This is a genomic window from Tropicimonas isoalkanivorans, assembly GCF_900112335.1.
Lineage (GTDB): Bacteria > Pseudomonadota > Alphaproteobacteria > Rhodobacterales > Rhodobacteraceae > Tropicimonas > Tropicimonas isoalkanivorans.
In genome coordinates, this window is record NZ_FOLG01000002.1 from 52,815 (window position 1) to 160,800 (window position 107,986).

Below are 107,986 nucleotides of genomic sequence, written 5' to 3' on the forward strand. Positions count from 1 at the left end.
TGAAGAACGCCTGGGCGATCCGTCGCCAGCCCTTGCGGGAGGTGAGCTTGTTCCGAAACGAGCCCTTCATCCCGTGGTCCATGTCCATTCCCTCGCTTTTCTGGGCCTTCTCGCCGTGCTCCTTCGCCTCATCGACGAGGCCCGAGGGAAACCAGAGCGCGGTCAGGATGTAGGCGTAGACGATCATCAAGATGCCGAGAAGGAAGTTCGCGAGGGTGAACTTCCAGCCGAGCAGCACCCAGAGGACGATGCCGAGCTCGATCACCAGATTGGTCGATGCGATCAGGAACGCCATCGAGTTCATCGGATGCGCGCCCTTGACCAGGACCGAGCGCGATGCCGCGAGCGCAGCGAACGAACAGGACGAAGAGATGAAGCCGAAAAATCCGCCGATGCCAGCCTCTTTTGGCCCGCGTTCACCGAGGATCCTGGCCATCTGTTCGCGAGTGACGAGGACCTGGATGCCGGCCGAGATGATGTAGCCGAAGATCAGCGCCCAAAGCGCTTTCCACAACATCCCGGCGCCAGTGGTGAAGGCTTCTACTATCTGATCCACGGCGCGCCGCCTCTATTGCTCATCTATACCTGTCCGGTTAACCCGGAGGGGAACCGCTCCGTTCCTCTGCGGGCCGCAAGGTTCAGAGCATCGAGCCGATGTCCGATGCGCCCGTGGGATATGCGAACATCGTCGATCTCAGCTGCTCGGCCGTCAGCCCATGGCGAATGGCGAGCGCAAAGATGTTGATGACTTCGTCGGCGTGCGGCCCTACCAGGTGTGCGCCCAGAATGCGATCGGTCTCCTCGTCCACCAGAACCTTGAAGCCGTAGACCTTCTCAGCCGCCTGGCGCGCGGTGAACCACCCCTCCGCTCGCTCGCTTTTTACGCGGAAGTTCAAGCCCTTCTCCCGGGCGTCCGCCTCGGTGAGACCGACGGCGGCGATCGGAGGGACCGTAAATGCGACGCTGGGAACCCCCGTGTAGTCGGGCTCGTGCTTGTTGCCCTCGAGCAGATTGGCGGCCACCACCTTCGCGTCGTGGCTCGAGACCGGCGTCAGCGGCGGCCCCATCTGGGCAGCATCGCCGGCGGCGTAGACCGCCGGATTGGATACGCTCTGCAGGTGCTCGTTCAGGACCAGCCGGCCATCCTTGTGCCTCACGCCGCCGGCGTCGAGATCGAGACCGTCGAGAGCCGGCTTGCGCCCGGCCGCATGAACGACGAGATCGGCGTCCACGGTCATCTCGCCATCCGGCCCCTTCGCTGCGACCCGGTAGCCCTCTCCGGCTCCTTCGACCGACGTCACCTCCGCCTCAGTGCGAATGTCGATCCCCACCTCGCCGAACTTGTCCATCAGCCAGCCGACAAGGTCGGGGTCGAAATGCTTCAACATCCGCTCGCCATGCTGAAGGATCGTGACTTTGGCGCCGGCGCGAGCCGCGATGTGAGAGAACTCCGCCGCGATGTAGCCCCCGCCGACGAGCACGATGTTCTTCGGCAGGCTCTCAAGATCGAGGAACGCCTCGTTGTCGATGAGATGCTCCTCGCCCGGGATGCCAAGCGGCACCGGCTCCGCGCCCGCCGCGATCAGGATGTGGTCGGCTTCAACCGCTTCTCCCTCGATGTTCAGCGTGTTCGGCCCTGTGAACCGGGCGCGGCCATGGAAGGTGTCTATGCCTTTCTCTGCGAAAGTGTTCCGGCGCTTTTCGGGCACTGGATCAGTGAAGCCGCGCTTGAAGTCGAGGAGTCCGCGCCACTCCAGATGCGTATCGCCTTCGACCCCGCGCCCACTCATGCGCCAGGCGTGATCCGCCGCTTCGGCGCCGCCGACCATCATCTTCTTTGGGTCGCAGCCCCTGAGAGCACAGGTCCCGCCGAATGGTCGAAAGTCGATAACCGCGACGCTCCAGCCTGCCGCGCGCACCCGCATCCCAGCCACCATGGCCGCCGTACCCGTCCCGACCACCACCAATTGATACTGCTTCGCCATTCGAGTTCCTTCTTCGTACTACCATTTCGGTCCAGGCATCCGGGACGGACCTCATCCCGCGCAGCAGGACAACTTGGCCACGTCCTGCCCGAAACTCTGCGCGGCCAGCTTCAGCCCCTCAACGTTGGTGAGATAGGGAAAGATCGTCTCCCCAAGGGCCTGCGTCGTCACCCCGAACTTCAACGCCATGGCCAACGTCTGGATACTGTCGGCCCCCTCGGGCGCAAGAATCTGGCCTCCGAGCAGCCGATCGCTCCTGGCGTCGGCCACGAGCTTGATCAGCCCGCGCGTATCTCTGGCCGCCAGTGCCCTCGGCACCTGATCGAGCGGCACGATCGAGGTCTTGACCTCGTGCCCCGCCGCGCGCGCTTCCGCCTCGGTCAGGCCAACGCCCGCGACTTGCGGATCGGTGAACACGACCCAGGGCATGGCCCCGTTGTCGTAGACCAGGCTGTCGCCGTTCAGTGCGTTCTTCGCAGCAAGCTTCGCGCCGCAGGCCGCCATGTAAACGAACTGGTCGCGCCCGGTGACGTCGCCCGCGGCGTAAACGCCGGGCCGGGTGGTCCGCAAGCGGTTGTCGACGATGATCGCGCCGCGCCGGTCGAGTTCGACGCCGGCGTCAGTCAGGTTCAGTCCTTCTGTATTGGGATGCCGGCCGGTCGTCGCCAGAACGCGGGCGGCGGTCAGTGTCTCTTCCCCGCCTTCCGAGAGCACGGTGAGCACGACCCCTTCTTCGCGGCGCGCGATGCGGCGGTAGAAGACTCCGGTCCGAACCGTGACGCCCTCATCGCGGAGATAGCGGGTCAGCGCCTCCGTAACCTCGGGCTCGGCTTCGGGCAGCAGTCGCGACCGCGTGACGAGCGTCACCGCCGTTCTCATGCGCGCAAACATCTGCGCGAGCTCGCAGCCGATGTAACCGCCGCCGATGACGAGGAGCGAGGCAGGCCGCTCGGTCAGCTCCAGCGCCGTCGTGCTGGTCAGGACCGGCACGTCCCCGATGCCGGCGATGTCCGGCATGGCCGGCGATGCGCCGGTGGCGATGATGGTTTTTCCGGCGCGGAGCGGCGCGCCACTGACAAGGAGAGCATCGCCGTCGAAGCGCGCCCGGCCTTCGATGTAGTCCACCCCTTCGTAGTCCGGCAGCAGGTCCGCGTACTTCTTCTGCCGCAACGTCGCGACGAGATCGTCCTTCGCTGCGATGAGCGACGGCCAGTCGGTCACGCGAGCTTCGCCGGCGAGCCCCGGAAACCGCGTAGCAGCGCTGGCGCCGTGCAGCGCTTCCGCCGCGCGGATCATTGTCTTGGACGGCACGCAGCCGACATTCACGCAGGTGCCGCCGATCGTTCCGTGGCCGATGAGGGCGACGCGCGCACCGAGATCCGCGGCGGTGATGGCGGCCGAGAACCCGGCCGAGCCGGCACCGACCACAGCGATATCGTAGGGGGAATTGCGCAATTCTGAGCAGCAGGCGTCCATGTCAGCTTCTTTCGTCCAATGGCATGTTCAGGTGCGGCACTTCGCTGCAGCGCAGAACGCCGCGTCAGGGTGTCGCCGAGCCTAAGGAAATCTCGGTTTCCTTATTCGGGCATCCCAGCCGCCGGGGTGGCGGGATAGCCCGCATTCATCGAGGCCGCGGCGATCGCCTCGGGGTCCGTCAGGGCGGGGTCGAAGACCACGGTGGCGGACTTGGTCTCGAAATCGACCTCGGCCGATCGCACGCCTTCGACGCCTTCCATCGCCAAGCGGACGGTGATCGGGCAGCTGGCGCAGGTCATGTTCTCGACCGAGAACGTCGCCGTCCGGAGGGCGGCCTCCGTGGCAGGCGCCTGCGCGAACGCAGGGGTGGTTGCGCTCATCACGAAGGGGCCGAGACCGAGCATCAGAGCGGCAGCAGCGTTTGTCAGGCGAACGTGCATTAAACGGTTCCTTCCAGGGGTTCAGTAGAGGAGAGGCGCCCACCAGTTGAGCGTGAGCGAGGCGATCACGAGCACGGTGGCGGACCAGAGGGCGATCTTGACGACGATGGCCGACTGCGGCCGGGAACAAGAGGATCCGGGGTCGCAGACCGTGTGCGGGCGGAAGTAGATCTGCAGGAATCCCAGCCCGATGAACACGAGCGCGATGGTTGCGAAGATCGGCTTGTACGGCGTCAAGGCGGTCAGGTTGCCGATCCAGGCCCCGGAGACGCCGAGCGACAGCAGCACCAGCGGGCCGAGGCAACAGATCGAGGACAGAACCGCGCCGCCGAGACCACCTGCGGCCAGCCAGCTCCTTTTCTGGTCGGACGGGTCGGCCGCGCCCTCCCTGACGGGCGCTGCTTCGGTTTGCGTGCTCATCCTTGTTCTCCCTCGATTTCGAGTCGTAGGATGCGTAAGGTCTGTAGCAACTACAGGCTCAAGAGGGTTTTTGGCGATGACTGATCACGTATCCGGGAGCGGGTTGCTGCGCGCGGAGCTGGCGCGGCGGACCGGCTGCAACCTCGAGACCATTCGCTACTATGAGAAGATCGGCATGATGCCTGACCCGCCGCGCACGCCGGCGGGGTACCGCGTCTACGACCCGGATCATATCTTGCGGCTGAGGTTCATCCTGCGTGCCAGAGAGCTTGGCTTCTCGATCGAGGAGATTCGCGGGCTTCTCGACCTCGTCGACGGCGGCGACCAGACCTGTGTGGAGGTCAAGGAACGCACCGAACGCCACCTCGCGGACGTACGTGCAAAGATCGCAGACCTCAGGCGGATCGAGAAGGCGCTGTCGGCGACGGCGGCACGGTGCTCGGGCGAGGCAGTCCCCGAGTGCGCCGTGCTCGAGACGCTCGAAGGCCCATAAGGTGCGGCGCTGGGACCTGCCGCATCGGCCTCAGCGACCCGCGGCGTTACACGCCCGCGCCTGTAGTCGGCGGCATCTCGGCGACAGCCGAACCCTGCGGGAACATCGCGAGCTTGTCGGCCGCTCCGGCCTGCTGGAGCTGCAGGAATAGTTGATTGCGCAACTACTCCTGTTTGGCGAGGGTGTTCCTCGCTGCTTCGGCCGGGGCCCGCGCGAGTGCTACTCGGCTCCGGACCAGCACCCACAGGCGGCCGAGAGCCGTTAGATCGAGCGCTGGTTGACGCGCTTCGACAGCTGCTCGGCGCTTTCCACCCGCTCGGAGTAGCGATCGGTCAGGTAGGCCGAGCGGTCGCGCGTGAGATGGGTGAACTTTACGAGTTCTTCCATCACGTCGACGATGCGGTTGTAGTAGGGTGAAGAGCGCATCCGGCCGGCATCGTCGAACTCGCCCCACGCCTTCGCCACCGAGGACTGGTTCGGGATCGTCACCATGCGCATCCAGCGGCCGAGGATGCGCATCTGGTTGACCGCGTTGAAGCTCTGCGAGCCGCCCGACACCTGCATGACCGCGAGCGTCTTGCCCTGCGTCGGCCGCACCCCTCCGAGCGACAGCGGCAGCCAGTCGATCTGCGCCTTCATGACGCCGGTCATCGCGCCATGGCGCTCGGGCGAGCACCAGACCATGCCCTCCGACCAGGTCGCGAGCTCGCGCAACTCCTTGACCTTCGGGTGGTCGGGACCTTCCGCGTCCGGCAGCGGCAGGCCGGACGGGTTGAAGGTGCGGGTCTCGGCGCCGAACCAGCGGAGGAGGCGCGCCGCCTCCTCCGAAGCGAAGCGCGAATAGGAGCGCGTCCGGAGCGATCCATAGAGCATCAGGATGCGCGGCGGATGCGTGGGCGCGTTTGGCCCGGCGAGCGCAGCTACGTCGATCGGCCTGAGCGACGCGGGGTCGATGTTCGGCAGGTCTTCGATCGGGACAGGATGGTCAGCCATGCCGGGCGCCTCCGGCATCCGCGGGAAAATGATGCCGCGTCCGGTTGGCGAAGGCGACCAGCGACAGCATCACCGGAACCTCGACAAGAACGCCAACGACCGTGGCGAGCGCGGCTCCGGATTGCAGTCCGAAGAGGCTGATCGCGACGGCGACCGCGAGCTCGAAGAAGTTCGACGTGCCGATCAGCGCGCAGGGCGCCGCAACGTTGAAGGGCACGCGCCAAGCCCAGGCGGCGGCATAGGCGAGCGCGAAAATGCCGTAGGACTGGATGAGGAGCGGAGCGGCGATCAGCGCGATCAGCAGCGGCTGCTCCAGGATGATCTGTCCCTGGAAGCCGAAGAGCAGCACGACCGTCGCCAGAAGGCCGATCACCGAAAAGGGTTTCACCGCCGCCGTGAAGCGCGCGACCGCCGCCTCGGCATCCGTCCCCCGACGATCCCGCGCGAGCCACTGGCGCGTGGCGGCGCCGGCTGCGAACGGAATGAGGATGTAGAGCCCGACCGACAGGATCAGCGTCTCCCACGGCACCGCGATATCGGTGACGCCGAGCAGCAGCGCCACGAGGGGCGCGAAGGCGAAGATCATGATGACGTCGTTCACCGAGACCTGCACCAGCGTGTAGGTCGCATCGCCGCGCGTCAGCTGCGACCAGACGAACACCATCGCCGTGCAGGGCGCGGCGCCGAGCAGGATCAAACCGGCGATATATTGCTGCGCATCGGCCGGTGCGATCAGGTCCGCGAACAGGACCTCGAAGAACAGGACGGCGAGGCCGGCCATGGTGAAGGGCTTGATCAGCCAGTTCACCACGACCGTCAGCACCAGACCCTTCGGTCGGTCGCCGATATGGCTGAGGCTCGCGAAATCGACCGCCACCATCATCGGATAGACCATCGCCCAGATCAGGACGGCGACGACAAGATTGACCGACGCGATCTCCAGCCCCGCGAGTGTCTCGAACAGGCCCGGTAGCGTATTGCCGAGCAGCAGCCCGGCGCCGATGCAGAGCGCCACCCAGACCGACAACCACTTCTCGAATAAGCCGATACCGGCGGGCGGCGCTGCGATTGCCTCGGCCGTGGGCGCGTAGGTGTCGTCGCTCATCGGGCGGCGCTCTCGTCCACGCGGCGCCCGTCGGCGTCCACCACGAGATCGCCGTCCTCCTTGCGGAATTCGCCCTGCTGCGGATTGGGCAGGATGTCGAGCACGACCTCGGACGGACGGCAGAGCCGGGTTCCGAGCGGCGTCTCGACGATGGGCCGGTTGATGAGGATCGGATGCGCCAGCATCAGGTCGATCAGCTCGTCGTCGGAGAACTTCGGGTCGTCGAGCCCGAGCTCATCATAGGGCGTGCCTTTCCGGCGCAGGAGGTCGCGCACCGAAATTCCCATAGCGGCGATCAGCGCCACGAGCCGCTCGCGGCTGGGCGGCGTCTTCAGGTATTCAATAACCTCCGGCTCCTCGCCGGAATTGCGGATCAGCGCCAGCACGTTGCGCGACGTGCCGCAGTTCGGGTTGTGATAGATCGTGGGGGTCATGCGGTCTCTTTCCGTGCGGCGGCGGTCGGGGGAGCGATCCCGCATGCTGCCGGGTCGCCGGCGCAGCAATTGCGGGTCAGGTAGTCGATCAGGCCTGTCATGGTGGAGAAGCTGGCCGAGTAGATGAGCGAGCGGCTCTCGCGCCGGACCGTCACCAGCCCGGCATGCTTCAGCTCCTTGAGGTGGAACGAGAGCGTGGCTGAAGGGAGATCCAGCGCCTCGCCGATCCGGCCCACTGCGCGCCCTTCCGGGCCGGCCTCCACCAGAAGACGGAAAATGTCGAGACGCGTCTCCTGAGAGAGCGCGGCCAGCGCGGCCAAGGTGTCCTGTTTATCCATATCTCCATGATAATGGAGATGTAAGGAATGATCAATCTCCGGAGTACGGCAGCTCAGTTCGATCTTCAATGGCCCTGCACGCCCGTGCCTGCTCGCGCAGTACGACATAGTCGCTCATCATCTCCGCCAGCACCGAGCGTTCCGGCAGCAGCAAGACCTCGTCGGCCGCACGCGACTGGAGATCGCGACTGTATTCCACGACCGGCGGACATGCAGAGATGCCGCCAGGTTCAGAACCGACCGTCGCGCAGCCGCTCAGCAAGCTCGTCGCGATCGCGAGGGCGGCGAGCTGCCGCTTCCAGCATCTGGCGTTGGACATCATTGGCCTTCTCCGTGGTCTCAAGACGTTCGGCGAGGCGTCCCGCTCGCTCACCGGACCGCCGAAACGAAAGCAGGAACAGGAGCACGGCGAGGACGCTGGCGGCGTAGCGCAGCGTCGCCCGCATCCACGGGCCGGCCGCGATCCCGGTGATACGCGCGGCGATCACCGCCGCCCCCGCTTCCAGTCGTCCAGACGCGCGTAGATCGTGACAGCGATCCCGCCGAGCGCCACTGCGATGAACACCCAGCGGAGCGTATCGAGATACGGGACCAGCGGCAGGACGGCGCTTTGCGTCTCTGCCAGCACCTGCTGGGCCACCTCCACCCCGGCCGCGCCGAGCGTCGCGACACCCGCCGCACCGCCGCCCTTCATGGTGCGGCTGTCGGCCAGCACTTCCCGCGAAGGCGGCGCTTCCTTGACGAACGGCACCGCACGCGGCGGGAACCGCTCGCCCCACTGCCGCGCCGGCCCCAAATCGACATGCATGAAGCCCGAGCGCGGATAGAAGCCGAAGCCGAGGAACCCGACCTCCCGCGCCGCCACCTCGAAGGCCACCGGGTCGTGGTTCGTCATGGCGATGTCGAAGGCGGCGCCGTCGAGGTGCTTGGATCGGGTCGCGCCGCCGACCGCGCGGTTGTGCTCGGGACTGCGATAGGCGGAACGGACGATCAGCGGCTTGCCGAGGCGGTTGCGCAGCGCCTGCAGCTTGTCGAGCGCCGGCTCGTTGACAAGGAGCTTGCCGGTCCCGCGGCAGGCGATCTCGGCCGGGCTGAAGTTGGGCCAGCTCCAGATACGGTCGGGCACATCTCGCCAGTGGCGGTAGAAAGTCGTCGTCATGGGGATCCTCCGGAATCGAAAAACCCGCCTCGAAGGGCGGGTGCGGTCGGTCGAACGGGCGGATGGCGCAGGGTCTACGGGCTGCCGCCGAAGATACGGAGCTTGATGGCGATGCCGGCGAGCAGCGCCAGCATCACGCCTGTGGTGATCATTCGCACGGTGGTCTGCACCGCAGTGCGGCGCACGAGCCGGATGCATTCGACGAGCGAGCGCAGGTCGCGGATGTCCAGCGCCGCCTCCTTGCCCTCGAGTCCGACGTCGGAGAGCGCGCGCTTTGCCCCTTCCTCGGCCGCGCGGGCGAGGATCGTCTCGAACTCCGACTCCGGGACCCGCACGAAGCCCTGATCGTTTCGGCGTACCGTCATGGCGTCCTCCTCGTCAGCCGATCTTGCAGCCCCAGAAGGACGTGTGATCGGCGGCGAAGTAGCCGTCCGCGACCCGGAAATACCCCTGCAGCTCGACGGTATCGCCGGCCGTCAGCGGCACCATGGTCTGCAGCCAGATGGCGGTGGCGAGCGAGACGTGGGTCGCGGAGATTTCGCCGAGGGAGCCACGGATTTCGGTGGTGCCGTTCAGGACAAGCCGTCCGCGCATGCGGGCCGTGGCGCTGGCGTTGATCTTGTAGAGCAGCGTCGCGCCGAAGAGGTAGGTGCCGTCGACCGGCGCCACGAAGTGGTTGTTCGCGGCGTCGAACGCGCCCTGGTCGTTGTAGTCGGTGTTGTTCAGGCCGATCTTCGTCCAGGTCCCGATACCGACATAGTTGTCGTAGTTCGTGTACGCCTTGAAGCGCGGCAGCCGGGGCTGATCGACGATGCCGGTGGTGTTGTCGACGCTGAGCCCGTCGAAGAAGGTGCTGCCGTCGGCCGAGACCGCGAGGCGGAACCTGTCCGAGCCGAACAGCCCGACCAGCGCCTTCGTCACGAAGCCGGTCTGCAGGGTCAGGCCGAGGTCATCGCCTGCCGCCTCCTTGTTCATGGTGTAGAAGAGATCGCCGGTGCCGCCCTCAGCCACGGTCTTCGCCGTCCAGAGCGCGGCGTTGAGCTTGGCCGCGAACGGATTGGCGGCATTGGCGGTAGTGCCGATACCAAACAGCGCCATGTTCTGCAGCGCCGCGGGCGTGGTGCCGACCCAGCCTGCGCCGTCGTAGACCAGCAGCAGCCCCTCGTCCTCGACCCATGCCCGCCAGCCCGTGCGCGGCGGCAGGCGTAGCCAGGCGCCATCGGTCCAGAGCGCAACGTTCAGATCCCAGCCCGCCCAGTCGCCCGTCGCGCCCGAGCCGACGATGTATCGGTCGCCATCGGCAGGAGAACCGGGCGGCGCTGTCAGATCGCGGTCGAGCACGGAAAGCTGGACGAGCCCGTCGAGGATCCGCAGCGCCTCGTTGTGGGTGACATGCTTCTGGGCCTGCGCCGCCAGGATGTAGGGCAGCAGGAGATGGGTCGTGGCGTCGGACATGGGATGGCCTTCAGAGCATCAGCGTGACGGTCTTGGGCGCGCCCCGCCCGACGAGGGCGGAGAGCTGGAAGATGCGGACGTCGAGCGTGTCGCCCGGTCCGAGCGGCGTGCCCCAGTCTTCGGTCTGCTGGGCGGCGGTGTAGACCGAGCGGGTCATGGTCGCAGACAGCACCCGCCTCACCGCGGCGCCGTCGAGGATCTCGACCTCGTAGGCTTCCAGTTCCTCGGCCAGCGGCACCTCAAGCCCGCCCCAGCTGTCCGCCGCGAGCGCGCGCGACCGCCGTGCCCAGCGGATTGTCAGGTCGCCGGGCGTGCGCGGCTTGCGCCACGGCTGCTCCACATGGGCCACGGAGAACGGACGCAGTCCGATGCCCTCGGGCGCGAAGGCCTGCGCGACGTAAGTCTCGTCGCTGACCGGGCGGCTCGCGGGGCCGATGCGCCAGTTCCACGGGATGCCGAGATCGGCCTCAGCGATCGACAGCGATGCGAGCGACGCGTCCAGCACCACGACCCGCGCCCCCGCCGGCGCGGGGTTGCCCATCGCACCCTCGGTGCCGCGCTGACCGCGCAGGAGCCGGGTCAGGAGATACCGGCCGGGCGCCAGCAGCTCGGCCGCGCCCGCCTGGACGATCTCCCAGACGCCGGGCGCGCTCTCGATCGCCAGCGCGTTGGCGCCGCCGAACAGGGTCAGGTCCGTGACGCTTTCCAGCGTGCCGGTCAGCAGATCAACCACCAGCGAGTTGCCGAGGTCGAAGCGCGAGGTGGGGCCAGGATAGAGGTCCGACACCATCGCCCCGATCCGGGCGCGGCCGCCGAAGCTGGTGAGCAGTTCGAAGCCGTCGGTCGACGGACTGCGGAACACCGCGATCTCGCCCGGCCAGGGAACGGCGTGCGCGGCGACCAGTGGCCGGTGTGCGGGCTGGTCCTCGGTGAGCTGCGGCAGGTCCATCAGCACCGCGTCCGGCGCGCCGAAGACGACGGCGCGCGTCAATGACGCCGCGCGGGGATCGCCGGGCGGCAGGTCGTAGGTCGCCCGGTCGTGGCGGACCGCCTCGATCCCGCGCGCCTCGGCGTCGGCGATGGAGACGAGCCGCAGATCGACCAGCCGCCCGTCATGCGCGAGCTGGATCGCGTCGGCCGGATCGAGCGCGAGGCGCGACGGCGGAAGACGGAACGCCGCCGTCTCCCGGCCCACCCAAGCCTCCATCAGCGCGCGACGGCAGCGGCGCTCGGCCTCCTCGGGCGGCACCGCCATCGGGAAGGACTCGGAGGCGATGCGCGTGGTGTCCACGGTGATGCGCCGCGCCTCGACGAGGGCTGCGTCGTAGTCCTCGTCGGCGCGGGCGACCTGCCACTTCAGCGCCTGCGGCAGTTCGGTTTCCTGGCCGCGCGTCAGTTCAAGCACGTCGCCTTCGCGGGTGGCGACCAGATCGTCGGGCGCGAGGATGGCGACAGACGCCCGGCCGCGCATCACGAAGCGGATCACCCCCTCGGTTTCCACCGCGTCGAAGCCGAAGTGGCGCGACAGCGTGGTGATCGAGGCGCGCGGGCTTTCCAGCGCCGTGATGGCGTAGCCCTCCACTGCGCCCCAAAGCCCGGTGACGTCGATCCGGGACTCGACCAGCCCCGCACGCAGGCAGAGGTGCCGGACGAGTGCGGCCAGCGACACCGCGCCGAGCCGCCCGGTCAGCCAGTGCCCGAGCCGCCAGTTCGCGCCGTCGGTCCAGACGTCGGTCAGCGCGGGAAAGAACGGATAGGGTCGCGCGTCCCAGGTCCAGGCGGCGCATTCCGGCACATGCACCATCCGGCCGCCGTAGACCGATGAAACCGGGTTGTTCGCGGCGTCACCCCACCAGAGATACGTCGCCTCGAGATAGGCCCGCTGGATCGCGTCGTCCCGCCAGCCCCGCGAGAAATGCGGCGTGAAGCTCTCGGACGATTTCGGGTCGAAGAAGACGTTGGGCTGGTTGGTGCCCCGGTCGATGGCCGGACAGCCGAGCTCGGTGAACCAGATCGGCTTCGACTGCGGCGCCCATGCGGTCGGTGTCCCGCTCTCCACCCCGCCCGGGCGGTCGTAATGCGCGTTCGACCACCAGGCGCGCAGATCCTTGTAGCGGAACACCCACGGCTTGGCCGCCGCGCCATCGGTGATCGGAGTCCGGTCTTGCGCGCTTCGGTCGGAGGCACTGGCGTAGAACCAGTCGAAGCCTTCGCCGCCCGCGATGTTCGCCTGCAGGTAAGCCCGGTCGTAGATCGCGGGCCAGCCCTCGGCCGCGTCGAGATGCTCGAACCCGTCGCGCCAGTCCGAGAGCGGCATGTAGTTGTCGATCCCGACGAAATCGATCTCCGGATCGGCCCAGAGCGGATCTAGGTGGAAGAACACATCGCCGCTGCCGTCGCCCGGTTGGTGCCCGAAATACTCCGACCAGTCCGCCGCGTATCCGATCCTGGTGCCGGACCCGAGGATCGAACGCACATCGGCAAGCAGGTCCCGATAGGCCTGCACAGCCGGGTAGGTGCTGGCGCCCGAGCGGATGGTCGTCAGCCCCGGCATCTCGGTGCCGATCAGGAAGGCGTCGACCCCACCCGCCGCCGCGCAGAGATGGGCGTAGTGCAGCACCATGCGCCGCAGGCCCCAGTCGCCGGGCGTGCCGGTCCAGCTGACGCTCTCGCCCGCCACGCTGAAGTTGGCGGGCGTGGCCGCGCCGAACAGCGCCGCGACCTGGCTTGCGGCCGTGGCGGTCTTGTCCACGGTTCCGGCGAAACCTGCCGCCGGAGAACAGGTGATCCGCCCCCGCCACGGGAACGCGGGCTGCCCCGTCCCGGCTGCGTTGTCTGAATACGGGTTCGGCAGCGTGTTGCCGGGCGGCACGTCCATCAGGGTGAACGGATAGAAGGTCACGCGTAGCCCGCGCGCCTGCATCTCCTGGATCGCCTGCACCACGGCGAAGTCGGACGGCGTGCCGCCATAGACGGGCCGATCCTGATCGTCGCGGCTGACGAGGAAGGCATTAGCGCGGCTGACGCCATTCACCGACCATGTGGCGGGCGTGGTCGACTTGGCCGTCACCTCGACGCCCGGCCGCACCTCGCAGGAACCTGCGCGCAGATCGTCGCCGAACCACGCCACGACGAGGCTGACACTCTCGACCGCAGGCGCCATCGCCTGCAGCCGGTCCAGCGCCTCCACCATGTCGGTGGAGTCGGCGAGCGCGTTCAGGTTCTCGGGCACCGTCGCGCCGCCATCGGTCTTGCGGATCGCCTGCGTCGCGTAGGTGAACTCGCCCGAGGCCGGGATCATGGTGACGGCGCGGGTCAGCCCCTCGGCGGTGTCGGGATCGGCCAGTGGCCGGAACACCTCGAAGGAGAGCTGCGGCAGGCGGTTACCATAGGTGGAAAGCGCCAGTTCCTCGAAGACCACATAGGCGGTGCCGCGATAGGCGGTCGTGCTGGCAGCCCCCATCTTCGCCGCGATGAACGGATCGGCGGACTGCGCCTCGTCGCCCGGATACCAGCGCCAGGTGACGCCGGAGAGGTCCATGGGCTTGCCGTCGGCCCAAATGCGGCCGATGCCGGTGATCGGGCCCTCGCAGAGCGCCACGGCGAACGAGGCATAGTAGAGATACTCGGTCGTCTTGACCTTTCCTCCGCCGCCGCCCTTGCCGCCGCCCTGCGTGGTGGTCTTGGTCTCCTCACGAAAATCCGTCGCCCAGATGATGTTGCCGCCCATGCGCATGCGCCCATAGAGCCGCGGGATGACCGCCCCTTCGGTGGCCGAGGTGATGCGCAGCGTGTCGAGACGTGCACCCTCGATGCGCTGCGTCGGCGCCAGCGACGAGATGATCCAGCTGTCCACGACCGAGCCGATGGTGGAGCCGATGAAGCCGCCTATGGTGGCGGCGCTCACGCCGAGGATCGCGCCGCCAATCGAACCGCCAATGGCGGCGCCGGCCGCGCCGAGAACGAGGGTGGCCATGTCGAGGTCTCAGCGTTGCGGGAACAGGAAAGCGAAGGCGATGCGCCGCCGCCAGCTTTGGGTGAGCGGTTCCTCGATCACGCCGAGCCGCTCGTAGGCGTGGAGGAAGCTGTCAGGGCCGGTCAGGATCCCGACATGCTTGGCGATGGCGCGGGGCTTCATGCGGAAGAGGACCAGCGCGCCGGGACCGGCTGCCGCCGGTTCCACTTCGATCATCATCCGCCGCGCGCCTTCGGCCAGAACCTCGCGCGGGCCGGTTTCGCCCCAGTCCCGGCTGTAGGGCGGGATCGGGAACGGCTCGGGGCCGACGACCTCGCGCCACACGCCCCGGGCCAGCCCGAGGCAGTCGCAGCCGACGCCGCGAAGGCTCGCCTGGTCGTGATACGGCGTGCCGAGCCAGGACCGCGCGACGGCGATGACGCGCGTGGGATTGGCGTTCACAGCACGGACCCCTCGTGGCCGCCGTCCTTCGTGGCGTAGCGCAGCACGGCGTCCTGGCCGGGGATATGCGGGAAGCCGCGGAAGTTGAGGGTATTCGCGAACTTCGCGCCGCAGGTCTCCATCCGCTTGTCGCAGCCCGCGCGGATGGTGAAGGCGTCGCCCTCGGCGATCGCACGCACCGGCGCTTCGAGCAGGGTCAGCACAGCGATGCCGTCCGTCACGTCATGGTCCAGCACCTCAGTGCGCCGCCCCGCGTTTGCGCCGCTCGTCCACTCCAGTGTGCCGAAGGTGAACCAGCCGGAAACGAACCCGCCGAGCCCCGAGGCGGTGAACGCCCGGTCCCGCAGGAGATCGATCACAGCGCCTGTGCCCTTGACGGCCGGGTCCTCCAGATCGACGCCGCAGCGCCCATCGCCGAGCGCCGCGTCGCAGGCCGCCTGGAAGGTCCGCCCGACCGTCTGGCCCAGCACATGGGCGAGCGAGCGGACCTCCGCGACGAAAGCCAGCCGGCCGCGCCGGATCTGGCCGATGGCACCGCGTCGCATGAGGACGCGATGGCCGGTGTCGGACCAGTTCACCCGCCAGACCTCGACCTCGGCGTTGTCCCAGCGGCCATCCATGATGTCGGTCTCGATGATGCGGTCGGAGGTCAGCACGCCCTCGGCGTCCTGCGCATCGACCGAGAGGTCCGAGCCGGAGCGGACCTCGGACGCCGTGAGCCCGCTCTCGGGCTCGAAGTTCGTCCCGTCGAAGCTGAGCGTCCGGTCGTGGTCGGTAAAGCCGAAGGTCACGCCGTCGGCGCGCGCGATCCGCCAGCACCAGGCGAGCGTCGTCGTGCCGGCGTCGAGATGGGCCTGCAGGGCGGGAGTGAGGGTCTTCATCGGCGGAGTTCCAGAAGCGGGATTGAGGTGATCGAGCCGAGCCGCTCGAGGTCGAGCGTCACGTCGAGCGCATCGGTGTCGAAACGAACGGGCACGTCGAACTCGAAGCCCGCGGTGATCGCAACGCCGGAACCCGGCGCGGCGCTGAAGGTGACGACGCCGGTGGCGGTGTCGACCGACCACCCGGAGGACTGCTCGACGCCCGACAGCGCGATGCGCACGCTGCCCGCAACCGGCTTGGCGATGGCGCGCGTCCAGGATTGCGCGCCCGAGGCGTAGCGCTTGACCAGCTGGAAGGCGATCGTCGTGCCGTCGCCGGTGCCGATTGATTGATCGGTTGGCCCCGGTATCTGCGACGGCAGGCAGGACTTGTGGTCGCCCCAATCCTTGAACCGGAAGCCGTAGAGCCGCCCGTTGCGCGCCTCGAAGAAGGCGACCACTGCCGCCAGATTGTCGGCGCGGCGGATGCCGTAGGCGACGTCGTAGCGGCGGCGCGAGTTGGCCCAGCTGGCGTTGCGCTCCTCGTCTCCCGAGGCGAGCTCGACGATCTGTGTGCGCCTTTCGGGGCCGCCGCGCGCGCCCCGGCTGATGTTGTCGGGAAACCGGACCTCTTGAAACGTCATCACATGCCCCTCCGCCCCAGCGACACCGCACGGGCGATGTCCGCCGCGACCTGCGTGCGGGACTGCCGGAAGCTCTCGGCGTCGCGGGCCATGATGGTGACGTTGACCCCGCCGCCCGCGCCGTAGCTCTGTGCCTCGCGGCGCGACAGCACCCGCTCGCCGCGCTGCAGGATTGCGGGCACCTCGTCGTGACGAAGCCCGGGCATGCCGCCACCATGCATCCGGGGCGCGGCAGCGAAGGCCATGGCCGGGACCATCCGCGAGGGTCCGGCGGATCCGACCATCCCGCCCGCATGCAGGACGTTGGCGAAGATGCCGCCAGCACCGGAGAACACGCCGGAGAGCGCGTTGGCGATCGGCCCAAGGATGAAACGTCGCGCCGCCAGCTGGGCGAGATCGGCCAGCAGCGAGGTGACCAGGTCGCGGAAGTTCAGCTTGCCGGTCTTCACGAACTGGCCCACGGCGTTCTCCGCCGACTGGAAGGCGCCGACGAGGCTCTGGCCTATGTCGCCGCCAATGTCGCGGGCCTTGCTGGCGTAGTCGGACAGCGCCGCCGTGACCGCCTGCCAGCCGGTGACGGCGGCCTCGGTTGCGGGCCCCGCCGCATCAGCGGCAGCCCCGGCCGCCGCGCCTGCATCTGTTGCAGCGCGCCCGGCATCGCCGAGCGCCGTCTCCAGCCGCTCGGCCGCTGCGGTGGCCTCGGTCAACGCATCGGCACTCGCCTCGTCGGTGCCGCGCACCGCGTCGCGCAGAGCCTGCCAGCTTTCGAGCGGCGCACGAGCCCCTTCGGCCAGATCGCGTGCGGCTCCGCGATAGAGGTTCGCGGACTCGAGCGCGCGGTTCGCCGCGTCGGTCAGGCCCAGATCGGGCGCGGTGAGCGGGTTGTCCTCGAAGGCCCGGTCGAACGCCGCCTGCGCCGCCGTCGTGGCGGCGCTGGCCGCGCCCTCGAAGCGGTTCTCGATCTCGCCGAGGTCGAGGTCGGGCACCAGCGAGATGCGGCGCTCCGACCCGAGCGCTTCCAGCCCCTGGTTGATGCCGCCGATGAATCCGTTGATGCGCGAGACGACGCCGTTCAGCATCGCCTCGACGCCGTCGACCAAGCTGTTCGCCGCCTGGAACGCCAGATCGCCGATGGCCGCGGGCAGCAGGCCCCAGATCGCCTTGATCGCCTCATAGGCGCCCTCGAAGGTGTTCGCGGCGGTGTTGCCGAAGCCCACGACGCTCTCGATGGCGCTCTGCATGCCCGACGCCGCATCGGCCTTCAGGTCGAAGAACATCGCTGTGGCGGCGGCACCCGCCGCTGCGGCGCCCATCCTGATGCGTTCCCAGACCTCGACCGCGAGGTCCTTCAGGAGCGACATCGCCTCGCCGAACCCACCCGCACCGGAGACGAGCCGGGTGAACTGGTAGACGAGTTCGCCCGCGCCGACGATGAGCGCCCCGATGCCGGTGCGGATCAGCGCACCTCGCAGGACGACGAGCGCCGTGGCAAGGCCACGGACCGAAAGGGCAGCAGCGGCCATGCCAGCCACCCAACGTCCCGTAAGCAACGCCGCGAAGGTGGCGGCATAGGTGGTCAGGCGGCCGATGTTGTCGAAGAGACCGCGGATCGCGATGCCGAGCGGCCCGGTGCGGCTGGCGACTGCCGCCATGGCATTCGCGACCGCTTCCAGCGCCGGAGCCGCTGCGACCGCCAGCTGGTTCGACAGCCCGCGCCAGATGAGGCCGAGCCTTGAGATTGCATCGTTCGTCCGCTCGATCTGATCGGCGTCCTGCTCCGAGACGACCACTCCGAAGGCAAGGACGTCCTCGGTCGCCTGGCGCAGCGTCGCGGTGTCGATCCGCGACATGGCGATGGAGCCTTCCTCGCCGAAGAGCTGGCCCGCAACGGCGGCACGTTCGGCGGCGGGCACGAAGCTCTCGATCGCCGCGTTGATCGCCCCGACCCGCTGGTCCAGCGGCAGGGCGATAAGCTCGCTGGCCGATAGTCCCAGCCGGTCCAGCGCGTCGGCGGCAGGACCGGTCCCGGCGGCCGCCTGGCTGAGACGACGCGTCAGATCCTTGGTGGCCTGCTCGATGCCGGACATCGACACGCCCGCCAGTTCGCCCGCACGCTCGAGCGTTTGGATCGAGGCGACGGTGGTGCCGAGCGACTGCGCCAGCTTGGCCTGCGCATCGACAGTCTGCAGACCGGACCGGATCATCGCCACGCCTGCGGCGGCAGCGGCTGCCACGGCGGCGGCGGCAGCGACGCGCACCCGCCGCGAGAAGGCCGCGAGCCGGGCGTTGGCCGCTTCCATCTCCCGGCTCAGCCGCCCGAAGCCGCGCGACCCGGCTTCACCCACGCCTTCCAGCTCGGCGCGCACCTGTCGCCCGCCCACGGCCGCGAGGCGGACGGACACTCGCTTTTCAGCCATCAGGTCGTTCCATCTGTTCGTTAAGCTTGGCGACCATCACCGCTTCGATGACGGGCAGCAGTTCGGCCATGGCGAGCGGCGGCACGCCGAGCGCATCACCGAGCGCCAGCGCTGCCGACATGTCCCATCCGATCACCGCGCCCGGCAGCACGCGAAGCTGACCACCGAGACGGCCGACCAGGTCCCAGACCTGCCAGCCCTCCGGCGTTTCCGGACGGTTCAGCCGCGCCGGGCAGTCCGGGCAGGCTTGCTCGCGGCCCTCGTAGGGTGCGCAGGCCTGGCAGTATCGCTCGCCCCCGCCGAAGGACCATTCGGCGAGAGCGCAGAGGCGTTTTTTTCCTGTTCCAGCAGCAGGCCCTTCGAGACGTAGGTGAGCTGGAAGGCCTCGAAGATCGGCCAGACATCGAGCAGCGCGTCGATGGCCTCGGGGCTCGGGTCGATGGGATTGCCGTCGGCGTCGCCGATGCCGTCCCAGGCGAGCACCGCCCGCCGCGCGAGAGCCTTGGCGAAGGCGACCGCGCGCTCCTCGTCGGAAGCCTCCTCCGGAACGGCCTCGACGGCCGGATCGCTGCGGGTCGCCACCATCAGCGCCGTGGTGAGCGTGCGGAGTTGCACCCGAACCCCGGGCGCCAGGTCGTGCCAGTGCGGGGCGTTGGTCAGGTCGAGCGTGAGCATCAGTACACCTCTATGTCGTTGATCAGGGTTGCGGTGCACATCCGGCCGATGACGCCGTCGCGCGCGGCCTGCCAGTCGAAGGTCGCCTGCACGCCCTGCGGCCCGGAGATCTCGATCCGTGGGCGCGGCAGGTAGACGGCGTGCACGGTGAAGGTGAAGCTTTCGCCCGAGGGCAGAACGTAGGCGAACTCCATCTCGCAGGCTTCGCCGTTGATGGCCTGCGTCACCAGCGTCTGGTCAGCAAAGCGCACCTCGATCCGGCCGGTCAGTGCGGCGATGGAGGGGTCCGCCCCGTCGATGCGGCCGTCGTTCCGGATGGTCTCGATCCGGTCGAGATTGTTGGCATAGGTGATCTCGGCCGAGACCACGTTGCCGAGCGCCGTCCCGTTCCGGGTGATCGCTCCGTTGAAATGCCCGAAGCGCTTCAGCTCCAGCGCGGCGGGCGTTCCGGCGCTCGTGGTCGTGCCCACCGTCTCGCCCTGCGCCACCAGCCGCGCGGTTGCCGTCAGCAGGCCCGAGCGCTGCATCTGCCAGGTGATCTGGTCGAGGACGCAGCCGGAATACATCGCATAGCGCGGCACCTCCGGCATGCCGGTCTCGATCGACATCGAGGGCAGCGTCCAGGACCCCGACTGGAACTCGTGGCTGTACGGCGCCTCCGCGCCGGTGGTCGTGGGCGCGCCGAAGGCGGCCTTCAGCCAAAATCCGAAAGCCTCGGCGTCGAGCGGCACGACGATATCGCCGTCGGCCGTCACCGCGTCCTTGATCGGCGCCAGCGGATCGCGGCCGTATCCCAGCAGCTCGGAGTTCAAGAGCGGCTGCTCCGCGCCAAGCGAGGAGCTGGCGAAGGGCATACGTCTGAAGCCGCTCGCGGGCGGCGTTCCATAGGTCGTTTCGAACGCAAGCGCCATCAGCGCCCGCGCCCCCTGGGCTCGTGCCATGGTGTTCTCCTCGGGTTGTCGGGGTCAGGCCAGTTGGTCGGCCGTGGAATAATGCAGCACGACGAGGATCACGGCCGCCTTCAGGCTGGCCGCGCCCTCAACCGGCAGATCGACCGGGCGCGGGGCTTCCGCCTCCACCCAGTCGCAGAGCCCGCCCAGCGTGCGGTCGGCGGCGAGCGCCGCGCCGATGCTGGCGGTCAATGTGTCGAAGGCGGCGTCACGGTCGGCACCCTGAACGACGGCCTCGATCTCGGCCCGGTGCTGGTAGTGATAGCGCAATGGCGACAGCGTGACCTCAGGCTCGCCCGGCTCGCCGTCGCGCAGGATCAGTAACCCTTCGGCAGGAACGCGCTCGGGCAACACCTCGCCGCGCAGTGCGGTGGCGGGCAGCGCCAAGAGCCGCGCGTGCAGCGCGGCGAGGATGGTTTCGCGTGGGGTGGGCATATCTGTCACGCGACTCCGCGCTTGACGTTTGTTTCGAGGGTGTTTGGATTAATGAAGGCCGCGCGGAACCAAGCGGTGGGAGGAAAGATGCTGCTTGATCCGCATAGACTCGAAGAACAGCTACGAGCGACAACAGCCATCGATGCTGCCGTCCGCGACGCCTATTTGACCTTTGCCCATGCTCATTTTCGTGGCGGGACCACGGTGCGCCCGGCCGGACATGGTTACATAGAACGAGAACTTCGTTTCGAAGCCAAGGGCGACTGGCTGTATTCAGCGGTCCTGAATCAGAAGTGGGTCCTGTGGTACTTTCGGAAGCCTGCCTTGAATGCAGGGCTTATTGATCCGGGCAAGACCAAAGAGCGCTTTCCCGCTTCGGAAGAAACGTCACGCGGGGAAATCAAGCTTCGCGTTCGTAGTTCGCCAGAGGCACTTGCTGTGTTGAAATGGGTGGGCGCTGAATAATGCGCTCCGTCGAGCGTCCAGCGGTTTCTTCCAATGGTTGCGCACTCATCCAAGCCGCCCCTCAACCCAATTCGCCACGATCAGACCCGGCACGCTGTCCAGCGCCCGCTCGGCATCCCGGTCTAGGTTGAGCCGCTTCAGCAGCTTGACCTGCGGCACCAGCAGGAAGATCGGCACCGTCGTGCGCCCGCGGCCAGTCTTCGAGCGTGACGCGACACCGAGCCCACGACTGTTCAGCCGTCCCTCTACCACCAGCAGGCTGGGCCCGCGGCGACGGTAGACGAAGCGGAGCCGCAGCCCCCGGCGGCGCTCCCATTCGCCGGGGGTGATCCTGCCGCCGCGCAGGCCGCGTCCGGCGGCTGGCGTCGGGATCGCAAGCCAGAACCCGTCCTTAGAGCGGATCAGCGGCCCGGTATCGTGAGCGCCGACAATGACCGGGGCCTTCGACCAGACCAGCGCCGCGGCGTTCAGGCTCTCGCCGGCCTTCGGATAGGTCTGGCTCCGGATCGAATTGGCGAGCCGCCGGCCGAGCCCCGCGCCGGTGATCTGGCCGCGCCAGGCGGTCTTCAGCCCGGTGCCCGCCTCGCGCATAGCGGCGGTGACGGCCTTCTCTCCGGCCTTCACCTCTGCCGCCATGGCGGCGACGAGGTCCGGCGTAATGTCGAGCTTCAGCTTCATCGCTATCAGGCCGGGCGCAGGTCCAAGGTCCAGACGAGCCGCTCGCGGTCGCGGACGGGCTCGCCCTGGATGAGGAAGGCTTCGCCGTCGATCTCGATGCGGTCACCGGGACGCGGGTTGGCCACTTCGGAAAGGCGCAGATCGAGCCGGGTGCTCTCCGACCAGATCCGCGCCTCGCCGAAACTGGTGACGTCGTCGGGGCGCCGCAGGATGGCGCGGACCAGCGAAGGCGCGCCGCCCTCGGCGATGTAGACGATGTCACGCGCGAGATGCGCATCCGCGAAGAGCGCGTCGAGGGCGGATGCGAACGCGCTGGCCATGGCTATACTGCTCCCATGAAACAGGAATCGATTTCAGAACGCCCGACGAGGGTCCGAGCCGTCCAGGCGCTGTCAGAGGCGTTCATGCGCCAGCACCCGGACACGTCCCTCGACCCGAAGGGCTACGTTGCAGATTTTCGCGACACCTTGCTTCCGCAGGTCTCGCTGGAGGATTTCGAAGCAGACCTGTCCTCAGGCGACGGCAACGAGCTGCAGACCAAGTTCCGGGCGGCCCATTCTTCATCTTGGCTGGCGGTCAACTGCTTCGCGCCCTTTCGGAGCCGGATCGCCGACCTCGCCATGCCGATGGGTGCCGGTTTCGACGATCTTCGCTTCGAACGGAAATGCCCCACCGGACTCCGCGGCGGCCGTGCACCCAACCTCGACGTCGTGCTTTCGGGCCCCGGCGGCGTGGTCGGGATCGAGTCCAAGCTGACCGAACACCTGTCGGCCCACCGGGCCGAATTCTCGCCCGCCTACGAGGAGCAGATCAGGGACGCGCGGCGCGGCCAGGGATACTTTCGCGAGATGCTGCGCCTCCGGGATCGCCCGGACCATTACACCTGGCTCGACGCTGCACAGCTCATCAAGCATGCTTTCGGTTTGGCTCGGACCTTTCCAGACCGCCCCGTGACGCTGCTCTATCTGTTCTGGGAGCCTGCGAACTCGGGTGCCGGTCCGGAGTTCGCCGCCCATCGTGAGGAGATCGACGAGTTCAGGGCGCGCGTGGCAGGATCATCACCGGCGTTCGAGGCGATGAGCTATCCGGAACTCTGGCGCTTCTGGCAGGACACCGAACCGGCCGAATGGCTGGTCCGGCATCTCAGCGATCTTCACGCCCGATACAGCGTCACGCTCTGACTCGTCAGGTCCGCCTGGCCTGTCGCAGCACCTGCGGGCGAGTGCAGATCGGCAGCGGGTTGCTCTCGATCTCAAGCCGCACCCATTCGTCGCGATCCCGGTCGGGGATGGTGCGGGCATAAAGAGGCTGGCCGAGGGTATTGACCGTCTCGAAGGTGTCGGCCGGCGCATAGTAGATCTCGAAGAGCCCCTCGATACCCTCGGGATAGAAGTACGCCTTGTCGGTGGGCACGGTGAAACCGACGCCGCCCCGGTAGCGGCGGAAGGTGATGCCGCCGAAGCTGACCTCGTCGGCCACGCGACCGCGCAGGTCGGCCGCCGCGGCGGTGTTGAGATAGGTCTCCCGCACCTCCTTGTGGGCCACGAGATCGGCGAAGAAGGCCGAGCCGCATTCGGCACGGATCTGCACGGCCCCGGCCGAAAACCCGCCCATCGAGTCCTCGACACTCTCGATCAGCGCCTGGCAGCGCTTCCGCAGCGCCCCCGAGGCCGGGCTCGCGTTGTCGAGGTCGAAGTCGATCTCGGCCGCCGGAGAGATGCCGAACTCGGTGAAGTAGTTCACCACAGTGGCGTGGTCCTTCGGGTCCTTCACCAGCCCCTGGATGCCGTTCAGGAGGTGATATTCGAAGGTGGTCTCGGCGTCCTGACGAAGCTTCCGAAGCCGATACGCGACCTCGGTCTGCACCTGCTGAGTCGCGCTCTCCGAGCCGAAGTCGCGCACCGATTGGATCTCAGAGGCCCAGAGCACGTCCTGCTTCTTGAACTGTCGGCAGACGAAGGCGCGCATCTCGCGCCGGTCGGGCACCTGCTGCTCGTAGGCCGAGCCGCGCTCGGAGAACGGGATCAGCGAGAGTGTGCCATCGCGGCTCTCGATCACCACGGTGCGCGAGCGCACGCCGCGCGGGCTGAAGAGGTTCGAGCCCGAGAGCAGCGCGGGCTTGAAGGGGATGTTCTCGAGCGCGCGGGTGAGCTCGACGATGGTGAAGGCATCGCCTTCGAAGATGTCCATGGCGGCCATGTGGATGCCTCCTGTCATGAGCGCGTCCAGGAAAAGTGGATTCTGGTTTTCCGTCCGGACGCGCGGGAATTGGGGACTTGGATCAGCGGACGAGGATGCCCGCGGCGAGGAGCGCCGTGTGGGCGGCCGCGATCTCCCCCTCGCTGGGCGTGCCGGCGAAGACGAGGTCGTGGCGGTTGACGATGGCGGGGCCGCGGACAACCGCGACGGCAGGCGCATCGCCGGTGCTCTCATCCGCCTTGCCCCAGAGCACCGCGACAGCGGTCTCGGTGCCATCGACGGCGGCCGGATCGTGCGCGGCGTACTTTCCGGACGCTGTGATCTTGCCGAGCACGGTGCCGGGCTCGAGCGTGCCCGCGGCGACGGTGATCGTCTCGCGGGTGTAGTCGCGGAAGGCTTCCCAGACGAGGAAGCCGCCGGGGTGTTTCCCTTCGACCAGCGTGGTCATGGTGTCATCCTTTCAGCTTGAAGGTGCGGGCGACGATCTCGCCCCAGGGGCGCGCGGCCGAGCTGCGGCCGGGCTGCGGGTGATGGGGCGCGATCTCGGGCTCGGCCTCGGCCTTGGCTGCGATGAGCGCGGCGCGCACCTCGTCGAGGCCCACGTCCTGTTCGAGGAAGCGAGCCGCCATCTGCGGCTGGCCCGCAAGGCGGCAGAGATCGATGACGGCCCGCGCATGGCCGATGGCCTCGGCTCGGATCGCGGCGGGATCGGGCGGCGCGCCGCTCGGCGGCGGGGTTTGGGCGGGCGGCTCCGGGGTGTCGGGAGCGGCGACTTCGTCGTCCTCGTCGTCCTCGACCTGATCGCCGTCGGCGACGTCGTCGGTGGCCTCGGTGTTTGTGCCGTCGGCATCGTCGTCGGGCTCCGGCCCGGCTTCGACCTGCTCGGCCAACGCCGGCGGTGCGTTGCGGAAGCGCCCGATGTCGAAGTTCGCGGCGATCCGGACAGGCTCGATCAGCCGGTCGGCGAAGCCCTGCGCCACCGCGTCCGCGGCGTCGAACCAGGTCTCGGCCGCCATGAGCGCGGAGACTTCCTCCGGCGTCCTGCCGGATTTCGCGGCGTAGCCCGAGACGAGGCTGCCCTTCACCTTGTCGAGCGCCTCGGCCATGGCGCGCATGTCCTCGGCCGTGCCCATTATGAGGCCGGCCGGGTCGTGGATCATCAGGAAGGCGTTCTCGGGCATGACGATCTCGTCGCCCGCCATCGCGATGTAGGAGGCGGCCGAAGCGGCGATGCCGTCGATCCAGACGGTGACCGGGCCCTCGTGACGCTTGATAGCATTGTGGATCGCGACCGCGTCGAAGGCCGACCCGCCAGGGCTGTTCAGCCGCAGATCGACGGGCGTGCCCTCAGGCAGCGCGCCCAGTTCGGCCAGAAAACCCTTCGCCGAGACCCCGTAGGCGCCGATCTCGTCATAGATCGCCACTTCCGCACCGGTCCCCCGGGCGCGGATCGCATACCAGCTTGCCATGTCGTCACTCCTGTTCGGTGGCCGGATCGGTCGCCGCCACGCCGTCATCCGTGCCGTCCCCCGCGCCAGCAGCCGGCTCCGGCCGCGTCGCCGGCGTCGCGCGAGCGCCCTGCCTCTCGCCGGGGCTCGTGCGGTAGCGCAGGCCGAGACCTGTCGCGCGGGCGGCGTCGGCGGCGTTCTCGCGGTCGACTTCCTCGATGTCGTAGCCGGTGGCCTCGACCACCTTGCGCCGCGAGGTGATGCCGGCCTCCATCGCCAGCACCTGCGCCTGGATGTCCTTCAGCGGGTCGACCCAGTCCCAGCGCGGCGGGATCCATTGCACCGGCCGCACCTCGGCCAGATCGGCGTCGAACGCGCCCGACAACACCGCCGTCTCCAGCCAGCGCTGCCAGACCGCGCGGCAGAGCTGGTGCACGATCACGCCATGCTGCAGCTGGCCGATGCGGCGGCGGAACTCGACGAGTTCGGCACGCAGGGACGAGTAGTTCGCCTGCCGGACATCGCCGGTGACGAGGTGATAGGGCAGCCCCAGCGAGGCCGAGACCGCCAGCAGCGTGCGGTACTGGAACGCCTCGTAGCCTCCGCCGACATCCGCCGGGGACGAGAACTTCACGTCCTCGCCCGGCAGCAGCACCTGCATCGTGCCAGGCTCGAGGCTGGCGATGGCGGCCCCGTCGAGATCCGCTTGCGTTTCGCCCATCATGGGCTCTTCCGGCGCGCTCTTGGTGATGAAGCCCGCGAACATTGCCGCGGTCTTCTTCCGGTCGAGCTCGGCATCGTCGTACTGGTCGAGCAGGAACAGCCGGACCATCGCCGGCGCGATATGTGGAAGGCCCCGGATCTGGCCCGCGTCGATGGGCCGGTAGATGTGCAGCACGTCTGTCGCCGCCACGCGCACAGTCTCCGGGATCACCGCGCCCTGATCTGTGCTGTCGCCCGGATGGCGCCGGCGGAAGTGATAGGCCACGCGGCGGCCGATCTCATCGAACTCGATCCCGCAGCGGATGCGGTTGCCGTTGGCTGCCGTCTCGGTCTTCTCGAAGGGCAGCATCTCGGACTGGAGAAGCTGCAGCTGCAGCGGGACCAGCAGTCCGTCCTCCGCACGCCGGGGACGAAGCCGGACGAAGCACTCGCCCGCGACGAACATCTCTCGCGCGACCATGGCCTGCAGGCCGTAGAAGTCGGTCAGCCCATCCGCGTCGGCCTCGTCCGTCCAGGCGAGCCAGAGCCGCTGGACCCGGTCACGCAGGGCGGCGTCCCCGATCAGTGAGGACGGCTTGATCCCGTCGCCCACGAGGTTGGCCGCAAAAGCCTCGCAGGCGTTGGCGGCATAGCCGTTCGTGACCACCAGTTCACGGGACCGCGCCAGCAGTCGCGGACCGCCCGAGGCGACCAGCGCGTTGATGTTCTCGAGCGGCGGGTTCCAGCCGCGCAGTCGCCGCTTTGCCATGGCGCCCTCGAGCCGGGCGCGCACGGCAGCGGGGCCGCCGGCGGACCGGCGGCGGAAGCGGTTGAAGATGCCCATCGATCAGAGCCCCTTCGCCGTCGTCACGCGCACATGTCGGACGATCCGACGCCCCTCGGCCGCGGCGATCTCGCGATCCAGCGCCTCGATGGCCCGGTCGATCTCGGCCACGCTCCGATAATCCACGGTCTTGCCGTCATAGCTCACCCGAGCCACCCCCGAGGATCGCTGCGCGGTCAGCGCGTCGCGGCGGGCGCGGAGCTCTGCGGCCGTGGCCATGGATCACCTCATGTAGCTTGAGCGCACCGTGCGCCGGCGCGGCATTGGTCGTGTCGGGACGGATGGCGCCGTTGCCGCACCGGCCTCGGGCCCGTCCGACGTCGCTACCCCGAGTTGCGCTTCCAGATCGGCCCACCGCGCTTCGGGCCAGCGATCCGCGCCCGCGATCCACGCCGCCGCGCGGGCATAGACGCGTGTGTCCAACGCCTCGTTGCGCTCGCGAAGCTTCTGCCATTCGAGCCGCGCGAAGCCGCGTTTCGTTCGGACCGTCACCAGCTGCTCGGCAGTCAGCTGCTTCAGCCATTCGCCGTCCGCCCAGTCCGGCAGATGGATTGTGCCGGGCGGGCACAGCGCGCCCACCGCCTGTTCCTCCCTCGTTGGCCGGTCCTGCCGCAGGAAGCGATAGGTCTCGGCCTTGAAGGTCGAGGTCGCCACGGTCCAGAGCCGGGCGCCGCGCCGGAGCCGCTTGCCCGCGACGGTCGCGTCGACATAGGTCGGCCCGGTCACCGGGCTTGTCCGGGTGAACCCCTCGACGCCCTTCACCGGCGCCACCTGCGAGAAGCCCACCTGGCGCGACCAGGCATAGACCGCGCTGGTCTCGTAGCCCGTATCGATCGCGAGCCGGGCAAGCGCGAGGTGACTGCCGCGTTCATGCTGCCAGACCCGGCCGAGCAGATCCGTCAGCTGCTGCCAGCAGGCCGGATCGCCGGGGCCGCCCTCTAGCACGAGGTGATCGACGAGCCAGCTTTCCAGCCCGCGGCCCCACGCCCAGACATCGACCTCGATCCGGTCCTTCTGCACGTCGGCCCCAGCGGTGAGGAACAGCCCACGCTCGGGCACCGTACCCGGCGGCCATGCCTCGCGCCGGTCCGCCAGCCGCTGCCAGTCGGGCGCCTCGCCGGTCTCCATCCAGGTCTCGCCGAGGATCGTGTTGCGGAACGCTCGCATCGCCTCGTCGCTGCCCCGTGCCGCCTCATGCGCCCGCGCGATCCGCTGCCAGCTGAGCCACCCGACCGGCGAGTAGAGCGCCGACAGGTGGTAGCCGACCGTCGCCGGATCGGCGGCCGTGGCGGTCGCGCGCCACTCGCCGTGCTCGAGCATCCTCGTCTTGTGGTGCTCCGCGATGGGCCGCTCGCAGCCCTCGCAGAGATACTCGGCCGTCTCCGGGCGCCCCTTTTCCCAGCGCAGCCGCTCGAACTTCAGCCATTGCATCGCGTCGCAATGCGGGCACGGCACGAAGTACCGCCGCTGGTCGGAAGCCTCGAACTCGCGCTCGATCCGGCTCAGGCCCCGGATCGTCGGGGTCGACACCAGGAACACCTTGCGCCGGTGGGCGAAGGTCAATGACCGCGCTTCGGCCAGCGTGACCGGGTCACCCTCCTCGTCGGCCGAGGCGGGATAGGCGTCGACCTCGTCGAGGAAGATGTACCGCGCCGGGGTCGACCGAAGCCCCACGGCCGAGTTCGCGCCGGTCATGATCAGGATGCCGCCCGCGAACTCCTTCGACAGCATCGTGTTGCCCGCATCGCGCGAGCGCGCGGGCTTCACCCGCTCCCGCAGGTCCGGGCTCTCGTCGATCAGCGGGTCGATCCGCTGGCGCGAGTTGCGCTTGGCCAGCTCCACCGTCGGCTGGACCGCCAGCATCGGCCCCGGCGCCTGGTGTATGACGAAGCCGATCCAGTTGTTGCCGGCCTCGGTCGCCCCGACCTGCGCGGCCTTCATGAACACGATCCGCTGGGTCGGATCGCCGGGCGAGAGCCGGTCCATGATCTCGCGCATGTAGGGCGTGCGCGCGGTCCGGTACTGCCCCGGCTCGGCCGAGGCACGCGAGGCGAGCTTCCGGTGGCGGTCGGCCCAGCTCGAGACGGTCAGGTCAGGATCAGGACGCAGACCCCGCGACCAGGCGCGGATCAGCGCGGCGGCGCCGTCGAACCCGAAGAGATCGTCATCCAAGCCCGGGTCGGATCTCCGCGAGGCTGTCGAGCTGGGCGCGGACATGGGCCTCCAGAACCTTCTGCATCAGCGCCGCCTCCACCTCGCAGCCGTCCCCCAGCGCCGCGGTGAGCTCCGAGGCCATCAGCGCAGCAACCCGCGCCGGCCACGTCACCCAGGCGTCGCGTTCGTCGCGCGCGAGCCGGAACATCAGCGTCTCCGCCCGGGCGCGGTCGACCAGTTCCCCTTTCAACTTCTGGAGCCGGATGCGTCGCTCCTGCGCCTTCAGCACCTCGTTCGCGGTCTTGGCCTGAAGGAAGGTCGTGCCGCCGCCGACGGCCGGCGCGGAAAGCCCCTGTTCGCGGAGGGTGTCGCCCACAGCAGCCACGGCGGCCTCGGGCACGGGTTTCAGCTTGGGCGCCGGCGCCTTTCGGGTCTTCGACGGGTCGGTCGTTTCGGCCCGCCGCTTGTCGGAAGCCGCGGCGTCGATGCTGCCGTCCTCGTGCATCACGAGGCGGCCGGCGGTCTTCGCCTTCTGGATCGCGCCACGCGAAAGCCCGACATGGGCGGCGTACTGGCGCTCGCTCATGCCCTGCATCGCCAGCCCCGATTGTCATTGAAAGTCAGGCGCTTATCGAGTTGATAAGCCTCGCGGACAGAGCGAACGTCCATCCCACAAGGACGATGCAACTCACCCGGAGCCACGACGATGACCAGCCGCCCGAACCCGATCACCACCCCGCGCTTTGAGGCCCGCGCCGACAAGGACCGGCGCAACAAGGAAGCTGCGCTCGCCGCCTTCATCGGCAAGAAGGCCGAGATCGACGAGATGCTCGCCCGCCTGCAGGCGCTCAGCGACGACCATTTCAACTGCCACCCAGACGAGGCGGGCTGGGCGATGGTCGGCACCCTCGAAAACTACGCCAGCCTCCTGAAGCGCATCACCGACAGCGCCTTCGGCGAGGGCGAGCACGCCCGCTGATCTCCGGCACCGCCGGAACTCCCGCCGCGCGCCCTGCGCGGCTCGGGGTCGTAGGAGGGTCGCGACGATCGCGGCCCTGAAACCGGAGACCCCAGATGACCAAGCTTTCCGATACCCAACTCGTGATCCTCAGCGCCGCCGCGCAGCGTGAGGACCGCAACGTCCTGCCGCTCCCCGGTTCGCTCCGCGGCGGCGCCGCCGCCAAGGTGGTTGGCGCGCTCCTGAAGCGCGCGCTGATCGCAGAGAAAGCGACCGACAGCGAGACCAAGGCGGACGCCGCCCTCAACCGCATCTGGCGCAACGACGAGGACGGCCGCGCCATCCTCCTGCACATCACCGATGCAGGCCTCGCCGCCATCGGCGTCGAGCCGGAGGGCGGCGATAGCGCGCCCAAGGGCGCCGGCGGGGCGCCGAGCGCGGAACCCACGCAGGAAGCTCCCGCCGAAGGCGAGCCCGCGCCCAAGGCGCGCACACCGCGCACGGGCACCAAGCAGGCGAAACTGATCGAGATGCTTCGCGCCGAGGGCGGCGCGACCATCGATGAGATCGTCGCCGAAACGGGCTGGCAGCCGCACACGGTCCGCGGTGCGTTTGCCGGAGCGCTCAAGAAGAAGCTCAGGCTCGAAGTCACCTCCGAGAAGGTCGAGGGCCGCGGGCGGGTGTACAGCCTGCCGCGCGACTAACGCCGCACGTCACGTTGGTCCCAATGCCGCCGTCCCGCACAGGGCGGCGGTATCTCATCGTGCCCCGCGCACCCGGATCGCCTCGAACACCCGCCGCAGGGCGAAGGACCGCGCGATGCTCACCACAGTGAAGACCGCGCCCATCTTGAGGTTCTGCGCCAGCGTCGTGTGCAGCCCGAAGACCGGGAAGATCAGGATCTGCGTCACGACCGCGACGCCGTAGCCGACCGCCACGTTGGCGACGGCCTCGACCAGCGACATGGCCCGGCTCTGCTTCATCGCGCCCCTTTATCCATCGGCCAGCAGTTGAGCTGCGAGAGTTCGGAGCGCATGCGCCGCGACCAGCGGGACCACTCCGTTGCCACAGAGGCGAAGCCGGTCCACCCGGTGGGCCAGCCCATCAACGCCTCGACGAACCGCGGGTTCAAGGTCCGGGGCGTGTCGCAGGAACGCCCGCCAGCCGTCGGCATCACCAGGACCTGGCGGCCAAGCAGCCCGTTCACCGGCGTGTTCGCGAGGCTCGTCGCCCCGTCCTTGTGATCCCGCGCCGTCGGCGTCATCCACATCCTCGTCGCATCGCAGAGCGTCGTCCCGTCGTTGCGCGGGCGCGCGGCCTCGCTGCGATTGCTCGTCCGGTTCCGCGTGCCCTTGCTGTCGCCGGCCAGCGGCGTCGGCCAGAGCCGCATCATCTCCGTCCTGTTCCCGCCGCTCGACCGCGTCCCCGAGCAGGCGCGCGGGGTCGGCCAGGTGGTCGCCCTCGCGGTGGGCGAGGATGAAGAGCCGCTCGCGCCGGTGGGGCGCACCGACTTCCGCCGCCGTGAAGAGGCCCGCCGCAAGGCGGTAGCCCATGCCGACCAGTCCTCCGGCGACCTCGGGGAAGCCGAGGCGGAGATGATGGGCGACGTTCTCGAGGAAGACGAAGGGCGGCTCGACCTCGCCGATGATGCGGGCGACATGCGGCCAGAGATGACGCGGGTCGTCCGCGCCCCGGCGCTTGCCCGCGACGGAGAACGGCTGGCACGGATAGCCCGCAGTGACGATGTCCACCGCGCCGCGCCACGGGCGGCCGTCGAAGGTGGCAACGTCGTCCCAGACAGGCGCCCGATCCAGGGCCGCGTCTTCCATCCGCGCCACGAGGACGGCCGCGGCGTAGGCGTCCCGCTCGACGTGACCCACAGTGCGATATCCGGGGCATGCGAGGTGCAGCCCGAGATCGAGCCCGCCGGCGCCGGAGCAGAGCGAGAGGCCGAACAGGCACGCGTCGCCGGCTCCGGCAGGCAGACCGGAGGAAGGTAGAGCCACGCCATCCACGTCGTCAGGCCGCGTAGGCCCCCTCGGCCGCCGCCGGGGTCTCGCCCAGCCGCTCGGCCTTCACCTCGGCGAAGGTCCGGCCATCGCCGTCGAGGATGGCAGTCTTGCCAGTCTCGGCCTGCCAGCGCTCGACGGCGACATCGACATAGGCCGGGCTGATCTCCATCGCGAAGACCCGGCGGCCATTGGCCTCGCCCGCCATGATCTGCGAGCCGGAGCCCGAGAAGGGTTCGTAGCAGATCCCGCCGCGCGCCACATGCTGCCGCATCGGGATACCGAAGGCGTCGAGCGGTTTCGGCGTCGGATGGTCCGGGCGCTCGTCCTTGGCGAAGGACGGCATCTCCCAGGTCGAGGGCAGCGTCTGCTCGGCGACTTTCGGCGGGCGGTTCGGGCGGCGCCAGCCCATGAAGCAGGGCTCGTGCTTCCAGAGGTAGTGCGAGCGGGTGAGAACCCCGCGGTCCTTCACCCAGATGATCTGCTGGTGGACGAAGGCGCCGGCCTTTTCCCAGCACGCCTCCAGCATCGCCTGGCGACGCGAGGCGTGCCAGCAATACCAGGCGGCGTCCTCGGTGATCGCCTCTGCCACGGCCGCGGCGATGAAGCCGTCGTAGAGGTCCGCGCCCTGGCTGCTGTCGTCCCAGGTCACGCCATAGGACTGCGACCAGTCCTTGTTCCGCGTCGGATGGTTCGATCCGTCGTAATCGACGAGGTATGGCGGGTCGCTCGCGAACAGCACTGCCCGCTCGCCGTTCATCAGGCGACGCACGTCGGCAGCGCTGGTGCTGTCGCCACAGAGGAGGCGGTGGTCGCCGAGGATCCAGAGATCGCCGGTGCGCGACGCAGGATTGCGCGGCGGCTCGGGGATGGTCACCGGCGGCACGGAGCCCCCGGCGCCACCCTCTTCTTCACCGCCCCCGTCCGGATCGAACGCCAGAAGCTTGTCCAGCTCGCCGTCCGAAAAGCCGACCAGCGACAGGTCGTAGTCGTCCGCGAGCAGGTCCTGCAGCTCGGCCGAGAGGAGCAGTTCATCCCACTCCGCCCAGTTCGCCGATTGGTTGGCCAGCAGACGGAACGCCTTGATCTGCGTCTCCGACAGCTCGTCGGCGAGGACCACCGGCACGGTGTCGAGACCGAGCAGACGGGCCGCCTTCAGCCGCAGGTGCCCGTCGACCACCAGCCCGTCGCTGCGCGCGACGATCGGGATGCGGAAGCCGAACTCGACGATGGCCTGCGCCATCCGGTCGACCACATCGTCGTTCTTGCGCGGGTTGCGCTCGTATTCGACGAGGCGGCCGATGGGCCATTGTTCAAGCTGCAGCGCGTTGGCCGGCATGGGCGGAACTCTTGAGCATGTGAAGGGTCACCGTCCGGCGCGCATGGATGCTGCAGAACAGGACGAGCTTGGTGACTGGGAGCGGCGGATCGACCGCCTCGACATCGTGGAACACGCTCTCCACGCGCTTGTGGCAGGCGCGGCAGAGCGGGATCAGGTTGGTCGGCGAGTTGTCCCGCGTCAGGCGGAACGGGATGATGTGGTGCACCTGAAGGTGCCTGGTCCTTCCGCAGCAGGCGCAGAAGGGCGTCTGCCGGAGCGCAGCCTTGCGGATCGTTTTCCATCGCGAGCCGCGCCCGCGGATGCGCGGCGTCCGGCACAGATGGCGCTCGTAGCAGGACCGCGAGCAGAACCGTCCGCTGGCGTTGGTGCGACCCGACAGGACCGACCGGGGAATGTGAAACGAGCTCCCGCAGGTCGCGCAGCATCGTTCGACCGACTGCGCGGCGCGACGACACGCGAGGCAGCAAAACTGCTGGCGGCTGCTCGGCGGCGCCGGGAAGACCCTGCCGCAGTGCCGGCACGTCTCATGGTTCCGATCCGCGGATCGCCTGCAGTGGCCTCTATCCAGCGCTGGTCGGGAGCCGCAGGCTCGACACCGAGTGGCGGGGTTGTCGGCGCGCACCTCCTCGACCTTGCCGCACTCCGCGCAGGTCCGGAGGCGCATCCCGCGGTTGCGCGACCTGGCGCGCGTCGCGACGGCGTCCGTGCCCGCCGCAGTGCCGTGGGCGAGGGTCATGAAGGTTCCTGTCGATGGTCGATCGGCATCCGCCGGGTGGACTCCGGCACGGCGGGGTCCACCGGCTTCCGGCTGGACTCCGGTATCCGCGGGGTATCCACCCCGGGCGGCCGGTCAGATGTTTGAATTCACGAGGCTTTCAGGACGCCGCGGGTGGATGCTGGATTCCGGCGGCTTCCCAAAATTCCGGCCCTGTCGCTGGCGAAATGCCGAGCCAAGCCCGCCAGCATACGTTTCGGCCCGGAAAGGAACCAGAAAACAAAGAGTTGGCGGCCTGGACCCCGGCTGGACCCCGGAAGCCAGCCCCGGTGTCCACCTCGGGACCAGCGTCGGTCCATCCGAGCGCACGACCCCCAGTATATCGCCATGGATACCGTCAGAGGGGCGATCCGTCTCGCCGTCCGGTGTCTCGCCGGAAAGTGTCTCGCGCGAACGTCGAACCTTGACAGGCTCATTGAGCAGCTTGCGCCACGACGAATTCCATCGACCGCTTCTTCGGCACTCGCCTCCCGTTCAACCGCCACACGATCACCGCGATGCCGTACTGCCAGCGCCTGTTCGCCGTGGCGCGGCTGATGCCGAGTTCCCAGCAGATCGGCTTCCAAGGCTTGCGGTTTGCCCGAAGCCAGAGCAGGCGCGCGTCGGCGGGGTCGAGCCAGCGAAGCCAGAGCAGAGCTTCCTCGGCCTGCGTGATGTCACGCGGCCCGGGCTTGGGTCGGCGCATCTGCGGCTCCTGGCCCACCTGGTCGGCGAAGCTGTGGAAGTACTCGGGCCAGGCGTTGAAGTAGCCCTGCGGCTTTACCTCGGGCAGCGACCGGAACACGTCGGCGGCGCTCTCGAGCCGGTCCTCGACCATGGTGGGCGTCCACTCAACCATTCGCGGCCTCCCGCTCGTCCGCCCGCGGCCCATAGAGCTTCTCCCCGAGCTGACGCACCAGCTCGCGTTCCGGCCAGGTCAGGCGGTGGTCGTCGACGGATACGGCGAGCACACCCTCGTCATGCCAGCCATCGCGCTTCACCTGGTCGGGATCCCGGCGCGTGCCGCCGTAGCCTTTCGGGCACCACCTCATCCCAGGCCCCCGTTCGTCTCGATCGCCCAGTGCAGGATGGCGATGGCGTCGGCCTCGTTGTCGTCGACGGGCGAGAACCCTCGTGCTCGCGCCGCGGCGATCATCGCCTCCTTGGGCGCATTGCCCTTGCCGGTGGCGTGGCGTTTGATCGATCCAACGGCGACGCCCTCGTATGGCACGCCACGCAGCTCCGCCCATGCCGTCAGCGTGGCCATCAGCCCGCCATAAACGTGGCTCGCGTCCACGCCCCTGTGAGCTCTCACCTCTTCGAACCAGATCGCGGCGATGGGCCCCGACAACCGGTCGAGTTCGGTCAGCCAGTTGGTGAAACGCAGGTAGCGCATGCCGCCTCCGTCGAATCGTCCGGGCCGGAAGCTGACCGTGCCGCTGGTGATCAGTCCGTCATGGCTGCGGAGCGCCCAGCCGGTCGTGGTGCCGAGGTCGAGGGCGAGGATGCAGGACCTATTGATCGCGCCCGGTTCGGGGCGGACGTTCTGCGCGGAAATCGATGTGTTCATCGTGAAGGCTCACAAGCTGTGGGCCTTCGGCTTCGGTCGCCGCAAGAATTAGCATCCGGCGGTCCTCGGCCAAAGCGAAAACGACCGTCGACGCGGCGACGGACGACGCTCAACGCTCTGAACGCCCCGGTCCCAACCTCCGAACGCGTGGTCCCAACCTTCGAGGGGGTTGGGACAGCCCTTTATCGTTTCACTCCAATGGCTTGCATGAATGTGGTCCCAACCTCGGTGTCCCCAACGGGGGTCCTTCTCTTTTCGTATAGAAGAACATGTTCCCGACCTTTTCCGTTCTCCCACATGAATGTGTAGCAAAAGGTTGGGACCACGGGGTGAGGTTGGGGACACCGTTGTTTTTGAACGGCTTTTCGTGTCCCCAACCCCCTCGGTAGGTTGGGACAGGGTTGGGACCAACGGGAGGTTGGGACGCCGCGCGCTTCACATCAGCGCCGGCTAGAACAGTATCGATTTCCTTGACACCGGCTTACCTTCCAGCCGATTCTGGACGGGTGAAACAATCTTTATTCGAGGGGCTTAGATGGCAGATGGCACTTTCAGAGTGCAGGTCGAGCACGACCATCTGCGCAAGCTCGCGAATGCGACGCCGGTGCAGGGGGTCGCCGAACTGGTTTGGAATGCCCTAGACGCGGACGCCACGCGTGTCGATGTTGACGTCGACGTGGGCGAGCTCGGCATGCGCTCCATCACGGTGACGGACAACGGTCACGGCTTCTCACGCCAAGAGGCCGAAGCGCTGTTCGGGAAGGTCGGTGGGTCATGGAAACGGCATGGCGCGCGATCCAAGAGCAAGGGCCGCGCTTTGCACGGCAAGGAGGGAAAAGGCCGGTTCAGAGCGCTCGGCCTCGGTCGTGTGGCGGATTGGAGCGTCCGATATCGCGAGGGTAATCGCCTCATGGCGTTTCGTATGACGTTGATCCGCGATGCACTCGTGGATGTGCGCATCACAGAGGCGACGGAGGCGGATGCCGCGCTTGGAACGGGCGTCGAGGTGAGGATTTCCGAACTCGACCGACAGTTCCGGTCGCTTGATCCGGAACGAGCCGTGCCCGACCTATCGGCAGTATTCGCGGTTTATCTCACCGACTATCGAGACGCCGCGGTTTATTTCGACCACCAAAAGCTCGACCCAGAAGCGAACATCGTTGAAAGGAACAAGATCTCGTTGTCACCCATTGAGGCTGACGGCGAGGAATACCCTGTGGCGTTGGAGCTGATCCAGTGGAGTTCGGCGCCAGAGCGATCAGTGTTCTTCTGCGGTGAAGACGGATTTCCGTTCGCGAGGATTGCGCCAAAATTCCACACGACTGGATATGTGTTCTCGGCCTATCTGAAATCCCGGTATGTCGACCGCCTTCAGGAACGCGGAGCCATCGACCTGGCCGAAATGGATTCGGCGATGGCAGAAGCCTACGACGAAGCAGCAGAAGCTATCCAGGCACACTTCAAGCAGGCCGGTGCAGCGGCCGCTCGCACTGAGATTGATCGCTGGAAGGCTGAGCGGAGCTACCCTTACGACACTGAACCGCAGACCCCAGTCGAGGCTGCCGAGCGCCAAGTCTTCGACATCGTAGCATTGACGGTGAGCAAGCACCTCTCGGATTTTTCGGAGCAAAGCACCAAGAGTCGCGCCCTCCAAATGCGGATGCTTCGGCAGGCAATCGAAAGGGGGCCAGACGAGCTTCAGAACATTCTTACGCAGGTTCTTGATCTACCCAAGAAGACGCGAAATGAGTTTTCTCGCCTCCTTGAGGAGGCTGACTTGGCAAATGTTATCAGCGCCTCACGACTTGTCTCCGACCGGCTCAAATTCCTGTCGGGTATCGAGCATCTACTCTACGATCCGGAAACTCGCGGACTACTGAAGGAACGCAGCCAACTTCACCGGATGATTGCCGAAGGCAATACCTGGATTTTTGGCGAAGAGTTTGCCCTGACCGTAGACGATAAGGGTCTGAGGGAAGTTCTACGCAAGCATCGCGAAATGATCGGCGCAGAAACCGTCATTGACGAGCCCGTTAAGCGCATTGACGGGAAAACAGGCATTGTTGATTTGATGCTATCGAGAGCAGTGCCTCTCAGCCGGTCGGAAGAGCGTGAGCATCTGATCGTTGAATTAAAGCGCCCATCCGTAGTGATTGGCGCGAGAGAGCTAACGCAGATTGAAAGCTACGCCTTCGCGATCGCTGGAGATGAGAGATTCCGCGACCTGAAAACCAGATGGACCTTCTGGGCGGTCTCGAACGACCTTGATGAGCACGCCCGGCGGCGGACCCGTCAGGAGGGCAGTCCGCCAGGGCGCGTTTTCAAGGAGGGCCTGATCGAAATATGGGTTCGGCCATGGTCGGAAATCCTCGCGGACAGCAAAGGTCGTATGCGGTTTGTACAAGACCATCTGAAGGCCAACGTAGAGGGAGATGCGGCTCTCAAATATCTCAAGACGACCTACGCAAAATATCTTGAAGGCATCGTCGAGGGTGAGGATGACAATGCAACAAATAGCCCTTCGGACCCGGAAGATGAGGGAAGTGATTAGTATCGGCTTTCGGGGCACGCATATTCAGAAATTGATCGTTTCATTTCTCCGCAGTCCAAAGCGCCCTCAGCCGTCTCGCCGATACCGCCACTCCCGCGGCGCCTCGCGCCCGCCCTCGTCGCGCCGCCGGTAGCGCTCCCAACCGTTCGCCTTGAGGTAAGCGGAGACGCGCATCTGGTCGCCGCGCGTCCAGCGGGCGGGTTCGAGCCCGATGGCCTCCTCGAGGATCTCGCCGACCGCCACATCCCTCAACGGCTCCGGACGCGGCACGCTCTCGGTGCGGGAGTTGCCGTAGTCGGGGAAGCCGTCGGAGACGGTCCGGATCTCGTGCGTCAGCCAGTGCTCGATCAGGTCGTCCCAGGCGTCGGACTGGTAGCGACGATCCTGTTCCTCGCGGGCTTCGGCAAGCAGCGCCGGATCGTCGATCCACCAGATCGCGCCGCCACGGAAGCGGTGAACGGCCTCGGCCCAGAGCTGGTCCCGGTCGCGCGCGAGCGCCGCGATATCGATTGCACCGCAGCGAAGCGGCCAGAAGCGGCGGTTGCCGGTCTCGTCGCGCAGATAGGTGTCGGGGTTCACAGTGCCGGCGAAGACGCACTGGCGCGGCACCTCGACGGTATAGCGCCCATACGGCGGTCGGAAGCGGTCGGTGGTGCGGGTCAGGAACGCCTTGATGCGCGAGACCTCGGCGCGGCCGATGGCGTCGAGTTCGGCAATCTCCACGATCCAGACGCCCTGCATGTGCAGCGCCGCGTCCTTCGAGCCAAGTTCCGGCAGCTCGTCGGTGAACCATTCCTCGCCGGCGAGCACCTTTATCGCGGTGGATTTGCGCGCGCCCTGCGGCCCCTCGAGGATCAGCATGTGGTCGGCCTTCACGCCGGGCCGGTATATGCGGGCGACGGCCGAGATCAGCCAGAGCGCACCGATGGTGTGATGGAACGCCGTCGGCTCCGCGCCGAGATGGGCGCTGGTCCATGTCTCGATCCGGGGCGTGCCATCCCATGTCAGGGTGTCGAGCCAGTCGCGGACCGGATGGATACGCAGCTCGCGGGCGACGGCGCCGACAGCGCGGCTCACGACCACCGGGGCGACGTTGATGCCGCGGAGCTGCAACCACTCGGCGGTGCGGATGTCGTCGGCGTCCTCCCATGGACGCGGAAGGGACGCGGCCGCACAATCCCACGGCAGCGGCTGACGCACCACGATCTCCTGCCCGAATTCGTCGAAGGCGAGAACGCCGGCGAAAGCGGGATCGGAGGTCAGCGCGACAATGACGTTGGCCTCGTTGCGTTCGGGCGCGCCTGCGAGGTCGAGCCGGAGGCGCCTGAACCAGGCGGGTTTCGGGATCGGCGCGCGCGGGTCGCCGGTGGCGTTCACGCGTCGGCGGAGCTCGGCCAGCTGCTGGGTCAGGACCGACATGCCGATCCCGGTCGCGGACTTGATGCGCGCGATGACCTGACGTTCGGGTAGCGGGTCGAGTTTCGCCAGCGCGATGCGCCCGAGCAGCGTGGACAGGGCTTCGAACTCGGGCGGATTGGTCAGGGCCTCGGCCGCGGCGATCAGCGTTGCGGGATCGTCGGCGGAGGCGACGATGAGCGTAGCCGCCCCCGGCTCGACAGGGTCGCCGTCCTGCGACTTCGCTGTGGTGTCAGTCGGTCGCGCGTAATCCTCGGCGCGAGCGCCGCGCAGAAGGTCGTCGTTGAAATCGTCGCCATGCAGCGGCGCAACAATTTCGTTCGGGATATCGGCCCGGTTCAGGCGGTCCGAGAGCGTCGCAGCCGCCTGGCGGCCGGCGTCTCCGGCATCGGCGTAGATGGTGACGCGCCGGGTGCCCTCCGGCCACTGGAATCGCGCCAGACCGTCCGCCGACAGCGCCGCCCAGACCGACGTGCCGAAGAGCGCGTGTGCGGCGAGCGCCGTCTCGATCCCTTCCGCGACGCCGATGTGCCCGTCCTCCGGTATCGGGAACAGCCGGACCGAGGCGTCCTTCACGCTGCCGAGCATCTTCTTGCCCGGGGGCGCCTTGGCGCTGCCGTCGTCAAGCAGGAAGGTGCGGTGGATGCCCGGCGCGCGCTCTCCGTCCGGCAGCCGGAGGATCGCGATCAGGCCGGGCCAGCCGCGGCAGCTGTCGAAATCCGGAAGATCGGGGTGGAACAGCAGATCGGGCGATCCGGGATCCGACAACCCGCGAGCGCGCAGATAGGTCTCGCCTGGCGTGCCCGCGAGCGGTACTGCCCCGCCGACAAGACGCGCGATCTCGGCCGAATGGTCCGGGCGTGCGCGGCTGGTCGACGACGGCGCTGACCGCGGCGCGGGATGGTCTATCCCCGCCAACCGCGCCGCCTCGTCGAAGAGCGCGCCGTCGCAGAGCCCTGTCGCCTGCGCGATCAGGTCGATGGGACCGGCCCGCTCGCCGGTGGCGTAGTCGAAGCCCCAGCCTGCATAGGGCCCGTCGAGATGGATGGTGCAGGAGCCCTCCTTGCGCGGCGGGCGCCCGGAGAGGTCCGCGCAGCGCAAGGAACGACGGTCCCGCGCGAGCCTGGCCTCGGGGAAGAGCCCCGGCAGCCAGTCGGCAGCGGTGCAGGCCAGGCGTTCCTTCACGGCAGCGAGGTCATGCCGGGTCTTCGGGACCGCGATGTCGTTGAGATCGATCATCGCACCCCTCAGGCCAGAAGGACGAGCCCGCGCTCGGCCCGGGTGATCGCCGTGTAGAGCCAGCGGCGCCGGTCGATCTCGTTTCGGCCCAGCCCGTCGTCCCAGACGATCACGTTCTCCCACTGCGAGCCCTGCGCCTTATGCGCGGTGATCGCCCAGCCGAAGGTCGCCTCGGTGAGCAGCCGCTTCTCCTTGTAGTCGCGGTCATGGCGCTTGTCGTCGTAGGCGACGTGGTCCTCGAAATGCCCCTTGTAGATGCGCAGCCGGCCCGGACGCCCGTCCTCATAGGGCTCGCCGATGTGGCGTCCGTCCTCGTCATGGACGACGGCGGAAAAGTAGAGGCTGCCCTCGTCGACGATGTCCTCGAGCGTCACGAACATCCCGTTGATCAGCCCCAGATCGTTCTGGTTCTTCAGGCAGATGATCTTCTCGGCCGGCCCCGTGGGCAGCCAGCTCCCGCCGAGGCCGGCCGCTGCACGCATGGCGTTGTTGATCTGCAGCCGCGTGGCGTTCAGCCCGCAGATCAGCTGGCCGCCGCGCAGCGCCTGTTCCGGCGTGATGTCGCCCTTGCGGAGCTTGGCGACATGATCGTCGTAGACGCCGAAGCCGATCGGCCGGCCCTCGCGCGCCATGGTGGCGAGACGGATGATCGCGCTCTCGGCCGCCTGGCGGTGGATCTCGGTCAGCATCACGTCCGGCTCGTCGCGGGTGAAGGCGCCTTCGCCCCGGATCGGCGGCAGCTGGCCGGGATCGCCGAGCACGAGGATCGGCTTGCCGAAGCTCATCAGGTCGCGCGCCATCTCCTCGCCGACCATCGACACCTCGTCGAGCACGATCAGCCGGGCGTCCGCCGCGTCGCTCTGCGGGTTCAGGGCGAAGCGCGGGTGCTTCATCGCCGAGAGCCCCTGGCGCATCGCCTCGATCGCGGCATCGGCCGTGGTGCGCGCGAACCCGGTGAGACGGAGCGCGTCGCGTTCGGCCACCGCAATCTTGCGGGCAGCCTCCTCGATCTCCTCCTCGGTCGCCTCGATCACCGAATAGATCAGGCTGTGGATGGTGCGCGCCGGCGTGCCCTTGCGGGTCAGCACCAGCGCGGCCTTGCCGGTGAAGGTGGCGGTGACGACGCCTGGCACGCAGCGGCCGTCCTTCGCGCTGCGGTGGGGCGAGAGGCCGAGTTCCTCGAGCGCGAACTTCAGCACGGTGCTCTTGCCGGACCCGGCATAGCCGAACAGGCGGAATACCTGCTGCTGCTCTGTGCGGGTCTCGAACCACTCCTTGATCTCGCGGATCGCGGCGGCCTGCGTGGCGGATGGGGTGAACTCGGTCATGAATAGCGCGCCTCCACTGCGTAATCCTTGACGATCCCGCCGCGGGTCGGATCGCCCACCTCGCACGGACGGACGAAGACCCGGCGCCCGTCGGCGAGCTGCCGCCAGTGACCGCGGCGAATGTGCCAGCGCGGGCTGGCGTGACTGCCGCCCTGCGGAGAAGTCGCCGCGCGCAGACGCGCCGGATCGATGGCGACCTGACGCCAGACCCATCCGCGCACGCCCTCGCGGGACAGGCGGGACCGTTTTGCAAGCGACACCTTGCGGTCGCGGATTTCAGGGGAGGCGCCAAGGATGGTCAGCGCGCGCCAGACGATGCCGGCGGCGACTTCGCCGTGACCGCGGACCGTCTCGTCGCTCCGCTCGGCCGGGTTGCCCTCGATCTCCGCCTTGCCGTCCGGATGCATCCAGATCCGCACCAGGCAATCCGTCCAGCCGCGCGGCGCCCGCCTGCGCATGAGGAACGTTGCCTCGACGATATCGCCGTCGGCGCGGGCGCAGACGATCAGGCCCGAGGGAGACGCGCGCTGCTCGCGCACCTCGAAGATCACGGACGGATGCGGCAGCCGAAGCGGACCGGTAAAGACCCGGATCATCGCGCGGTCGACGATATCGCCATCGAAGGCGGCCTGATCGCCGAAGAAATAGATCGGCGCGAACTCCGCCGCTCCGAGCAGGTCGGAGCACCAGAAACGCTCGCGATGCGCGCGCACGATCCGCTTGAGTTCGTAGGCGTCGGGGATCATGGCCGCTCTCCCCAGCACCGCTCCGCCCAGGCGCAGGGCGCGTGCCACTTGCCGGCAGCCATGCCGCCGCGGCACAGAACCGCCGTAGGCTCGGCCGCCGCGCGCGGCAGCCATTCTCCCGCCTCGGAGGCCCGGACCACGGCAACGGCGCGATCCGACATTTCCTGCGCGAGATGTGCATCGAAGGGCACGAGCTCGGCATGCAGCTCCATCGTGTCGCGGTTGAGCGCAGTGAAGAGCGCCGGGGTCGGCAGGTCCATGTAGGCCTGATAGAGCGCGATCTGGGCGGCATAGACCGGCCGGGCGAGGCTGACGCCGCGCTTGACCACGTCCTTCCAGCTGGCTGCGCCGAGCGCCTTGTTCTCCCAGAGCGCGGGATAGTCCATCGCGACTGGGCCGGAGACGAGGCAGCCGTCGATATGGCCCTTGAAGCGCCCGCCGAGGGCCTCAAACCCGAACTGGCGTCCATCGGGTCGCTCGGTGCGCAGGTCGAACCCGGCGATCCGGAACCAGCCTGCAACGATGTCCTCAGCCCGGTGGCCCGCCTCGAAGATGCGCAGCGTGCGCGGCGCAAACTCCTGGCCCTCGTCTTTTGGGACCGCGAGAAAGTCGTACTGGATCTGGCGCAGGCAGTCGCGGCCGAGACCCGAGGAACTGACATAGGTGCGCGGACGCTCGGCGCGGTGGCGCGCGGACAGCGCCGTGTCGATGGCGGCGGACACGGCCTGCGCGATGGGCGGGCGCGGCGCGACTGCGCCATAGAGGAAGCCCGAGCCATGGTTCAGGTCGATCATCGCTCGCGCTCCCAGAACCCGCCAGCCTGCGCGATGCAGGTCAGCTTGTGGAACTGCGCGTCCGTCAGCCGGGCGCTCTCGCCGAACCGAGCCAGCTTCTCGCGGAGGCTGTCGCAGAACTCGATCTCGAAGTCGGTGACGGCGTTCTCGGTGGCCGGCTCGAGCAGAGGCTTCCAGCTGCAGGACGCGGTGTTGTTGTTCAGGTCGATCATCGCACGCCCCCTCAGAACTGAATGGGGTCATCGAGGGCCGTGCCGGTGCGCTCCTTGCGCGCGGCCTGGTCCTGCATGCTGTCGATGTAGCCGGTGACCGCCGCCTCGATCAGGCAGTCGATGTCCTCGGCGCTGCGGTGGAAGAAGGGCTCCATGAGCCCGAGGTCGGTGAGCGCTTCGGCGAAGAGCGTCCGCGCTTCGCGGATCGCACGGGCCTCGCGCGCGGTCTTGTCGATCATGCCGTTGTTCCTTTGGGCGATGGCGCTGCCCACGTCCTGACAGCGGCGCGAGCAGAAGCGGTGGTATGGATGGCGATCCCAGCGGAGGCCGTGGCAGTAGCCGAAGCCGCGCGCCTCGCGGGCGCAGACGGCGCAGAGCGCTACCCGAGCAAGAAGGTCGCGATCGGGTCCTCGGGCGGCCAGCCCGCCCTCTGGAGCTTTTCGGACTGGAGCACGATCCAGCGCGAGATCGCGTTGCTGGCCATGGCTTCGAGGTCGCCGAGGCTGAGGCTTGCGATGGGGGCGTGCAGTCTTCCTCGGGCCTCGAGCCATCGTCCGATCTCCAGCGCCGCCTCGCGCGTCACATGCGCCTGCCATTCATCCGGGGTCATCGGCCCGGCAGGATCGCGCCGGGCCTCGGGCAGCGGCGAAGGCCGGTTTGACCTCCGCCGCCGCGCTGCCGACCGCGCCTCAGCCATTGAGCCAGGCGGGCATGCCGGTCGCCGGCGCTCCGCCCGGCGCGGACGCCGGCGGCTGCTGTGCGGACGACTGCTGCGAGGGCTGCGGCGCGGGCGCCTGAGCGCCCCAGGCCGGAGCCGCCGCCGGGGCTTGTGGTTGCGCGCCCCATGCCGGCGTGGGCGCCTGCCACCCCGGCGCCGGCGCGCTCGCGGCCTTGCGCGGCGGGGCGTTGACGGGCTCCGGGGGCACGGTTTCGCCGCGCATGATCGCGGCATGCTGCGGCTCGTCGGGCAGAACGACATTCGCGATCCGGTTCTGGTCGCGGTATTGGGGGTTGGAGGCGGGCTCCACCATGATCCGCGCGGCGAAGACGATGCCTTCGAGGTGCTTGAGCCCGGGCAGCACCCGCTTGGCCTTGGCGTCGGGACTTTCGTCTCTGGGATCGAGCCCGAGAGCGCTGTCGACCATCGCGCGAAAGGTGGACTTGGAGATCTTCCAGCCGATCGACTGGCCCTTCTCGTCGACCTTGCCGCCCGCCACGGTGAAGCTCTGCCAGAACTTCCGCCGGGCATGTGGCCCCTCGAGGATGGTGAACTCGCAGTCCAGCATCTTCGCGTCGCTCGACTGCGAGGCCTTCAGGAGCTTCGTGTCCATCGGGGTGGCGCCGTCCACGCCGCCGGGGCGCACGGTCAGGCGGACCTTGGCGAAGGTGCCGTCGGGGATCAGCTCGCCGATGGGGGCCATCTGCGGCTGGGCGTCGTTGAGATCGTAGCTCATGGATCTGTCCTTTGCGTCTGGATCAGGAAGGGGTGGCGGTGTGGGCGGGTGCACGGCCGTCGATCTTGGCGATCAGCGCGCCGAGATCGGGCGCCTCGGTCACATCGAGGCGGCCGGAGCGGTCCTTGGCGGGAACGCCCCAGGGATTGCCGGAGCGGCAGACGAGGCGGCGCTCGGCGGAGTTTTCGTCGAGGGTCCAGTCGCCCTTGGCGTCGCGGCCGAAGAGTTGCATCGAGACCACCTGATCGACGATGCCCGGCAACTCGCGCCCGGCCTTGGTGCCCTCCATCTGCGGCTGCCAGGTCGCCGTGCCGAACTCGTCGGTCACCTTCTCGAGCACGCCGACGAAGATCACCGTCTTGCCGCGGGCGTGCTGCAGGTGCTTCAGCGCCTGGATCACCTCGCGGCCCAGGAGCCCGTAGGCGCCGCGGACATCGGGCTTCCCGGTCCGCTCGGAGAAGGCCTCGGGCTGCTGGCGGGCATAGGCCATGGCCTGCCGCGTCAGGTCGGTGATCGAGTCGACGAAGACGATCCGTTTCCGGGCGAGAAAGTCCTCGATGCCGGTGCCGAGATACTGCTGCTGCAGCCAGGCGTGATACTCGGCGCCGTACCAGGACTTCGGATGCTGGGCCGGATCGTGCCCGCCGATCAGTACGGCGAGGTCGCGGAAATCGGTGAAGCTGCGCACCGGGATCGAGTCCCCGCGCCAGTCCTGCACCGACTTCATGCCGGCCTCGAGGTCGAGGCAGACCGTCTCCTCGGCGGGCAGCGTCTTCAGGAGCGTCGTCTTGCCGACGCCGGGCGGGCCGAAGATGGCGAGGGACGTCTTGTTCTCGGTGGCCGAGAGCCGTTCGTCGGCGGTGATGATGCGGAAGGCCATGGGGTTCTCCGGAGGTTGCGTTCAGGGTGCGCGGCGGCGGGGGTGACCGGGTGCCGAAGGGGAACCTGCCCGGCGTTGCCGACCGGGCGTCCCGCCGCCGCGCTTCACCGGTCTCGAGCCTCGAGCCGGAAGACGGGTTTGCCGGTGGTCTCGCTGCGCGCGTCCGCGAAGCCCTCGCGCATCGCCGCGGGCCAGGCGCCGAAGCGCCGCTCGGGCACGCGGTATGCGATCTCGAGATACTCGGTCGGGTCGTCCCCGGCGGCGCGGATGCGCTCGGCCATCGCGGCGAGGCGGTCCTGATCCCAGGAGACCTTCTTCGGCAGGTCGGCGACGATCACGATGCCCTCGTCCTCGACACGCACGGTGCCGCTGGTCTTGCCCTGAGCGGCCCGTTCCGCCGCGGCGGCGGTCTCGTAGCGCCGCGCGATACCGGCCTCGAGCCGGTCCCGCAGCCGCTTCACGCGGGCGGTCTCGGCGAGCGCCGTCGTCTGCAGATCCAGCAGCATCTCGGGCGACAACGCCGCGATGTCGCCGATGGCGAGACCTTCGAGATCGTCGAAGCGGGGGGCATTGTTGGGGTGCGGCATGGCGGGGTCTCCGTTGGAAGGGAATGGCAGGGCCATCACGCGGCGCGCTCTTCGAGGAGCAGCGCCGAGAGCGAGGCGTTGGCGGCTCTGGGTCTGGGTCGCGCGACGGCGATGTAGGCGAAGCGATCGGGGCCTACGCGCTCCTGCACGAGGTGGACGAGGCCCTTCTCGAAGGCGCCCAGCGCGGCCTGACCGAGGTCGGCGAGCTGGCGGCGCTCGGGCTCCGGCAGGGTCGAGATCACCGGCGTGACGTCGATCCCGAGAAAGCCGCGGTGATACTCGATCCGGGCGCCAGCCTCGGCCTGTGCGATCCAGGCGTAGAGCTCGACATCGGTGAGCTTCGGCGTCGCCACGCGGGCGCCGATCGGGGTTGCGGCGACCATCAGCATACCCGTGCGGCCCGCGCGGGGTCAGCGGTCAGCCGACGGGGCGAATGACCGACGCGCGCGACCGCCTCGCTGATTTTCAGGGCACGCTGCAGCTGGCTCTGCTCGAAGGCTTCGATATCGGCGAGCCGGTAGAGCACGCGCCCGCCGAGCTTGAGGAAGGCCGGCCCCAGGCCGGTGTAGCGCCAGCGCTCCAGCGTCCGGTGAGAGATCCCCCAGCGCCGGGCCAGCTCCTTCTGGTTCAGGCAATGCCTCTGCAGCATCGGTGTCTCCTCTCGTGTCGTCGTTGAGGAGACAGTGCGCAATTACGGTGTGGGATGTCGTGGGGACTGGCGGGGGATGCGGAGGGGGATCAGTCGGTCCTTGCAGGATTGGCTCTTGGCCGTTGGCGGGGCGCCGTCATCCCCCACCATCCCTCACCCATCCCCCTCCCGATCCCACAGGAATAGGGCGGAAGGGGATCGCTCAGTCGAGATTCAGACGGTAGCCGCCGCGCCGGTCGGAGCGGATCAGATGCCGCCAGTCCTTCTGCGACTTGAAGACGTCGGCCATGCGCAGGCTTTTGGAGCCGGCGCGCGACAGGATCGCCTTGCCGTTCTGCCACGGCGCGCCGGCCTGCGCTGCCTCGTGCAGCGCGCGCACGACCTCCGCCTGGATCGGGCCCAGCTTGAACCGGCATCCGTTGCAGCGGACTTCGAAGTAATCGACCGAGTGGATGAAGGTCGCCTCCTCCATCGGCTGTCCGCCCGGCGAGAACCCGGTCTCGATCTCGAAACGGTCGCGTTCATCTCGCCTTAGAAGGAGGTCGCCGATCATGACGAGGACGGGCTTCGCATCGCCCCAGGTCGTCGCGTAGTCGGCCTTCGGCGTCCGGAAGCTCTCGAGATGGACCTCGCCACACCGGAAAAGTTGGAACACATCGCGGGCGTGGAGATCGAGCAGGCCGCTGTGGTAGCTTTGCTCGCACGGCACCTTGTACGGCTCGCCTTGCTCGTCCTCCTCGATGTCACCGAACTCCATGGGCACGCCGAACACGCGCACCGACAGACGCAGCTTGTCGTTCTCGGCAAGGTAGATCAGGTCCGCTTCCGTGATTTGCCACCGCTCGAGGATCTCGGGGAGCGTGAAGTACGATTTATCGATGTGCATTCACTGCCCTCCGCGCCGATTCCCGTGTAAGATGTTTACCTTCTGTTCTTATTCGCTTGACGGGCTTCGATCAATCCGATTTTATCCTATTTCATCCACAGATGGGTGGGGATGACATGACCGAGCACCACACGCTTTCCGACCGCCTCAGAGCCCGGGCCAATCAGCTCGGCATCAGTCCTGCCCACGTCGCCGAGATGGCCGGCGTGAACCGTTCCTTCGTCTACGACATCCTCCGTGGCCGTTCAGCCCGCCCCGGCATAGACCGGCTGGCAGAGGTCGCCCGCGTGCTGAAGGTCGATCGCGACTGGCTGATCCACGGCATTGGCGAGGTGGAGGGGAAGCCCCCCTTCTTGGACAATCCTGACGACGCCTTCGTGGCCATCGCCCACGCCAACCCGCGCCCGGCAATGGGCGGCGGAGCGGTCGTGACCGAGGACGGCGACACGCCCGGTCGCGTCTACCACTTCCGGCGCTCCTGGATCCGGAACAGCCTCAAGGCCAGCCCGTCGCAGCTGCGCATCATGCATGTGGAGGGTGACAGCATGGCCCCGACACTGCTCAGCGGCGACGCGGTGCTGGTCGACATGACCCGCCGCGCGCCCAACCCGCCCGGGATCTTCGTTCTGGACGACGGGATGGGGCTGGTCGCCAAGCGGCTCGAGCACATCCCGAACAGCGACCCGCCCGCAGTGCGCGTCATCTCCGACAACAAGCACTACCCCGAATACGAAAGAACGGCCGACGAGATCCACATCGTCGGCCGCATCCGTTGGTTCGCGCGGGAGATCTGAGCATGGCCCACGTCATCATCCGGGGCGGAAACGGTCGCCGTCACGAAGTGAACTTCGAGGACGCCGATATCACTGTGGAGCTGCACGCCAGCGAGGATCACGTCGAACTGGTGATCGAGGCGTCCGACGATGAGGCTCCATCGGACAAGAAGCGCTTCGCGCTGATCAACATCCCGCGGCATCTGCTGAGCAAGGCCATGGCGGATCTGGCGCGCAAGGATCGGCGATCATGATCGCGTTCCGGGAGATCGACGATGCCGACCCGGCGCTGGCATTCTCGCCGCTGGTGCGTGGGGTCGAGAAGACCTTTGCCTGGATCAGCGAGCACGGTGGCATTCCCCTGACGCCGTCCAAGGCCTTCAAGCGGGTATTCGTGCACTGGGCCGCGGCCGAGTTCGGCTGGCCCGGCCACACCGAGGCGGACCTCTTCGCCGTCAACAAGGTGCTGAACGAGCCCGACTTCGCCCCGCTCATGGTGCTGCACGACCTGATGATCGCGATGAAGCTCGGGCGACACTACAAGGGTGAGTTCCGCCTGACCAATGCGGGCCAAGCGCTGGTCGGCCATCCCGGCCGGATTTTCGGCACGGTCGTCCCGTTCTTCCTGTTCCGTATCAACCACGCCAGCATGTCGCGCTTCGACGACGCGCCGATCCTTGGCAACTGGGACGTCTTCCTGAACGTGCTGAACGTCGAGACCGAGGACGGCGCCACCGGCGCGCACCTCCGCCGCGTGTTCTTCGGCGAGCCCGAGACGGGACCTCTCCGACGGTACGACGAGGTGATGGGCCAGCTCTACATCCAAGTGTTGCGTCCGCTCTGCTGGGCTGGCCTGTTGCAACAGGAACGCGGCACGGCCAGCTATCGCTTCGAGGAGGCGGTGTTCATGAAGACACCGCTGTGGCGGGCGGCGCTTACTCTCGACACCGATGCACAGATCACGCCGGCGATACGTCACTAAGGCTCCGCCGGTTCCCATCCTCTGCGCGGGCTTACGCAGAACTCCCATAAGTCTTTGATTCTGATTGTTTTCAGAGGGTGCGCGGGTAGCGTTTCCCCCATGCGAAACGCGCCGACATATCCATGGCTGGGCTCGAACCCACTGCCGCCCGACCGGATGCCCCCCGCCGAGCGCCGCGCCGAATTGTGCGGTCTGCTGGCGCTGGGGCTGGTCCGGTTGCGGCTGCGCGAGTGCGGCGAAGCTTCTGACGATACTGGAGAAATTCACCTACACTCTCCGGCCGACCAATGCCGTCATGCAACTCCAACTCACCGGAGACCCGCATGACGACCCACGATCCCATTCCCGCGCGCCTGGCCGCGCTGAAGACCGCCACGACGCCGGAATTGAAGGCGCAGTGGCGCGACCTGTTCGACAGAGAACCACCGCCGTTCAACCGGCGCTACCTGGAAAGCCGGCTCGCCTATCGCATCCAGGAACTGGCCTATGGCGGACTGAAGCCCGAAACGATCCGGCGCCTGGAGCGGCTGGGCGAGGAACTGGATGGCGGCGACAGGAAGAAGCGTGGCATGCGCGCCGACCGTGACCGCCCGATCACCGGCACGCGCCTCCTGCGCGAATGGCAGGGCGTCGAACAGGTCGTCACCGTCACCGCCGACGGCTTCGAGTGGCAGGGGCGGCCCTACAAGTCGCTGTCCGCTATCGCGCGCGCCATCACGGGCACCCGCTGGAACGGGTGGGTCTTCTTCGGGCTCAAAAACCACAGGGGGCGGGGATGACGAAGCCGCCCGAAAAATCGAAGGTCGTCCGCAAGCTGCGCTGTGCGGTCTACACCCGGAAATCCTCCGAGGAAGGGCTGGAGCAGGAGTTCAACAGCCTCCACGCTCAGCGCGAGGCCTGCGAATCCTACATCGCCAGCCAACGGTCTGAGGGCTGGGTGCTCGTCCGCGATCAGTATGACGACGGCGGCATCTCCGGCGGCACGCTGGATCGCCCTGGCCTGAAGCGGCTGCTGGAGGACATCGAGGACGGGCTGGTCGATGTGGTCGTGGTCTACAAGATCGACCGGCTCAGCCGCTCGCTGGCCGATTTCGCCAAGCTGGTTGAGGTGTTCGACCGGAACGGCGTGACGTTCGTCTCGGTCACGCAGTCGTTCAACACGACCACCTCGATGGGGCGGTTGACCCTGAACATCCTGCTGTCCTTCGCCCAGTTCGAGCGCGAGGTCACGGCCGAGAGGATCCGCGACAAGGTCGCCGCCAGCCGGAAGAAAGGAATGTGGATGGGCGGGGTGCCGCCCTACGGCTACCGGGTCGAGAACCGGAAGCTGGTGGTCGACGAAGAAACCGCTGCGCATGTGCGCTGGATCTTCGCCCGCTTCCTCGAGATCGGGTCGGGCACGGAACTGGCGCGCGAGGTCGCGAAACGCGGCATCTGCACGCCGCGCGGCAACCGGATCGACAAGAAGTACCTCTACCGTATGCTGAACAACCGCGCCTATATCGGCGAAGCGGTGCACAAGGGCGAGAGCTATCCCGGCGAGCACGACGCCATCATCGATCGCGAGACGTGGGAGCGCGTCCATGCAATCCTTCAGGAAAGCCCCCGCAAGCGGGCGATGCGCACCCGCGCTGAGACCCCGGCGCTGTTGAAGGGCCTGTTGTACGGACCCGACGGCGCGGCGTTCTCGCCGACCCATACGCGTAAGGGCGACCGGCTGTACCGCTACTACGTCAGCCAGACGGTGCTGAAACACGGCGCCGGGTCCTGCCCGGTCGGCCGCGTACCCGCGGGCGAGATCGAGGCCGCAGTCATCGACCAGCTGCGGGCGGTGTTTCGCCAGCCCGAGATCGTGGCGGGGACGTGGAAAGCAGCACGCGTCCACGTCGACGACGTCACCGAGGCCGACGCCCGGACGGCACTGCAACAGCTTGATCCGCTATGGGACGAGCTATTCCCTGCCGAACAGGCGCGCATCGTGGCGCTGTTGGTCGAGCGCGTGGACATCGGCACGGACGGGCTCAACGTCCGACTGCGCGTCGACGGGCTCAGCGGTCTGGCCCGCGAGATGCTTGCCGGCGACATCGGAGAAGCTGCATGACCCGCGGGGCTCCGATCCCGGAGACGGTCACGCTCCACGTCCCATTTCGCATCGTGAAGCGTGGCGGACGGAAGGAGATGCAGATGCCCGAGGGCGCCACGCAACCGCGGCGGACGGACAACACGCTGGTCAAGGCGTTGGCCCGCGCGTTCCGCTGGAAGCGGATGCTGGAGTCGGGCGAGTTCGCGTCGATTTCCGAACTGGCTGAGCGAGAGGGCATCGCCTTCACATACATGGCGCGGCTTATGCGCCTCTCTCTGCTGGCCCCGGAAATCGTGGATGCCATCATGGAGGGCCGCCAGCCTGAGAGCGTCACGCTTGCGAACATGATGGATCCTTTCCCGTTGGACTGGAAGGAACAGCGGATGCGATTCCTGCAGCCCGGGACGAATGACATCTAGCGTCTGGCTCCATCACCCCAGCTTTCACGCCCAGATATCGCCGGCTCGGGTCGTGAAGGCCTTCTTCGCGTCGACATCTGCGACAAATTCAGACCACAAATCCTTGCCCAGCTTTCGGCGCGCGAAGGCGCCTGCCATTGCGAGAAACGCCTTGAGCACGGCGTGCATGTCTTCCACGTACCCGGAAAGGATCGTCTCGGTGCCGGAGCCGTATGCGAGAAATAGCGCCTCGCGATAGTTCGCCTTGCCGCGGTAGCGGGCTGCCTGGTGAACGAACCCCATAGGCTTCCGCTCAAGCCTCTGATCCCGCAGCGTCCTTGCAGCTTTCGAGCGAAAACTGTCGACGCCCAGTTCCTTGAACGCACGCTCGCGTTTCAGATCCTCTTCTGTCTTCCACGCGTACCACTTCGCCGATCCGGACAAATACCCGGCAGCTGCGCCCAGTGCGTCGTTTTTCGTAGAGGGGCGCGTCTGGAGCTTCCCGGCGCTGCCATTCCGCAGTGCATCGACCTCCGCCTTGTAGGTCTTCTCCACGAGACTGCTCACTCTCCAGCTGAACGGCGCCATGGCGAGGCCCCGGCTGGCGATCTGCTCGTCCCACAGCCGCGCCGTCCCAGCATGGTCCTCCTGGAAGGATCCGGATTGCGCGGCGGTCATAGCGCTCGCCGCGTTGGCGATGCCGTAGTACCAGGCCAACACTCCGACCCTCGCGTAGTCCGCGGCCGTCGTTCCGCCTCGGAATTGGTCGAGGGCAGAAAGATGATGAAGCCCCAGGAAGAGTTGCTCGAGCACTGTGTTCTCGACCCAGACATCCATCTTCCGCTTTCCTTCCTTCCCGTAGAAGGCGGTCGCCGTCCCGAAATCGATCCCTTCGTCCTCCGCAAGGATTCGCAGGGCACGCATCCAGTTGACCGTCGACGGCAGCGCGAACTGGGGTTCGGGCTTTCCGCCCCTCTCGTTGATGGTGCCCTGTTTGATGATGCGGTCGTACAGCATGGTTTCTCGATCTGACGTTGAGGATTGCCGCGCCGGATCGGCGGAATCGGGCGTGCAAAACAAAGACTCGCGCGATAGTCTTCTGGAAAACAAGCCCTTTTCGCGAGTGCCCGTCCCGCATGTCCGACAGTCTGACCGACCTGATCCTTTCCCTTACCCCCGAAGACGGGTCCTCCATCGGCAACGGCGCGATGATGGCGCTGCTGCGCGAGCGTGTGCCGGACCTGACCGATGACGACTACGCCGCCGCGCGCGATGCGCTGGTCGATGACGGGCTTCTTGCCCGTGGCCGTGGGCGGGGCGGGTCGATCATGCGGGTGGTCGATGCCGAAGAGGATGAGGACGACGGCGAGGAATCTTCGGACGAGGATGCCGACGACGAAGGGTTCGAACTGACGCCGACCGACGAGCCCGCGCCGCGGCAGCGTGTCGCCTCTCGAGGCAAGAAGGCCGCGCGCAAGCCGAACGGCCCCACGCAGGTGCTCAGCTACCGCCATGGCGAAACGCGGGTGAACAACCCCGAGGTCGGGATGGTCCATGCCGGCACCGATCCGGATGGCGAGAAGACGGTCTGGGCTTACGACCCGCATCTCGACCCGGTGCTGAACTTCGACAGCGCGCGCGCGGGGATCGAACGGCTCATCGACGACGCGCTGGCCAGCGACGATCCCGAGCGGATGAAGGATGCGCTGCAGGAGCTGAAGCGGCTTCAAGCGCCCTATCTCAACTGGACGGGCAAGGCGGAGCGGACCAGCGTCGAGGTCGATACCGTCTCGCTCCATGTCCATGAACGGGTGGACCCGGCGACGATACTCGCCAATGCGGCGAAGCGGCTGAAGGGCAAGGACGCGCCGACGCAGTGGCAGCAGCCGGACCTGTTCGCGGCGCCGTTCGAGAACCTGCCGCTGCGCCAGGCGCTGGATTTCTACCACCACGAAAAGGGCTGGTCGAACCGCCTGGTGGCGGGCGACAGCCTGCTGGTGATGAACTCGCTTTTGACCAAGGAGAGCATGGGCGGAAAGGTGCAGATGATCTACATCGACCCGCCCTATGGCATCAAATACGGGTCGAACTTCCAGCCCTTCACGAACAAGCGCGACGTGAAGGACCGTTCGGACGACGACCTCACCCAGGAACCCGAGATGATCAAGGCGTTTCGCGACACCTGGGAACTCGGCATACACTCCTACCTCACCTATCTGCGCGATCGGCTGATGCTGGCGCGGGAATTGCTGACCGAGAGCGGGTCGGTGTTCGTGCAGATCGGAGATGAAAACGTCCACCACGCGCGCGAGCTATGCGAAGAAGTCTTCGGCGCTAAGAATTTCGTCTCACTGATCTGCGTGACGAAAACTGCCGGACAGACGGCAGAGCTGATGGCCGGACTGGCGGATTACATACTCTGGTTTTCGAAGGACAAGAGCCGCACGAAATTCCGCCGCCCGTACCGGGAGAAGAAGCTCGAGGACGATGCATCTGGCGTGTACCGCTACGTTCGAATGCCTGACCTTCGCGTCGAGAGGCTGCCGCCAGAGGCAACGGAAAGGGAAGCACTGATGTCGCGCGGTGGCCGAGTCCTCCGCTATGACAATACGACCTCCCAAAGACCTCCAGGTGATTTTCCGGTTGCCTTCCAAGGGCGCGAATTTGGGCCCGGCAAGGGATATTGGAAGACCGGCGAACTCGGGTTCTCGCGCCTCATCAAGGCATCCCGAATTAACGGTGCAAAGAACTCGCTTACCTACGTCCGCTTCATTGATGATTTTCCAGCATCTGAGATTGGGAATGTTTGGACGGATATGGGCACCGGCAGCTTCACAGAAGAGAAGGTTTACGTCGTCCAATCTGCCGTGAAGATTGTCGAACGCTGCCTCTTGATGACCACCGATCCCGGCGATCTGGTGCTCGATCCCACCTGCGGCTCCGGCACCACCGCCTTCGTTGCCGAGAAATGGGGGCGGCGCTGGATCACCTGCGACACCTCCCGCGTGGCGATCACGCTGGCCAAGCAGCGGCTGATGACCGCCAGCTTCGACTACTACGCCCTGCGCTATCCGCATGAAGGGCTGGGGGGCGGATTCGACTACGAGACCGTGCCGCACATCACGCTGAAAAGCATCGCCAACAACCCCGACATCGACACGATCTACAACGAGGACCACCCGAAGATCGCGGCGGCGCTGGCCGACCTGAACGCCGCGCTGGCCGCCGCCCCCCCGAAGCCGCTCAAGCCCACGCAGGGCGTGCGCAAAGGCAAGCCGGTGGATTTCGCCAAGGGCGACACCCTGCACGAATGGGAGGTGCCCTTCGACTGGCCGGACGATTGGCCCGAGGCCGCCCACGCGCCTTTCGACACCTTCCACGCCGCCCGTCAGGCGCTGCAGCGCCGCATGGATCAAAGCATCAGCGACCATGCCGAGCAGGAGACGCTTTACGACAAGCCCCGCATCGACCGATCAAAGCTGCGCATCTGCGGGCCCTTTTCGGTCGAGGCGGTGCCCGCGCCGACCGTCCTGTCGCTGGACGAAAGCATGCCGCCTCAAGAGGCCGACGAGACCGTCGCCCGCTCAGGCGAGACCTCGCGCCAGTCGCTGTGGCGCGACGAACTGCTCAAGACCGGCGTGCGCGGCAAGGGCGGCGCCATGCTCCGCTTCGCCGAGTTCGAGACGCTGCCGGGGCTGAAATACATCCACGCCAGCGGATCGCTGGCCGAGACGGGCGAGCGCGTCGTCGTCAGCTTCGGCCCCGAGCACGCGGCGCTGGAGCAGAGGCAGGTGGAACTGGCGCTGACCGAGGCCGAGACCCTGCGCCCGTCGCCGAAATTCATCCTGTTCTGCGCCTTCACCTTCGACCCCGAGGCCGCGAAGGACATCGACGAGGTGAACTGGCCGGGCGTGACGCTGCTCAAGGCGCAGATGAACACCGACCTGCTGACCGAGGATCTGAAGAAGAAGCGCGCTTCGAACCAGTCCTTCTGGCTGATGGGCCAGCCGGACGTGGAGCTGCGCAAGCGCAAGGACGGGATGTGGGAGGTCGAGGTGAACGGCTTCGACTATTTCGACCCGAAGGCGGGCGACCTCGTCTCGGGTGGCAAGAAGCAGATCGCGATGTGGTCGCTGGACGTGGACTACGACAACCGCTCGCTGATGCCGCACCAGATGTTCTTCCCGATGGCGGATGCGAAGGGCGGCTGGAACCGCCTGCGCAAGACCGTCCGCGCGGAGCTGGACGAGGATCTGTTGGAACAGTTCCACGGCACCGTCTCGCTGCCCTTCGAGGCGGGCGAGAACCGCCGGATCGCGGTAAAGATCGTGGATGACCGCGGGATCGAGTCGCTCAAGATCATGCCGCTCGAGGGATAGACCCATGTCCCTCATCATCAACACGCCATTCGAGTGCCCCGCGCAGCATTGGGTCGAGGGCAAGGGCGGCAAGCTGGAGATCAAGCCCGAGCGGCGGCCGGCGAGCTATGAGGTCTTCGACGCGCGCAACAACACCAAGCGCACCGAGGTGCTGGACCTGGTGAACACGATCCGGGCGCGCGTGGATCAGTGGCGCGAGGCGGGCTGGCCCGGCGTGACCATCGTCACACGCAAGCTGCTGGAGCACTGGCACGACCGCGATGCGCGCCAGTACCCGTTCTATTTCTGCCAGCTCGAGGCGATCGAGACACTGATCTGGTGGGTCGAGGGCGCCGAGGCGTACAAGCAGGGCATCGCGATCCCAGGCGACGGCGGGACGTGGGAGCGGCTGTGCAACAAGATGGCCACGGGCGCAGGCAAGACCACGGTGATGGCGATGATCATCACCTGGCAAGTTCTGAACGCGCTGACCTATCCGAAGCGGAACAAGGATTTCAGCCGCGCCGTGTTCATCGTGGCGCCCGGCCTGACCGTGAAGGAACGGCTGCAGGTGCTTCTGCCCAGCGAGGGCAGCTACTACGACGAGTTCAACCTGTGCCCGTCCGAGGCCCTGCGCCAGAAGCTGAACCAGGCGGAGGTGCTGATCGAGAACTGGCACACGCTGATGCCGCTGAAGGAAGCCGACCGATCGGTGGTGAAGAAAGGGCGCGAGTCCGACGAGGCCTTCACGCGGCGCGTGCTGGGCAAGCTGGCGTCGCACAAGGACATCATCGTCATCAACGACGAGGCGCACCACGCCTATCGCAAACCGCCCGAGGTGAAGATCAGCAAGAAGGCGGCAGCCGAACAGGGCATCGACCTTGATGAAGCCACGCGCTGGATCGAGGGTCTGGACCGAATCCACAAGACCCGGCGCATCCAGCGCTGTTTCGACCTCTCGGCCACGCCCTTCGCCCCGACAGGGAAGAAGAGCACCGACACGGCGCTGTTCGACTGGATCATCTCGGATTTCGGTTTGAACGACGCGATCGAGGCCGGGCTCGTGAAGACGCCCCGGGTCGTCGTGCGCGACGACGCTGTTCCGGACGCAAAGACGCTGCGCTCGAAGCTCTACCACATCTACCGCGACCCATCCGTCTCCGAGGACCTGAACCGGGCAAAGGCCGAGCCGCATGAGGCGCTGCCGAAGCTGGTGCAGGACGCCTACACGCTGCTCGGCGCCGACTGGCGGGAAACGCGTCGGCAGTGGCGAGAAGCCGGGCATCATTCGCCTCCGGTCATGCTCACCGTCTGCAACCGCACGGAGACCGCGGCCCGCATCGAGAATTATTTCAACAAGGGCGATGCACATTGGCCCGAGTTGCACGCGCCAGACCGGACGCTTCGCGTCGACTCGAAAGTGCTCGAGAAGGCAGAGATCGGCGAGACCGCCTCATCCGACAAGGACTACGAGGCGCGCTTGAAGGACATCATCGACGCGGCAGACCTTCCCGAAACCCGGCGCCAGCAGTTCCTTGCCTTGAAGAAGGAGGAACTGCTGCGCGAGATCGTGGACAACGTCGGGAAAAGGGGAGCAGCCGGCCAGGACCTTCAGAACGTCATATCGGTGGCGATGCTGTCGGAGGGATGGGACGCCAAGAATGTGACGCACATCATGGGGCTCCGGGCTTTCACGTCCCAGTTGCTCTGCGAACAGGTCGTCGGACGCGGACTGCGTCGGGTGTCCTACGACACTGACGAGAACGGCCTGTTCCTGCCCGAATACGTCAACGTCTTCGGCGTGCCGCTCTCTATCTCGGAGACCGGCGAAGGCGGTGAGGCGCCGCCACCGCCGAAGCCCACCACGCAGATCGAAGTAGTGCCCGACCGCGCGCATCTGGAGCTTCGCTGGCCGAACGTGCTGCGCGTGGAGGCGGTCGTCAAACCGGAGCTCGCCATCGACTGGAGCAAGGTCCAGCCGCTCGTGCTCGATCCCGCCAGCACACCGATCAGCGCCGAACTCGCCCCGGCGCTCGGCGGCGCGACGGACATGGGCAAGGTCACCGCGATCGACCTCGAGAAGCTACCGGATGGCTTCCGTCTGCAGCGCCTCGTATTCCAGGCTGCGCGGAAGGCGTTTGCAGAGCTGAGCCATGGGTTCACCGGCACCCACGAGTATCTGGCGGCGCAACTCGTCAGGATCGTCGAGGCGTTCCCCAACTCAGACCGCCTCGACATCCCGTCGCTGTTTCACTCCGATCCGCTTCGGCGGCGGATCCTGATCGCGCTCAACATCGATCTCGTGGTCCAGCATGTGCTGAGCAATGTGACCGAGCAGAACACGGAACGTCTGACGCCGGTGTTCGACGAGGAAAACCCGATCGGTGCAACCGGGTTGATGCGTACCTGGTACACGACCAAGCCGTGCTTTCCGACGACCAAGTCGCACATCAGCCATCTGGTTGGAGATTCTGCCTGGGAAGGCCACGCGGCCAATGTCTTCGAGAAGCGCGAGGACGTTCTTGCCTACGCCAAGAACGATCACCTCGGTTTCCAGATCTACTACATGTGGGCGGGCTCTCGGCGGCGATACGTCCCGGATTTCCTGGTCCGCCTTGCTGGCGGCACGATCCTCGCACTCGAGATCAAGGGCACCGACAGTCCTCAGAACAAGGCCAAGCGGGACGCGCTGAACGAATGGGTGAAGGCGATCAACGCAGCAGGCGGTTTCGGACGCTGGGCTTGGGATGTCGCGTTCAAGCCGGGCGAGGTGCAGGACATCATCACGAAGCACGCGACCGTCGCCGAGCCAGCAGAATAGAGCTCGTGTTTCGGCCAGAGCGCGACAGAGTTGTTCGATCCCGGTTCCATCTCGATGGCGCCACTAGCATCGAAGTGTTCAGGTCAGCCTTCGATTTGTTCCCTTATTTTCTGAGGCTTACAGGCTCTACACCAAAATCGGGCAGTCGAGAGGTCCGGAGAATATCGGCCCTGAGAGACCGCTTCCGGGCCTCCTGGCGCGGGGGCCAGTGCTCAGCCCCTCCCGCATAACCCTCGAAAACAACGAGAAAATTCGACCTCAGTCAGATCGGGAGAACGCTTTCGCGAGGGCAAGTGGCGGAGGGGATGGGCCTGAAAGACAACCTTCTCCGAAACGTAAGCCATTGAATTTATTATGCCGGCCGGCGCTTTCAAATTTGACTTGCTGCAAACCCAACTGAAATCCACCTCGTGCTTTCAGCCCCTTTGCCTTCGCGATCCACGGCCCGCCAAAGATAGTGCGCCTTGCCGTTGATCTTCACGAACACCTCGTCCAGATGCCATAGCCAGGTAATCCCCCCATTTCTAACGGGGTGCGTTTTGTCGTCAAATGACGCTACTCTGCTCGCCGGCCTGCTACAAGCCAGTTTGCTCTGACAAGACCGACCCAAAAGTCCGCAATGCTGAAGGATTTCCGGTACGGGCCTTTGCGGGCGCTTGGGCGATTGGCGGAAACAGCGCGAAATGGGCGACGACCGGGACAGGTTGGGTACAGAAGTGGCGCAGGAATGGTGGCTGACACTAGCATCGTGCCGGTCGTGCTACTGCGCTTGTTTGCGGGTGTTATGCAGTGCGCCGGACTGCTTTTGTGTCACCTCCATTTTTTTGGGGTTTGCCCGCTGCACCGAGGATCAGTCGTCGATATCTTCGATCCAGGTCTTGGCGGCCACAGCGCGGGGTAGGCCAAGCGGTCCGATGGCCAGCATGGCCACCTGAATGATTGCAGCGACTTCGATCCCGTCGACCTTCGCCCGTCGGGTGTGGGAATGCACCGCCCCCTCAGAACCAACGCCGATCGCAAGTGCGAGCTTGACGAGCCGTTTTTCCCGATCGGTCAGCGGCCCGCAATCGGCTGTTGCCTTGCCGAGGGCCGAATAGGCCTTCCAGATATCGGGATGCTCATCGGCGAGGTCGCCGGCAGCACCGGGCATGGGTCTGGTCATCTTGGTCTCCTTCACATTTACGGTTTGTCGATCAAAGGCTGGGCTACTCGATATTCCGCAAAAACTTGAACGCCCGGCAGAGGTTACCTGGCTGATCTCGAGGAAAGAGGCAAGGCGTCCCGTGTCGTGGGGCACATCGAAAGCGGCATCGACCCCAACTTATGCACTACCAGTTTCGCGTCTCATTCGAGCGCGGCAAGCGCGCGAGCCTACTCGCAGGGGACGGTCGCGCCGGTGACGGCGAAGCTCAACATCAACGGTGGGAAAGCGGGCTCGCGATCATGCTACGCCCATGCCTATGAGATCGCGTGCAACCTGCTGGAAGACCTGCGCCTGCGGGCTGTCAGGCTTTGTAACCACGATGGGCGCGCCGCGGTCTGAGGCGAGCCGGATGTCGAGATGAAGCGGGATTTCCGCCAGCAGCGGTACGCCTAGCCCCTCAGCCTCGGTCTTGACGCCACCGTGGCCGAAGATATGTTCTTCTTGCCCGCAGTTAGAGCAGACATGCGCGCTCATGTTCTCGATCATGCCCAGCACCGGCACATCCAACTGGTTGAACATCTCGATCGCCCTGCGCGCATCCAGAAGCGCCACGTCTTGCGGCGTCGAGACAATGATTGCGCCGTCCAACTTGGCTTTCTCAGTCAGCGACATCGACACGTCGCCGGTGCCCGGCGGTAGATCGACAATCAGGCAATCGAGCGCGCCCCACTGCACATCCATTAACATCTGTTGCAGCCCGCCCACCAGTCTCGAGCCACGCCAGAGCAACGCCTGATTTTCGTTTGCCAAGAGGCCGATGGACATCATGACGACGTCGTGATTGTGCACAGGGAGAAGGATCTTGCCGTCGGGGCTAGTGGGGCGATCCGATACACCCAACATCCGGGGCTGCGAGGGACCATGGACATCGGCATCGAGAAGGCCCACCCGGCGCCCCTTGGCGGCGAGCGCGCAGGCGAGATTTGCCGAGACAGTGGATTTGCCCACCCCGCCCTTGCCAGAGGCCACGGCGATGATGTGGTCGATGCCGGGCACGCGCTGCGGCCCCTCGGGTACAACCTTGGGCTTGGGCTTGAGTTCGGGCATCTCCATTGCCGAATGCGCGGTCAGCACCGCCGAGACGCGCTCCGCACCCGTCGCTTTCGCTGCCGCCTCGGCGGCTTCGCGGACCGCCTCGTAGACCTTGACCTTGGAGGGATCGATATCGAGCACGAAGCTAACTGCCCCGCCATCGACGGTTAGCGCCCGAACCACGCCAGCGGCAACGATATTGGACCCACTCACCGGGTCGGTGACCCGAGTCAGCGCCTTTAGAACGCCCTCGCGTGTTGTTGTCAATTCAACTCTACCCCCTGATCGTTCCGGTCACCATATCCACCACGCCGTGTCATCAACACTGTCGACATCTCCACGCCGTGAACACCATGCCTGCACACTATATGATCGGTAACGAGTGTCCGGCTATTCGATGAGGGGTGGTGCTACCTCGGGAAGAATCTTGAGATACTCAAGAACACTTTCAATATCAGATCGAGCCAAAATATACTTGAACTGTGGCATGATGATTAATGGTGGCTCCAGTCTGTTAAGGCCTTCGCTGATTTCCTCAATTATCTCCTCGTCACGACCTTCAATAATATATCCGTCTGAAAGATCCGGAATGTACTGGTATTCTCCAAAGCTTGAGACCCTAGGCCCATCGCCCCGACCAAACAACCCATGACAAACTGCACAATTCTCTGAATAAATCAGGCGTCCATTTTCGGCTGACACTTCAGTCATTGACGTGAAGAATGGCATAGCTACCGGACTTGACACCGACAGAAACGAGTCCGCTGCCTCATCAGATTTTTCCTGAGAAATCACTGATGTCGGGATCAGCATGGCGCCGACCATGAGTAGTCGAATAAACGATATGTGGGTTACCATCACGAATCCTCCAGGCTTCCGTTGAACTCTAAGGCAATCTCAGTAAATTCACCACTATGGTGAACGACAAAATGCCGAATCGCACCAACCAGATCCGAGTAAATGTTGTCTGGCTCGGCTTTTTCTGCGATCAAAGCCATCTGCGTCACGAAAGGAACGACAAAGCGTGCAAGAAAATGCGCCTGTTTGTCCCTCCAAAACTTCACGATCTCCTCTTCCCTATCTTGCAAGCTCTCGCTCTCCCGAAAGCTCAGGTATTGAAGAAACTCGAGCTCGACGCCGAGGTGGTCGGGAAGTTCCTCGTGCTTATCTGACAACGTCATACCAGATTCTTGGTACGCTTCCTTAACCGCCGCCATTTCTTCGAGACGTTTAGTTTCATCGACTGTAAAAAGCGACCCATAGGGTGGGCAAGGAATAATCGGGTAGTTACTCGAAAAAAGCTTGATGTAATCTCCTTCGATCCTTTGGATGGAAGATTCTCGAATATTCTTGAAAAATCGGTCGAAACATTTAAACATCCCTTCATCAAAAGCAGACGGTAGATCAAGCTTACCCAGAGTCTGATGTAAGGACCTTTCTACGAATTCCTGTCTAAAATATTCAATTCCTTTTTCAGCAGGGTGGCCAAACGCCAGCTCCAGGAAGCTGTAGATTTGACCCCTTGCCATTGCAACTTCGGAACCGTGCGACACGGCCCTTTTGACCATTTCAGTCATAACACTGTTATCCTTGTCTTTGAGGCACGAGTTCAGAGATCTTTCATCTTAATCTCGTCAGGAACGGGGTTCGGCTCCTGGATAAAACCCTGCATTGCATATCCAAAATACTTCTCCACCTCTTCAGGCGGAATGTTCCTAGGAGGGACATACCAGACGGACGGAATAGTTCCGAAATCCGGCCGATACTGACGCCGTTCCCCTTTGCTTATAGTGCGATGGGTCGCTCCGAGGCCTACTTCGGGATCGTAGGGTTGCACACCAAGAGACGGATCGCGTATCAGTTTCGAAATTGCGCTATCCGGATCCATCAAATTTCCGAAAATTCGAATCTTACCGGTACAGCTCTTGACGCATTGCGGCTCTTGACCCTTTTCCAAGAGCGGGAAACAGAACACACACTTCTCTGACTTCCCCGTAGTTGCGTTGTAGTAAATCTTGTCGTACGGGCAAGCCTTCACGCAGTACTGGAAGCCTTTGCAGTCGTCCTGGTCAATCAACACGATCCCATCATCGTTCTTGTATATGGACCGTGTAGGACAGGCCGGTAGGCAAGCTGGATTGGCGCAATGGTTGCAGGGCCTTGCCAAGTAAAACTGCCACAGATCCGGACCATTGCCTTTGGGCGTATCCTGATACAGATTTGAAAACCGATAATCATATTCGTCGTGACTGGCGGTTTCCTCACCGTGACGGGGATATTTTCCGTAAGGCGCGGTCGTGACGCTGTTCCAGAACATATCCTCCTGGCCTGAACCGCTCGTCCAAGTATTCTTGCAGGCCATCGTGCAAGTGTGGCAGCCAATACACTTATTGATGTCGATCAGCATTCCGTATTGTGCACGATTTCCGTATTTTGGGTTTGGTTGGCCGTAGTATTTTTGCCAAAGTTCTTCGGACATTTTTCTTTCCTTTCAGTTGCGGAAGTTAAGCTTTCTTGACTTCACAAATTTGATCAAAATGCCCGGAAACCGGCCCCCAAACGTTGGGAACGAAATAGATTTCGTGGATCGGATTGATATCAACGCGGGAAAGACCGTTCCAATGACCCTCTCGGATTTGTTGCCGTTGCCATCCGAAATAGATCAGCACAGCACCTGGCGGGACAGCATCGCGAACTTTCACTTTCGCCTTGATGTACCCATGTTGATTGTACGCAATAGCATACTTACCCGCTACTAGGTCACGCTTCGCAGCTTCCTCGCGGTTAATTTCAATCAAAGGTTCGCCGATATCATCTAGTTTAAGGAGAATATCCGTCGTTCTCCAAGACGAGTGAACGCTCCACCGTGTATGCCTGGCGTGGTAGACAAGCGGATAAGCCTGCATATTCGGGTTGCGTTCCTTTTTTGCCTCACTCCAAACTTTTGAAGTTCCATAGGGTGATGCGACGTGCGGTTCCTTATGAATAGGCAATTGTTCACCGTATTCAATAAACCTGTCTTCATCCTTATAGAGCTCTTGTCGCCCCGAGGCCGTTGCAAACTTCTTCTTGCCTTCGACCTCCTCGGTGAAGGGCGCGATTGGATCGGTCGGCAGATTTACCTTGATGACACGTTCCTTCTTCAGTCGTTCCAGCGTAATGCCTTCCACTCGCGGACCACCAGTCTTCAACAGGAGGTCTGCGGCTTGCTCAGGCTTATTGAATTCGAAGATGTCGCCAGTGCCCAATCGTTTGCAAAGCTCGTAGTAGATTTCAATGTCAGGCTTGGCGTCATAGATCCGCGGTAGAGCTCCTTCGTGCATCTGGATGTATGGGTGAGCAGGCGTCGTACAGATGTCCATCGGCAGCTCGTACCAGCTTACGACGGGCAGTACGACATCCGCGAGTTGCGCGGTACTGCTCATCTGGATTTCCGGGGAAACGATAAATTCGATTTCTTCCTCAAGTGTCTTCGCCAGCTGGGCTTGGTCCGAGGCTTGGCCAAAGAGATTGCCGCCGGCCGCATAGATACACCGAACCTGGCGCCATAGCTTTTCCTTATCAGCCATGGTTTCTGTTGGCCCGTTCACGACGTATGCCGTGTCGAGCGGAACTGGGCGATAACGTTCGGACCCGTCCTCATTTTTCTTCGGGAAGAAATAATCGGTCGGATTGAGACGCATCCGGTACTGACCAGCCCAAGGGCTGACGCCCCCGCCCTGTTTTCCGACGTTACCGGTCATGCATCCCAAGGCAATCACGGCTCTCCCCATCAAATCTCCGTGGTACCAATGGTTAATGCCAGTGCCGGACCAGATGCTCGCCGGATCTGCAGATGCATACTCCACCGCAATCCGTTCAATAACGTCAACTGGGACGCCGGTAATCTCGGAGACCGTTTCCGGATCGTGTTCATCAAGAGTTTTGAGGAACAGCGTATGGGAAGTGGAGCAGGTGATCGTTTCACCATTCGCGAGGTTGACCGACCAGCTACCCGTGAGCGGCGGTTCGTCGCTGAAATACACGTCGGGAACGGGCGTCTCAGTTTTTGAGTCATACACCATGAAGGTTTTCGGATCGCCGTCGGGATCCACATCAGAGGCCTTGAGGTACTTGCTGTTATCCTCTCGGATGAGAAGCGGGCCGCTTGTCGTACGGCGGAGGTGCGCCTCGTCTGCAAGTCCTTTTTTCACAACGACATGACACAGGCCGAGCGCCAGGGCCGCGTCTGTTCCTGGCCGAATTTTAACCCACTCGTCAACACCGCTGGCCGTGGGGTCAAAGTAGGGAGCGATATAGACTAGTTTCACCCCCTTCGCTCTGACATCCGTGAAAAAATGCGCATCAGGCATCCGGGTTTGGAATATATCAGAGCCCCAGATAATCGCATATTTCGTATTAAGCACATCTCGGAATTCATGCTCTTCGGTCTGGACGTTCCACGTTATCGGATGCGCCAGGGGAAGATCACCGTACCAGTTGTAGAATGTGCCAATACCGAAGCCGTTCACCGACGCGAATCGAAAGCCGCCGCCCTGTTTTACAAGCCCGGTAGCGGGAACAGGAGGATAAATCCAAACTGTATTTTTACCGTATTTTTCGGAAATCCGTTTCATTTCGGATGCAACGTAGTCGAGTGCTTCGTCCCAGCTGAGCCGTTCCCATAAGCCAGCACCGCGTGCACCTACGCGCCTCATCGGGTACTTGATCCGGTCTGCTGCATACACCCGGCGGACATAGGTCTGACCCTTCATACACCCACGCGGGTTATATTCGTCGTCTGGGTAATCGAGCGGTTGTTCCACTCGTTGAACGATCCCGTCCTTCACAAAAACATTCCAGCCGCAGGAACCCGTGCAGTTTGGCATATTGACGGCGCGGAATTTCGTCTCCCCAAGGAACCTGTCTCGCATCTGTTGTTCCCATGGGCGCGCTTCGGTTTGGACCAACGCCGCTAATGCGGCGCTGGTTTGGCCGAAAGGATTCACCGAGGCACCCACAAGCGCAGCCAAACTACCCTTGAAAAAACTACGTCTGGTTGAAGTGGTCATCTTCTTCTCCTATCCGTGCTTGCGAGCATCGGTGCGTTACTTCAATGCCGAAAGTGTTGCCACCACGTTTTCAATCGGCTGGATGGTTGAAAGGATGGTCGGTTCACCCCACTGTTCATGGTACAAATTTTCCGGAACCTCCATCAAAGACACCGCCAAGTTGTTGAACGCATTGAGATCAGCGGTCTCAAAATAGGTAATGAAATCGACATCGTCCAAACCGGTCGAATGATAAAGCTTGCGCTTGACGTTCACGAGGAACTCAAGCGTCGGTGCCGTGTGGACTTCCATGTGCGAAAGGCGTTCTTCGTGGCTCATGTTCCACCATTCTGCATCTTTCTCGATCGGAACGACAATCGAGTATTTCGGCTCCTCATCTGAGTACGAAGCAGAAGACAAGGCGGCGTTCATGTCTGGCGAATCTTCTTTCGTGACATAGTTCAGGGGTTTTGTGATGCCGGTTAGAGTTTCGGTAACTTCCGTGTGCATCCCAAACCGAGTTTCCAGGAAATCGGTCATGAAATTTTGAGCCGCTTCGAGATCATAGGCATGGACACGAAGCATGAAGTCGCTCTCAGAGCTAAGCCCCCTCGTCAGATAGGCGTCAACCCGCACTTTGCTTTTGTGCGCATCGACAACGGCGAGCACTTCTTCAACCCCGCCGCGCCGCTCGGCCGATGCCCTTTGGTAGTAGTCCGGATTGACTTTGTATGTGGCGAAAACGCCAATAACGCCAGCATCCTTTAGGATTTTCGCGTGGTCAATATCCATCGCCATTTCGGCATCTGCATTCGCCTGTTGTGCATAGACCATCGTGCCGGACATCGGTCCCGCCGCCACGAGCATGGCGGTGGCTGTTACCGTCAACATTTGAGTTGCATATGTCCGACGGTTTCCGTAAAGAATTGGCATGCGTTCTTCTCCCAAACTTTGTTGCGCAGGCACTCAATGCGATCCTGCATCAGTGGTTTCTGTCGCGTGCGGTCTGCATGCGCAGATTCTGAATTTCCTGGCGTTGATTCAGATCAAGTAGCCTCTGGAAGGACCTGCTTTTTCCGGCCAGCGCGATGCGCTGAAAAAGAAGGTGACGGGGCGCCAACAGTTCTTTGCTGAGGTCGACGCGATGGTTCCCTGGAGCCGGCTTCCGGCGCTGATTGCGCCGCACGACCCGGAGGGTGGGCCGCCCACCGATGCCGCTGGAGACAATGCTGCGGGTCTGTGCGGAACACGATCCAAGCAAGGATCAGTCGCTTCACGGCGCAGCGTGTCACGCATGTTCGTTCGTCTCGGAGACTTCATGTGAGCGGGGAAACCGCCATCTCGATCGCTCCCTCGTCGTGCCCAGCGTCGGACTCGTCTGGACAGGTCCGACGACACCCTTCGTCGCCACTTGTCGCACAGAGCAAGTGCTTCTAGATCTCATCGGTCACGCGCAAAGTGATATCTCTCTCGTTGGCTTTGTACTCCACCACGGGCGGACAGGCGGTCGCGATGCCGGGCTCAGAACCGACCGTCGCGCAGCCGCTGAGCAAGCTCGTTACGATCGCGAGGGCGGCGAGCCGCTGCTTCCAGCATCTGGCGGTGGACATCATTGGCCTTCTCCGTGGTCTCAAGTCGCTCGGCGAGGCGGCCCGTCCGCTCGCCGGACCGCCGAAGCGACAGCAGGAACAGGAGCACGGCGAGGACGATGGCGCCGTAGCGCAGCGCCGCCCGTGTCCACGGGCTGGCGGCGAACCCGGTCAGAAGCGCGGCGATCACCGCCGCCCCCGGCGCCAGTCGTCGAGGCGGGCATAGATGGTGACCGCGATGCCACCGAGTGCCACCGCGATGAACACCCAGCGGAGCGTATCGAGGTACGGGACGAGCGGCAGGATGGCGGATTGGGTCTCGGCCAGAACGCTATGCGCAACCTCGACCCCAGCCGCGCCCAGCGTGGCGACACCGGCCGCGCCACCACCCTTCATGGTACGGCTGTCGGCCAGCACTTCGCGCGCAGGCGGGGTTTCAGCCGCGAAAGCCGTCTCCCGGACCGGGAAGCGCTCGCCCCACTGACGCGCCGGGCCAAGATCGACATGGATGAACCCCGAGCGCGGATAGAAGCCGAAGCCGAGGAAGCCCACCTCCCGTGCCGCCGCCTCGAAGGCCACCGGATCGTGGTTCGCCATGGCGATGTCGAAGGCGGCGCCGTCGAGATGCTTCGACCGGCCCGCGCCCCCCACGGCACGGTTGTGCTCTGGGCTGCGGTAGGCGGAGCGGACGATCAGCGGCTTGCCCAGCCGGTCGCGCAGCGCCTGCAGCTTGTCGAGGGCGGGTTCCTTGACCAGCAGCTTGCCGGTACCTCGGCAGGCGATTTCGGCGGGCGAGAAGTTCGGCCAGCGCCAGGCGCTCTCTGGCACGTCTCGCCAATGGCGGTGGAAGGTCGTGGTCATGGGGGTCCTCCGAAACGAAAAAAAACCGCCTCGAGGGCGGGTGCGGTTGGGCTGGTGAACGGGGGTGTTGAGCGGCTACGGGCCGCCGCCGAAGATCTTCAGCTTGATCGCTATACCCGCGAGCAGCGCCAGCATGACGCCGGTGGTGATCATGCGGACGGCGGTCTGCATCGCGGTGCGGCGGACCAGCCGGATGCAGTCGACCAGGGAGCGCAGATCGCGGATGTCGAGCGCGGCCTCGTCGCCGTCGAGGCCGACATCGGCCAGCGCACGCTTGGCGCCTTCCTCCGCCGCCCGGGTCAAGATCGCCTCGAACTCGGCGTCGGGCATGCGCACGAAGCCCTCGGATCGGGGTGGGTTCATCGGATCCTCCTTCCGCCGCTCAGCCGACCTTGCAGCCCCAGAAGGACGTGTGGTCGGCGGCGAAGTAGCCGTCCGCGACCCGGAAATACCCCTGCAGCTCGACGGTATCGCCTGCCGTCAGCGGCACCATGGTCTGAAGCCAGATCGCGGTAGCGAGCGAGACATGAGTGGCGGAGATTTCGCCGAGGGAGCCGCGGATTTCGGTCGTGCCGTTCAGGACGAGCCGCCCGCGCATGCGGGCGGTGGCGCTGGCGTTGATCTTGTACAGCAGAGTCGCGCCGAAGAGGTAGGTGCCGTCCACGGGGGCGACGAAGTGGTTGTTCACGGCGTCGAACGCGCCCTGATCGTTGTAGTCGGTGTTGTTAAGGCCGATCTTGGTCCAGGTGCCGACGCCGACGTAGTTGTCGTAGTTCGTGTAAGCCTTGAACCGCGGCAGCCGGGGCTGATCGACAATGCCGGTGGCGTTGTCGACGCTCAGCCCGTCGAAGAAGGTGCTGCCGTCGGCGGAGACCGCGAGCCGGAAGCGGTCCGACCCGAACAGCCCCACCAGCGCCTTGGTCACGAAGCCGGTCTGGAGGGTCAAACCGAGATCGTCGCCGGCCGCCTCCTTGTTCATGGTGTAGAACAGGTCGCCGGTGCCGCCCTCGGCCACGGTCCTCGCCGTCCAGAGCGCGGCGTTGAGCTTGGCCGAGAACGGGTTCGATGCATCCGCCGTGGTGCCAACCCCGAGGAGCGCCATGTTCTGCAGCGCCGCCGGTGTGGTCCCGAGCCAGCCCGCGCCATCGTAGACCAGCAGCAGGCCCTCGTCCTCGACCCATGCGCGCCAGCCGATCCGCGGGGGAAGTCGCAGCCAGGCGCCATCGGTCCAGAGCGCGACGTTCAGGTCCCATCCGGACCATTCGCCCGTCGCGCCCGAGGCGACGATGTAGCGATCGCCATCGGCGGGACTGCCGGGCGGCGCTGTCAGATCGCGGTCGAGCACCGAGAGCTGCACGAGCCCGTCGAGCAGCCGCAGCGCCTCGTTGTGGGTGACGTGCTTCTGGGCCTGCGCCGCCAGGATGTAGGGCAGCAGGAGATGGGTCGTGGCGTCGGACATGGGATGGCCTTCAGAGTATCAGCGTGAGGGTCTTGGGCGCGCCCCGCCCGACGAGGGCGGAGAGCTGGTAGATGCGGCTGTCGAGCGTGTCACCGGGGCCGAGCGGCGCGCCCCAATCGGCGGTCTGGTCTGCGGCGGTGTAGACCGCGCTGGTGGTGGCGGTGCTCAGCACCCGCTTAACGGTCGCGCCATCAAGGATCTCGACCTCGTAGGCTTCGAGCTCTTCTCCGAGCGGCACTTCTAGCCCGCCCCAGCTGTCGGCCGCGAGAGCTCGGGACCGGCGCGTCCAGCGGATCGTCAGATCGCCGGGCGTGCGCGGCCTGCGCCACGGCTGCTCGACATGGGCGCCGGAGAACGGCCGCAGCCCGACGCCCGCGGGCGTGAAGGATTGCGCCACATAGGTCTCGTCGCTGACGGGGCGGCTCGCCGGACCGATGCGCCAGTTCCACGGCAATCCGAGATCGGCCTCGGCAATCGGCAGGGACGCCAGCGACGCGTCCAGCACCACGACAAGAGCGCCAGCGGGCGCCGGATTGCCCATCGCGCCCTCGGTGCCGCGCTGGCCGCGCAGGAGCCGGGTCAGCCGGTATCGACCCGGCGCCAGCAGCTCGGCCGCGCCCGCCTGCACGATCTCCCAGGTGCCGGGCGCGCTCTCGATAGCCAGCGCATTGGCGCCGCCCAACAGCGTCAGGTCGGTGACGCTCTCCAGCGTGCCGGTGAGCAGATCGACCACAAGCGCATTGCCGTGGTCGAAGCGTGAGGTGGGGCCCGGATAGAAGTCCGAGACCAGCGCTCCGATCCGGGCGCGGCTGCCGAACGTGGTCAGCAACTCGAACCCGTCCGTCGAGGGGCTGCGGAACACCGCCATCTCGCCCGGCCAGGGAAGAGCGTGCGCCGCGACAAACGGTCGATGCGCGGGCTGGTCCTCGGTCAGCTGCGGCAGGTCCATCAGCACCGCGTCCGGCGCGCCGAACACCACGGCCCGCGTCAGCGACGCCGCGCGGGGATCGCCGGGCGGCAGATCGTAAGTCGCACGGTCCTGCCGCACCGCCTCGATGCCGCGCGCTGCCGCGTCGGCGATGGAGACGAGCCGCAGATCGACCAGACGCCCGTCATGCGCGAGCCGGATCGCATCGGCCGGATCGAACGCGAGGCGCGAGGGTGGCAAACGGAACGCCGCCGTCTCGCGGCCCACCCACGCCTCCATCAGCGCGCGGCGGCAGCGCCTCTCGGCCTCCTCGGGCGGCACCGCCATTGGAAAGGACTCGGACGCGATCCGGGTCGTGTCCACGGTGATGCGCCGGGCCTCGACGAGGGCCGCGTCGTAATCCTCGTCGGCGCGGGCGACCTGCCATTTCAGGGCCTGCGGCAGTTCGGTCTCCTGGCCGCGCGTCAGTTCCAGCACATCGCCCTCGCGGGTGGCCACCAGATCGTCGGGCGCGAGGGTGGCGACGGAGGCCCGGCCGCGCATGACAAAGCGGATCCCCCCCTCTGTCTCGACGGCGTCGAAGCCGAAATGCCGCGACAGCGTTGTGATCGAGGCGCGTGGGCTTTCCAGCGCCGTGATGGCGTAGCCTTCGACCGCGCCCCAGAGGCCGGTGACGTCGATCCGGGACTCGGGCAGCCCGGCGCGCAGGCAGAGGTGCCGCACGAGCGCCGCCAGCGACACCGCGCCAAGCCGTCCGGTCAGCCAGTGCCCCAGCCGCCAGTTCGCCCCGTCCGTCCAGACATCGGTCAGCGCCGGAAAGAACGGGTACGGCCGCGCGTCCCAGGTCCAGGCGGCGCATTCCGGCACATGCACCATCCGGCCGCCGTAGACCGATGACACCGGGTTGTTCGCCGGGACGCCCCACCAGAGGTACGTCGCCTCGAGATAGGCGCGCTGGATCGCGTCGTCGCGCCAGCCCCGCGAGAAATGCGGCGTGAAGCTCTCGGACGACTTCGGGTCGAAGAAGACGTTCGGCTGGTTCGTGCCCCGGTCGATGGCGGGACAGCCGAGCTCGGTGAACCAGATCGGCTTCGACTCCGGCGCCCACGCCGTCAGCGTGCCGCTCTCCACCCCGCCCGGGCGGTCGTAATGCGCGTTCGACCACCAGGCGCGAAGATCCTTGTAGCGGAAAACCCATGGCTTGCCCGCCGCGCCATCGCTGATCGGGGTGCGCACCTGTGCCACCCGATCAGCCGCACTGGCATAGAACCAGTCGAAGCCTTCCCCGCCCGCAATGTTCCCCTGCAGATAGGCCCGGTCGTAGATCGCAGGCCAGCCCGCCTGCGCATCCGCGTGCTCGAACCCGTCGCGCCAGTCCGACAGCGGCATGTAATTGTCGATGCCGACGAAATCGATCTCCGGGTCCGCCCAGAGCGGATCGAGGTGGAAGAACACGTCGCCCGAGCCGTCGCCCGGCTGGTGCCCGAAGTATTCCGACCAGTCGGCGGCGTAGCCGATCTTCGTCCCGGCCCCGAGAATGGACCGCACATCGGCAAGGAGGTCCCGATAGCCCTGCACCGCCGGATAGGTGGCCGCGCCCGAGCGGACCGTCGTCAGCCCCGGCATCTCGGTGCCGATCAGGAAGGCATCGACCCCGCCCGCCGCCGCGCAGAGATGGGCATAGTGCAGCACCATGCGGCGCAGGCCCCAGTCGCCGGGCGTGCCTGTCCACGAAACCGATTGACCCGCCACGCTGAAGCTCGCAGGTGTCGCCGCGCCAAACAGCGCCGCGACCTGGCTTGCGGCCGTGGCAGTCTTGTCGACCGATCCCGCGTAGCCTGCCGCTGGAGAACAGGTGATCCGGCCCCGCCAGGGGAAAGCGGGCTGGCCGGTCTCGGCGGCGTTGTCGGAATAGGGGTTCGGCAGGGTGTTGCCGGGCGGCACGTCCATCAGGATGAATGGGTAGAATGTCACGCGCAGCCCGCGCGCCTTCATCTCCTGGATCGCCTGCACCACGGCGAAGTCGGACGGCGTGCCGCCATAGACCGGGCGGTCCTGGTCGTCGCGGCTGACCAGGAAGGCGTTGGCACGGCTCACGCCGTTCACCGACCAACTGGCGGGCGTGGTCGACTTGGCCGAGACCTCGACGCCCGGCCGCACCTTGCAGGAGCCCGCGCGCAGGTCGTCGCCGAACCAGGCCACGACGAGGCTGACGCTCTCGACCGCAGGCGCCATCGCTTGCAGCCGGTCGAGCGCCTCCACCATGTCGGTGGAGTCGGCCAGCGCGTTCAGGTTCTCGGGCATCGTCGCGCCGCCATCGGTCTTGCGGATGGCCTGCGTGGCATATGTGAACTCGCCCGAGGCCGGGATCATGGTGACGGCGCGGGTCAGCCCCTCGGCGATGTCGGGATCGGCGAGCGGCCGGAAGACTTCGAAGGACAGCTGCGGCAGGCGGTTGCCGTAGGTCGAAAGCGCCAGTTCCTCGAAGACGACATAGGCGGTGCCGCGATAGGCGGGCGTGTTGGCTGCGCCCATCTTCCCCGCAATGAACGGGTCCGCCGTCTGCGCCTCGTCGCCGGGATACCAGCGCCAGGTGACGCCGGAGAGGTCCATCGGCTTGCCGTCGGCCCAGATCCGGCCAATGCCGGTGATCGGGCCTTCACACAAGGCCACCGCGAAGCTGGCGTAGTACAGATACTCGGTGGTCTTGACCTTGCCGCCCCCGCCGCCCTTGCCGCCGCCCTGCGTCGTGGTCTTCGTCTCCTCGCGGAAATCGGTCGCCCAGATGATGTTGCCGCCCATCCGCATCCGGCCATAGAGCCGCGGGATCACCGCGCCCTCGGTGGCCGAGGTGATGCGCAGCGTGTCGAGCCGCGCGCCCTCGATGCGCTGGGTCGGCGCCAGCGACGAGATGATCCAGCTGTCGACGACCGAGCCGATGCTCGAGCCGATGAAGCCGCCGATGGTCGCGGCGCTCACGCCGAGGATCGCCCCGCCGATCGAACCGCCGATGGCGGCGCCGGCTGCACCGAGAACAAGCGTTGCCATGTCGGGGTCTCAGCGTTGCGGGAAGAGGAAGGCGAAGGCGATGCGCCGCCGCCAGGCATTGGTGAGCGGTTCCTCGATCACGCCGAGCCGCTCATAGGCGTGGAGGAAGGTGGCAGGACCGGTGAGGATCCCGACATGCTTGGCGATGGCGCGGGGCCTCATGCAGAAGAGGACCAGCGCGCCGGGACCGGCCTCGGCAGGCGACACCTCGATCATCATGCGCCGCGCGCCTTCGGCCAGAACCTCGCGCGGGCCGGTCTCGCCCCAGTCGCGGCTGTAAGGCAGAATCGGGAACGGCTCCGGCCCCACCACGTCGCGCCAGACCCCCCGCGCGAGCCCGAGGCAATCGCAACCGACGCCGCGCAGGCTGGCCTGGTCGTGGTACGGCGTGCCGAGCCAGGAGCGTGCGACGGCGACGACACGCGCGGGGTCGGCCGATGCGAGAGGTTGCGTCACAGCACGCCTCCCTCGTGGCCGCCATCCTTGGTGGCGTAGCGCAGCACGGCATCCTGGCCGGGGATGTGCGGGAACCCCCGGAAGTTGGCCGTGTTGGCGAACCTGGCGCCGCAGGTCTCGATCCGCTTATCGCAGCCCGCACGGATGGTGAAGGCATTGCCCTCGGAGATCTCGCGCACCGGCGCCTCGAGAAGGGTCAGCACGGCGATGCCGTCCGTCACATCATGGCCGAGAACCTCGGCCCGACGCCCCGCGTTGGAGCCACTGGTCCATTCGATGGTCCCGAAGGTGAACCAGCCGGAGGCGAAGCCGCCGAGGCCCGAAGCGGTGAAGGCGCGGTCGCGTAGAAGGTCGATCACGACGCTCGTGCCCTTGAACGCCGGGTTCTCCAGATCGACGCCGCAGCGCGCATCGCCGAGCGCGGCATCGCAGGTCGCCTGGAACGTCCGCCCGATCGTCTGGCCAAGCACATGCGCGAGCGAGCGGACTTCGGCGACGAAGGCCAGCCGCCCGCGCCGGATCTGGCCGATGGCCCCGCGCCGCATCAGCACGCGCTGGTTCGTGTCGGCCCAGTTCACCCGCCAGACTTCGACCTCGGCGTTATCCCAGCGGCCGTCGAGGATGTCGGTCTCGGTAATCCGGTCCGAGGTCAGCACGCCCTCGGCGTCCTGCGCATCGACCGAGAGGTCCGAGCCGGAACGGACCTCGGAGGCCGTCAGCCCGCTCTCGGGCTCGAAATCCGTCCCCTCGAAGCTGAGCGTCCGATCGTGGTCGGTGAAGCCGAAACTCGTGCCGTCGGCGCGCACGATCCGCCAGCACCAGGCGAGCGTCGTCGTTCCCTCGTCGAGATGGGCCTGCAGGTCGGGGTCGAGGGACTTCATCGGCGCAGTTCCAGAAGCGGGATGGAGGTGATCGAGCCGAGCCGCTCGAGGTCGAGCGTCACGTCGAGCGCGTCGGTGTCGAAACGGACCGGCACGTCGAACTCGAAGCCCGCGGTGATGGCGGCGCCAGCGCCCGGCGCGGTGCTGAAGGTGACGACGCCGGTGGCGGTGTCGACCGACCAGCCGGAAGGCTGCTCGACCCCGCCGAGCGCGATGCGCGCGGTTCCGGTCACCGGCTTCGCGACGGCGCGCGTCCAGGATTGCGCACCCGAGGCGTAGCGCTTGACCAGCTGGAAGGCGGTCGTCGCGCCGTCGCCCGTGCCGATAGACTGATCGGTGGGCGACGGCGTGCCCGAAGGCAGGCAGGACTTGTGGTCACCCCAGTCCTTGAACCGGAAGCCATGCAGGCGGCCATTGCGCGCCTCGAAGAAGGCGACGACGGCGGCCAGATCGTCGGCGCGGCGGATGCCATAGGCGACATCGTAGCGGCGGCGCGAATTGGCCCAGCTGGCGTTGCGCTCCTCGTCGCCCGAGGCGAGCTCGACGATCTGCGTGCGCCGCTCCGGTCCGCCCCGCGCACCTCGGCTGATGTTGTCGGGAAACCGGACCTCGTGAAACGCCATCACATGCCCCTCCGACCGAGCGACACGGCGCGGGCGATATCCGCGGCGACCTGCGTTCGCGATTGCCGGAAGCTCTCGGCGTCGCGGGCCATGATGGTCACGTTGACCCCGCCGCCCGCGCCGTAGCTCTGTGCCTCCCGCCGCGACAGCACGCGTTCCCCGCGCTGCAGGATCGCGGGCACCTCGTCGTGACGAAGCCCGGCCATGCCGCCACCATGCATCCGCGGCGCGGCGGCGAAGGCCATGGCCGGGACCATCCGCGAGGGTCCAGCCGATCCGACCATCCCGCCCGCATGCAGGACGTTGGCGAAGATGCCGCCCGCCCCGGAGAAGACGCCGGAGAGCGCATTGGCGATCGGCCCGAGGATGAACCGCCGCGCCGCCAGTTGGGCGAGATCGGCCAGCAGCGACGTCACCAGATCGCGGAAGTCGAGCTTGCCGGTCTTCACGAACTGGCCCACCGCGTTCTCGGCCGACTGGAAGGCGCCGACGAGGCTCTGGCCGATGTCGCCACCGATCTCGCGGGCCTTGCTGGCGTAGTCGGAGAGCGCGGCGGTGACCGCCCGCCAGCCGGTGACGGCCGCGTCGGTCGCGGGCTCCGCTACCGCAGCAGCAGCTCCGGCCGCCACACCTGCATCTGTTGCGGCGCGCCCGGCGTCGCCGAGGGACGTCTCCAGGCGCTCCGCCGCAGCGGTGGTCTCGGCCAGTGCGTCGGCGCCGTCCTCGTCGGTGCCGCGTACGGCATCACGCAGCGCCTGCCAGCTTTCGAGGGGCGCACGGGCCCCCTCCGCCAGGTCGCGCGCCGCGCCGCGGTAAAGGTTGGCGGACTCGAGCGCCCTGTTCGCCGCCTCGGTCAGACCGAGATCGGGCGCGGAGAGCGGATTGTCCTCGAAGGCCCGATCGAAGGCCGCCTGAGCTGCCGTGGTTGCGGCAGTCGCCGCTCCCTCGAAGCGGTTCTCGATCTCGCCGAGGTCGAGGTCCGGAACCAGCGATATGCGCCGCTCCGACCCGAGCGCTTCGAGCCCCTGGTTGATGCCGCCGATAAAGCCGTTGATCCGCGAGACCACCCCGTTCAGCATCGCCTCGACGCCATCGACCAGGCTGTTGGCCGCCTGGAACGCGAGATCGCCGATGGCGGCGGGCAGCAGGCCCCAGATCGCCTTGATCGCCTCGTAGGCGCCTTCGAAGGTGTTCGCGGCCGTGTTGCCGAAGCCCACCACGCTCTCGATGGCGCTCTGCATGCCCGATGCGGCATCCGCCTTCAGGTCGAAGAACATCGCCGTGGCGGCCGCGCCCGCCGCCGCCGCGCCCATACTGATGCGTTCCCAGACCTCGACCGCGAGGTCCTTCAGGAGCGACATCGCTTCTCCGAAACCGCCGGCGCCGGAGACGAGCCGGGTGAACTGGTAGACGAGCTCGCCCGCGCCGACGATCAGCGCGCCGATGCCGGTGCGGATCAGCGCCCCGCGCAGGACAACGAGCGCCGTGGCGAGGCCCCGGACCGAGAGCGCCGCAGCCGCCATGCCGGCGACCCAACGTCCCGCGAGGAACGCCGCGAAGGTGGCGGCATAGGTGGTCAGGCGGCCGATGTTGTCCAAGAGACCGCGGATCGCGATGCCGAGCGGCCCGGTGCGGCTGGCCACCGCCGCCATGGCATCGGCGACGGCTTCCAGCGCAGGTGCCGCTGCGACCGCCAACTGGTTCGAGAGCCCGCGCCAGACCAACCCGAGCCGCGAGATGGCGTCGTTCGTCCGCTCGATCTGGTCGGCGTCCTGCTCGGAGACGACAACCCCGAAGGCGAGGACGTCCTCTGTCGCCTGGCGCAGCGTCGCGGTGTCGATCCGGCTCATCGCGATGGAGCCTTCCTCGCCGAAGAGCTGGCCCGCGACCGCCGCGCGCTCGGCGGCAGGCACGAAGCTCTCGATCGCCGCGTTGATCGCGCCCACGCGCTGGTCCAGCGGCAAGGCGATCAGCTCATTTGCTGAAAGCCCCAGCCGGTCGAGCGCGTCGGCAGCAGGGCCGGTCCCGGCGGCCGCCTGACTGAGACGGCGCGTCAGATCCTTGGTGGCCTGCTCGATGCCGGACATGGAGACGCCCGCCAGATCGCCCGCGCGCTCCAGCGTCTGGATCGAGGCGACGGTGGTGCCGAGCGACTGCGCCAGCTTCGCCTGCGCATCGACCGTCTGCAGGCTGGACCGGATCATCGCCACGCCAGCAGCGGCTGCGGCGGCCACGGCAGCGGCAGCCGCGACCCGCACCCGCCGCGAGAAGGCCGCGAGCCGGGCGTTCGCGGCTTCCATCTCCCGGCTCAGCCGTCCGAAGCCGCGCGACCCGGCCTCGCCCACGCCTTCGAGTTCGGCGCGCACCTGCCGTCCGCCCACGGCCGCGAGGCGGACGCTGACCCTCTTCTCAGCCATGGGAATGATCCATCTTTTCGTTGAGCTTGGCCACCATCACCGCTTCGATGACGGGCAAGAGTTCACCCGCAGCAGCGGGCGGGACGCCGAGCGCAATTCCCAGAGCGAGGGCCGCGGACAGGTCCCAGCCGACCACCGCGCCGGGCAGCACGCGCAACTGACCGCCGAGGCGGCCGACGAGATCCCAGACCTGCCAGCCCTCATGGGTAAGCGGCCGGTTCAGGCGCGTCGGGCAGTCTTCGCACGCTTGCGCGCAGGCTTCGCAGTAGCGCTCGCCCCCGCCGAAGGACCACTCGGCGAGAGCGCGGAGGCGTTTTTTTCCTGTTCCAGCAGCAGGCCTTTGGACACGTAGGTCAATTGGAAGGCCTCGAAGATCGGCCAGACGTCGAGCAGCGCGTCGATGGCCTCGGGGGTGGGATCGATCGGGTTGCCGTCGGCATCGCCGATGCCCTCCCAGCCGAGCACAGCCCGTCGCGCCAGCGCCTTGGCGAAGGCGACGGCGCGCTCCTCGTCGGAAGCCTCCTCGGGCACCGCCTCGACGGCGGGGTCGCTGCGCGTCGCGACCATCAGGGCGGTCGTCAGCGGGCGCAGTTGCACCCGGACGCCGGGGGCGAGGTCATGCCAGCGCGGCGCGTTGGTCAGGTCGAGCGTCAGCATCAATACGTCTCCACGTCATTCACGAGGGTGGCGGTGCACATCCGGCCGACGACGCTGTCGCGCGCGGCCTGCCAGTCGAATGTCGCCTGGACGCCCTGCGGCCCGGAAATCTCGATCCGTGGACGCGGCAGGTAGACGGCGTGCACGGTGAAGGAGAAGCTTTCGCCTGAAGGCAGGACGTAGGCGAATTCCATCTCGCAGGCCTCGCCGTTGATCGCCTGCGTCACCAGCGTCTGGTCGGCGAAGCGCACCTCGATCCGGCCCGTCAGCGCGGCAATGGATGGATCCGCGCCATCGATGCGGCCGTCCGAGCGGATGGTCTCGATCCGGTCGAGGTTGTTGGCGTAGGTGATCTCGGCCGAGACCACATTGCCGAGGGCGGTGCCGTTCCGGGTGATCGCCCCGTTGAAATGGCCGAAGCGCTTCAACTCCAGTGCGGCGGGCGTTCCGGCACTGGTCGTGGTGCCGACCGTCTCGCCCTGCGCCACCAGCCGCGCGGTCGCGGTGAGCAGGCCCGAGCGCTGCATCTGCCAGGTGATCTGGTCGAGCACGCAGCCCGAGTACATCGCATAGCGGGGCACCTCGGGCATGCCGGTCTCGATCGACATCGAGGGCAACGTCCAGGACCCCGACTGAAATTCGTGGCTGTACGGGGCCTCCGCGCCCGTGGTCGTGGGCGCGCCGAAGGCTGCCTTCAGCCAGAAGCCGAACGCCTCGGCGTCCAGCGGCACGACGACGTCGCCGTCGGCCGTCACGGCGTCCTTGATCGGCGCTAGCGGATCGCGGCCGTAGCCGAGAAGCTCCGAATTCAGCAGCGGCTGCTCCGCGCCGAGCGACGTGCTGGCGAAGGGCATGCGGGTGAAGCCGCTGACGGGCGGCGTTCCATAGGTCGTCTCGAACGCAAGCGCCATCAGCGCTCGCGCCCCTTGGGCTCGTGCCATGTTCGTCTCCTGTGGTCGGTTGGGTCAGGCCAGCGGGTCGGCCGTGGAATAGTGCAGCACGACCGGGATAACGGCGGCCTTCAGACTCGCCGCGCCCTCGACCGGCAGATCGACCGGGCGCGGGGCTTCGGCCTCGACCCAGTCGCAGAACCCGCCCAGCGTCCGGTCGGCGGCGAGCGCTGCGCCGATGCTGGCGGTCAGCGTGTCAAAGGCGGCGTCGCGATCGGCACCCTGAACGACCGCCTCGATCTCGGCTCGGTGCTGGTAGTGATAGCGCAGCGGCGACAGCGTGACTTCGGGCGCACCTGGTTCGCCATCGCGCAGGATCATCAGGCCCTCGACCGGCATGCGCTCGGGCAGCACGTCCCCGCGCAGAGCGGTGGCGGGCAGCGCCGAGAGCCGCGCGTGCAGCGCGACGAGGATGGTTTCGCGAGGTGTCATGGGTCGGCCGAGTTGGAAATCGCGTCGAGCACCGGACAATCGGGGACTTCGGCGCCCGAACACCTGGATGCAGTTGTAGCGAGGACGGATTCGATACGCCGAAGATCCGCGATCCTCGCGCGGACATCGGCAAGGTGCCGCTCCGTCCGTTCCTTGACCTCGGCGCAGGTCGGCGCGGCGCCGTCGCCGAGCCCCATCAGCCCGCGGATGTCCTCCATCGAGAACCCGAGTTCGCGGGCGCGCAGGATGAAGCGGAGGCGTGTGGCGTGTGCGGCGGAATAGACCCGGTAGCCGGCGTCCGTGCGGGGCGGGTCGGGCAGCAGGCCGGTCTTCTCGTAATAGCGGATCGTCTCGATGTTGCAGCCGGTCGCCCGGGCCAGGTCGCCGCGTGTGAAGCCGCTCTCGCGCTCGTGATCGGTCATGGGCAAGTTTCCTCTTGAGCCTGTAGTTGCTACAGACCCTACACCCATCGTCAATCACAGACGAGAGGTGCGCGACATGGCGCTGACAGACGACAGAACGGACAGCACGGGCGCGGATCGCCCCGCCCGAAAGGGCTGGCTCGCGGCGGGCGGTGTGGTGGGCGCCTTTCTCGCCTCGGCCTGCTGCATCGGGCCGCTGGTGCTTCTGACTCTCGGCATCTCGGGCGCCTGGATCGGCAACCTGACGGCTCTGGAGCCTTACAAGCCGATCTTCGCCGTGATCGCGCTCGGCTTCATCGCGGCGGGTTTCTGGCAGGTCTATTTCCGCAAGCCAACCGTCTGCGAACCCGGTTCCTACTGCGCAAGGCCAGCATCGGCGCGCATCACCAAGTCGGCTCTCTGGGCCTCCCTGATCCTCGTTCTCGCAGCCCTCACCATCGACTGGTGGGCCCCGCTTCTCTACTGACCCCGAAAGGACATCCACATGAAGAAGATCCTTGCACTCGCCTTGTTCGGCCTGACCGCCGTTGTGCCGATCACCGCCATCCCTGTTGCCGCGCAGACCGTCGCCGCCGAGCAGACCGTCACCTTCGCGGTGGACAACATGACCTGCGCGCTCTGCCCAGTCACCGTGAAGCGTGCGATGGAGGGCGTCGCGGGCGTGCGCGCCGTCGAGATCGACTTCGATGCCCGCACCGCCACGGTGATCTTCGACACCGCCGCGACGAGCGCCGACGCCATCGCGACCGCGTCGGCCAATGCAGGCTACCCGGCGCGTGTCGCGGGCTGACGAGATGACCGAGCAGTCCGACCGCAAGCTGATCGCGACAGGGATCGTCGGCACCGTCATCGCGGCGCTCTGCTGCTTCACTCCGGTGCTGGTGGTGCTTCTGGGTGCCGTGGGCCTGTCGGCCTGGCTGGGTTGGCTCGACTACGTTCTGCTGCCCGCGCTCGCCTTTTTCGTCGCGCTGACCGTGTACGCGGTCTGGAGACGGCAGCGGCGCCAGACCACTCGAACGGATGGATGACTTGATGAAAGACGATTGCTGCGCGCCCAAGGGCGATTTCGACCTTGCCGTGATCGGCGCCGGATCGGCCGGGTTCTCGGCCGCGATCACCGCCGCCGAGGGAGGCAAGCGCGTCGCGCTGATCGGCCATGGCACCATCGGCGGGACCTGCGTGAACGTGGGCTGTGTGCCCTCCAAGACGATGATCCGGGCCGCGGAAGCCCTGCACGGTGCGCAGACAGCACATCGGTTCCCGGGCCTGAACAGCGAGGCGCAGGTCGCCGACTGGTCGGCGCTGATTGCGGCCAAGGACGATCTTGTCGCGACACTGCGCCAGAAGAAGTACGCCGATCTGCTGCCGGGCTACGGCGGTGTGACCTATCTCGACGAGGGTCCGGCGCGTCTCGTCCTCGGCGGGGTCGAGGTCGGCGGGCGCAGGATCACGGCTCCCAAGGTGATCGTCGCGACCGGTGGCCGACCCGCCGTGCCCGACATCCCTGGGATCCAGGACGCACCAACGCTCGACAGCACGTCGCTGCTGGAGCTGGACCGGTTGCCCGAAAGCCTGATCTTCCTCGGCGGCGGCTACATCGGCGTGGAGCTGGCGCAGATGATGGCGCGGATGGGCACCCGCGTCACCATTGTCTGCCGCTCGCGCCTGCTGCCGCGCACAGAGCCGGAGGTGTCCCGGGCGCTGACGGAGACGCTGCGCGCCGAGGGCGTCGCGGTTGTCGATGGCGCGACCTACGACGCCGCACGGCGCGACGGGGCCCGTGCGGTCCTGACGGTGACGGTGGACGGCGCAGACCGCGATCTGACGGCCGACCGCCTCGTCCTGACGACGGGACGCGCAGCCAACACCGAGGGGCTGGGCCTCGCGGAGATGGGCGTCGAGACCGACGCGCGTGGCGCGATCCGGGTGGGCGACGACATGCAGACCACGAAGGCCGGCATCTTCGCGGCGGGCGATGTGACCGACCGCGACCAGTTCGTCTACATGGCCGCCTATGGCGCCAAGCTCGCGTCCCGCAACGCCGTTCTGGGCGGGGCGGAGCGCTACGACAACGCCGCGATGCCGTGGGTGGTGTTCACCGATCCGCAGGTCGCCGGCGTCGGGCTGACCGAGGCGCAGGCGCGCGCCGCGGGTCATGACGTCAAGACCAGTGTGCTGACGCTCGACAACGTGCCCCGCGCGCTCGCCGCCCGCGACACGCGCGGCCTGATCAAGCTCGTCGCGGACCGGGCGACCGACCGCCTCCTGGGCGGCGTGATCATGGCGCCGGAGGGAGCCGACAGTGTCCAGACGCTCGCCATGGCGCTCAAGTTCGGCATGACGACAAAGGCGCTCGGCGAGACGATCTTCCCCTATCTGACCACGGTAGAGGGGCTGAAGCTCGCCGCGCAGACCTTCGACAAGGATGTCGCGAAGCTGTCGTGCTGCGCGGGGTAACCCGAGCCGTCGGTTTCGTGGCTGCCGAGCAAGATTGCGCATCGATGCGATCACAACCTACCCCCCACCCAGTTCGCCACGATCAGCCCCGGCACGCTGTCCAACGCCCGGTCTGCATCCCGCGCCAGATCCAGCCGCTTCGGCAGCTTGACCTGCGGCACCAGCAGGAAGATCGGCGCAGTGACCTTTCCGCGCCCGGTCTTCGACCGCGACACCACCGCCTGGCCTTTCGTGTTCAGCCGCCCCTCGGCGACCAGCAGGCTGGGGCCCGTCCGGCGATAGACGAAACGCAGGCGGAGGCCGCGTCGCCGCTCCCATTCACCGGGGGTGATCCGGCCGCCGCGCAGGGATTTGCCCGCCGCGGGCAGCGGGATCGCCAGCCAGAACCCGTTCTTCGATCGGATCAGCGGCCCGGTGTCATGCGCACCGACGATTACCGGCGCCTTCGACCAGACCAGCGCCGCAGCCTCAAGGCTCTCGCCCGACCTCGGGAAGTTCTGGCTCCGGATCGAGTTGGCGAGCCGTGTACCAAGCCCCGCGCCGGTGATCTGCAACCGCCACGCCGTCTTCAGCCCAGTCCCGGCCTCGCGAATGGCGGCGGTGACGGCCCGTTCACCCGCCGCGACCTCGGCCGCCATCATCGCGACGATGTCGGGATCGATGTCGAGCTTCAGTTTCACGCGGGCCTCAGGTCGACGGTCCAGACCAGCCGCTCGCGGTCGCGGACCGGCTCGCCCTGTATGAGGAAGGCGTCGCCGTCGATCTCGATGCGGTCGCCGGGACGCGGGTTCGCCACCTCGGCCACGCGCAGGTCGATCCGGGTGGTTTCGGACCAGAGCCGCGCGTCGCCGAAGTCGGTGACCGCGTCGGCGCGACGGGCGACGGCACGCACCAGCACGGGTGTACCGCCGTCGGCGATGTAGACCGCGTCCCGGCCGATGTTCGGATCGGCGAAGAGCGCGCCGATGGCGGCGGCGAAGGCCGACATCAGAACGTCGCGTTCAGGCGCACCCGGCCGATGGTGTCGCCGGCGCCGCTCGCCACCGCCTCGACGGCCGCGCCGATGAGGGTGTTGTCGGTCGCGACGGTCGTGGTGCGCTTGTTGGTGTCGTCCCAATAGACCTTGGCGCCAACCGTCCACGCCTGGGAGCCGACCTTGGTGATGTCGAACACGCCGACGAGCGCGGTCTCGACGGGCTCGCCAATGGCGGCGGCACCCGCGGCGATGCCGAAGATGGAGCCGACGAGCAGGCCATCGCCGGAGGCGACGGCATAGGGCGCGGTCAGGGTGATGGTGTTGCCGGGCTGGACGTAGGTTTTCATGATGGGGATCCTCGTGGAAAGACGAAGGGCGGCCCGTCAGGACCGCCCGTGTGTCAGGGTTCAGGAAGCGCGCCTTACGCGCCCGGGTTCTTGTAGAGGCCGCGCCAGTCGATGGCCTTGGCTCCGAAGTCGAGGCGGCACTTGATCTCGACCCCGTCGACGTCGAAGCCGTTGCGCGTCTCGATATAGGCGCCCTGCTGGCCCTCGAGATAGGCGTACTCGATGGTGTCGATCTGGTTCGGGCTGGCCGCCAGATACCAGGCGGTCTCGCTGGCGGCGTCGAGCCGGGGCTCGCTGATCGGCGCCAGCGTCCTGATCGACTGCGGCACCACGCTGGACGTCGCGGCGGGCACGAGGTTCTGGGCCACCAGCTGTTCGGCTTTCAGTTCCAGTGAGGCCGGCACGATCAGGAAGGCAGGCCGGACGTTCAGCACCGTCTTCTTGTCGAGGCCGGTCTGCTTGGCCATCGCCGCGCGCGCCGCTCCGACGCTGCTGACATCGAGCGCCGCGCCGGTGCCTGCCAGGTTCTTGTGGGTGGTGTGGAAGAGCGCATTGCCGTCGGCCATCGCCGGGTTGGCGGTGATGATGCCCCAGACCACGTCCGACTCCAGCTGGGCGATGGAGTTGCCGTACATCGCCGGGATCCGGGTGAAGGCGTCGAGATCGTCGTTGATCAGCGTCTGGCGGGTGATCGCGACCACCCGGCCATAGGTCTTGACCTTGTAGCTCTCCTTGCTCTCGCCGAGCGTGCCGCGCTTGAACTCGCCGCTCTCGCCCACCTCGAGCAGCTGCGGCGCTTCGCCGAGCTGGACGCGGTGCATCGCCTTGAAGTCGGTGGCCAGCACCTGGCGGCAGAACAGCATGAAGGTGCGGGGATAGGCCTCGTAGGCCTGCCGCAGGGTCTTGTTGGTGACCACCGACAGGATCTCGGGGAAGTCCGAGGTCGAGTGCAGCGCGCGCGTTGCCACCTCGTCACGCGACAGGCCGCGCGTGTTCACGCCCGCATTTCCGAGGCTTTCGCGGGCCAGTTCCATGAGCGTCATGCCACGATACTGGCGGGCGGCATCTTCCAGAGTGAAGAGCGTCGGGCTGTAGCGGTGCAGCAGCGCATTCGCCACAGCATCGCGGCGGGTGATGTGTTCGTCCCGGCCGCCGAGCGGGACGGACACCTGGCTGAAGGTTCGGGTCTCGTCCGACTTCGCGGCGACCTGATCGAGGATCAGTCGGCGGGACTCGTCGACGCTGACACCGCGCTTGACCAGGTCCTCGGCGAAGCCGCGCTCGAGGTTCAGGCGCCCCGCCAGATCGTAGATGGTGGAGACGCGGTCGCGTTCACCCTCGCGGGCGCGGGTGGCGACCGTCTCGGTGTCGGGCGCAGCGGGAGCATTGGCCTTCGGCTGCGTGCGGGTTTCGCTGGTGCGAAACTGCGGTTCAGCGTCGCCACGCTGCGGCTCGGTCGTGGTGGCCTTCGGCTCGGTCATGGGGGTGTCCTCGGTTTCGACCGGCGCGGTCGGCTGGGTGTTGGCGGGGGTTGCGGCGTCGCTCGCCGGGGTCTGGGTCTGGTCCGTCATCGGGGATGCTCCTTGCGGTGTGGGGGCGTCCCGGCGGTGGAGGACGCAGTCGTGAAGGGGATGCTGGGCGCGGAAGCCCGCAGCGGGGTCGGCGCCGACCGCGACGGCGGAGACCTCGAACGGCGTCCAGTCCACCGCCCGCCAGAGTTCGCGCGCGGCCTCGAGCTTCGAGACCTCGAAGCGGTGGACCTGGTAGCCGATCGAGACCGCGCGGATGTGCCCGGCCTGGATGTCGCGCCAGATCGGCTCGACATCGGCGCGCTCGCTGATCCGCACCAAGGCGATGCCGCGTCCGTTCTCGATCCGCGCCGAACCCGGCACGACCGAGCCGATGACGGCGTCAAGCGTGTCGATCTCGTGCACCTTCAGGAACGGCGCGCCCGCGTTCAGCCGGTCGAGCCGGACATGGGCCGGGTCGAGGCTGAGTTCCTCGTCATAGGGCTCGCCGAAGAAGGTCGCGCGGCGGACGCGGGCGCCCGCCGACCAGACCACCTCGACGGTGCGGCTGTCGGCGTCGGCCGTGTTCGGCGCAAGCTCCGCCGACCGGCGCATGGCCGGCAGTTCGATCATCGTGTCCATGAAGGTCAGTCCTGTTGGTCGGCCTGCGCCGGTTCGGTTTCCGCGTCGGCGGAGGGGTCGTCGGCCGGATCGTCGGCATCCGGATCGGTGGCCGGATCGCTGGTCTGCGCGCTGCCGGTCTTGGTGACGCGGCGTGGGTCGCTGTCGAGCACCAGCCCCAGCGCGTCGAGCTTGGCGTTGGTCGCGGCGATCTCCGCCAGCACCGCGTCGGGATTTCGGCCCTGTCTCGCGATCACCTCGGCCAGCGTCATGGTGCCGGAGCGGATCGACAGCAGGTTCGCCATCGCATCCTTCTGCGGATCGACCGCCTCGAATTTCGGCGGCGACCATTCGACCGGCACGATGGGCGACGGGATCTGTCCCGCCGCCCACGCGGCCTCGGTGAACCAGCGCCAGACCGGCGCGCAGAACATCGGGATGAACAGCTGCCACTGCACGGCGTCGATCTGGCGGCGGAACTCCACGAGCCCCGCCCGGATCGAGGAATAGTTCACCTGGCTGAGATCGCCGGTCAGCAGCTCGTAGGGCACCCGGAACCCGGCCGAGATCGTGTGCAGGCTCGCGCGCTTGTATTCGCCATAGCCGCCTGTGGCGGAGGGCTGGTTGAACCGGATGTCCTTGCCGCCGCGGGCATAGGCGATCAGCCCCGGCTCGAACTGTTCCACCCGGTTGCCGTCGGCATCGACCACGGAGGGCGCGATGCCCTGTTGCGCCTCGTCGTCGCCGAAGACGATGGCGGTGACGCAGGCCTCGGTCTTCTTGCGAACCAGTTCGGCCACTTCATAGTCGTCGAGATCACGCAACGACCGGATCACCGGCGCGCCCCAGGGGACGCCGCGCGCTTGCGTGCGCTGCTTCTCGTAGACATGGGCGATCTCGGTCGCGGGGACCGGGCGGCTCTGCAACCCGTTCTGCAAGGCCCCGTAGGCGTCGCCCGGATGCTCGGCATGCAGCCAGTAAGCCCGGCGCTTCCCGACCGGGTCGAACTCGATCCCCTGCACGAGGCGCCCTGCGCCGAGGGCTCCGGACTTGGTGGCGTCGAGGAAGTCGGCTTCCAGCACCTGCAATTGCAGCGGCACCGGCAGGCCGTCGCTCGCGCGCCGCAGGCGGCGGCGCACCAGAACCTCGCCCGCCTCGACCATCTCCCGGCAGATCAGCGTCTGCAGGCCATAGAAGTCAAGCTGGCCATCGGCGTCGCAGTCCGCCGTCCAGCGTTCGAAGAGCGCATCGACCTTCCGGTCCAGCTTGTCGTCGCCGCTAGCGGCGCGGGGCATGATGCCCGCGCCGATGATGTTGTTGACCAGCACCGCCACGGCCTTGGCCGCATGCGGGTTGTTGCGCACCAGATCGCGCATGCGGTCGCGCAGCAGCGCCCCGGCGACGCCGATTTCGGTGTCGGCCGAGGATCCCGGCGCGCGCCAGCCGTCCGTCCGTCGCCCGCGCGCCGCGCCGTCATAGCCACGCGTCAGCGTCTCGAATGCCTGACGCGCCATCACGCGCCGAGCCGCCATGCGCGGCGCCACCGTGGCGATGGCGTGGTCGAACCAGGTCGCCGACATCAGCGATCCCCGCGCGAGAAGCCAGCGAGCCCCGCCACGGGCAGCGGGCGGCTGAAGCCCGCGATGGCGCGCTCGATGGTCCGGATGCGGGCGAGCAGATCCTCGGCCGAGCCGTAATCCACCGACTTGCCGTCATAGCTGACGCGCGTCGTGCCGCTGGCATAGGCCCGGCGCAGCGCCGAAAGCTCGGTTTCCGTCCAGTCGATCATGTTCAGAACCATCCCTCCCGCCGCCCGAGCCAGTCGGAGCGGCGCTTGCCCTGCGGGGCCTGTCCCGGCCGGTTGATCTGCCCGGCGGGATCGGTGTCGGTGGGGGCGGCCCCGAGCTGATCCTCGAGGTCGCGCCATTTCTCGTCGGGCCAGCGGTCCGCGCCCGCGATCCAGGCGGCTGCGCGGGCGTAGACCCGGCAATCCAGCGCCTCGTTGCGCTCGCGCAGCTTCTGCCATTCCAGCCGGGCGAAGCCGCGCTTGGTGCGCACCGTCACCAGCTGCTCGGCCACGAACTGCTTCAGCCATTCGTTCTCGACCCAGTGCGGCAGGTGCACCGAGCCGGGCGGGAACGCCGCCCCGTCGGCCATCTCCTCCTCGGTCGGGCGTGCCAGCCGCAGGAAGCGGTAGGTTTCGGCCTTGAAGGTCGAGACCGCCACGGTCCAGAGCCGCGCCCCGCGCCGCAGGCGTTTGCCGCCCTCGGTCGCGTCGACAAAGGTCGGCCCCGACACCGGGCTCGAGCGGTTGAACCCCTCGACGCCCTTGACCGGCGACACCTGCGCGAAGCCTTGCGCCCGCGACCAGGAATAGACCGCCGGGGCCTCGTAGCCGGTGTCGATGGCGAGCCGCGCGATCCTGAGATGCGCGCGGCGTTCATGCGGCCAGGACCTGTCCAGCAGCGCGGTCAGCTCCGACCAGGCGTCGTGCCGGTCGGGCCCGCCCTCGATGACGACGTGATCGACGAGCCAGCTTTCCAAGCCGCGACCCCAGGCCCAGACATCGACCTCGATCCGGTCCTTCTGCACGTCGGCTCCGGCTGTCAGGAACAACCCGCCTGCTGGCACCGTGCCGGATTTCCAGCGTTCGCGCCGGTCGTAGAGCCGCTGCCAGTCGGGCGCTTCCCCGGTCTCGACCCATGTCTCGCCGAGGATCGTGTTGCGGAACGCCTTGATCGCCTCGTCCGACCCTTGGGCTGCTTCCCATGACCGCACGATCCGCTCCCAGCTCAGCCAGCCGATCGGCGAATAGAGCGCCGAAAGGTGATACCCGACCGTGGTCGGATCGGCGGCCGTGGCGGTCGCCCGCCATTCGCCGCCCTCCAGCATCGCCGTCTTGTGGTGTTCCGCGATTGCCGCGTCGCAGCCCTCGCAGTGATACTCGGCCGTCTCCGGGCGGCCCTTTTGCCAGCGCAGCCGGTCGAACTTCAGCCATTGTGCGTGGCCGCATTGTGGGCACGGCACGAAGAACCGACGCTGGTCGCTGGCCTCGTACTCGCGCTCGATGCGCGACAGCCCCCGGATCGTGGGCGTCGAGACCAGCAGCACCTTGCGCCGGTGGGCGAAGGTCAGGGAGCGCGCCTCGGCGAGCGTGACCGGATCGCCTTCCTCGTCGGCCGAGGCGGGATAGGCGTCGACCTCGTCGAGGAAGATGTAGCGCGCCGGGGTGGACCGAAGCCCGACCGCCGAGTTCGCGCCCGTCATGATCAGGATGCCGCCCGCGAACTCCTTCGAGAGCATCGTGTTGCCCGCATCGCGGGATCGCGCGGGCTTCACCCGCTCCCGCAGCTCTGGGCTTTCATCGATCAGCGGGTCGATGCGCTGGCGCGAGTTGCGCTTGGCCAGTTCCACGGTCGGCTGGACCGCCAGCATCGGACCCGGCGCCTGGTGGATCGCGAACCCGATCCAGTTGTTGCCCGCCTCGGTCGCGCCGACCTGCGCCGCCTTCATGAACACGATCCGCTGCGTGGGATCCCCCGGCGACAGCCGGTCCATGATCTCGCGCATGTAGGGCGTGCGCACGGTGCGATACCGCCCCGGTTCGGCTGAAGCCCGCCCCGAGAGCATCCGGTGCCGGTCCGCCCATTCCGAAACGGTCAGGTCCGGGTCGGGCCGCAACCCGTTGCCCCAGGCGCGGAGGATCTCGCCCGCGCCGTCGAAGTCGATCAGGCCATCATCGTCACCGGAAGTCGGGCCGGACCTCGGCGAGTTCGTCGAGGTGGGCGCGTACATGTTTCTCCAGGACCTTCTGCATCGCGGCTGGCTCCACGGTGATCTGCTGGCCGGTCACGTCGGCGCACGAGGCTGACAGTTCGGCCGCCATCAGCGCCGCCGCGCGTGCAGGCCAGTTCACCCACGCGTCCCGTTCCTCCCGCGCCAGCCGGAACACCAGCGCCAGCGCGCGGGCCCGCTCGATCAACTCCCCCTTCAGCTTCTGGAGCCGGATGCGCCGCTCCTGCGCTTTCAGCACCTCGTTCGCGGTCTTCGCCTGCAGGAAGGTCGTGCCGCCGCCGACGGCCGGGACTGCCAGCCCCTGTTCACGCAGCGTGTCGCCAACAGCGGCCACGGCCGCCTCGGGGACGGGCTTCAGCTTCGGCGTGGGCGGCTTGCGGGTCTTGGACGGGTCGGTCGTCTCGGCACGTCTGGCGTCGCTGGCGGCCGCGTTGATGCTGCCGTCGGGATAGAGGACCAGCCGCTCGGCGGCCTTGGCCTTCTGGATCGCGCCCCGCGACAGCCCGACATGCGCGGCGTACTGGCGCTCGCTCATGCCCTGCATCGACGGCTCCGATTATCTATCGAAATCATGTTCTTATCGAGTTGATAAGCAGCGCGACCGGAGCGAACGTCCGTTCAGAAGGACGATGCAACTCACCAAGGAGCCATCACGATGACCACGCGCCTGAACCCGATCACCACCCCGCGCCACGAACTCCGCGCCGAGAAGGCGCGCCGGAATAAGGAAGCCGCGCTCGCGGCCTTCATCGGCAAGAAGGCCGAGATCGACGAGATGCTCGCCCGGCTGCAGACGCTGAGCGACGACCACTTCAACGCCCACCCCGACGAGATCAACTGGGGCCATGTCGGCACCCTCGAACACTACGCCAGCCTCCTGAAGCGCATCACCGACAGCGCCTTCGGCGAGGGCGAGCACGCCCGCTGATCTCCGGCACTGCCGGAACTCCCGCCGCGCGCCCTGCGCGGCTCGGGGTCGTAGGAGGCGCCGCATGACGCGGGCCCGAATACGGAGACGATCCCATGACCAAGCTTTCTGACACCCAAGCCATCATCCTCAGCGCCGCCGCACAGCGCGAGGACCGCATCGCACTGCCGCTGCCCGAGAGCCTGCGCGGCGGCGCCGCTGCCAAGGTGGTCGGCGCGATGCTCGCGAAGAACTTCCTGCAGGAGGTCGACGCCGACACGCGCAAGGGCGAGCTTATGTGGCGCGAGACCGGAGACGGCCACGGCGTCACGCTGGTTGCCACCGACGCGGGCCTTGCCGCCATCGGGATCGAGACCGAGGACGCGAACCCCGCGCCTGCGGGCGCGACGGACGCGCCTACCGAGGAGGCCGCGCCGGACACCCCCACCGTAGCCGAAACCGCGCCCAAGACGCGCACACCGCGCGAGGGCACCAAGCAGGCCACGCTGATCGCCATGCTGCGCGCACCGGACGGCGCGACCATCGAGGAGATCATGGCCGCGACGGGCTGGCAGTCGCACACGGTGCGCGGCGCGATGGCGGGGGCGCTGAAGAAGAAGCTCGGGCTCGAGGTGACCTCGGAGAAGGTCGAGGATCGGGGGCGCGTGTACAAACTCCCCGCCGCCTGACGCGCCGGACCCCGACAAGCTGATGACCGCCGTCCCTACGGGGCGGCGGTCGATCATTTGGCGCTCCGCATCCGGATCGCCTCGAACACCCGCCGCAAGGCGAAGGAACGGGCGATCGAGACGACGGTGAAAATGGCGCCCATCTTCAGGTTCTGCGCCAGCGTCGTGTGCAGCCCGAAGATCGGGAAGATCAGGATCTGCGTCACGACCGCGACGCCGTAGCCGACGATCACGTTGGCGACGGACTCGACCAGCGACATGAGGCGGGTCTGCTTCATGCCGCTGCCTCATCCATCGGCCAGCAGTTCAGCCGCGAGAGTTCGCAGCGCATGCGCCGCAACCAAGGGGACCACGCCGTTGCCACAGAGGCGAAGCCGGTCCACCCGGTGGGCCAACCCATCAGTGCCTCGACGAACAGCGGGTTCAAGGTCCGGCGCGGCTCGGAGGTATCGCTCCCAGCCATCGGCGTCACCAGGACCTGGCGGCCAAGCAGGCCGTTCACCGGCGTGTTCGCGAGTGTCGTCGCCCCGTCCTTGTGATCCCGCGCCGTCGGCGTCATCCACAATCCCACCGCATGGGTCAGATCGGCCGTCTTGCGGTTGCCCGCGCTCGGCTTGCAGCCGTCGTTCGCCATCGGCGTCGGCCAGTCCCGCGCCATGCGGTCCAGACCCTTCTCGTCTCGTCGTTCGCCGCCCCGGCTGCGGAAACTGTCGGTCTGCGGCGTGGGCCACATCGCAGCCGTGGTCGCCAGGTTCATGCCGTGCTGGCCCGCTTTCTGCGACGGCGTCGGTATTGTCTGCCTGTTCTCGTTGGCGCTGGCCCTTGGCGTCGGCCAGAGCCGCAGCAGTTCCGTCCGGTTCCCGCCACTCGACCGGGTGCCAGAGCAGGCGCGCGGGGTCGGCCAGCTCGTCCCCTTCGCGGATGGCGAGGATGAAGAGCCGCTCGCGCTTGTGGGGCGCGCCGACTTCCGCCGCCGTGAAGAGGCCTGCCGCAAGGCGGTAGTATCCGTCTTGGTCAAGCGGGTCTGTCGACCCATTTCCGGCCGTCGCGCAGCAGCGCGTTGGCCAGCAGGACGAGCTTGCGCATGACGGCGGTGATGGCGACCTTCGGTGCCTTTCCACTTTCGATCAGCTGGCGGTACTTGCACTTGAGGGCCGCGTTAAACCGAATCGCGACGAGGGCCGGCATGAAGATCGCGGAACGCAGGGTCGCGCGCCCACCACGGATCATCTCCTTTCCCTTCCACTTGCCGGAACGGCGCGTGAACGGCGCCAGACCGGCGAGGCTCGCCGCCTGTTTCGGCTCGAGGGTCCCGAGCTCGGGCATCTCTATTAGCAGCATGCAGGCGGTCACGGCGCCGATGCCGGGAATGCTGGTGAGGATATCGAGACGCCCGGCCAACTCAGGATCATCGGCGATCCTGGCGGCGATGGTCTCGTCAATCTCGACGAGCTGCTTCTCGATGATGGCCAGCCGCGCTTTCGCCTGGCGGCGGATCAAGCCGATCACTGCCTTGTCAGTGCGGTTCCCCGTAGCAGTCCGGTCCTTGATCAGCGCCAGCCGCGCGACGTGCAACTCTCGCAACTCATTCATGAGTTCGCCGCGAACCGGCCGCGGCGGCAGATCGAGCGCGAGGCCCATCCGCGCCAATAGCATGGCATCCACCCGATCGGTCTTGGCCTGCGTCCCCGTGGCCTCCGCGAAGCGGCGCGCCTGTCGGGGATTGACCTTGACCAGCGCATGGCCCGCCCTTGCGAGCGCTTCCTCCATTGCGCGATGATAGGGGCCGGTCGGTTCGTAGACGATCCGCAATCCTTCGGGGTTGCCGATCCATCTCAGCAAATTCTTGAACCCCGCCTTGTCGTTGCCGAACCCCTTGTGCTTCCGATCCGAGAGCCGGAACGCGTCCAGACGGTCTTTTGATATGTCGATGCCGATGATATCCTGCATCCGTCTTTTCCTTACCTCTGCTTGTCATGCAGGCCCGAAGCCCTGCTATCCGTTCAGGTCATGAGAAAAGACAGGGGCGATCACACTACCGCACGGCCCATAACGACCGACCCTTTATCGATCCGTCCCCCGCCGCTACCCGGCATATTTGGGTGCCGGGCAGCAACTCCCTTATCGCAAAGGAGCCGAGGGAAGTCATAAGACAAGCCCATGCCGACCAGTCCTGCGGCGACTTCGGGGAAGCCGAGGCGGAGATGATGGGCGACATTCTCGAGGAAGACGAAGGGCGGTTCGACCTCGCCGATGATGCGGGCGACATGCGGCCAGAGGTGGCGCGGGTCGTCGGCGCCCCGGCGTTTGCCCGCGACGGAGAACGGCTGGCACGGATAGCCCGCAGTGACGATGTCCACCGCGCCGCGCCACGGGCGGCCGTCGAAAGTTGCAACATCGTCCCAGACAACAGCCTGATCCAGGGACGCGTCTTCCATCCGCGCCACGAGAGTGGCTGCGGCGAAGGTTTCCCGTTCGACATGGCCCACAGCACGATATCCGGGGATGGCGATGGTGAGCCCGAGGTCGATACCGCCCGCGCCGGAGCAGAGGGAGAGGCCGAACAGACATGCGTCTCCGGCTCCGGAAGCGTCTCCGGAGGAAGGTAGAGCCAGGTCATGCATGTCACGCGGCGGTCTGGCGCTTTCGCGCGGGTTCGGGTTCGGCGTCCGTGTCCGGCGTATCGGTGACGTCGCCCAGCCGCTCCGCCTTCACCTGCGCGAAGGTCCGGCCGTCGCCGTCGAGGATCGCGTCCTTGTCGGTTTCGGCCTGCCAACGCTCCACGGCGACATCGACATACGCCGCGCTGATCTCCATTGCGAAGACGCGGCGGCCATTGGCCTCGCCCGCCATGATCTGCGACCCGGAGCCGGAGAACGGCTCATAGCAGAGGCCGCCCCGCGCCACATGCTGGCGCATCGGGATCCCGAAGGCGTCGAGCGGCTTCGGCGTCGGATGGTCAGGCCGGTCATCCTTGGCGAAGCTGGGAAGCGCCCATGTCGATGGCAGCGTTTCCTCGGCCACCTTCGGCGGGCGGTTCGGGCGACGCCAGCCCATGAAACAGGGCTCGTGCTTCCAGAGGTAATGCGACCGGGTCAGGACGCCCCGGTCTTTCACCCAGATGATTTGCTGATGCACAAAGGCGCCTGCCTTCTCCCAGCAGGCTTCCAGCATCGCCTGGCGGCGCGAGGCGTGCCAGCAGTACCAGGCAGCATCCTCGGCGATGGCTTCCGCCACGGCTGCAGCGATGAACCCGTCATAGAGTTCCGCGCCCTGCGAACTGTCGTCCCAAGTCGTGCCGTAGGACGCCGACCAGTCCTTGTTGCGGGTCGGATGGTTCGAGCCGTCGTAGTCGACGAGATACGGTGGATCGGTCGCGAAAAGGATCGCGCGCTCACCGTTCATCAGGCGGCGCACATCGGCCGCGCTGGTGCTGTCGCCGCAGAGCAGCCGGTGATCGCCGAGGATCCAGAGATCGCCCGTCCGCGACGCCGGATTGCGTGGGGGTTCGGGGATGGTCACCGGCGGCACGGAGCCCCCGGCGCCCTCTTCCTCGCCGCCACCGTCGAGATCGAAGGCCAGCAGCTTGTCGAGTTCGCCATCGGAAAACCCGACCAGCGACAGGTCGAAGTCTTCGGCCAGCAGGTCGTTCAGTTCCGCCGACAGCAGCGCCTCGTCCCAGGTGCCGAGTTCCGTCAGCTTGTTGTCCGCAATCCGGTACGCCCGGCGCTGCGCTTCGGTCAGGTGCCCGAGCACGATCACCGGCGCCTCGGTCAGCCCGAGCTGCGTCGCGGCCAGCACGCGCCCGTGGCCTGCTATCAGTTCGCCGTCCTCGCCGACGAGGCAGGGCACGGTCCAGCCGAACTCGGCCATGCTGGCGGCGATCTTCGCGACCTGATCCGCGCCATGCGCCTTCGCGTTCTTCGCGTAGGGCTGGAGGCGCGACAGCGGCCACGTCTCGATCGCGTCCGGGGCGAAGCTCAACGTCATGATGGGCACGGTTCCTCGGTCGGGTGGATGCCGGTGGCTTCCGGACTCCGGATGCCGGGCCGGACTCCACACGGGGTCCAGCGGCCACCAGCGGTGTCCGGTCGGAAGGCCAGCGTTCATTGGTGTTTGCGCGGGGCGCGCGTGGCTCCGGCTTCCGGGTGGCTTCCCAAAAATCCGGCCCTGTCGCTGGCGATGTTCCGCGCTTCGCCCGCCAGCATACGAATATCGCCAGGAAGGAACCGGAAACTGCCGTGGGCTGGACTCCGGCCGGACCCTCGCTGGATACCGGGGTCCAGAAGGCTCCCGTCAACGCAAAGGGGAGAGCGAGCTTTCCAGCGCACCCTCCCCATCTTGCCTTCGGAATAGCATGGATCTGTTGCAGATGTCGAAGGGAAAAGTGTTGCAACACATTGGAGTCACTGCGCATTCAGGCGCGCAGCGATCTTGGTCAGCGCCAGCTGCCAGCGACGCCACGCGGTGGTGCGGTCGCAACCGAGTTCGCCGCTGATCTGCTTCCACGGCACCCGAGCCGCGCGCGACCAGACCAGCTTGCGCTCCGCCTCCTCGATCCAGAGCACCCAGTCGAAGGTCTGCTCGAGCCGGGTGATCGCGGCGGCCGAGGGCCAGACCCGCATCGGCTGCGGCTCCATCGCCGCGATCTCGCGGCTGGTCCGCACGATGTCGGGCCAGGTGTTAAAGTAGCCCTGCGCCTTGACGGGCGGCAGCTTGCGGAGGGTGCGGAACGCTTCCTCGAAATGATCGGCGACGCAGTCGGCGGTCCATTCGCGATCAGCCATGGCGCGCCTCCCTGTCGGACGGACGCGGGCCGTAGAGCTTCTCACCCAGCTGGCGGACCAGTTCACGCTCGGGCCAGGTGAGGCGGTCGTCATCGGCGGAGACCGCGAGGACGCCCTGTTCCTGCCAGCCCTCGCGCTTGACCTGCTCGGGATCCCGGCGTTGGCCGCCGTAGCCATGGGGGTGCCATCTCATGCGACACCTCCCTTCGTCTCGATCGCCCAGAGCAGGATGGCGATGGCGTCGGCCTCGTTGTCGTCAGCGGGGCTAAAGCCGCGAGCGCGGACGGCGGCGACCATGGCGGCCTTGTCGGCGTTGCCCTTGCCCGAGGCGTGACGCTTGATCGTGCCGACCGGAACGCCCTCGTAGGGCACGCCGCGCAGTTCCGCCCATGCGGTCAGCGTAGCCATGAGCCCGCCGTAGATGTGGCTCGCGTCGGTGCCCGCGTGGCGGCGGACTTCCTCGAACCAGATGGCGGCGACGGGCCCGGACAGCCGGTCGATCTCGGTCAGCCAGTTGGTGAAGCGCAGGTAGCGCATGCCGCCGCCGTCGAAGCGGCCTGGGCGCAGCGAGACGGTGCCGCTGGTGATCAGACCGTCATGGCCGCGGATCGCCCAGCCGGTCGAGGTGCCGAGGTCGAGCGCGAGGGTGCAGCGGTTGCGGGGCGTGTCGTGCGGCAGCGATTCAAACCTTGCGCCGTCGCAAGTCGGGATCAGAGTCGGCTGAGCCATGATGGGTCTCCTTTGCCGGGGGCCTGTGGTGGTGGAAGACGACGGCGGTCTGGTGCTTGGCGGTACGGGGCCGCCGTCGTCGGATCGGGAAGCACAAGGGAGCGTCACGGCGGCGCGCGCGGCTGGCCCGGACGTATGGGAGGAGTGGCCAACCCTGTGGGGTGGCCCTCCCATACGTAGTATGGGGGTTTGACACCTAACTGTTCCGAGGCGTTCAAGTGGCTGAAATCATTGCGGAATAAGACTTCATGAAGTCTTCGGGCATGAGTTAGGGACCTAACTCTTATTTCCCCGTAACCCGTTGATTTCGTTGAGTGCACAGTTGGCGCTGTCATATGAGTCAGGCCTCACTCATATGAGTGAGGTCGTCCTCCAGCCCCTCCGGGTAGACCCAGACAGCGGGGTTTTCGACCTGCAGGCAGAGCCCGGATTGCGGGCATTTGAAGTGGCTCGGCAGGACCTGGCGGACCTCCGTGGTGACCTCGCCGGTGGCCGGATCGACCTCCTCGGCGGGTGCGCCGAACTGCATGCCCTCGACGCAGAGATAGCCGAACCGCGACCGGGTGACGGGGAAGCCGAACCCCGAGGGGTCGCGCAGGAACTTCACGAAGCCCTTGGTCGCCAGCACGCTGAGGCGCTCGCGGATCGTGTGCTTGCTGCCCAGACCGCCCCGGTTCTCGAAGGTCTCGGCGAACTGCATGGCGGTGTAGAGGCGCTCGCTCGCCGCCTCATCCAGCAGCATGCCGAGGATGACATCGTGCTTGCGCAGCCGCTCGGCGTCGAGCTTGGCGCCGACCTCCTTGCGCACCAAGCGCTCGTTCATCGGGTTCAGTTCGACCCACTCGCCCTTCACCTTGTCGATCAGCTTGCCGGGCAGCGCGGGACCGTTCCGCAGTTCGATCTCCAGTTTGCGAACGCTGCTGTCCTCGTCGGGCCGGTGCATGAGCAGCCCGGAGGTGTAGAAGCCGCGCAGCGCGCTTGCGCCGGAGAGGGCGAGGAAGGGATCGTCCTTGACCTGGTGCTTGGTGACCTTGCGGGTGTGGTGGGCGAGGAGGACGCCCGCGTCCGGATTGACCGCCTCGCGCAAGAGCTCCACCCGGTCCTTCAGGAAGAACATCATGGCGGTGTTGTCGTTCTCGCCGCCCCCCTCGGGTCCGCCGTCGAAGAGGTTGCGGATCGGGTCGATGACGATGATGTCGGGCGGCGCGTCGGCGAATGCGGCCCGGATCGCCTCCGCCACGCAAGCGACGCCCTCGGCATCGAGCAGCAGCTTCAGCTTCGGCGTGGCAATGAAGGTGTCGCGCGCGGCGGCAATGACGGCGGTGGGCAGCGCGATCTGCTGCATGCGCTCGCGCAGGTAGTGATACTGGATCTCGGCCTGCAGATAGAACACGCGCAGCGGCCGGGGCGGCGTGAAGCCGAGGAACGGCACGCCCGCCGCCATGTGCACGAGCCAGGAGATCAGGAAGTCGCTCTTTCCGACCTTCGGCGCGCCGCCCAGAACCAGGAGCCCGCCAGGCGTCAGCACGCGGGGGCCGATGATGTCCTCCGGCATCGGACTGGTGTCGTCGAGCAGCGCGCCGAGGGTGAAGGTCGGCAGCGGGGTTGTCGGGACATCAGCTTGGGCTGCGCGAAGGAGCGGCGGGCCGTTGCGCTTCACATGCAGTTCCCAGAGCCGTTCGGACTCGACCATCAGCCGATCGAGCGGCCAGGACGGCCGCAGCATGGCGGCGTTGTAGCCGCAGATCGCCTCCCAGCCCGCGAAGGGATCGAGGCGGCCCTCGTGGACGAGGCGCACGTAATGGCCGATGGCGGCGCTGGCCCCCTGGAAGCGGGACCAGTCGTCCACCGCGCCTTCGCGCACCGGCGTGGTGAGCACGGCGTCGATTCCGGGCTTGATCGGCGGGGCGGAGAGGTCGCTGGCGAAACCCACGCCCGGCAGCGGCGGCATCTCGGCGACCCGTTCGGCGAAATCCACAAGGTCCACCTCGACGTCGCGCTGTTCGCGGATCTGCACGAGGCGTTGATGGCCATGCTTGTGATAGACGGTGCCAGGCACCCGGATCGGCTGGTGTGCCGATCGGAAATGCGTGTCGCCGCCGACCTTCACGGCGATCTCGCCGCGCAGGCGGCAGAGGGTGGCCAGTTCGTCGCCCTCGGCCGGTTCGGTCAGTTTCCACCAGACATGGAGCTTCGCCGCACCCTCGGGCGTGCGCCCGCCGCTTTCGATGATGAGCGTGGGCGCGCCGAGGTGGCGGGTGACATGGTCGAGCTTGGCCGGGATATCGCCTGCGTCGAGATCGACCACGATGGCCTGCATCTGCAGCACATCGGCGGCGCGGGCCTGACCCTGCTCCTCGACCGTGCCGGGGATGACATAGACGGCGGCGCCCTCACGGTTCGCCCACGCGGCGAAGGTCGCGAGCTTCTCGGTTGCGGTGTCGTCGGCCGGGATCCAGATGTTGTGCGGCTTGCCATCCCGGCCCTGACCCTTGTCGACGAAGCCGCGCAGCGGGATCAGCCCCTCGCACCAGCTGAACACGGTGTCGAGGAACACGGCGATCTGCTCGGGGTCGGGGTCGCACCCGAAGGGGTTCTCGGACGGTGGCCCGTCGTTGAAGTCCATCCACGGGTTGAAGTGCAGGACGCCGTCGTCGCTCATGCGGGAAGCCTCCAGCAGCGCTCGGACCAGGGGCAGAAGCGGCATTCGAAGAAGTCTGGCGTGGTGGCGACGCGCGGCAGAAGCTCGCCCGCATCGGTCGCCTGCAGGATCCGCACGCCCCGGTCGGACATGCGCTGCGCGAGGTCGGCGTCGAAGGGCACCAGCTCATGGTGAAGCTCCGCCGTGTCCTTGTTGATCGCGGTGAAGAGCGCGGGCGCGGACGAGATGCCGGGGACCGTCGCTTCCATGTAGGCCTGGTAGAGCGCGATCTGGGCGGCGTAGACCGGCTTCGACTTGGTCACGCCGTCCTTGACGCAGGCGCGCCAGTTCTTCGCGTTCATCGTCTTGCATTCCCAGAGCGCGGGAACGGCCAGACCGAAGCCTTCGGGCCTGGCCGCGACGATGCCGTCGACATGACCGCGGATGCGCCCGCCCGCGACCGAGAAGCCGAACTGGCCGCCGTCGGGCCGGTTGCCCTTCCGGGTGTAGAGATCGAACCCCGCGCCGCGCAGCCAGGCGACCGCCAGATCCTCGAGCGCGTGGCCAATGGCGAAGATGCGCAGGGACTGGCCGCTGAAGTCCTGGCCCTCGTCCTTCGGCGTCGCCGTAAACTCGAACTGCAGGGCGCGCTCGCAGGCATGGCCGAGGCGCGAGCCGCCGAGATAGTCGCGGGGCGGCCGCGTGGCCTGATCGGCGATGAGCGCCCGATCGACGGCGGCGTTGACATGCTCCGCGAAACTGGGGCGGTGATTGTAGTCCAGCATCAGAACGGCACCTCCGGCGTCTGCGCCCGGGCGATGTCGGACATGGCCTCGCGGAAGCCCTCGACGGCTTCCTCGATCAGCGCGCGCACCTGCGCCTCGGTCAGGTCGGCAAGCGGTGTGGCCCAGCCAATCTCGTCCATCAGCAGCGCCACGCGCTTCATGGTGGCGGTGATCGCGGCGCGCTCTTCCTCGGTCAGGTCAACCATGGCGAAACGCTCCCGCGCCAAGCGCGTCCAGAAGTACTGGCAGGGCATCGAGCAGAACCAGACCGAGGGCCGGGGCCGCTTCGACCGGTGCGGATCGAACCAGCCAAAACCACGGGTGGGTTGCCGGCAGACAGCACAGAGCGTTCCACGCGGATGCCAGAGCCGCTGCCGGTCCTCGGCCGTGATGGGGGTGGATGTGGACATGGGTCATGCCGCCCTCCGTTCGGGCCGGGCGGCCGTGTCGATCAGCTGCCGGATGGCGCGCTTGTTGAAGCCGAAGGTCATCAGCGCCGAGGCGCGATAGCGCGTCAGGCCGAAGTCATGGCGGCACTCGGGCGGCAGGTACTGCAGCTGCTTCTCGGTCGGCGGCTGACGCAGCCAGGACCGGGTCTTGAAGGCGCTCTCGTCGGTCTCGTGCGTGTTCAGCCAGTCGTCGGCCTGCGCGAGGCAGACCGTGCGCTCGCCGACGCCGAGCAGATGCGGGCGTTCGCCCTTCGCCCCGCCGATGGCGTACCAGACACCGTCCAGCCAGAAGATGCCGCCCCAGGCGGTGAAGCCCGCGGCCATCAGCGCGTCGTCGGTGCCGAAGAGGTCGACCCATGCGAAGCTCGACCGCTTCAGGAGGTCGATTTCGGTCATCATGAAGCCCGAGAGCGGCGCGGCACCGCCACCTTCACCGGCCTCTTCGTCGTCCCGCGGGAATGCCTCGCCGCAGAGCGGGCATTCGGTGGCGGCCAGCGGGATTTCCGCCTCGCAAGAAGGACACGTCTTCGTCGGCGCCTCGCCGGTTTCGGTCTTGCCGTCGAGATCGACGTCCTGTTCCAGCGTGCCGTGGATCAGGCTCGAGGTGCCGAAATCCAGCACGATGCAGTCGGTCTTGACGATGCCGGGATGTTCCTCGGGATCGACGGTGCGCAGGCCGCGCCCGACCATCTGGATCATGGTTGACTTGTACGAGCTGGGCCGCAGCAGCACGACGCAGGAGGTGGGCGGGTGGTCCCAGCCCTCGGTCAGCACGGCCACGTTGACCACGACGCGGATGCTGCCCGCCGCGTAGTCGGCAAGGATCGCCTTGCGGCTCTCGGCCGCCAGATCGCCATGGATCAGCGCGGCGGACACGCCCGCCGCCCGAAACGCATCGGTGACGTGTTCGGCGTGGGCGACAGTGGAGCAGAACACCACGGTCTGCCGGTCCCCCGCCTTTTCCTTCCAGTGGCGGATCACCTCGTCGGTGACGGGCGCGCGGTCCATGATGCCGGCCACTTCCGCCATGTCGAAATCCGACATGGTCTTGCGGACGGATCGCAACTCGTCCTGGACACCGACGTCGATGACGAAGGTGCGCGGCGGCACCAGGTGCCCCGAGGCGATCAGCTCGCCCAGCCGCACCTGATCGGCGACATTGTCGAAGACCTCGCGCAACCCCTTCTTGTCGCCACGGTTCGGCGTCGCCGTGACCCCGAAGATCCGGGCGTCAGGATTGGCCTCGCGCACGCGGTCGATGATGCGGCGGTAGCTGTCGGCGACGGCATGGTGCGCCTCGTCCACGACCAGCAGGTCGAGGCGCGGCATGTCCGCGAGGTTCGAGGCCCGTGCCAGCGTCGGCACCATGGCGAAGGCGACCTGGCCGCCCCAGGACTTCTCCGTGGCGTCGATGACCGAGGTGGCGACGCCCGGCACCACGCGCTGGAATTTGGCGCGGTTCTGCGCGGTCAGTTCGTCGCGGTGCGCCAGCACGCAGGCCTTGGCCCCCGAATTCTTTGAGATGGCGCCGATCATCTCGCCGGTGACCGCCGAGAGCATGATGGTCTTGCCCGCACCGGTGGGCGCCACACCCAGCGTATTGCCGCGGGAGGCGAGCGCAGCCACGCTGCGCTCGACGAAGGTTTTCTGGCGGGGGCGCAGGCGCATGGCCGGTCTCCCCCTTACTGCGCCCAGCTCGGCCGACCGGCGGTGCCGGAGGCGGACGCGGTCTGGCTGGGCTGGGTGGCCGTGGTGGGCTGCTGCGGGGCGTGGCCCTGCGCCGGGGCGGCGGAGACCTGCGGCGCGACCGTGCCCATCAGCGCGGCATAGTCACGGTGATCGGGGGTGACAGCAGCGCGGATCTCGTTCTTGTCCTCGCCGTTGGTGTCGGTGCCGATGTCGATGCGGGCGACGAACTCGACGCCGTCGAGATCGCCGAAGCCGTTGATGCGGCGGCGCGCCTGTGCCTCGGGCGAGTTGTCCTTGTCCGACACGCCGCGCGCCGAGTTCAGGATGCCGCGGATCAGGCCGCGCCCCATGTTCGCCCAGTCCGGACCCTTGGGGCTGTAGAGGCCGATCAGCGACCAGACCTTGCGCCGGGCATAGGGCCCCTCGAGCACCGTGTATTCGGCGTCGAGATAGACGGCGCCCGAGGCGGCGCGACGCGCCCAGCCGCCGGTCCAGCCCTGCGAGGGGTCGTCGAAGCCGCCCGGGCGCAGGGTCAGCCGCACCTTGGCGAGCGTGCCCTTCGGGATGACGTTGGTGTTCGATTGCGCGGAGTTGAAGTCGTTCCAGGGTCCGGACATTGCGCGGCTCCTTTCAGTTGGAGGATGGGACGCGCAGCGGCGTCAGAAGGGGAAAGCCACCCCGGCGACCGGATCGGGACACCGGGCGTGGCGAGAGGCGCTCAGCCATGTCCGGGCTCCTCAGCGGGCGCTGGATCGGCCGGGGTCACCGGCGGCCAGGTCAGGCGTTCGGAGGCTGGCGGCGCGGGGCGCTGGATCTTCTCCATCAGCCGGCCGAGATGCGGGGCCTCGACCATGTCAAGGCGGCCGGAGCGGTCCTTGGCCGGATAGCCCCAGGGGTTCAGCGTCTGGCAGACGAAGGCGCGCTGTGGCTGGCCGCCGGGGTCCGGGATGTCGGCCATGGTGATGACCTGATCGACGATGCCCGGCAGCTCGAGTCCGGTCTTGCTGCCGTCGATCTGCGGCTGGAAGACCTTGCGGTTGAAGTCGTCGAGCCGCTCGTCGAGGATGCCCACGAACCAGACATGCTTGCCGCGCGTGTGCTGCAGGTGGGTCAGCCAGCCGATCATCTCGCGGCCATGCAGCCCGTAGGCGCCGCGGATGTCGGGCTTGCCGGTCTTCTCGGAAAACGCCTCGGGCTGGCCCCGGCACCACTGGAAGCAGAGGCGCCCGGCCACGGTGATCGAGTCGATGAAGACGGTCTCGTATTTTCCGATCACCGCCGGATCGCCGTAGCGCCCGCAGACCTCGTCGAAATGCGCCTGGCTGTAGGGCTGGTCCTCGCGCAGCGCCGGGTTCGGCCCGCCGATGAACACCGCGAAGTCGCGGCATTCCTTCCAGGTGCGCGGCCGGAGCGTATCGATCTCCAGGCCCTCGACCGCGAGATCCCCGGCCTCGAGATCGAGGAAGAGCGTGGTCGAGGCGTTCAGCGTCCAGAGCAGGCTGGTCTTGCCGATGCCGGACCGGCCGAAGATGACGCCCTTGATGCCCTTGCGCTGCGCGAGCCGCTCATCGGCGCCGATGATGGGAAGGGCCATCACTGGGCCTCCTTCTTCAGCACCGCGGGCGCGGCGCGGTCGGCGCCGATGCTCCCGGCCTCGCGGGCGAGCCTGTAGAGCCGCTGAAGTGCTGCGGCGCGACGATAGGCGGCCGAGCTCTCCCGCTCCGCCTCCACGATCGCGAAGGCGATCTCGTCGACGCTCGCCTCCACGACCGGCAGCGGCTCTCGTGGCTCGTCGCCGGGGCGCTGCGGGAAGGCGATTGTCTCGGGGAGGTCTTCGAGGGCGTAGCTCGCCGCGCGAAGACGGGTGATGTCGTCCGGCTGGTCCGGCATGGCGGTTCTCCGTGAGATGAGGTGATCGAGGAGGCGCATCACGCGGCCTCGCGGACGTCGGGCGCGGGCTCGGCGACGTAGATCGCCAAGAGCGGCGTCCCGTCGGCATGGGCGCCGGCGTCCTCGATCTGATAGTTGCGGTTGGGCTCGCAGACCTCGGTCAGCTCCCAGCGGCGATAGAGCCCCGGAAGACGCCTGAAATCCTCGAGCGACAGATCGGCAGTGCGGTTCATGCGTGTCTGCTTTCGGTTGGAGGGAAGGCGCTCGGGGCGCTCGAATGGAAAAGCCACCGGCGGGACCGGATCGGGACATCGGGTCAGGGGATTTCCTCGAGGGCGGCGGTCAGCCGGCGCATGGCGCGCTGGTACCGCTTGCGGGCGGCGGCCTCGGTCAGACCCAGTTCGACAGCGACCTCGGCCTGCGAGAAGCCCTCGATCGCCACGCGGATCACCAGCAGGGCATCATCGCCGAGCAGTTTCCGCACGGCGCCGTTCAACCGTGCGTACCCGGTTGCGCCGATGCCGCTTTCGCCGCTGTCCGCCACCTCGTCGGGGTCGGCGCCGCTGGCGAGATGTTCGCGCGCCTGGTCGCGCTGGCGCACGCGGATCATGTCGCGCTCGACGTTGCGCAGCACCGTGGCCGCGATCCAGTTGACGCGGCTGAGGTCGAGGCCGCGGACCGCCTCGGTGGTGCGCGCCAGAACGTCGGACGCGACCTCGTCGGCGGTGCCGAGCCTGCGCCAGATCGACCGGCGGCGGATGGCGTCGAGGCCGGGCCAGAGCGCCAGCAACAGCAGTGTCAGGGCGCAGTCGGACGCGGTCCCGTCGCCCTGGGCCGCGCTGACGAGCGCAGAGAGTACCTGGTTCTTCCGGGCCGGATCGCCGGTCGTGCGGTGCAGCCCGTCCAGCAGGGCCGCCGGATCCCGGAACGGTGCGAGGGCGGCCTGCGCACGCCTGACGGCGTCGAAACTGCGCTGGAAGTGAAGGTTGGAGGAAGACTGCATGAGGTGATCACGGATCTCGTGCCACGCGAAGGACATCGGACGCCTGCCTTGCGGCCAGGCGTCCGGCGCCTTCTCGTGGCCAGGTCAGGACGTCGCGCGTCTCTGCGATTTCAGAGGGTTGGGTGGGTGCGCGCGTCAGCGCGCGGGTGAGGTCGCGTTGTTCAGTGAGCCGCAGCCGCGGCAGGTGGCCTGCACCGGGAAGCCCACGAGATACTCGTGCCCCCGCGCGAAGCGCAGGTGCATGCGGCCGTCCCGGCAGATGCCGAGCAGCTTGTCACAGCGCGTGCAGCGCCATTCCGCGTTGGAGGTGGTGGGCTTGGTCTTCGCTGCGCCGGACCAGCTCGTCGAGGCTGCCTGGCGCGGGGGGAAGGGAGTCGGCATCGGAGTGCTCCTCTGACTGAGTGAGCACCTCCAGTGGCCGACAGAATCATCGACCGTCTAACCCCCCAATCATCGACGGTTCATCGACGGCGCGGTTGGACGTTCGGGATGGGCCGAGGAGAGATTAGCTTGTCTTCAACCCCCACCAAGACTGACCGAGATCCTCGATATAGCCTTGGAAGACCGGCCACCGCTTTTTTCCGAGCATCTGCTGGATGCCGGAGGACTTCGACCCGGCGATGAGATCGCGGGTCTTCACCCCGGGCAGCCCCTTCTTCTTCGCGTCCACCAGCTGTCGGAAACAGTGGACCTGCTGTTCGCTGAACAAAGGCAGCTCCGGTTTTCCGGGCACGTGAAGTGTTCCAGA

General features: G+C 67.0%; 121 protein-coding genes and 1 pseudogene (2 of these 122 only partly in view). 20 read left to right on the plus strand and 102 right to left on the minus strand.

Annotation, left to right across the window (positions count from 1 at the left end; all coding sequences use genetic code 11):
* From BM075_RS04395 to BM075_RS04415, 5 genes are all read right to left on the minus strand, one after another.
* Positions 1-556, minus strand: partial view of a permease gene (locus BM075_RS04395; protein ID WP_093359468.1) — the 5' end (the start) only. It extends 602 nt beyond the left edge of the window; only the first 556 of its 1,158 coding nucleotides appear in the window; its start codon is at positions 554-556; the stop codon falls past the left edge of the window.
* Positions 557-638: 82 nt separating this feature from the next.
* A complete protein-coding gene (locus BM075_RS04400) occupies positions 639-1,985 on the minus strand; it encodes a dihydrolipoyl dehydrogenase family protein (protein WP_093359469.1) in 1,347 nt (448 codons plus the stop codon).
* Positions 1,986-2,036: 51 nt separating this feature from the next.
* Positions 2,037-3,461, minus strand: a complete 1,425-nt coding sequence (merA, locus tag BM075_RS04405; protein ID WP_093359470.1) for a mercury(II) reductase — start codon at positions 3,459-3,461, stop codon at positions 2,037-2,039.
* Between the two features lie 101 nt (positions 3,462-3,562).
* Positions 3,563-3,901, minus strand: coding sequence for a heavy-metal-associated domain-containing protein (locus BM075_RS04410; protein WP_093359471.1), 339 nt, complete (start codon positions 3,899-3,901; stop codon positions 3,563-3,565).
* Between the two features lie 21 nt (positions 3,902-3,922).
* Positions 3,923-4,321, minus strand: coding sequence for a mercuric transporter MerT family protein (locus tag BM075_RS04415; protein ID WP_093359472.1), 399 nt, complete (start codon positions 4,319-4,321; stop codon positions 3,923-3,925).
* Between the two features lie 76 nt (positions 4,322-4,397).
* Between BM075_RS04415 and BM075_RS04420 the strand changes: the two genes are divergently transcribed.
* A complete protein-coding gene (locus tag BM075_RS04420; protein ID WP_093359473.1) occupies positions 4,398-4,814 on the plus strand; it encodes a MerR family transcriptional regulator in 417 nt (138 codons plus the stop codon).
* Between the two features lie 261 nt (positions 4,815-5,075).
* On the opposite strand, the gene arsH is transcribed toward BM075_RS04420, so the two are convergent.
* From arsH to BM075_RS04510, 18 genes are all read right to left on the minus strand, one after another.
* Positions 5,076-5,807: an arsenical resistance protein ArsH gene (arsH, locus tag BM075_RS04425; RefSeq protein WP_093359958.1), complete on the minus strand. Its 732-nt coding sequence runs from the start codon at positions 5,805-5,807 to the stop codon at positions 5,076-5,078.
* Entirely contained in the window at positions 5,800-6,912 is a 1,113-nt protein-coding gene (arsB, locus tag BM075_RS04430) for an ACR3 family arsenite efflux transporter (RefSeq protein ID WP_093359474.1), read from the minus strand. Before arsB ends, arsH begins: the two co-directional genes overlap by 8 nt.
* On the minus strand, positions 6,909-7,346 hold the full coding sequence (arsC, locus tag BM075_RS04435) for an arsenate reductase (glutaredoxin) (protein WP_093359475.1): 438 nt from the start codon (positions 7,344-7,346) through the stop codon (positions 6,909-6,911). Before arsC ends, arsB begins: the two co-directional genes overlap by 4 nt.
* Positions 7,343-7,684 (minus strand): ArsR/SmtB family transcription factor, encoded by a 342-nt coding sequence (locus BM075_RS04440; RefSeq protein ID WP_093359476.1) that lies wholly within the window; start codon positions 7,682-7,684, stop codon positions 7,343-7,345. Before BM075_RS04440 ends, arsC begins: the two co-directional genes overlap by 4 nt.
* A 31-nt stretch (positions 7,685-7,715) precedes the next feature.
* Positions 7,716-7,883 carry a hypothetical protein gene (locus BM075_RS25085; protein WP_319637509.1) on the minus strand — a complete coding sequence of 56 codons (168 nt, stop codon included), beginning with the start codon at positions 7,881-7,883 and terminating at the stop codon, positions 7,716-7,718.
* A 31-nt stretch (positions 7,884-7,914) separates the two neighbouring features.
* Complete coding sequence (locus BM075_RS04450) at positions 7,915-8,172, minus strand: hypothetical protein (protein ID WP_093359478.1); 258 nt, start codon at positions 8,170-8,172, stop codon at positions 7,915-7,917.
* Entirely contained in the window at positions 8,169-8,843 is a 675-nt protein-coding gene (locus BM075_RS04455; RefSeq protein WP_093359479.1) for a YcbK family protein, read from the minus strand. The genes BM075_RS04450 and BM075_RS04455 overlap by 4 nt, the downstream gene beginning before the upstream one ends.
* Before the next feature lie 74 nt (positions 8,844-8,917).
* Positions 8,918-9,208, minus strand: a complete 291-nt coding sequence (locus tag BM075_RS04460) for a DUF6127 family protein (RefSeq protein ID WP_093359480.1) — start codon at positions 9,206-9,208, stop codon at positions 8,918-8,920.
* 13 nt (positions 9,209-9,221) lie between these two features.
* Positions 9,222-10,298, minus strand: a complete 1,077-nt coding sequence (locus BM075_RS04465; protein WP_093359481.1) for a DUF2793 domain-containing protein — start codon at positions 10,296-10,298, stop codon at positions 9,222-9,224.
* A 10-nt stretch (positions 10,299-10,308) separates the two neighbouring features.
* Positions 10,309-14,274, minus strand: a complete 3,966-nt coding sequence (locus BM075_RS04470; RefSeq protein ID WP_093359482.1) for a baseplate multidomain protein megatron — start codon at positions 14,272-14,274, stop codon at positions 10,309-10,311.
* A gap of 9 nt (positions 14,275-14,283) precedes the next feature.
* Positions 14,284-14,715 carry an NlpC/P60 family protein gene (locus BM075_RS04475; RefSeq protein WP_093359483.1) on the minus strand — a complete coding sequence of 144 codons (432 nt, stop codon included), beginning with the start codon at positions 14,713-14,715 and terminating at the stop codon, positions 14,284-14,286.
* A complete protein-coding gene (locus tag BM075_RS04480) occupies positions 14,712-15,596 on the minus strand; it encodes a DUF2163 domain-containing protein (RefSeq protein ID WP_093359484.1) in 885 nt (294 codons plus the stop codon). The genes BM075_RS04475 and BM075_RS04480 overlap by 4 nt, the downstream gene beginning before the upstream one ends.
* Positions 15,593-16,219 carry a DUF2460 domain-containing protein gene (locus tag BM075_RS04485; RefSeq protein WP_093359485.1) on the minus strand — a complete coding sequence of 209 codons (627 nt, stop codon included), beginning with the start codon at positions 16,217-16,219 and terminating at the stop codon, positions 15,593-15,595. Before BM075_RS04485 ends, BM075_RS04480 begins: the two co-directional genes overlap by 4 nt.
* Positions 16,219-18,636: a phage tail tape measure C-terminal domain-containing protein gene (locus BM075_RS04490; protein ID WP_093359486.1), complete on the minus strand. Its 2,418-nt coding sequence runs from the start codon at positions 18,634-18,636 to the stop codon at positions 16,219-16,221. The genes BM075_RS04485 and BM075_RS04490 overlap by 1 nt, the downstream gene beginning before the upstream one ends.
* Positions 18,629-18,757, minus strand: a complete 129-nt coding sequence (locus BM075_RS24960; protein WP_281244920.1) for a DUF7697 family protein — start codon at positions 18,755-18,757, stop codon at positions 18,629-18,631. The genes BM075_RS04490 and BM075_RS24960 overlap by 8 nt, the downstream gene beginning before the upstream one ends.
* Before the next feature lie 98 nt (positions 18,758-18,855).
* A complete protein-coding gene (locus tag BM075_RS04500; protein WP_093359488.1) occupies positions 18,856-19,311 on the minus strand; it encodes a hypothetical protein in 456 nt (151 codons plus the stop codon).
* Positions 19,311-20,252 (minus strand): phage tail tube protein, encoded by a 942-nt coding sequence (locus BM075_RS04505; RefSeq protein WP_093359489.1) that lies wholly within the window; start codon positions 20,250-20,252, stop codon positions 19,311-19,313. Before BM075_RS04505 ends, BM075_RS04500 begins: the two co-directional genes overlap by 1 nt.
* 24 nt (positions 20,253-20,276) lie before the next feature.
* Complete coding sequence (locus tag BM075_RS04510; RefSeq protein ID WP_093359490.1) at positions 20,277-20,696, minus strand: acyl-CoA transferase; 420 nt, start codon at positions 20,694-20,696, stop codon at positions 20,277-20,279.
* 87 nt (positions 20,697-20,783) lie between these two features.
* On the opposite strand from BM075_RS04510, the gene BM075_RS04515 reads away from it, so the two are divergent.
* Positions 20,784-21,161 carry a hypothetical protein gene (locus BM075_RS04515; RefSeq protein ID WP_143089815.1) on the plus strand — a complete coding sequence of 126 codons (378 nt, stop codon included), beginning with the start codon at positions 20,784-20,786 and terminating at the stop codon, positions 21,159-21,161.
* 45 nt (positions 21,162-21,206) lie between these two features.
* On the opposite strand, the gene BM075_RS04520 is transcribed toward BM075_RS04515, so the two are convergent.
* Both BM075_RS04520 and BM075_RS04525 read right to left on the minus strand, forming a co-directional pair.
* Positions 21,207-21,839, minus strand: a complete 633-nt coding sequence (locus BM075_RS04520; protein WP_093359492.1) for a DUF6441 family protein — start codon at positions 21,837-21,839, stop codon at positions 21,207-21,209.
* Positions 21,840-21,844: 5 nt separating this feature from the next.
* On the minus strand, positions 21,845-22,159 hold the full coding sequence (locus BM075_RS04525; protein WP_093359493.1) for a head-tail joining protein: 315 nt from the start codon (positions 22,157-22,159) through the stop codon (positions 21,845-21,847).
* Positions 22,160-22,243: 84 nt separating this feature from the next.
* Between BM075_RS04525 and BM075_RS04530 the strand changes: the two genes are divergently transcribed.
* Complete coding sequence (locus BM075_RS04530; RefSeq protein WP_245758740.1) at positions 22,244-23,020, plus strand: PGN_0703 family putative restriction endonuclease; 777 nt, start codon at positions 22,244-22,246, stop codon at positions 23,018-23,020.
* 4 nt (positions 23,021-23,024) lie between these two features.
* Here BM075_RS04530 and BM075_RS04535 read toward each other — a convergent pair whose 3' ends face one another.
* The 7 genes from BM075_RS04535 to BM075_RS04565 all read right to left on the minus strand — a co-directional run bounded on the left by BM075_RS04535 (position 23,025) and on the right by BM075_RS04565 (position 29,781).
* Complete coding sequence (locus tag BM075_RS04535) at positions 23,025-24,056, minus strand: major capsid protein (protein ID WP_093359495.1); 1,032 nt, start codon at positions 24,054-24,056, stop codon at positions 23,025-23,027.
* A gap of 64 nt (positions 24,057-24,120) precedes the next feature.
* Positions 24,121-24,486, minus strand: coding sequence for a head decoration protein (locus tag BM075_RS04540; RefSeq protein WP_093359496.1), 366 nt, complete (start codon positions 24,484-24,486; stop codon positions 24,121-24,123).
* 4 nt (positions 24,487-24,490) lie between these two features.
* Positions 24,491-25,507 (minus strand): head maturation protease, ClpP-related, encoded by a 1,017-nt coding sequence (locus tag BM075_RS04545; RefSeq protein WP_177208248.1) that lies wholly within the window; start codon positions 25,505-25,507, stop codon positions 24,491-24,493.
* Positions 25,508-25,511: 4 nt separating this feature from the next.
* A complete protein-coding gene (locus BM075_RS04550; protein ID WP_245758741.1) occupies positions 25,512-27,032 on the minus strand; it encodes a phage portal protein in 1,521 nt (506 codons plus the stop codon).
* A gap of 3 nt (positions 27,033-27,035) precedes the next feature.
* Positions 27,036-27,251, minus strand: coding sequence for a phage head-tail joining protein (locus BM075_RS04555; RefSeq protein WP_093359498.1), 216 nt, complete (start codon positions 27,249-27,251; stop codon positions 27,036-27,038).
* A 3-nt stretch (positions 27,252-27,254) separates the two neighbouring features.
* Complete coding sequence (locus BM075_RS04560; protein ID WP_177208249.1) at positions 27,255-29,249, minus strand: phage terminase large subunit family protein; 1,995 nt, start codon at positions 29,247-29,249, stop codon at positions 27,255-27,257.
* Positions 29,197-29,781 (minus strand): hypothetical protein, encoded by a 585-nt coding sequence (locus BM075_RS04565; RefSeq protein WP_093359500.1) that lies wholly within the window; start codon positions 29,779-29,781, stop codon positions 29,197-29,199. Before BM075_RS04565 ends, BM075_RS04560 begins: the two co-directional genes overlap by 53 nt.
* A 111-nt stretch (positions 29,782-29,892) precedes the next feature.
* Between BM075_RS04565 and BM075_RS04570 the strand changes: the two genes are divergently transcribed.
* Both BM075_RS04570 and BM075_RS04575 read left to right on the plus strand, forming a co-directional pair.
* Entirely contained in the window at positions 29,893-30,165 is a 273-nt protein-coding gene (locus BM075_RS04570; RefSeq protein WP_093359501.1) for a hypothetical protein, read from the plus strand.
* A gap of 95 nt (positions 30,166-30,260) precedes the next feature.
* Entirely contained in the window at positions 30,261-30,848 is a 588-nt protein-coding gene (locus tag BM075_RS04575; RefSeq protein WP_093359502.1) for a DUF3489 domain-containing protein, read from the plus strand.
* A gap of 54 nt (positions 30,849-30,902) precedes the next feature.
* Here the strand turns inward: BM075_RS04575 and BM075_RS04580 are convergent, their stop codons facing one another.
* The 7 genes from BM075_RS04580 to BM075_RS04610 form a co-directional block, all read right to left on the minus strand.
* Positions 30,903-31,127: a DUF7220 family protein gene (locus BM075_RS04580; RefSeq protein ID WP_093359503.1), complete on the minus strand. Its 225-nt coding sequence runs from the start codon at positions 31,125-31,127 to the stop codon at positions 30,903-30,905.
* A gap of 9 nt (positions 31,128-31,136) precedes the next feature.
* A complete protein-coding gene (locus tag BM075_RS04585; protein ID WP_245758742.1) occupies positions 31,137-32,150 on the minus strand; it encodes a DNA cytosine methyltransferase in 1,014 nt (337 codons plus the stop codon).
* 13 nt (positions 32,151-32,163) lie between these two features.
* On the minus strand, positions 32,164-33,492 hold the full coding sequence (locus BM075_RS04590) for a DNA modification methylase (RefSeq protein ID WP_093359505.1): 1,329 nt from the start codon (positions 33,490-33,492) through the stop codon (positions 32,164-32,166).
* Positions 33,467-34,231: an HNH endonuclease gene (locus BM075_RS24965; RefSeq protein ID WP_093359506.1), complete on the minus strand. Its 765-nt coding sequence runs from the start codon at positions 34,229-34,231 to the stop codon at positions 33,467-33,469. The genes BM075_RS04590 and BM075_RS24965 overlap by 26 nt, the downstream gene beginning before the upstream one ends.
* A 451-nt stretch (positions 34,232-34,682) precedes the next feature.
* Positions 34,683-35,108: a DUF6362 family protein gene (locus tag BM075_RS04600; RefSeq protein WP_093359507.1), complete on the minus strand. Its 426-nt coding sequence runs from the start codon at positions 35,106-35,108 to the stop codon at positions 34,683-34,685.
* Complete coding sequence (locus BM075_RS04605) at positions 35,101-35,301, minus strand: hypothetical protein (RefSeq protein ID WP_093359508.1); 201 nt, start codon at positions 35,299-35,301, stop codon at positions 35,101-35,103. Before BM075_RS04605 ends, BM075_RS04600 begins: the two co-directional genes overlap by 8 nt.
* Positions 35,298-35,819, minus strand: a complete 522-nt coding sequence (locus tag BM075_RS04610; RefSeq protein WP_093359509.1) for a crossover junction endodeoxyribonuclease RuvC — start codon at positions 35,817-35,819, stop codon at positions 35,298-35,300. Before BM075_RS04610 ends, BM075_RS04605 begins: the two co-directional genes overlap by 4 nt.
* Before the next feature lie 535 nt (positions 35,820-36,354).
* Here BM075_RS04610 and BM075_RS04615 point away from each other — a divergent pair.
* Positions 36,355-38,370: an ATP-binding protein gene (locus BM075_RS04615; RefSeq protein ID WP_093359510.1), complete on the plus strand. Its 2,016-nt coding sequence runs from the start codon at positions 36,355-36,357 to the stop codon at positions 38,368-38,370.
* 66 nt (positions 38,371-38,436) lie between these two features.
* On the opposite strand, the gene BM075_RS04620 is transcribed toward BM075_RS04615, so the two are convergent.
* From BM075_RS04620 to BM075_RS04680, 13 genes are all read right to left on the minus strand, one after another.
* Positions 38,437-41,025: a VapE domain-containing protein gene (locus BM075_RS04620; protein ID WP_093359511.1), complete on the minus strand. Its 2,589-nt coding sequence runs from the start codon at positions 41,023-41,025 to the stop codon at positions 38,437-38,439.
* Positions 41,026-41,033: 8 nt separating this feature from the next.
* Positions 41,034-42,353 (minus strand): ATP-dependent DNA helicase, encoded by a 1,320-nt coding sequence (locus BM075_RS04625; RefSeq protein WP_093359512.1) that lies wholly within the window; start codon positions 42,351-42,353, stop codon positions 41,034-41,036.
* Positions 42,350-43,099, minus strand: coding sequence for a hypothetical protein (locus BM075_RS04630; RefSeq protein ID WP_093359513.1), 750 nt, complete (start codon positions 43,097-43,099; stop codon positions 42,350-42,352). Before BM075_RS04630 ends, BM075_RS04625 begins: the two co-directional genes overlap by 4 nt.
* A complete protein-coding gene (locus BM075_RS24735; RefSeq protein ID WP_093359514.1) occupies positions 43,096-43,893 on the minus strand; it encodes a hypothetical protein in 798 nt (265 codons plus the stop codon). The genes BM075_RS04630 and BM075_RS24735 overlap by 4 nt, the downstream gene beginning before the upstream one ends.
* Positions 43,890-44,105, minus strand: coding sequence for a hypothetical protein (locus BM075_RS04640; protein WP_093359515.1), 216 nt, complete (start codon positions 44,103-44,105; stop codon positions 43,890-43,892). Before BM075_RS04640 ends, BM075_RS24735 begins: the two co-directional genes overlap by 4 nt.
* Positions 44,106-44,116: 11 nt before the next feature.
* Positions 44,117-44,344, minus strand: a complete 228-nt coding sequence (locus tag BM075_RS04645) for a DUF6511 domain-containing protein (protein ID WP_093359516.1) — start codon at positions 44,342-44,344, stop codon at positions 44,117-44,119.
* A gap of 140 nt (positions 44,345-44,484) precedes the next feature.
* Positions 44,485-44,715: a hypothetical protein gene (locus tag BM075_RS04650; RefSeq protein ID WP_093359960.1), complete on the minus strand. Its 231-nt coding sequence runs from the start codon at positions 44,713-44,715 to the stop codon at positions 44,485-44,487.
* Positions 44,716-44,794: 79 nt separating this feature from the next.
* The gene (locus BM075_RS04655) at positions 44,795-45,559 is read right to left on the minus strand and encodes a hypothetical protein (RefSeq protein WP_093359517.1); all 765 of its coding nucleotides are present in this window, start codon (positions 45,557-45,559) and stop codon (positions 44,795-44,797) included.
* Positions 45,560-45,581: 22 nt separating this feature from the next.
* Positions 45,582-46,439 (minus strand): ATP-binding protein, encoded by an 858-nt coding sequence (locus BM075_RS04660; protein WP_093359518.1) that lies wholly within the window; start codon positions 46,437-46,439, stop codon positions 45,582-45,584.
* Between the two features lie 104 nt (positions 46,440-46,543).
* Positions 46,544-47,026 carry a hypothetical protein gene (locus BM075_RS04665; RefSeq protein WP_093359519.1) on the minus strand — a complete coding sequence of 161 codons (483 nt, stop codon included), beginning with the start codon at positions 47,024-47,026 and terminating at the stop codon, positions 46,544-46,546.
* 35 nt (positions 47,027-47,061) lie between these two features.
* Positions 47,062-47,409 (minus strand): hypothetical protein, encoded by a 348-nt coding sequence (locus BM075_RS04670; protein ID WP_245758743.1) that lies wholly within the window; start codon positions 47,407-47,409, stop codon positions 47,062-47,064.
* Positions 47,409-47,675, minus strand: coding sequence for a helix-turn-helix transcriptional regulator (locus tag BM075_RS04675; protein WP_093359521.1), 267 nt, complete (start codon positions 47,673-47,675; stop codon positions 47,409-47,411). Before BM075_RS04675 ends, BM075_RS04670 begins: the two co-directional genes overlap by 1 nt.
* A gap of 202 nt (positions 47,676-47,877) precedes the next feature.
* Positions 47,878-48,561 carry a hypothetical protein gene (locus BM075_RS04680; RefSeq protein WP_093359522.1) on the minus strand — a complete coding sequence of 228 codons (684 nt, stop codon included), beginning with the start codon at positions 48,559-48,561 and terminating at the stop codon, positions 47,878-47,880.
* Positions 48,562-48,677: 116 nt separating this feature from the next.
* Here BM075_RS04680 and BM075_RS04685 point away from each other — a divergent pair, with 116 nt between their 5' ends.
* The 6 genes from BM075_RS04685 to BM075_RS04715 all read left to right on the plus strand — a co-directional run bounded on the left by BM075_RS04685 (position 48,678) and on the right by BM075_RS04715 (position 52,818).
* Positions 48,678-49,355: a LexA family transcriptional regulator gene (locus BM075_RS04685; protein WP_093359523.1), complete on the plus strand. Its 678-nt coding sequence runs from the start codon at positions 48,678-48,680 to the stop codon at positions 49,353-49,355.
* A gap of 2 nt (positions 49,356-49,357) precedes the next feature.
* Positions 49,358-49,588, plus strand: coding sequence for a hypothetical protein (locus BM075_RS04690; protein ID WP_093359524.1), 231 nt, complete (start codon positions 49,358-49,360; stop codon positions 49,586-49,588).
* Positions 49,585-50,316: a hypothetical protein gene (locus BM075_RS04695; RefSeq protein WP_093359525.1), complete on the plus strand. Its 732-nt coding sequence runs from the start codon at positions 49,585-49,587 to the stop codon at positions 50,314-50,316. The genes BM075_RS04690 and BM075_RS04695 overlap by 4 nt, the downstream gene beginning before the upstream one ends.
* A 323-nt stretch (positions 50,317-50,639) precedes the next feature.
* Positions 50,640-51,095 carry a DUF2924 domain-containing protein gene (locus BM075_RS04705; protein ID WP_093359527.1) on the plus strand — a complete coding sequence of 152 codons (456 nt, stop codon included), beginning with the start codon at positions 50,640-50,642 and terminating at the stop codon, positions 51,093-51,095.
* Complete coding sequence (locus BM075_RS04710; protein WP_093359528.1) at positions 51,092-52,417, plus strand: recombinase family protein; 1,326 nt, start codon at positions 51,092-51,094, stop codon at positions 52,415-52,417. The genes BM075_RS04705 and BM075_RS04710 overlap by 4 nt, the downstream gene beginning before the upstream one ends.
* Complete coding sequence (locus tag BM075_RS04715; protein WP_093359529.1) at positions 52,414-52,818, plus strand: hypothetical protein; 405 nt, start codon at positions 52,414-52,416, stop codon at positions 52,816-52,818. The genes BM075_RS04710 and BM075_RS04715 overlap by 4 nt, the downstream gene beginning before the upstream one ends.
* Positions 52,819-52,842: 24 nt before the next feature.
* On the opposite strand, the gene BM075_RS04720 is transcribed toward BM075_RS04715, so the two are convergent.
* The gene (locus tag BM075_RS04720; protein ID WP_093359530.1) at positions 52,843-53,814 is read right to left on the minus strand and encodes a hypothetical protein; all 972 of its coding nucleotides are present in this window, start codon (positions 53,812-53,814) and stop codon (positions 52,843-52,845) included.
* A gap of 119 nt (positions 53,815-53,933) precedes the next feature.
* On the opposite strand from BM075_RS04720, the gene BM075_RS04725 reads away from it, so the two are divergent.
* Both BM075_RS04725 and BM075_RS04730 read left to right on the plus strand, forming a co-directional pair.
* Positions 53,934-57,176, plus strand: a complete 3,243-nt coding sequence (locus BM075_RS04725; protein ID WP_093359531.1) for a site-specific DNA-methyltransferase — start codon at positions 53,934-53,936, stop codon at positions 57,174-57,176.
* Positions 57,177-57,180: 4 nt separating this feature from the next.
* Positions 57,181-59,976, plus strand: coding sequence for a BPTD_3080 family restriction endonuclease (locus BM075_RS04730; RefSeq protein WP_093359532.1), 2,796 nt, complete (start codon positions 57,181-57,183; stop codon positions 59,974-59,976).
* Positions 59,977-60,388: 412 nt separating this feature from the next.
* Here BM075_RS04730 and BM075_RS04735 read toward each other — a convergent pair.
* From BM075_RS04735 to BM075_RS04835, 22 genes and pseudogenes are all read right to left on the minus strand, one after another.
* Positions 60,389-60,484 (minus strand): annotated as a pseudogene (locus tag BM075_RS04735) (DDE-type integrase/transposase/recombinase); the annotation flags it as partial.
* A 342-nt stretch (positions 60,485-60,826) separates the two neighbouring features.
* The gene (locus tag BM075_RS04740) at positions 60,827-61,138 is read right to left on the minus strand and encodes a carboxymuconolactone decarboxylase family protein (protein ID WP_093359533.1); all 312 of its coding nucleotides are present in this window, start codon (positions 61,136-61,138) and stop codon (positions 60,827-60,829) included.
* Between the two features lie 279 nt (positions 61,139-61,417).
* On the minus strand, positions 61,418-62,479 hold the full coding sequence (locus tag BM075_RS04745) for an Mrp/NBP35 family ATP-binding protein (RefSeq protein ID WP_093359534.1): 1,062 nt from the start codon (positions 62,477-62,479) through the stop codon (positions 61,418-61,420).
* 123 nt (positions 62,480-62,602) lie between these two features.
* Entirely contained in the window at positions 62,603-63,070 is a 468-nt protein-coding gene (locus tag BM075_RS04750; protein ID WP_093359535.1) for a c-type cytochrome, read from the minus strand.
* Positions 63,070-63,789, minus strand: a complete 720-nt coding sequence (locus BM075_RS04755; protein WP_093359536.1) for a TorD/DmsD family molecular chaperone — start codon at positions 63,787-63,789, stop codon at positions 63,070-63,072. The genes BM075_RS04750 and BM075_RS04755 overlap by 1 nt, the downstream gene beginning before the upstream one ends.
* A 32-nt stretch (positions 63,790-63,821) precedes the next feature.
* Positions 63,822-64,691, minus strand: a complete 870-nt coding sequence (locus tag BM075_RS04760; RefSeq protein ID WP_093359537.1) for a 4Fe-4S dicluster domain-containing protein — start codon at positions 64,689-64,691, stop codon at positions 63,822-63,824.
* 25 nt (positions 64,692-64,716) lie between these two features.
* Positions 64,717-67,263, minus strand: coding sequence for a molybdopterin-dependent oxidoreductase (locus BM075_RS04765; protein WP_093359538.1), 2,547 nt, complete (start codon positions 67,261-67,263; stop codon positions 64,717-64,719).
* 36 nt (positions 67,264-67,299) lie between these two features.
* Positions 67,300-68,175 (minus strand): chlorite dismutase family protein, encoded by an 876-nt coding sequence (locus tag BM075_RS04770; protein ID WP_218152811.1) that lies wholly within the window; start codon positions 68,173-68,175, stop codon positions 67,300-67,302.
* A 588-nt stretch (positions 68,176-68,763) separates the two neighbouring features.
* Positions 68,764-69,021, minus strand: a complete 258-nt coding sequence (locus BM075_RS04775; protein ID WP_093359540.1) for a hypothetical protein — start codon at positions 69,019-69,021, stop codon at positions 68,764-68,766.
* A complete protein-coding gene (locus BM075_RS04780; protein WP_093359541.1) occupies positions 69,018-69,692 on the minus strand; it encodes a YcbK family protein in 675 nt (224 codons plus the stop codon). Before BM075_RS04780 ends, BM075_RS04775 begins: the two co-directional genes overlap by 4 nt.
* A 75-nt stretch (positions 69,693-69,767) precedes the next feature.
* On the minus strand, positions 69,768-70,055 hold the full coding sequence (locus BM075_RS04785; RefSeq protein WP_075784372.1) for a DUF6127 family protein: 288 nt from the start codon (positions 70,053-70,055) through the stop codon (positions 69,768-69,770).
* A 19-nt stretch (positions 70,056-70,074) separates the two neighbouring features.
* A complete protein-coding gene (locus BM075_RS04790) occupies positions 70,075-71,151 on the minus strand; it encodes a DUF2793 domain-containing protein (protein WP_093359542.1) in 1,077 nt (358 codons plus the stop codon).
* Between the two features lie 10 nt (positions 71,152-71,161).
* Positions 71,162-75,127 (minus strand): baseplate multidomain protein megatron, encoded by a 3,966-nt coding sequence (locus tag BM075_RS04795; RefSeq protein WP_093359543.1) that lies wholly within the window; start codon positions 75,125-75,127, stop codon positions 71,162-71,164.
* A 9-nt stretch (positions 75,128-75,136) separates the two neighbouring features.
* Positions 75,137-75,583 carry an NlpC/P60 family protein gene (locus tag BM075_RS04800; RefSeq protein ID WP_093359544.1) on the minus strand — a complete coding sequence of 149 codons (447 nt, stop codon included), beginning with the start codon at positions 75,581-75,583 and terminating at the stop codon, positions 75,137-75,139.
* Entirely contained in the window at positions 75,580-76,464 is an 885-nt protein-coding gene (locus BM075_RS04805) for a DUF2163 domain-containing protein (RefSeq protein WP_093359545.1), read from the minus strand. The genes BM075_RS04800 and BM075_RS04805 overlap by 4 nt, the downstream gene beginning before the upstream one ends.
* Positions 76,461-77,087 (minus strand): DUF2460 domain-containing protein, encoded by a 627-nt coding sequence (locus tag BM075_RS04810; RefSeq protein ID WP_083548837.1) that lies wholly within the window; start codon positions 77,085-77,087, stop codon positions 76,461-76,463. The genes BM075_RS04805 and BM075_RS04810 overlap by 4 nt, the downstream gene beginning before the upstream one ends.
* Positions 77,087-79,504, minus strand: a complete 2,418-nt coding sequence (locus BM075_RS04815; protein ID WP_093359546.1) for a phage tail tape measure C-terminal domain-containing protein — start codon at positions 79,502-79,504, stop codon at positions 77,087-77,089. The genes BM075_RS04810 and BM075_RS04815 overlap by 1 nt, the downstream gene beginning before the upstream one ends.
* Entirely contained in the window at positions 79,497-79,655 is a 159-nt protein-coding gene (locus tag BM075_RS24380) for a DUF7697 family protein (protein ID WP_425445187.1), read from the minus strand. Before BM075_RS24380 ends, BM075_RS04815 begins: the two co-directional genes overlap by 8 nt.
* A 68-nt stretch (positions 79,656-79,723) precedes the next feature.
* Positions 79,724-80,161, minus strand: a complete 438-nt coding sequence (locus BM075_RS04820) for a hypothetical protein (protein ID WP_083548835.1) — start codon at positions 80,159-80,161, stop codon at positions 79,724-79,726.
* A complete protein-coding gene (locus BM075_RS04825; protein ID WP_083548834.1) occupies positions 80,161-81,102 on the minus strand; it encodes a phage tail tube protein in 942 nt (313 codons plus the stop codon). The genes BM075_RS04820 and BM075_RS04825 overlap by 1 nt, the downstream gene beginning before the upstream one ends.
* A gap of 24 nt (positions 81,103-81,126) precedes the next feature.
* Complete coding sequence (locus BM075_RS04830) at positions 81,127-81,543, minus strand: acyl-CoA transferase (protein WP_083548833.1); 417 nt, start codon at positions 81,541-81,543, stop codon at positions 81,127-81,129.
* Entirely contained in the window at positions 81,540-81,965 is a 426-nt protein-coding gene (locus BM075_RS04835; protein ID WP_062563550.1) for a MerR family transcriptional regulator, read from the minus strand. The genes BM075_RS04830 and BM075_RS04835 overlap by 4 nt, the downstream gene beginning before the upstream one ends.
* 76 nt (positions 81,966-82,041) lie before the next feature.
* Here BM075_RS04835 and BM075_RS04840 point away from each other — a divergent pair, with 76 nt between their 5' ends.
* From BM075_RS04840 to merA (BM075_RS04855), 4 genes are read left to right on the plus strand one after another with little or no spacing between them, the layout of a single operon-like run.
* Positions 82,042-82,431, plus strand: coding sequence for a mercuric transporter MerT family protein (locus BM075_RS04840; protein ID WP_062563549.1), 390 nt, complete (start codon positions 82,042-82,044; stop codon positions 82,429-82,431).
* An 18-nt stretch (positions 82,432-82,449) separates the two neighbouring features.
* Positions 82,450-82,755 carry a heavy-metal-associated domain-containing protein gene (locus BM075_RS04845; protein WP_062563548.1) on the plus strand — a complete coding sequence of 102 codons (306 nt, stop codon included), beginning with the start codon at positions 82,450-82,452 and terminating at the stop codon, positions 82,753-82,755.
* Positions 82,756-82,759: 4 nt separating this feature from the next.
* The gene (merF, locus tag BM075_RS04850) at positions 82,760-82,993 is read left to right on the plus strand and encodes a mercury resistance system transport protein MerF (protein ID WP_123644184.1); all 234 of its coding nucleotides are present in this window, start codon (positions 82,760-82,762) and stop codon (positions 82,991-82,993) included.
* Between the two features lie 4 nt (positions 82,994-82,997).
* Positions 82,998-84,422 (plus strand): mercury(II) reductase, encoded by a 1,425-nt coding sequence (merA, locus tag BM075_RS04855; RefSeq protein WP_228189482.1) that lies wholly within the window; start codon positions 82,998-83,000, stop codon positions 84,420-84,422.
* 50 nt (positions 84,423-84,472) lie between these two features.
* Here merA (BM075_RS04855) and BM075_RS04860 read toward each other — a convergent pair whose 3' ends face one another.
* The 8 genes from BM075_RS04860 to BM075_RS04895 all read right to left on the minus strand — a co-directional run bounded on the left by BM075_RS04860 (position 84,473) and on the right by BM075_RS04895 (position 92,213).
* Positions 84,473-85,102, minus strand: coding sequence for a DUF6441 family protein (locus tag BM075_RS04860; protein ID WP_062563545.1), 630 nt, complete (start codon positions 85,100-85,102; stop codon positions 84,473-84,475).
* On the minus strand, positions 85,099-85,410 hold the full coding sequence (locus tag BM075_RS04865) for a head-tail joining protein (protein ID WP_062563544.1): 312 nt from the start codon (positions 85,408-85,410) through the stop codon (positions 85,099-85,101). The genes BM075_RS04860 and BM075_RS04865 overlap by 4 nt, the downstream gene beginning before the upstream one ends.
* The gene (locus tag BM075_RS04870; RefSeq protein ID WP_062563543.1) at positions 85,410-85,745 is read right to left on the minus strand and encodes a DUF2190 family protein; all 336 of its coding nucleotides are present in this window, start codon (positions 85,743-85,745) and stop codon (positions 85,410-85,412) included. The genes BM075_RS04865 and BM075_RS04870 overlap by 1 nt, the downstream gene beginning before the upstream one ends.
* A gap of 74 nt (positions 85,746-85,819) precedes the next feature.
* Positions 85,820-87,895: a prohead protease/major capsid protein fusion protein gene (locus tag BM075_RS04875; RefSeq protein WP_093359547.1), complete on the minus strand. Its 2,076-nt coding sequence runs from the start codon at positions 87,893-87,895 to the stop codon at positions 85,820-85,822.
* Positions 87,896-87,900: 5 nt separating this feature from the next.
* Positions 87,901-89,454: a phage portal protein gene (locus BM075_RS04880; RefSeq protein ID WP_093359548.1), complete on the minus strand. Its 1,554-nt coding sequence runs from the start codon at positions 89,452-89,454 to the stop codon at positions 87,901-87,903.
* The gene (locus BM075_RS04885) at positions 89,454-89,663 is read right to left on the minus strand and encodes a phage head-tail joining protein (protein ID WP_177208251.1); all 210 of its coding nucleotides are present in this window, start codon (positions 89,661-89,663) and stop codon (positions 89,454-89,456) included. The genes BM075_RS04880 and BM075_RS04885 overlap by 1 nt, the downstream gene beginning before the upstream one ends.
* Positions 89,664-89,665: 2 nt before the next feature.
* Complete coding sequence (locus BM075_RS04890) at positions 89,666-91,669, minus strand: phage terminase large subunit family protein (protein ID WP_083548831.1); 2,004 nt, start codon at positions 91,667-91,669, stop codon at positions 89,666-89,668.
* Complete coding sequence (locus BM075_RS04895; protein WP_028720223.1) at positions 91,617-92,213, minus strand: hypothetical protein; 597 nt, start codon at positions 92,211-92,213, stop codon at positions 91,617-91,619. Before BM075_RS04895 ends, BM075_RS04890 begins: the two co-directional genes overlap by 53 nt.
* Before the next feature lie 111 nt (positions 92,214-92,324).
* Between BM075_RS04895 and BM075_RS04900 the strand changes: the two genes are divergently transcribed.
* Positions 92,325-92,597 carry a hypothetical protein gene (locus BM075_RS04900; RefSeq protein ID WP_028720222.1) on the plus strand — a complete coding sequence of 91 codons (273 nt, stop codon included), beginning with the start codon at positions 92,325-92,327 and terminating at the stop codon, positions 92,595-92,597.
* Positions 92,598-92,692: 95 nt separating this feature from the next.
* Positions 92,693-93,265: a DUF3489 domain-containing protein gene (locus BM075_RS04905; RefSeq protein ID WP_028720221.1), complete on the plus strand. Its 573-nt coding sequence runs from the start codon at positions 92,693-92,695 to the stop codon at positions 93,263-93,265.
* Between the two features lie 53 nt (positions 93,266-93,318).
* On the opposite strand, the gene BM075_RS04910 is transcribed toward BM075_RS04905, so the two are convergent.
* From BM075_RS04910 to BM075_RS05000, 19 genes are all read right to left on the minus strand, one after another.
* Positions 93,319-93,543 carry a DUF7220 family protein gene (locus BM075_RS04910; protein ID WP_028720220.1) on the minus strand — a complete coding sequence of 75 codons (225 nt, stop codon included), beginning with the start codon at positions 93,541-93,543 and terminating at the stop codon, positions 93,319-93,321.
* Positions 93,540-94,022 carry a hypothetical protein gene (locus BM075_RS04915; RefSeq protein WP_177208252.1) on the minus strand — a complete coding sequence of 161 codons (483 nt, stop codon included), beginning with the start codon at positions 94,020-94,022 and terminating at the stop codon, positions 93,540-93,542. Before BM075_RS04915 ends, BM075_RS04910 begins: the two co-directional genes overlap by 4 nt.
* 257 nt (positions 94,023-94,279) lie before the next feature.
* Positions 94,280-95,215, minus strand: coding sequence for an IS110 family RNA-guided transposase (locus BM075_RS04920; RefSeq protein WP_093359549.1), 936 nt, complete (start codon positions 95,213-95,215; stop codon positions 94,280-94,282).
* 80 nt (positions 95,216-95,295) lie between these two features.
* Positions 95,296-95,889 (minus strand): DNA cytosine methyltransferase, encoded by a 594-nt coding sequence (locus tag BM075_RS04925; RefSeq protein ID WP_245758744.1) that lies wholly within the window; start codon positions 95,887-95,889, stop codon positions 95,296-95,298.
* A 1-nt stretch (position 95,890) separates the two neighbouring features.
* Positions 95,891-97,255, minus strand: coding sequence for a site-specific DNA-methyltransferase (locus tag BM075_RS04930; protein ID WP_093359550.1), 1,365 nt, complete (start codon positions 97,253-97,255; stop codon positions 95,891-95,893).
* A 416-nt stretch (positions 97,256-97,671) separates the two neighbouring features.
* Positions 97,672-98,052 (minus strand): DUF6362 family protein, encoded by a 381-nt coding sequence (locus BM075_RS04935; protein WP_018303644.1) that lies wholly within the window; start codon positions 98,050-98,052, stop codon positions 97,672-97,674.
* Entirely contained in the window at positions 98,045-98,245 is a 201-nt protein-coding gene (locus BM075_RS04940; protein WP_093359551.1) for a hypothetical protein, read from the minus strand. Before BM075_RS04940 ends, BM075_RS04935 begins: the two co-directional genes overlap by 8 nt.
* Complete coding sequence (locus BM075_RS04945) at positions 98,242-98,781, minus strand: hypothetical protein (protein WP_218152812.1); 540 nt, start codon at positions 98,779-98,781, stop codon at positions 98,242-98,244. Before BM075_RS04945 ends, BM075_RS04940 begins: the two co-directional genes overlap by 4 nt.
* A gap of 340 nt (positions 98,782-99,121) precedes the next feature.
* Positions 99,122-101,443, minus strand: a complete 2,322-nt coding sequence (locus tag BM075_RS04950; RefSeq protein WP_245758745.1) for an AAA family ATPase — start codon at positions 101,441-101,443, stop codon at positions 99,122-99,124.
* Positions 101,440-102,207 (minus strand): PD-(D/E)XK nuclease family protein, encoded by a 768-nt coding sequence (locus tag BM075_RS04955; RefSeq protein WP_093359553.1) that lies wholly within the window; start codon positions 102,205-102,207, stop codon positions 101,440-101,442. Before BM075_RS04955 ends, BM075_RS04950 begins: the two co-directional genes overlap by 4 nt.
* A complete protein-coding gene (locus BM075_RS24745) occupies positions 102,207-102,617 on the minus strand; it encodes a DUF6511 domain-containing protein (protein WP_245758746.1) in 411 nt (136 codons plus the stop codon). The genes BM075_RS04955 and BM075_RS24745 overlap by 1 nt, the downstream gene beginning before the upstream one ends.
* A 3-nt stretch (positions 102,618-102,620) precedes the next feature.
* Positions 102,621-104,324, minus strand: a complete 1,704-nt coding sequence (locus tag BM075_RS04965; protein ID WP_093359554.1) for a DEAD/DEAH box helicase — start codon at positions 104,322-104,324, stop codon at positions 102,621-102,623.
* A gap of 14 nt (positions 104,325-104,338) precedes the next feature.
* Entirely contained in the window at positions 104,339-104,962 is a 624-nt protein-coding gene (locus BM075_RS04970) for a hypothetical protein (RefSeq protein ID WP_093359555.1), read from the minus strand.
* 101 nt (positions 104,963-105,063) lie between these two features.
* Complete coding sequence (locus BM075_RS04975) at positions 105,064-105,939, minus strand: ATP-binding protein (RefSeq protein WP_093359556.1); 876 nt, start codon at positions 105,937-105,939, stop codon at positions 105,064-105,066.
* Positions 105,939-106,235, minus strand: a complete 297-nt coding sequence (locus BM075_RS04980) for a hypothetical protein (protein WP_093359557.1) — start codon at positions 106,233-106,235, stop codon at positions 105,939-105,941. The genes BM075_RS04975 and BM075_RS04980 overlap by 1 nt, the downstream gene beginning before the upstream one ends.
* A 38-nt stretch (positions 106,236-106,273) precedes the next feature.
* Complete coding sequence (locus BM075_RS04985) at positions 106,274-106,468, minus strand: hypothetical protein (protein WP_018303655.1); 195 nt, start codon at positions 106,466-106,468, stop codon at positions 106,274-106,276.
* Between the two features lie 83 nt (positions 106,469-106,551).
* Positions 106,552-107,274 carry an RNA polymerase sigma factor gene (locus tag BM075_RS04990; protein WP_093359558.1) on the minus strand — a complete coding sequence of 241 codons (723 nt, stop codon included), beginning with the start codon at positions 107,272-107,274 and terminating at the stop codon, positions 106,552-106,554.
* A gap of 99 nt (positions 107,275-107,373) precedes the next feature.
* On the minus strand, positions 107,374-107,619 hold the full coding sequence (locus tag BM075_RS04995; RefSeq protein WP_093359559.1) for a hypothetical protein: 246 nt from the start codon (positions 107,617-107,619) through the stop codon (positions 107,374-107,376).
* Between the two features lie 124 nt (positions 107,620-107,743).
* Positions 107,744-107,986, minus strand: the end of a protein-coding gene (locus BM075_RS05000; protein ID WP_093359560.1) for a hypothetical protein. The gene runs 1,848 nt beyond the window's last position; only the last 243 of its 2,091 coding nucleotides appear in the window; its start codon lies beyond the right edge, outside the window; the stop codon is at positions 107,744-107,746.

What these genes read in the sequence shown, in the direction of transcription:
- BM075_RS04420 (WP_093359473.1), top strand. Translation starts at nt 4,398, where the DNA reads ATGACTGATCACGTATCCGGGAGCGGGTTGCTGCGCGCGGAGCTGGCG.
- BM075_RS04545 (WP_177208248.1), bottom strand. Translation starts at nt 25,507, where the DNA reads ATGGCAAGCTGGTATGCGATCCGCGCCCGGGGGACCGGTGCGGAAGTG.
- BM075_RS04870 (WP_062563543.1), bottom strand. Translation starts at nt 85,745, where the DNA reads ATGAAAACCTACGTCCAGCCCGGCAACACCATCACCCTGACCGCGCCC.
- BM075_RS04470 (WP_093359482.1), bottom strand. Translation starts at nt 14,274, where the DNA reads ATGGCCACCCTCGTTCTCGGCGCGGCCGGCGCCGCCATTGGCGGTTCG.
- BM075_RS04655 (WP_093359517.1), bottom strand. Translation starts at nt 45,559, where the DNA reads ATGAGCTACGATCTCAACGACGCCCAGCCGCAGATGGCCCCCATCGGC.
- BM075_RS04730 (WP_093359532.1), top strand. Translation starts at nt 57,181, where the DNA reads ATGTCCCTCATCATCAACACGCCATTCGAGTGCCCCGCGCAGCATTGG.
- BM075_RS04630 (WP_093359513.1), bottom strand. Translation starts at nt 43,099, where the DNA reads ATGATCCCCGACGCCTACGAACTCAAGCGGATCGTGCGCGCGCATCGC.
- BM075_RS04465 (WP_093359481.1), bottom strand. Translation starts at nt 10,298, where the DNA reads ATGTCCGACGCCACGACCCATCTCCTGCTGCCCTACATCCTGGCGGCG.
- BM075_RS04820 (WP_083548835.1), bottom strand. Translation starts at nt 80,161, where the DNA reads ATGCTGACGCTCGACCTGACCAACGCGCCGCGCTGGCATGACCTCGCC.
- BM075_RS04885 (WP_177208251.1), bottom strand. Translation starts at nt 89,663, where the DNA reads ATGATCGACTGGACGGAAACCGAGCTTTCGGCGCTGCGCCGGGCCTAT.
- BM075_RS04400 (WP_093359469.1), bottom strand. Translation starts at nt 1,985, where the DNA reads ATGGCGAAGCAGTATCAATTGGTGGTGGTCGGGACGGGTACGGCGGCC.
- merF (WP_123644184.1), top strand. Translation starts at nt 82,760, where the DNA reads ATGACCGAGCAGTCCGACCGCAAGCTGATCGCGACAGGGATCGTCGGC.
- BM075_RS04500 (WP_093359488.1), bottom strand. Translation starts at nt 19,311, where the DNA reads ATGCTCACGCTCGACCTGACCAACGCCCCGCACTGGCACGACCTGGCG.
- BM075_RS04930 (WP_093359550.1), bottom strand. Translation starts at nt 97,255, where the DNA reads ATGACGTTGAGCTTCGCCCCGGACGCGATCGAGACGTGGCCGCTGTCG.
- BM075_RS04845 (WP_062563548.1), top strand. Translation starts at nt 82,450, where the DNA reads ATGAAGAAGATCCTTGCACTCGCCTTGTTCGGCCTGACCGCCGTTGTG.
- BM075_RS04720 (WP_093359530.1), bottom strand. Translation starts at nt 53,814, where the DNA reads ATGCTGTACGACCGCATCATCAAACAGGGCACCATCAACGAGAGGGGC.
- BM075_RS04945 (WP_218152812.1), bottom strand. Translation starts at nt 98,781, where the DNA reads ATGGCTCAGCCGACTCTGATCCCGACTTGCGACGGCGCAAGGTTTGAA.
- BM075_RS04810 (WP_083548837.1), bottom strand. Translation starts at nt 77,087, where the DNA reads ATGGCGTTTCACGAGGTCCGGTTTCCCGACAACATCAGCCGAGGTGCG.
- BM075_RS04770 (WP_218152811.1), bottom strand. Translation starts at nt 68,175, where the DNA reads ATGCCAATTCTTTACGGAAACCGTCGGACATATGCAACTCAAATGTTG.
- BM075_RS04955 (WP_093359553.1), bottom strand. Translation starts at nt 102,207, where the DNA reads ATGCTGGACTACAATCACCGCCCCAGTTTCGCGGAGCATGTCAACGCC.
- BM075_RS04560 (WP_177208249.1), bottom strand. Translation starts at nt 29,249, where the DNA reads ATGTCCGCGCCCAGCTCGACAGCCTCGCGGAGATCCGACCCGGGCTTG.
- BM075_RS04740 (WP_093359533.1), bottom strand. Translation starts at nt 61,138, where the DNA reads ATGACCAGACCCATGCCCGGTGCTGCCGGCGACCTCGCCGATGAGCAT.
- BM075_RS04620 (WP_093359511.1), bottom strand. Translation starts at nt 41,025, where the DNA reads ATGATCGATCTCAACGACATCGCGGTCCCGAAGACCCGGCATGACCTC.
- BM075_RS04575 (WP_093359502.1), top strand. Translation starts at nt 30,261, where the DNA reads ATGACCAAGCTTTCCGATACCCAACTCGTGATCCTCAGCGCCGCCGCG.
- BM075_RS04830 (WP_083548833.1), bottom strand. Translation starts at nt 81,543, where the DNA reads ATGACACCTCGCGAAACCATCCTCGTCGCGCTGCACGCGCGGCTCTCG.
- BM075_RS04670 (WP_245758743.1), bottom strand. Translation starts at nt 47,409, where the DNA reads ATGGTCGCCGCAACCCCGATCGGCGCCCGCGTGGCGACGCCGAAGCTC.
- BM075_RS04535 (WP_093359495.1), bottom strand. Translation starts at nt 24,056, where the DNA reads ATGACAGGAGGCATCCACATGGCCGCCATGGACATCTTCGAAGGCGAT.
- merA (WP_093359470.1), bottom strand. Translation starts at nt 3,461, where the DNA reads ATGGACGCCTGCTGCTCAGAATTGCGCAATTCCCCCTACGATATCGCT.
- BM075_RS04680 (WP_093359522.1), bottom strand. Translation starts at nt 48,561, where the DNA reads ATGCACATCGATAAATCGTACTTCACGCTCCCCGAGATCCTCGAGCGG.
- BM075_RS04840 (WP_062563549.1), top strand. Translation starts at nt 82,042, where the DNA reads ATGGCGCTGACAGACGACAGAACGGACAGCACGGGCGCGGATCGCCCC.
- arsB (WP_093359474.1), bottom strand. Translation starts at nt 6,912, where the DNA reads ATGAGCGACGACACCTACGCGCCCACGGCCGAGGCAATCGCAGCGCCG.
- BM075_RS04790 (WP_093359542.1), bottom strand. Translation starts at nt 71,151, where the DNA reads ATGTCCGACGCCACGACCCATCTCCTGCTGCCCTACATCCTGGCGGCG.
- BM075_RS04610 (WP_093359509.1), bottom strand. Translation starts at nt 35,819, where the DNA reads ATGAACACATCGATTTCCGCGCAGAACGTCCGCCCCGAACCGGGCGCG.
- BM075_RS04640 (WP_093359515.1), bottom strand. Translation starts at nt 44,105, where the DNA reads ATGATCGACCTGAACAACAACACCGCGTCCTGCAGCTGGAAGCCTCTG.
- BM075_RS04825 (WP_083548834.1), bottom strand. Translation starts at nt 81,102, where the DNA reads ATGGCACGAGCCCAAGGGGCGCGAGCGCTGATGGCGCTTGCGTTCGAG.
- BM075_RS04565 (WP_093359500.1), bottom strand. Translation starts at nt 29,781, where the DNA reads ATGCAGGGCATGAGCGAGCGCCAGTACGCCGCCCATGTCGGGCTTTCG.
- BM075_RS04780 (WP_093359541.1), bottom strand. Translation starts at nt 69,692, where the DNA reads ATGACCACGACCTTCCACCGCCATTGGCGAGACGTGCCAGAGAGCGCC.
- BM075_RS04645 (WP_093359516.1), bottom strand. Translation starts at nt 44,344, where the DNA reads ATGATCGACAAGACCGCGCGCGAGGCCCGTGCGATCCGCGAAGCGCGG.
- BM075_RS04520 (WP_093359492.1), bottom strand. Translation starts at nt 21,839, where the DNA reads ATGAAGCTGAAGCTCGACATTACGCCGGACCTCGTCGCCGCCATGGCG.
- BM075_RS04525 (WP_093359493.1), bottom strand. Translation starts at nt 22,159, where the DNA reads ATGGCCAGCGCGTTCGCATCCGCCCTCGACGCGCTCTTCGCGGATGCG.
- merA (WP_228189482.1), top strand. Translation starts at nt 82,998, where the DNA reads ATGAAAGACGATTGCTGCGCGCCCAAGGGCGATTTCGACCTTGCCGTG.
- BM075_RS04480 (WP_093359484.1), bottom strand. Translation starts at nt 15,596, where the DNA reads ATGAAGACCCTCACTCCCGCCCTGCAGGCCCATCTCGACGCCGGCACG.
- BM075_RS04460 (WP_093359480.1), bottom strand. Translation starts at nt 9,208, where the DNA reads ATGACGGTACGCCGAAACGATCAGGGCTTCGTGCGGGTCCCGGAGTCG.
- BM075_RS04795 (WP_093359543.1), bottom strand. Translation starts at nt 75,127, where the DNA reads ATGGCAACGCTTGTTCTCGGTGCAGCCGGCGCCGCCATCGGCGGTTCG.
- BM075_RS04890 (WP_083548831.1), bottom strand. Translation starts at nt 91,669, where the DNA reads ATGTACGCGCCCACCTCGACGAACTCGCCGAGGTCCGGCCCGACTTCC.
- BM075_RS04910 (WP_028720220.1), bottom strand. Translation starts at nt 93,543, where the DNA reads ATGAAGCAGACCCGCCTCATGTCGCTGGTCGAGTCCGTCGCCAACGTG.
- BM075_RS04985 (WP_018303655.1), bottom strand. Translation starts at nt 106,468, where the DNA reads ATGAACCGCACTGCCGATCTGTCGCTCGAGGATTTCAGGCGTCTTCCG.
- BM075_RS04600 (WP_093359507.1), bottom strand. Translation starts at nt 35,108, where the DNA reads ATGGTTGAGTGGACGCCCACCATGGTCGAGGACCGGCTCGAGAGCGCC.
- BM075_RS04690 (WP_093359524.1), top strand. Translation starts at nt 49,358, where the DNA reads ATGGCCCACGTCATCATCCGGGGCGGAAACGGTCGCCGTCACGAAGTG.
- BM075_RS04950 (WP_245758745.1), bottom strand. Translation starts at nt 101,443, where the DNA reads ATGAGCGACGACGGCGTCCTGCACTTCAACCCGTGGATGGACTTCAAC.
- BM075_RS04515 (WP_143089815.1), top strand. Translation starts at nt 20,784, where the DNA reads ATGCTGCTTGATCCGCATAGACTCGAAGAACAGCTACGAGCGACAACA.
- BM075_RS04410 (WP_093359471.1), bottom strand. Translation starts at nt 3,901, where the DNA reads ATGCACGTTCGCCTGACAAACGCTGCTGCCGCTCTGATGCTCGGTCTC.
- BM075_RS04725 (WP_093359531.1), top strand. Translation starts at nt 53,934, where the DNA reads ATGTCCGACAGTCTGACCGACCTGATCCTTTCCCTTACCCCCGAAGAC.
- BM075_RS04455 (WP_093359479.1), bottom strand. Translation starts at nt 8,843, where the DNA reads ATGACGACGACTTTCTACCGCCACTGGCGAGATGTGCCCGACCGTATC.
- BM075_RS04570 (WP_093359501.1), top strand. Translation starts at nt 29,893, where the DNA reads ATGACCAGCCGCCCGAACCCGATCACCACCCCGCGCTTTGAGGCCCGC.
- BM075_RS04615 (WP_093359510.1), top strand. Translation starts at nt 36,355, where the DNA reads ATGGCAGATGGCACTTTCAGAGTGCAGGTCGAGCACGACCATCTGCGC.
- BM075_RS04485 (WP_093359485.1), bottom strand. Translation starts at nt 16,219, where the DNA reads ATGACGTTTCAAGAGGTCCGGTTTCCCGACAACATCAGCCGGGGCGCG.
- BM075_RS04665 (WP_093359519.1), bottom strand. Translation starts at nt 47,026, where the DNA reads ATGCCGCACCCCAACAATGCCCCCCGCTTCGACGATCTCGAAGGTCTC.
- BM075_RS24965 (WP_093359506.1), bottom strand. Translation starts at nt 34,231, where the DNA reads ATGACCCTCGCCCACGGCACTGCGGCGGGCACGGACGCCGTCGCGACG.
- BM075_RS24960 (WP_281244920.1), bottom strand. Translation starts at nt 18,757, where the DNA reads ATGTCGGCAGCGCTGGCGCTCGGTGATGCGCTCGGCGTGCCGCCGCTC.
- BM075_RS04875 (WP_093359547.1), bottom strand. Translation starts at nt 87,895, where the DNA reads ATGGACACGATGATCGAACTGCCGGCCATGCGCCGGTCGGCGGAGCTT.
- BM075_RS04900 (WP_028720222.1), top strand. Translation starts at nt 92,325, where the DNA reads ATGACCACGCGCCTGAACCCGATCACCACCCCGCGCCACGAACTCCGC.
- BM075_RS04990 (WP_093359558.1), bottom strand. Translation starts at nt 107,274, where the DNA reads ATGTCCTTCGCGTGGCACGAGATCCGTGATCACCTCATGCAGTCTTCC.
- BM075_RS04750 (WP_093359535.1), bottom strand. Translation starts at nt 63,070, where the DNA reads ATGGTAACCCACATATCGTTTATTCGACTACTCATGGTCGGCGCCATG.
- BM075_RS24745 (WP_245758746.1), bottom strand. Translation starts at nt 102,617, where the DNA reads ATGTCCACATCCACCCCCATCACGGCCGAGGACCGGCAGCGGCTCTGG.
- BM075_RS04555 (WP_093359498.1), bottom strand. Translation starts at nt 27,251, where the DNA reads ATGGCCACGGCCGCAGAGCTCCGCGCCCGCCGCGACGCGCTGACCGCG.
- arsC (WP_093359475.1), bottom strand. Translation starts at nt 7,346, where the DNA reads ATGACCCCCACGATCTATCACAACCCGAACTGCGGCACGTCGCGCAAC.
- BM075_RS04925 (WP_245758744.1), bottom strand. Translation starts at nt 95,889, where the DNA reads ATGCATGACCTGGCTCTACCTTCCTCCGGAGACGCTTCCGGAGCCGGA.
- BM075_RS04715 (WP_093359529.1), top strand. Translation starts at nt 52,414, where the DNA reads ATGACCCGCGGGGCTCCGATCCCGGAGACGGTCACGCTCCACGTCCCA.
- BM075_RS04530 (WP_245758740.1), top strand. Translation starts at nt 22,244, where the DNA reads ATGCGCCAGCACCCGGACACGTCCCTCGACCCGAAGGGCTACGTTGCA.
- BM075_RS04760 (WP_093359537.1), bottom strand. Translation starts at nt 64,691, where the DNA reads ATGTCCGAAGAACTTTGGCAAAAATACTACGGCCAACCAAACCCAAAA.
- BM075_RS04675 (WP_093359521.1), bottom strand. Translation starts at nt 47,675, where the DNA reads ATGCTGCAGAGGCATTGCCTGAACCAGAAGGAGCTGGCCCGGCGCTGG.
- BM075_RS04550 (WP_245758741.1), bottom strand. Translation starts at nt 27,032, where the DNA reads ATGGGCATCTTCAACCGCTTCCGCCGCCGGTCCGCCGGCGGCCCCGCT.
- BM075_RS24735 (WP_093359514.1), bottom strand. Translation starts at nt 43,893, where the DNA reads ATGATCGACCTGAACCATGGCTCGGGCTTCCTCTATGGCGCAGTCGCG.
- BM075_RS04755 (WP_093359536.1), bottom strand. Translation starts at nt 63,789, where the DNA reads ATGACTGAAATGGTCAAAAGGGCCGTGTCGCACGGTTCCGAAGTTGCA.
- arsH (WP_093359958.1), bottom strand. Translation starts at nt 5,807, where the DNA reads ATGGCTGACCATCCTGTCCCGATCGAAGACCTGCCGAACATCGACCCC.
- BM075_RS04490 (WP_093359486.1), bottom strand. Translation starts at nt 18,636, where the DNA reads ATGGCTGAAAAGCGAGTGTCCGTCCGCCTCGCGGCCGTGGGCGGGCGA.
- BM075_RS04975 (WP_093359556.1), bottom strand. Translation starts at nt 105,939, where the DNA reads ATGGCCCTTCCCATCATCGGCGCCGATGAGCGGCTCGCGCAGCGCAAG.
- BM075_RS04625 (WP_093359512.1), bottom strand. Translation starts at nt 42,353, where the DNA reads ATGACCGAGTTCACCCCATCCGCCACGCAGGCCGCCGCGATCCGCGAG.
- BM075_RS04895 (WP_028720223.1), bottom strand. Translation starts at nt 92,213, where the DNA reads ATGCAGGGCATGAGCGAGCGCCAGTACGCCGCGCATGTCGGGCTGTCG.
- BM075_RS04415 (WP_093359472.1), bottom strand. Translation starts at nt 4,321, where the DNA reads ATGAGCACGCAAACCGAAGCAGCGCCCGTCAGGGAGGGCGCGGCCGAC.
- BM075_RS04935 (WP_018303644.1), bottom strand. Translation starts at nt 98,052, where the DNA reads ATGGCTGATCGCGAATGGACCGCCGACTGCGTCGCCGATCATTTCGAG.
- BM075_RS04815 (WP_093359546.1), bottom strand. Translation starts at nt 79,504, where the DNA reads ATGGCTGAGAAGAGGGTCAGCGTCCGCCTCGCGGCCGTGGGCGGACGG.
- BM075_RS04660 (WP_093359518.1), bottom strand. Translation starts at nt 46,439, where the DNA reads ATGGCCTTCCGCATCATCACCGCCGACGAACGGCTCTCGGCCACCGAG.
- BM075_RS04995 (WP_093359559.1), bottom strand. Translation starts at nt 107,619, where the DNA reads ATGCCGACTCCCTTCCCCCCGCGCCAGGCAGCCTCGACGAGCTGGTCC.
- BM075_RS04865 (WP_062563544.1), bottom strand. Translation starts at nt 85,410, where the DNA reads ATGTCGGCCTTCGCCGCCGCCATCGGCGCGCTCTTCGCCGATCCGAAC.
- BM075_RS04580 (WP_093359503.1), bottom strand. Translation starts at nt 31,127, where the DNA reads ATGAAGCAGAGCCGGGCCATGTCGCTGGTCGAGGCCGTCGCCAACGTG.
- BM075_RS04705 (WP_093359527.1), top strand. Translation starts at nt 50,640, where the DNA reads ATGACGACCCACGATCCCATTCCCGCGCGCCTGGCCGCGCTGAAGACC.
- BM075_RS04785 (WP_075784372.1), bottom strand. Translation starts at nt 70,055, where the DNA reads ATGAACCCACCCCGATCCGAGGGCTTCGTGCGCATGCCCGACGCCGAG.
- BM075_RS04920 (WP_093359549.1), bottom strand. Translation starts at nt 95,215, where the DNA reads ATGCAGGATATCATCGGCATCGACATATCAAAAGACCGTCTGGACGCG.
- BM075_RS04980 (WP_093359557.1), bottom strand. Translation starts at nt 106,235, where the DNA reads ATGCCGGACCAGCCGGACGACATCACCCGTCTTCGCGCGGCGAGCTAC.
- BM075_RS04970 (WP_093359555.1), bottom strand. Translation starts at nt 104,962, where the DNA reads ATGTCCGGACCCTGGAACGACTTCAACTCCGCGCAATCGAACACCAAC.
- BM075_RS04540 (WP_093359496.1), bottom strand. Translation starts at nt 24,486, where the DNA reads ATGACCACGCTGGTCGAAGGGAAACACCCCGGCGGCTTCCTCGTCTGG.
- BM075_RS04940 (WP_093359551.1), bottom strand. Translation starts at nt 98,245, where the DNA reads ATGAGATGGCACCCCCATGGCTACGGCGGCCAACGCCGGGATCCCGAG.
- BM075_RS04915 (WP_177208252.1), bottom strand. Translation starts at nt 94,022, where the DNA reads ATGAACCTGGCGACCACGGCTGCGATGTGGCCCACGCCGCAGACCGAC.
- BM075_RS04685 (WP_093359523.1), top strand. Translation starts at nt 48,678, where the DNA reads ATGACCGAGCACCACACGCTTTCCGACCGCCTCAGAGCCCGGGCCAAT.
- BM075_RS04805 (WP_093359545.1), bottom strand. Translation starts at nt 76,464, where the DNA reads ATGAAGTCCCTCGACCCCGACCTGCAGGCCCATCTCGACGAGGGAACG.
- BM075_RS04650 (WP_093359960.1), bottom strand. Translation starts at nt 44,715, where the DNA reads ATGACCCCGGATGAATGGCAGGCGCATGTGACGCGCGAGGCGGCGCTG.
- BM075_RS04440 (WP_093359476.1), bottom strand. Translation starts at nt 7,684, where the DNA reads ATGGATAAACAGGACACCTTGGCCGCGCTGGCCGCGCTCTCTCAGGAG.
- BM075_RS04880 (WP_093359548.1), bottom strand. Translation starts at nt 89,454, where the DNA reads ATGTCGGCGACCTGGTTCGACCACGCCATCGCCACGGTGGCGCCGCGC.
- BM075_RS04905 (WP_028720221.1), top strand. Translation starts at nt 92,693, where the DNA reads ATGACCAAGCTTTCTGACACCCAAGCCATCATCCTCAGCGCCGCCGCA.
- BM075_RS04590 (WP_093359505.1), bottom strand. Translation starts at nt 33,492, where the DNA reads ATGCCGGCCAACGCGCTGCAGCTTGAACAATGGCCCATCGGCCGCCTC.
- BM075_RS04710 (WP_093359528.1), top strand. Translation starts at nt 51,092, where the DNA reads ATGACGAAGCCGCCCGAAAAATCGAAGGTCGTCCGCAAGCTGCGCTGT.
- BM075_RS04835 (WP_062563550.1), bottom strand. Translation starts at nt 81,965, where the DNA reads ATGACCGATCACGAGCGCGAGAGCGGCTTCACACGCGGCGACCTGGCC.
- BM075_RS04505 (WP_093359489.1), bottom strand. Translation starts at nt 20,252, where the DNA reads ATGGCACGAGCCCAGGGGGCGCGGGCGCTGATGGCGCTTGCGTTCGAA.
- BM075_RS04510 (WP_093359490.1), bottom strand. Translation starts at nt 20,696, where the DNA reads ATGCCCACCCCACGCGAAACCATCCTCGCCGCGCTGCACGCGCGGCTC.
- BM075_RS04765 (WP_093359538.1), bottom strand. Translation starts at nt 67,263, where the DNA reads ATGACCACTTCAACCAGACGTAGTTTTTTCAAGGGTAGTTTGGCTGCG.
- BM075_RS04605 (WP_093359508.1), bottom strand. Translation starts at nt 35,301, where the DNA reads ATGAGGTGGTGCCCGAAAGGCTACGGCGGCACGCGCCGGGATCCCGAC.
- BM075_RS04965 (WP_093359554.1), bottom strand. Translation starts at nt 104,324, where the DNA reads ATGCGCCTGCGCCCCCGCCAGAAAACCTTCGTCGAGCGCAGCGTGGCT.
- BM075_RS04695 (WP_093359525.1), top strand. Translation starts at nt 49,585, where the DNA reads ATGATCGCGTTCCGGGAGATCGACGATGCCGACCCGGCGCTGGCATTC.